Origin of the sequence: Curtobacterium flaccumfaciens (assembly GCF_013359815.1) — a bacterium.
Lineage (GTDB): Bacteria > Actinomycetota > Actinomycetes > Actinomycetales > Microbacteriaceae > Curtobacterium > Curtobacterium flaccumfaciens.
Map to the genome: position 1 here is coordinate 1 of NZ_JABMCF010000037.1, position 115,343 is coordinate 115,343.

103 protein-coding genes, 3 tRNA genes, 1 rRNA gene and 1 other RNA gene (1 of these 108 running past the window's edge) are annotated in these 115,343 nt (G+C 71.4%); 80 read left to right on the forward strand and 28 right to left on the reverse strand.

The genetic code is table 11. The features are described 5' to 3' along the window. The 10 genes from rrf to HP445_RS10400 all read left to right on the forward strand — a co-directional run. Positions 1-84: ribosomal RNA gene (gene rrf, locus HP445_RS10355) — 5S ribosomal RNA — on the forward strand; the annotation flags it as partial. A 115-nt stretch (positions 85-199) separates the two neighbouring features. Beyond that, positions 200-1,687 carry a glutamate--tRNA ligase gene (gltX, locus tag HP445_RS10360; protein ID WP_111033431.1) on the forward strand — a complete coding sequence of 496 codons (1,488 nt, stop codon included), beginning with the start codon at positions 200-202 and terminating at the stop codon, positions 1,685-1,687. 6 nt (positions 1,688-1,693) lie between these two features. Then, positions 1,694-2,698: an NAD(P)/FAD-dependent oxidoreductase gene (locus HP445_RS10365; RefSeq protein ID WP_128780107.1), complete on the forward strand. Its 1,005-nt coding sequence runs from the start codon at positions 1,694-1,696 to the stop codon at positions 2,696-2,698. Positions 2,699-2,743: 45 nt separating this feature from the next. Continuing rightward, positions 2,744-2,815: transfer RNA gene (locus tag HP445_RS10370), tRNA-Gln, on the forward strand. Positions 2,816-3,178: 363 nt separating this feature from the next. After that, positions 3,179-5,944: a non-ribosomal peptide synthetase gene (locus tag HP445_RS10375; protein ID WP_164941129.1), complete on the forward strand. Its 2,766-nt coding sequence runs from the start codon at positions 3,179-3,181 to the stop codon at positions 5,942-5,944. Between the two features lie 427 nt (positions 5,945-6,371). After that, positions 6,372-7,331 carry a glycosyltransferase family 2 protein gene (locus HP445_RS10380; RefSeq protein ID WP_128780105.1) on the forward strand — a complete coding sequence of 320 codons (960 nt, stop codon included), beginning with the start codon at positions 6,372-6,374 and terminating at the stop codon, positions 7,329-7,331. Next, positions 7,328-8,293 carry a glycosyltransferase family 2 protein gene (locus HP445_RS10385; RefSeq protein WP_128780104.1) on the forward strand — a complete coding sequence of 322 codons (966 nt, stop codon included), beginning with the start codon at positions 7,328-7,330 and terminating at the stop codon, positions 8,291-8,293. The genes HP445_RS10380 and HP445_RS10385 overlap by 4 nt, the downstream gene beginning before the upstream one ends. Then, on the forward strand, positions 8,290-11,853 hold the full coding sequence (locus HP445_RS10390; RefSeq protein ID WP_128780103.1) for a glycosyltransferase: 3,564 nt from the start codon (positions 8,290-8,292) through the stop codon (positions 11,851-11,853). The genes HP445_RS10385 and HP445_RS10390 overlap by 4 nt, the downstream gene beginning before the upstream one ends. Beyond that, positions 11,840-13,759, forward strand: a complete 1,920-nt coding sequence (locus HP445_RS10395) for a PIG-L family deacetylase (protein ID WP_128780102.1) — start codon at positions 11,840-11,842, stop codon at positions 13,757-13,759. Before HP445_RS10390 ends, HP445_RS10395 begins: the two co-directional genes overlap by 14 nt. Beyond that, complete coding sequence (locus tag HP445_RS10400; RefSeq protein WP_128780101.1) at positions 13,744-14,712, forward strand: glycoside hydrolase family 16 protein; 969 nt, start codon at positions 13,744-13,746, stop codon at positions 14,710-14,712. Before HP445_RS10395 ends, HP445_RS10400 begins: the two co-directional genes overlap by 16 nt. Positions 14,713-14,771: 59 nt before the next feature. Here the strand turns inward: HP445_RS10400 and HP445_RS10405 are convergent, their stop codons facing one another. From HP445_RS10405 to HP445_RS10420, 4 genes are all read right to left on the reverse strand, one after another. Continuing rightward, entirely contained in the window at positions 14,772-15,983 is a 1,212-nt protein-coding gene (locus tag HP445_RS10405; protein ID WP_164941128.1) for a glycosyltransferase family 4 protein, read from the reverse strand. Then, complete coding sequence (locus tag HP445_RS10410; protein ID WP_128780099.1) at positions 15,980-17,488, reverse strand: lipopolysaccharide biosynthesis protein; 1,509 nt, start codon at positions 17,486-17,488, stop codon at positions 15,980-15,982. Before HP445_RS10410 ends, HP445_RS10405 begins: the two co-directional genes overlap by 4 nt. Continuing rightward, complete coding sequence (locus HP445_RS10415; protein ID WP_128780098.1) at positions 17,485-18,477, reverse strand: beta-1,6-N-acetylglucosaminyltransferase; 993 nt, start codon at positions 18,475-18,477, stop codon at positions 17,485-17,487. The genes HP445_RS10410 and HP445_RS10415 overlap by 4 nt, the downstream gene beginning before the upstream one ends. Positions 18,478-18,591: 114 nt before the next feature. Further along, on the reverse strand, positions 18,592-18,765 hold the full coding sequence (locus tag HP445_RS10420) for a hypothetical protein (RefSeq protein ID WP_163343513.1): 174 nt from the start codon (positions 18,763-18,765) through the stop codon (positions 18,592-18,594). Between the two features lie 157 nt (positions 18,766-18,922). Here HP445_RS10420 and HP445_RS10425 point away from each other — a divergent pair, with 157 nt between their 5' ends. Then, the gene (locus tag HP445_RS10425; RefSeq protein ID WP_128780097.1) at positions 18,923-20,236 is read left to right on the forward strand and encodes a glycosyltransferase family 2 protein; all 1,314 of its coding nucleotides are present in this window, start codon (positions 18,923-18,925) and stop codon (positions 20,234-20,236) included. A 144-nt stretch (positions 20,237-20,380) separates the two neighbouring features. Here HP445_RS10425 and HP445_RS10430 read toward each other — a convergent pair whose 3' ends face one another. Continuing rightward, positions 20,381-21,709 carry a glycosyltransferase gene (locus HP445_RS10430; RefSeq protein ID WP_128780096.1) on the reverse strand — a complete coding sequence of 443 codons (1,329 nt, stop codon included), beginning with the start codon at positions 21,707-21,709 and terminating at the stop codon, positions 20,381-20,383. A gap of 294 nt (positions 21,710-22,003) precedes the next feature. On the opposite strand from HP445_RS10430, the gene HP445_RS10435 reads away from it, so the two are divergent. The 11 genes from HP445_RS10435 to HP445_RS10485 all read left to right on the forward strand — a co-directional run bounded on the left by HP445_RS10435 (position 22,004) and on the right by HP445_RS10485 (position 29,836). Next, positions 22,004-23,287, forward strand: coding sequence for an ABC transporter substrate-binding protein (locus tag HP445_RS10435; RefSeq protein ID WP_128780095.1), 1,284 nt, complete (start codon positions 22,004-22,006; stop codon positions 23,285-23,287). 104 nt (positions 23,288-23,391) lie between these two features. Beyond that, on the forward strand, positions 23,392-24,417 hold the full coding sequence (locus tag HP445_RS10440) for a carbohydrate ABC transporter permease (protein WP_111093393.1): 1,026 nt from the start codon (positions 23,392-23,394) through the stop codon (positions 24,415-24,417). A 65-nt stretch (positions 24,418-24,482) separates the two neighbouring features. Continuing rightward, positions 24,483-25,325, forward strand: coding sequence for a carbohydrate ABC transporter permease (locus HP445_RS10445; RefSeq protein WP_241660376.1), 843 nt, complete (start codon positions 24,483-24,485; stop codon positions 25,323-25,325). A 5-nt stretch (positions 25,326-25,330) separates the two neighbouring features. Further along, positions 25,331-25,828 (forward strand): hypothetical protein, encoded by a 498-nt coding sequence (locus tag HP445_RS10450; protein WP_110863949.1) that lies wholly within the window; start codon positions 25,331-25,333, stop codon positions 25,826-25,828. Positions 25,829-25,849: 21 nt separating this feature from the next. Beyond that, positions 25,850-26,866, forward strand: a complete 1,017-nt coding sequence (locus tag HP445_RS10455; protein ID WP_111054686.1) for a LacI family DNA-binding transcriptional regulator — start codon at positions 25,850-25,852, stop codon at positions 26,864-26,866. 10 nt (positions 26,867-26,876) lie between these two features. Then, positions 26,877-27,512 carry an MBL fold metallo-hydrolase gene (locus HP445_RS10460; protein ID WP_128780094.1) on the forward strand — a complete coding sequence of 212 codons (636 nt, stop codon included), beginning with the start codon at positions 26,877-26,879 and terminating at the stop codon, positions 27,510-27,512. Between the two features lie 433 nt (positions 27,513-27,945). Next, positions 27,946-28,021, forward strand: a tRNA-Glu gene (locus HP445_RS10465). A 33-nt stretch (positions 28,022-28,054) separates the two neighbouring features. Then, positions 28,055-28,130 (forward strand) — tRNA-Glu (locus tag HP445_RS10470). Positions 28,131-28,401: 271 nt separating this feature from the next. Further along, a complete protein-coding gene (locus HP445_RS10475; protein ID WP_128780093.1) occupies positions 28,402-28,848 on the forward strand; it encodes a fluoride efflux transporter FluC in 447 nt (148 codons plus the stop codon). After that, entirely contained in the window at positions 28,845-29,234 is a 390-nt protein-coding gene (gene crcB / locus HP445_RS10480; RefSeq protein ID WP_128780092.1) for a fluoride efflux transporter CrcB, read from the forward strand. Before HP445_RS10475 ends, crcB begins: the two co-directional genes overlap by 4 nt. Beyond that, a complete protein-coding gene (locus HP445_RS10485) occupies positions 29,231-29,836 on the forward strand; it encodes a histidine phosphatase family protein (RefSeq protein WP_027465908.1) in 606 nt (201 codons plus the stop codon). The genes crcB and HP445_RS10485 overlap by 4 nt, the downstream gene beginning before the upstream one ends. 379 nt (positions 29,837-30,215) lie before the next feature. On the opposite strand, the gene HP445_RS10490 is transcribed toward HP445_RS10485, so the two are convergent. Beyond that, a complete protein-coding gene (locus HP445_RS10490) occupies positions 30,216-31,283 on the reverse strand; it encodes an FUSC family protein (protein WP_128780091.1) in 1,068 nt (355 codons plus the stop codon). Positions 31,284-31,485: 202 nt separating this feature from the next. Between HP445_RS10490 and leuC the strand changes: the two genes are divergently transcribed. The 6 genes from leuC to HP445_RS10520 all read left to right on the forward strand — a co-directional run bounded on the left by leuC (position 31,486) and on the right by HP445_RS10520 (position 37,971). After that, positions 31,486-32,943 (forward strand): 3-isopropylmalate dehydratase large subunit, encoded by a 1,458-nt coding sequence (gene leuC / locus HP445_RS10495; protein ID WP_128780090.1) that lies wholly within the window; start codon positions 31,486-31,488, stop codon positions 32,941-32,943. Further along, entirely contained in the window at positions 32,943-33,539 is a 597-nt protein-coding gene (leuD, locus tag HP445_RS10500) for a 3-isopropylmalate dehydratase small subunit (RefSeq protein WP_128780089.1), read from the forward strand. Before leuC ends, leuD begins: the two co-directional genes overlap by 1 nt. Further along, positions 33,539-34,906, forward strand: coding sequence for a UDP-N-acetylglucosamine 1-carboxyvinyltransferase (gene murA / locus HP445_RS10505; RefSeq protein ID WP_111023958.1), 1,368 nt, complete (start codon positions 33,539-33,541; stop codon positions 34,904-34,906). The genes leuD and murA overlap by 1 nt, the downstream gene beginning before the upstream one ends. A gap of 80 nt (positions 34,907-34,986) precedes the next feature. Continuing rightward, positions 34,987-35,736, forward strand: coding sequence for a lysophospholipid acyltransferase family protein (locus tag HP445_RS10510; RefSeq protein ID WP_071405671.1), 750 nt, complete (start codon positions 34,987-34,989; stop codon positions 35,734-35,736). 79 nt (positions 35,737-35,815) lie between these two features. Then, positions 35,816-36,829, forward strand: coding sequence for an NAD(P)H-dependent glycerol-3-phosphate dehydrogenase (locus tag HP445_RS10515; RefSeq protein WP_031259730.1), 1,014 nt, complete (start codon positions 35,816-35,818; stop codon positions 36,827-36,829). Between the two features lie 59 nt (positions 36,830-36,888). Further along, on the forward strand, positions 36,889-37,971 hold the full coding sequence (locus HP445_RS10520) for a D-alanine--D-alanine ligase family protein (protein WP_128780088.1): 1,083 nt from the start codon (positions 36,889-36,891) through the stop codon (positions 37,969-37,971). A 71-nt stretch (positions 37,972-38,042) separates the two neighbouring features. Here HP445_RS10520 and HP445_RS10525 read toward each other — a convergent pair whose 3' ends face one another. Next, the gene (locus HP445_RS10525) at positions 38,043-38,528 is read right to left on the reverse strand and encodes a DUF3515 family protein (protein WP_128780087.1); all 486 of its coding nucleotides are present in this window, start codon (positions 38,526-38,528) and stop codon (positions 38,043-38,045) included. A gap of 24 nt (positions 38,529-38,552) precedes the next feature. On the opposite strand from HP445_RS10525, the gene thiL reads away from it, so the two are divergent. Beyond that, a complete protein-coding gene (thiL, locus tag HP445_RS10530; protein ID WP_128780086.1) occupies positions 38,553-39,548 on the forward strand; it encodes a thiamine-phosphate kinase in 996 nt (331 codons plus the stop codon). Between the two features lie 27 nt (positions 39,549-39,575). Here thiL and HP445_RS10535 read toward each other — a convergent pair whose 3' ends face one another. After that, a complete protein-coding gene (locus tag HP445_RS10535) occupies positions 39,576-40,136 on the reverse strand; it encodes an RsmD family RNA methyltransferase (RefSeq protein ID WP_027465899.1) in 561 nt (186 codons plus the stop codon). Between the two features lie 97 nt (positions 40,137-40,233). Here HP445_RS10535 and HP445_RS10540 point away from each other — a divergent pair, with 97 nt between their 5' ends. The 7 genes from HP445_RS10540 (at position 40,234) to HP445_RS10570 (ending at position 49,447) form a co-directional block, all read left to right on the forward strand. Continuing rightward, positions 40,234-42,462, forward strand: coding sequence for an ATP-dependent DNA helicase RecG (locus tag HP445_RS10540; protein WP_241660370.1), 2,229 nt, complete (start codon positions 40,234-40,236; stop codon positions 42,460-42,462). 38 nt (positions 42,463-42,500) lie between these two features. Further along, a complete protein-coding gene (coaD, locus tag HP445_RS10545) occupies positions 42,501-42,986 on the forward strand; it encodes a pantetheine-phosphate adenylyltransferase (protein WP_128780084.1) in 486 nt (161 codons plus the stop codon). A gap of 130 nt (positions 42,987-43,116) precedes the next feature. Then, positions 43,117-43,689: a YceD family protein gene (locus HP445_RS10550; RefSeq protein ID WP_071405664.1), complete on the forward strand. Its 573-nt coding sequence runs from the start codon at positions 43,117-43,119 to the stop codon at positions 43,687-43,689. 55 nt (positions 43,690-43,744) lie between these two features. After that, positions 43,745-43,948 carry a 50S ribosomal protein L32 gene (gene rpmF / locus HP445_RS10555; protein ID WP_017888273.1) on the forward strand — a complete coding sequence of 68 codons (204 nt, stop codon included), beginning with the start codon at positions 43,745-43,747 and terminating at the stop codon, positions 43,946-43,948. Between the two features lie 13 nt (positions 43,949-43,961). Beyond that, entirely contained in the window at positions 43,962-44,687 is a 726-nt protein-coding gene (rnc, locus tag HP445_RS10560) for a ribonuclease III (RefSeq protein WP_173034235.1), read from the forward strand. A 4-nt stretch (positions 44,688-44,691) separates the two neighbouring features. After that, positions 44,692-45,663: a bifunctional DNA-formamidopyrimidine glycosylase/DNA-(apurinic or apyrimidinic site) lyase gene (gene mutM, locus HP445_RS10565; RefSeq protein ID WP_128780083.1), complete on the forward strand. Its 972-nt coding sequence runs from the start codon at positions 44,692-44,694 to the stop codon at positions 45,661-45,663. 31 nt (positions 45,664-45,694) lie between these two features. Continuing rightward, positions 45,695-49,447 (forward strand): AAA family ATPase, encoded by a 3,753-nt coding sequence (locus HP445_RS10570; protein WP_128780082.1) that lies wholly within the window; start codon positions 45,695-45,697, stop codon positions 49,445-49,447. Between the two features lie 96 nt (positions 49,448-49,543). On the opposite strand, the gene HP445_RS10575 is transcribed toward HP445_RS10570, so the two are convergent. Together HP445_RS10575 and ftsY are read right to left on the reverse strand one after the other, a co-directional pair. Continuing rightward, entirely contained in the window at positions 49,544-49,702 is a 159-nt protein-coding gene (locus tag HP445_RS10575) for a hypothetical protein (protein ID WP_017888269.1), read from the reverse strand. Positions 49,703-49,808: 106 nt separating this feature from the next. Continuing rightward, the gene (gene ftsY / locus HP445_RS10580) at positions 49,809-50,678 is read right to left on the reverse strand and encodes a signal recognition particle-docking protein FtsY (RefSeq protein WP_017888268.1); all 870 of its coding nucleotides are present in this window, start codon (positions 50,676-50,678) and stop codon (positions 49,809-49,811) included. Between the two features lie 217 nt (positions 50,679-50,895). On the opposite strand from ftsY, the gene HP445_RS10585 reads away from it, so the two are divergent. Beyond that, complete coding sequence (locus HP445_RS10585; RefSeq protein ID WP_110859106.1) at positions 50,896-51,921, forward strand: TerC family protein; 1,026 nt, start codon at positions 50,896-50,898, stop codon at positions 51,919-51,921. A gap of 78 nt (positions 51,922-51,999) precedes the next feature. On the opposite strand, the gene lipA is transcribed toward HP445_RS10585, so the two are convergent. Then, the gene (gene lipA, locus HP445_RS10590) at positions 52,000-52,983 is read right to left on the reverse strand and encodes a lipoyl synthase (protein WP_111023966.1); all 984 of its coding nucleotides are present in this window, start codon (positions 52,981-52,983) and stop codon (positions 52,000-52,002) included. Next, positions 52,980-53,711 (reverse strand): lipoyl(octanoyl) transferase LipB, encoded by a 732-nt coding sequence (gene lipB, locus HP445_RS10595; protein WP_128780081.1) that lies wholly within the window; start codon positions 53,709-53,711, stop codon positions 52,980-52,982. Before lipB ends, lipA begins: the two co-directional genes overlap by 4 nt. Positions 53,712-53,795: 84 nt before the next feature. Here lipB and HP445_RS10600 point away from each other — a divergent pair, with 84 nt between their 5' ends. Both HP445_RS10600 and ffh read left to right on the forward strand, forming a co-directional pair. Then, on the forward strand, positions 53,796-54,485 hold the full coding sequence (locus HP445_RS10600) for a VOC family protein (RefSeq protein WP_128780080.1): 690 nt from the start codon (positions 53,796-53,798) through the stop codon (positions 54,483-54,485). A gap of 44 nt (positions 54,486-54,529) precedes the next feature. After that, positions 54,530-56,080 carry a signal recognition particle protein gene (ffh, locus tag HP445_RS10605; protein WP_027465889.1) on the forward strand — a complete coding sequence of 517 codons (1,551 nt, stop codon included), beginning with the start codon at positions 54,530-54,532 and terminating at the stop codon, positions 56,078-56,080. A 351-nt stretch (positions 56,081-56,431) separates the two neighbouring features. Here ffh and HP445_RS10610 read toward each other — a convergent pair whose 3' ends face one another. After that, on the reverse strand, positions 56,432-57,571 hold the full coding sequence (locus tag HP445_RS10610; RefSeq protein ID WP_175330811.1) for a glutamate--cysteine ligase: 1,140 nt from the start codon (positions 57,569-57,571) through the stop codon (positions 56,432-56,434). A 119-nt stretch (positions 57,572-57,690) separates the two neighbouring features. Here HP445_RS10610 and aroA point away from each other — a divergent pair, with 119 nt between their 5' ends. The 8 genes from aroA to trmD all read left to right on the forward strand — a co-directional run bounded on the left by aroA (position 57,691) and on the right by trmD (position 67,273). Beyond that, complete coding sequence (gene aroA / locus HP445_RS10615) at positions 57,691-60,948, forward strand: 3-phosphoshikimate 1-carboxyvinyltransferase (RefSeq protein ID WP_128780079.1); 3,258 nt, start codon at positions 57,691-57,693, stop codon at positions 60,946-60,948. Next, positions 60,945-62,123 carry an acyl-CoA dehydrogenase family protein gene (locus tag HP445_RS10620; RefSeq protein WP_128780078.1) on the forward strand — a complete coding sequence of 393 codons (1,179 nt, stop codon included), beginning with the start codon at positions 60,945-60,947 and terminating at the stop codon, positions 62,121-62,123. Before aroA ends, HP445_RS10620 begins: the two co-directional genes overlap by 4 nt. A gap of 83 nt (positions 62,124-62,206) precedes the next feature. Continuing rightward, positions 62,207-63,052: an SDR family oxidoreductase gene (locus HP445_RS10625; protein WP_110859098.1), complete on the forward strand. Its 846-nt coding sequence runs from the start codon at positions 62,207-62,209 to the stop codon at positions 63,050-63,052. Between the two features lie 4 nt (positions 63,053-63,056). Beyond that, entirely contained in the window at positions 63,057-65,192 is a 2,136-nt protein-coding gene (locus tag HP445_RS10630) for an oxidoreductase (RefSeq protein ID WP_128780077.1), read from the forward strand. A 164-nt stretch (positions 65,193-65,356) separates the two neighbouring features. Beyond that, on the forward strand, positions 65,357-65,770 hold the full coding sequence (rpsP, locus tag HP445_RS10635) for a 30S ribosomal protein S16 (RefSeq protein WP_027465884.1): 414 nt from the start codon (positions 65,357-65,359) through the stop codon (positions 65,768-65,770). Positions 65,771-65,773: 3 nt separating this feature from the next. Next, a complete protein-coding gene (locus tag HP445_RS10640; protein ID WP_017888258.1) occupies positions 65,774-66,010 on the forward strand; it encodes an RNA-binding protein in 237 nt (78 codons plus the stop codon). Between the two features lie 19 nt (positions 66,011-66,029). Beyond that, a complete protein-coding gene (gene rimM, locus HP445_RS10645; RefSeq protein WP_171907871.1) occupies positions 66,030-66,575 on the forward strand; it encodes a ribosome maturation factor RimM in 546 nt (181 codons plus the stop codon). Between the two features lie 5 nt (positions 66,576-66,580). Then, entirely contained in the window at positions 66,581-67,273 is a 693-nt protein-coding gene (gene trmD, locus HP445_RS10650) for a tRNA (guanosine(37)-N1)-methyltransferase TrmD (RefSeq protein ID WP_027465882.1), read from the forward strand. Between the two features lie 149 nt (positions 67,274-67,422). Here trmD and map read toward each other — a convergent pair whose 3' ends face one another. After that, a complete protein-coding gene (map, locus tag HP445_RS10655; RefSeq protein ID WP_128780076.1) occupies positions 67,423-68,214 on the reverse strand; it encodes a type I methionyl aminopeptidase in 792 nt (263 codons plus the stop codon). Positions 68,215-68,382: 168 nt separating this feature from the next. Between map and rplS the strand changes: the two genes are divergently transcribed. From rplS to HP445_RS10700, 9 genes are all read left to right on the forward strand, one after another. Next, complete coding sequence (rplS, locus tag HP445_RS10660) at positions 68,383-68,739, forward strand: 50S ribosomal protein L19 (protein ID WP_017888254.1); 357 nt, start codon at positions 68,383-68,385, stop codon at positions 68,737-68,739. Positions 68,740-68,862: 123 nt separating this feature from the next. Next, positions 68,863-69,606 (forward strand): signal peptidase I, encoded by a 744-nt coding sequence (lepB, locus tag HP445_RS10665; RefSeq protein WP_027465880.1) that lies wholly within the window; start codon positions 68,863-68,865, stop codon positions 69,604-69,606. Then, positions 69,603-70,310 (forward strand): ribonuclease HII, encoded by a 708-nt coding sequence (gene rnhB, locus HP445_RS10670; protein ID WP_128780075.1) that lies wholly within the window; start codon positions 69,603-69,605, stop codon positions 70,308-70,310. The genes lepB and rnhB overlap by 4 nt, the downstream gene beginning before the upstream one ends. A 45-nt stretch (positions 70,311-70,355) precedes the next feature. Beyond that, a complete protein-coding gene (locus HP445_RS10675) occupies positions 70,356-70,679 on the forward strand; it encodes a DUF2469 family protein (RefSeq protein WP_017888251.1) in 324 nt (107 codons plus the stop codon). Positions 70,680-70,796: 117 nt separating this feature from the next. Then, positions 70,797-71,147: a histone-like nucleoid-structuring protein Lsr2 gene (locus tag HP445_RS10680; protein WP_017888250.1), complete on the forward strand. Its 351-nt coding sequence runs from the start codon at positions 70,797-70,799 to the stop codon at positions 71,145-71,147. 163 nt (positions 71,148-71,310) lie between these two features. After that, on the forward strand, positions 71,311-71,688 hold the full coding sequence (locus HP445_RS10685) for a YraN family protein (RefSeq protein ID WP_258727579.1): 378 nt from the start codon (positions 71,311-71,313) through the stop codon (positions 71,686-71,688). Then, the gene (locus HP445_RS10690; RefSeq protein ID WP_128780073.1) at positions 71,685-73,208 is read left to right on the forward strand and encodes a YifB family Mg chelatase-like AAA ATPase; all 1,524 of its coding nucleotides are present in this window, start codon (positions 71,685-71,687) and stop codon (positions 73,206-73,208) included. Before HP445_RS10685 ends, HP445_RS10690 begins: the two co-directional genes overlap by 4 nt. Next, a complete protein-coding gene (dprA, locus tag HP445_RS10695; RefSeq protein ID WP_128780072.1) occupies positions 73,208-74,443 on the forward strand; it encodes a DNA-processing protein DprA in 1,236 nt (411 codons plus the stop codon). Before HP445_RS10690 ends, dprA begins: the two co-directional genes overlap by 1 nt. Positions 74,444-74,468: 25 nt before the next feature. Further along, complete coding sequence (locus tag HP445_RS10700; protein ID WP_128780071.1) at positions 74,469-75,401, forward strand: tyrosine recombinase XerC; 933 nt, start codon at positions 74,469-74,471, stop codon at positions 75,399-75,401. Positions 75,402-75,468: 67 nt separating this feature from the next. On the opposite strand, the gene HP445_RS10705 is transcribed toward HP445_RS10700, so the two are convergent. After that, entirely contained in the window at positions 75,469-76,059 is a 591-nt protein-coding gene (locus HP445_RS10705; protein WP_128780070.1) for a M23 family metallopeptidase, read from the reverse strand. 333 nt (positions 76,060-76,392) lie between these two features. On the opposite strand from HP445_RS10705, the gene HP445_RS10710 reads away from it, so the two are divergent. The 10 genes from HP445_RS10710 to HP445_RS10755 all read left to right on the forward strand — a co-directional run bounded on the left by HP445_RS10710 (position 76,393) and on the right by HP445_RS10755 (position 85,199). Then, a complete protein-coding gene (locus tag HP445_RS10710; protein ID WP_241660369.1) occupies positions 76,393-77,835 on the forward strand; it encodes a sugar porter family MFS transporter in 1,443 nt (480 codons plus the stop codon). Positions 77,836-78,157: 322 nt separating this feature from the next. Further along, positions 78,158-79,075, forward strand: a complete 918-nt coding sequence (gene rpsB, locus HP445_RS10715) for a 30S ribosomal protein S2 (protein ID WP_027465874.1) — start codon at positions 78,158-78,160, stop codon at positions 79,073-79,075. An 88-nt stretch (positions 79,076-79,163) separates the two neighbouring features. Then, positions 79,164-79,991 carry a translation elongation factor Ts gene (tsf, locus tag HP445_RS10720; protein ID WP_027465873.1) on the forward strand — a complete coding sequence of 276 codons (828 nt, stop codon included), beginning with the start codon at positions 79,164-79,166 and terminating at the stop codon, positions 79,989-79,991. Positions 79,992-80,118: 127 nt separating this feature from the next. Further along, complete coding sequence (pyrH, locus tag HP445_RS10725) at positions 80,119-80,838, forward strand: UMP kinase (protein ID WP_071406376.1); 720 nt, start codon at positions 80,119-80,121, stop codon at positions 80,836-80,838. Between the two features lie 47 nt (positions 80,839-80,885). Next, entirely contained in the window at positions 80,886-81,440 is a 555-nt protein-coding gene (gene frr, locus HP445_RS10730; RefSeq protein WP_027465871.1) for a ribosome recycling factor, read from the forward strand. A 65-nt stretch (positions 81,441-81,505) separates the two neighbouring features. Next, positions 81,506-82,450, forward strand: a complete 945-nt coding sequence (locus tag HP445_RS10735) for a phosphatidate cytidylyltransferase (RefSeq protein WP_111233087.1) — start codon at positions 81,506-81,508, stop codon at positions 82,448-82,450. A gap of 77 nt (positions 82,451-82,527) precedes the next feature. Then, positions 82,528-83,076 carry a DivIVA domain-containing protein gene (locus HP445_RS10740; RefSeq protein ID WP_071406375.1) on the forward strand — a complete coding sequence of 183 codons (549 nt, stop codon included), beginning with the start codon at positions 82,528-82,530 and terminating at the stop codon, positions 83,074-83,076. 186 nt (positions 83,077-83,262) lie between these two features. Continuing rightward, positions 83,263-84,138 carry an aggregation-promoting factor C-terminal-like domain-containing protein gene (locus tag HP445_RS18660; protein ID WP_241660367.1) on the forward strand — a complete coding sequence of 292 codons (876 nt, stop codon included), beginning with the start codon at positions 83,263-83,265 and terminating at the stop codon, positions 84,136-84,138. 12 nt (positions 84,139-84,150) lie between these two features. Beyond that, complete coding sequence (locus tag HP445_RS10750; protein WP_110863985.1) at positions 84,151-84,453, forward strand: hypothetical protein; 303 nt, start codon at positions 84,151-84,153, stop codon at positions 84,451-84,453. Beyond that, positions 84,450-85,199: an alpha/beta hydrolase gene (locus HP445_RS10755; protein WP_128780068.1), complete on the forward strand. Its 750-nt coding sequence runs from the start codon at positions 84,450-84,452 to the stop codon at positions 85,197-85,199. The genes HP445_RS10750 and HP445_RS10755 overlap by 4 nt, the downstream gene beginning before the upstream one ends. A gap of 88 nt (positions 85,200-85,287) precedes the next feature. Here the strand turns inward: HP445_RS10755 and HP445_RS10760 are convergent, their stop codons facing one another. After that, complete coding sequence (locus HP445_RS10760) at positions 85,288-87,129, reverse strand: coiled-coil domain-containing protein (protein WP_128780067.1); 1,842 nt, start codon at positions 87,127-87,129, stop codon at positions 85,288-85,290. 184 nt (positions 87,130-87,313) lie between these two features. Between HP445_RS10760 and HP445_RS10765 the strand changes: the two genes are divergently transcribed. Both HP445_RS10765 and HP445_RS10770 read left to right on the forward strand, forming a co-directional pair. Further along, entirely contained in the window at positions 87,314-89,056 is a 1,743-nt protein-coding gene (locus tag HP445_RS10765; protein WP_128780066.1) for a DUF8094 domain-containing protein, read from the forward strand. Continuing rightward, complete coding sequence (locus tag HP445_RS10770; RefSeq protein ID WP_128780065.1) at positions 89,053-90,063, forward strand: tetratricopeptide repeat protein; 1,011 nt, start codon at positions 89,053-89,055, stop codon at positions 90,061-90,063. Before HP445_RS10765 ends, HP445_RS10770 begins: the two co-directional genes overlap by 4 nt. Positions 90,064-90,151: 88 nt before the next feature. Here the strand turns inward: HP445_RS10770 and glgB are convergent, their stop codons facing one another. From glgB to HP445_RS10785, 3 genes are all read right to left on the reverse strand, one after another. Next, a complete protein-coding gene (gene glgB, locus HP445_RS10775; protein WP_128780064.1) occupies positions 90,152-92,704 on the reverse strand; it encodes a 1,4-alpha-glucan branching protein GlgB in 2,553 nt (850 codons plus the stop codon). Continuing rightward, the gene (locus tag HP445_RS10780) at positions 92,701-94,701 is read right to left on the reverse strand and encodes an alpha-1,4-glucan--maltose-1-phosphate maltosyltransferase (RefSeq protein ID WP_175330809.1); all 2,001 of its coding nucleotides are present in this window, start codon (positions 94,699-94,701) and stop codon (positions 92,701-92,703) included. Before HP445_RS10780 ends, glgB begins: the two co-directional genes overlap by 4 nt. A 174-nt stretch (positions 94,702-94,875) precedes the next feature. Next, on the reverse strand, positions 94,876-96,975 hold the full coding sequence (locus HP445_RS10785) for a glycogen debranching protein (RefSeq protein ID WP_128780063.1): 2,100 nt from the start codon (positions 96,973-96,975) through the stop codon (positions 94,876-94,878). A 59-nt stretch (positions 96,976-97,034) separates the two neighbouring features. On the opposite strand from HP445_RS10785, the gene HP445_RS10790 reads away from it, so the two are divergent. The 5 genes from HP445_RS10790 to HP445_RS10810 all read left to right on the forward strand — a co-directional run bounded on the left by HP445_RS10790 (position 97,035) and on the right by HP445_RS10810 (position 100,391). Next, on the forward strand, positions 97,035-98,216 hold the full coding sequence (locus HP445_RS10790) for a cysteine desulfurase family protein (protein WP_128780062.1): 1,182 nt from the start codon (positions 97,035-97,037) through the stop codon (positions 98,214-98,216). Between the two features lie 28 nt (positions 98,217-98,244). Beyond that, positions 98,245-99,123, forward strand: coding sequence for a hypothetical protein (locus HP445_RS10795; protein ID WP_128780061.1), 879 nt, complete (start codon positions 98,245-98,247; stop codon positions 99,121-99,123). 290 nt (positions 99,124-99,413) lie between these two features. Further along, positions 99,414-99,689: a hypothetical protein gene (locus HP445_RS18355; RefSeq protein WP_217499879.1), complete on the forward strand. Its 276-nt coding sequence runs from the start codon at positions 99,414-99,416 to the stop codon at positions 99,687-99,689. A gap of 4 nt (positions 99,690-99,693) precedes the next feature. Next, complete coding sequence (locus HP445_RS10805; protein ID WP_128780060.1) at positions 99,694-99,891, forward strand: hypothetical protein; 198 nt, start codon at positions 99,694-99,696, stop codon at positions 99,889-99,891. 2 nt (positions 99,892-99,893) lie between these two features. Continuing rightward, a complete protein-coding gene (locus HP445_RS10810) occupies positions 99,894-100,391 on the forward strand; it encodes a hypothetical protein (RefSeq protein WP_128780059.1) in 498 nt (165 codons plus the stop codon). Here the strand turns inward: HP445_RS10810 and HP445_RS10815 are convergent. Further along, complete coding sequence (locus HP445_RS10815; RefSeq protein ID WP_128780058.1) at positions 100,384-101,019, reverse strand: hypothetical protein; 636 nt, start codon at positions 101,017-101,019, stop codon at positions 100,384-100,386. The two genes, HP445_RS10810 and HP445_RS10815, sit on opposite strands and share 8 nt — an antisense overlap. Before the next feature lie 152 nt (positions 101,020-101,171). Between HP445_RS10815 and HP445_RS10820 the strand changes: the two genes are divergently transcribed. Then, positions 101,172-101,666 carry a GNAT family N-acetyltransferase gene (locus HP445_RS10820; RefSeq protein ID WP_206647587.1) on the forward strand — a complete coding sequence of 165 codons (495 nt, stop codon included), beginning with the start codon at positions 101,172-101,174 and terminating at the stop codon, positions 101,664-101,666. Positions 101,667-101,709: 43 nt separating this feature from the next. On the opposite strand, the gene HP445_RS10825 is transcribed toward HP445_RS10820, so the two are convergent. From HP445_RS10825 to HP445_RS10840, 4 genes are all read right to left on the reverse strand, one after another. Beyond that, positions 101,710-102,633, reverse strand: a complete 924-nt coding sequence (locus tag HP445_RS10825) for a PfkB family carbohydrate kinase (RefSeq protein ID WP_128780056.1) — start codon at positions 102,631-102,633, stop codon at positions 101,710-101,712. Further along, positions 102,633-104,117, reverse strand: coding sequence for a purine-cytosine permease family protein (locus HP445_RS10830; RefSeq protein WP_241660366.1), 1,485 nt, complete (start codon positions 104,115-104,117; stop codon positions 102,633-102,635). The genes HP445_RS10825 and HP445_RS10830 overlap by 1 nt, the downstream gene beginning before the upstream one ends. 104 nt (positions 104,118-104,221) lie before the next feature. Then, positions 104,222-105,247, reverse strand: coding sequence for an ADP-ribosylglycohydrolase family protein (locus HP445_RS10835; protein ID WP_164941127.1), 1,026 nt, complete (start codon positions 105,245-105,247; stop codon positions 104,222-104,224). After that, on the reverse strand, positions 105,244-105,954 hold the full coding sequence (locus HP445_RS10840; RefSeq protein ID WP_217499880.1) for a GntR family transcriptional regulator: 711 nt from the start codon (positions 105,952-105,954) through the stop codon (positions 105,244-105,246). The genes HP445_RS10835 and HP445_RS10840 overlap by 4 nt, the downstream gene beginning before the upstream one ends. A gap of 176 nt (positions 105,955-106,130) precedes the next feature. Between HP445_RS10840 and prfB the strand changes: the two genes are divergently transcribed. From prfB to HP445_RS10870, 6 genes are all read left to right on the forward strand, one after another. Next, a complete protein-coding gene (gene prfB, locus HP445_RS10845) occupies positions 106,131-107,240 on the forward strand; it encodes a peptide chain release factor 2 (protein ID WP_071244840.1) in 1,110 nt (369 codons plus the stop codon). Positions 107,241-107,301: 61 nt separating this feature from the next. After that, the gene (ftsE, locus tag HP445_RS10850) at positions 107,302-108,057 is read left to right on the forward strand and encodes a cell division ATP-binding protein FtsE (RefSeq protein WP_128780053.1); all 756 of its coding nucleotides are present in this window, start codon (positions 107,302-107,304) and stop codon (positions 108,055-108,057) included. After that, a complete protein-coding gene (ftsX, locus tag HP445_RS10855) occupies positions 108,054-108,968 on the forward strand; it encodes a permease-like cell division protein FtsX (protein ID WP_027465852.1) in 915 nt (304 codons plus the stop codon). Before ftsE ends, ftsX begins: the two co-directional genes overlap by 4 nt. A 131-nt stretch (positions 108,969-109,099) precedes the next feature. After that, positions 109,100-109,576: an SsrA-binding protein SmpB gene (gene smpB / locus HP445_RS10860; RefSeq protein ID WP_027465851.1), complete on the forward strand. Its 477-nt coding sequence runs from the start codon at positions 109,100-109,102 to the stop codon at positions 109,574-109,576. Positions 109,577-109,671: 95 nt separating this feature from the next. Next, positions 109,672-110,048: a transfer-messenger RNA gene (ssrA, locus tag HP445_RS10865) on the forward strand. Positions 110,049-110,209: 161 nt separating this feature from the next. Further along, the gene (locus HP445_RS10870; RefSeq protein WP_128780052.1) at positions 110,210-111,103 is read left to right on the forward strand and encodes a hypothetical protein; all 894 of its coding nucleotides are present in this window, start codon (positions 110,210-110,212) and stop codon (positions 111,101-111,103) included. Positions 111,104-111,119: 16 nt separating this feature from the next. On the opposite strand, the gene HP445_RS10875 is transcribed toward HP445_RS10870, so the two are convergent. The 4 genes from HP445_RS10875 to glmS all read right to left on the reverse strand — a co-directional run. Then, entirely contained in the window at positions 111,120-112,436 is a 1,317-nt protein-coding gene (locus tag HP445_RS10875; RefSeq protein WP_128780051.1) for an LLM class flavin-dependent oxidoreductase, read from the reverse strand. After that, positions 112,437-113,822: an O-acetylhomoserine aminocarboxypropyltransferase/cysteine synthase family protein gene (locus HP445_RS10880; protein WP_128780050.1), complete on the reverse strand. Its 1,386-nt coding sequence runs from the start codon at positions 113,820-113,822 to the stop codon at positions 112,437-112,439. 88 nt (positions 113,823-113,910) lie between these two features. Then, the gene (locus tag HP445_RS10885) at positions 113,911-114,624 is read right to left on the reverse strand and encodes a M50 family metallopeptidase (RefSeq protein WP_164941126.1); all 714 of its coding nucleotides are present in this window, start codon (positions 114,622-114,624) and stop codon (positions 113,911-113,913) included. A gap of 163 nt (positions 114,625-114,787) precedes the next feature. After that, positions 114,788-115,343, reverse strand: partial view of a glutamine--fructose-6-phosphate transaminase (isomerizing) gene (gene glmS / locus HP445_RS10890; protein ID WP_128780048.1) — the 3' end only. Its footprint extends 1,259 nt past the window's final position; 556 of the gene's 1,815 nt are visible here — the last part of the coding sequence; its start codon lies off the right edge, out of view — the gene reads right to left on this strand; its stop codon occupies positions 114,788-114,790.

Consider the following 115,343-nt stretch of genomic DNA (forward strand, 5'->3'; position numbering starts at 1 on the left):
CACATTCCGAACCCGGAAGCTAAGCCTCTCAGCGCCGATGGTACTGCAAGGGGGACCTTGTGGGAGAGTAGGACGCCGCCGGACTTAACGTAGTAAGAACAGGGAACCCCTGACCATTCGTGGTCAGGGGTTTTCTGCGTTCACGGCCCCTCCACAGGGCAGGTAGGAGGGACAGACCCCGCGGTAGGGTTGTCGGGTCATGACTGCGCCATTCACCACTGCCTCCGGCTCCGACATCCGCGTCCGCTTCTGCCCGAGCCCGACGGGGACCCCGCACGTGGGGCTCATCCGCACCGCGCTCTTCAACTGGGCCTACGCCCGCCACGCCGGCGGCAAGCTCGTGTTCCGCATCGAGGACACCGACGCCGCCCGCGACAGCGAGGAGTCGTACGCGCAGATCCTCGACGCGCTCCGCTGGCTGCGGCTCGACTGGGACGAGGGTGTGGACGCCGGCGGCGAGCACGGACCGTACCGGCAGTCCGAGCGCACCGCGATCTACGACGACGTGATCGCGAAGCTCAAGGAGTCGGGTCACATCTACGAGTCCTTCGTCACGCCGGACGAGATGGAAGCCCGGAACAAGGCGGCCGGTCGTGACCCCAAGCAGGGCTACGACAACCACGAGCGCGACCTGACCGATGCCGAGCGCCAGGCGTTCCGCGACGAGGGCCGCGAGCCGGCGCTTCGCCTGCGGGTCCCCGACCGTGACCTGAGCTTCGACGACCTGGTGCGCGGGGAGATCACCTTCAAGCAGGGCACGTTCCCCGACTTCGTGGTGGTCCGCCCGAACGGCAAGCCGCTGTACACGTTCACCAACCCGGTCGACGACGCCCTGATGGGCATCACGCACGTGCTCCGGGGCGAGGACCTGCTGTCGTCGACCCCGCGCCAGATCGCCCTGTACGAGGCGCTGTACGAGATCGGCCTCGCGCCCTCCATCCCCGTGTTCGGACACCTGCCGTACGTGATGGGGGAGGGCAACAAGAAGCTCTCGAAGCGTGACCCCGAGTCGAACCTGTTCCACCACCGCGCCGCCGGCATGATCCCGGAGGGGCTCGTCAACTACCTGGCGCTGCTCGGCTGGTCGATCGGCCCCGACCGCGACGTGTTCTCGATCGATGAGATGGTCGCGGCGTTCGACGTCACCGACGTGAACCCGAACCCGGCCCGCTTCGACCACAAGAAGGCCGAGGCGATCAACGGGGACCACATTCGTCTGCTGGCGCCCGAAGACTTCCGGTCGCGTCTGCTGCCGTACCTGTCGGAGTTCATCAGCGACCCGGCGACGCCGGAGCAGCTCGAGATCCTGACCAAGGCGGCTCCGCTCGTGCAGGAGCGCATGCAGCTGCTCGGCGAGTCGCCGGCGATGCTCGGGTTCCTGTTCACCTCCGACGCCGACCTCGTGGTCGAGGACGACGCACTGGCCTCGCTCAAGGGCGACACGGCGACGGTCCTGACCGCGAGCACCGCCGCGCTCGAGGGCGTCCAGGACTGGACCACCGAGGCCATCGAGGGTGCGCTCCGTGCGGCCCTCATCGACGAGCTCGGCCTGAAGCCCCGCGTCGCCTTCGGCCCGCTGCGCGTGGCAGTGTCCGGACGCCGGATCAGCCCGCCGCTGTTCGAGTCGATGGAGATCCTGGGCAAGGAGTCCACCCTGACCCGGCTCCGCGCCCTCGCGGCGCGCTGACCGACCGTGAGCAGTACGGAGCACGCCGACCAGGTCGTGTACGACGTCGCGGTCATCGGCGCCGGGCCGGCCGGCCTGAGCGCTGCGCTCAACCTGGTCCGGGCGAAGCGCACCGTGCTGCTCGTCGACGCCAACCGCCCCCGGAACGCCGCGACGCTGCGGTCGCACGGGTTCCTGACACGGGACGGCATCTCGCCGCTCGAGCTCCGCAAGCTCGGGCGGACCGAGGTCGAGGCGTACCCGGAAGCAACGGTCGTGCAGTCCGTCGTCGACCTGGTGGCCCCGGACCCCGACACGGACACCTGGCGGGCGCACGGTTCGTGGCGCGGCACCGAGCTCGAGGCCCGCGCCCGGACGGTCGTCGTGGCGACGGGGTTGCGTGAGGAGTTCCCGGCGCTGCCGATGCTGCGTGCGTTCTACGGCACGGCGGTGCACAGCTGCGTCGAGTGCGATGCGTACGACAAGGCCGGGCAGCCGCTCGCGTTCATCTGCGAGACCGACGACGTCGTCGACCGCGCTCTGCTCATCGCCGCGTGGACCGACGACCTGATCGTCTACACGAACGGGGTGGCGCCGCTCGACGACGCCGGCCGCGCTCGACTGGCGGCCGAGGGGGTCGTCGTGGACGCGCGAGTCGTCGAGGACCTCGAGGGCGATCGCACCGGGATGACCGGTGTCCGGCTCGCCGACGGCCACGTCGAGCCACGGTCCGGCGGGTTCGTCCGACCGGTGTGGCACGCCGACCTCGACTGGCTGCGCACGAGCGGGATCACGGACCCCGCGAGCGACACGCCCGGAGCGCTCGAGGGACTCCAGCGCGACACGCAGGGACTCCTCGTGGTCGACCGGGTGGGCCGGACGTCCGTCCCGGGGCTCTACGCCGTGGGAGACGTCACACCTCCCGGGCCGGAGCAGCTCATCGTCGCGGCCGGACACGGAGCCGCGACCGCCGCCGCCGTGCACCGAGACCTGGTGGGTGGTCTTGCGGACCTCCGGGATGCTGTACAGTAGTTGATCGTGCCCCGGGTGACCGGGCCAGAAGGCCGACAGGCCTTTTGGGGTATGGTGTAATTGGCAACACAGCGGTTTCTGGTACCGTCGTTCTTGGTTCGAGTCCAGGTACCCCAGCACTCGACGAACAGCCCCCGGGACATCCCGGGGGCTGTTCTCGTTTCCGGGACCTTCTCGTTCCGAGCGTCCTCATCGGCGATGCACGGCGCATCCACGGTCGCGCCACGGCTGATCCGGAGGTTGCGCGGAACCGCACGATCCCCGAGCCGGGCGAGCCGCCGTGCGGGAGGCGCCCACGGCGGTGGACCGGTCGTTCCGGAGTCGTACCGTCCGTGGCGGACGCAGGCCGCGCCTCCAGGCCGGTTGCGGTTCCCCGCACCGGGCCGACGCCTGCTCGCGGGCCGGGGGAACGCGGACCTACGGTCGGAGGACCGTCGCGGGAGTCGTGGCGGTCCGCTGCTGAGCACCCGAGGTGTCATCGTGACCTCCGTCGACCCGCTGACGACCGTCGATCCCTGGAACCACCCCGCAGCCGTGCCCGCGGCGGCCGACCACTCCGTACTGGACCGCTGGGACCGCGTGGTGGCGCTCCGGGGCGACGCCGTCGCCCTCGCGGGGGACGGCCGTCCGTACACCTACGCCGAAGCGGACCGGGCCTCGCGCACGCTGGCCGCAGCCCTGGCCGTGACGCTCCGACCCGACGACCACAGCGGCGCCGGTGTCGGCGACACCCCGGGCGGGGCATCGAAGCCGGTCGGGCTGATGGCGGGACAGTCGACCGAGGCCGTGATCGGGATCCTGGCGCTGGTGCGTGCCGGACGGACCGTGGTGGTGCTCGACGACCACCTGCCCGCAGCACGGCTGGCACACGTGGCCCGGCTCGCCGGCGTCGACGAGATCGTCGCCGACACCGAGCGTGCAGCGCTGGCCGCCGACGTCGTCGCGGAACGGGGCGGCCGGGTGCACGCACTCGGCGAACTGCTGGACGCGGGCGAACCGGGCGCGGCCCCGTCGGCGGACACCGTCGGCGTGCGCCCCGGCGGGCGGGACCCCTTCGCCATCGTCTTCACCTCCGGCTCGACCGGCATGCCGAAGGGCGTCGTCCTGACGCACCGGCAGCAGATCGCCGACGCCGAGCAGGACGCGGTCGCGCTCGGCCTCGGCCCCGGCGACCGGCTCGGTGTCGTCCTGCCGCTCTCCTTCGCGGCCGGGCTCCTGTTCTCGTTCGACACGTTGCTCTGTGGCGGCACCATCGTGCTGCTCGAGCCGCGTGAGCTCGGTGTCGAGCGGCTGCTCGGGCGGTTCCGGGACGACGACGTGAACGTGCTCGTCTGCACCCCGCACCTGCTGCGCTCGATCATCGGGTCGCAGAACGCCCCCGGGTCGCACGGGACGGCCGCCGGGACCGCACCGGTGCTCGGCGGGCTGCGCTTCCTGATGACCACGGGCGAGTCCGTCACCGGGGCCGACCTCGCCGCGGCCCGACCCCACCTGGACCCGGACACGCTGCTCCTGAACGCCTTCGGCTCGAGCGAGACCGCGTGCGTCGCGTACTGCCCGGTGGCCCCGGGGGAGCCGGTGCCCGAGGGCGTCGTGCCCGCCGGGTGGCCGTTGCCCGGCAAGACGGTCCTCGTGCTCCGCGAGGACGGCAGCCCTGCCGACCCGGGGGAGACCGGTGAGCTCGTCGTCGTCTCCGACGCCCTGACCGCGGGCTACTGGGGCGCGCCGGAGAAGACCGCCGAACGGGCCGGACGCACCGGCGAGGCCGAGGCCGCCGCCGGCATCCCCGTCGGGACCCCGAGCTGGCGGCAGGGCGACCTGGCACGCGTCGACCCCGACGGCCGGCTCGTGCTGCTCGGCCGATCCGACGACGCCGTGAAGGTCCGCGGCTACCTGGTCGAGCCGAGTGAGGTCGAGGCGGCGCTCCGCGCGGTCCCCGAGGTGCACGACGCGGTCGTGACGGCACAGGTCGACCCCGGTTCCGTCACCCGGCTCGTCGCCTACGTGGTCGGTCGCCCGGGGCACCGCACCCCAGCACCGGGTGCGCTCCGACGGGCGCTCCGTGAGCGGCTGCCCGAGTACATGGTGCCGGCGTCGATCGTGCCGATGACCGAGCTGCCGCGGAACGAGCGCGGCAAGGTCGACCGGGCCGAACTCCCCGGTGCGCCGAGCGTCGAGACCGAGATGGTCGAGGGCGAGTACGACCAGTGGGAGCTCGTCGTCGGGCAGATCTGGGCCGAGGTGCTCGGGCTCCGGGGCGTGCACCTGGACGAGGACTTCTCCGCGCTCGGCGGCGACTCGCTGTCCGCCGAGGAGATGCTCGCCGTCGTGCAGGACCGGCTCGGGGTCGACCTGCGCTCCTCGGACGTGCTCGAGCACCCGACGCTCCGCGCCTTCGCCCGACGGGTGCGGAGCGGGACGAGCGCGCTGCCGAGCCACCCCGACGTCGTGAAGGTGTCCGAGGCGCGCGAGGGCGGCCGTCCGCCGGTGTTCTGCTTCGCCGGTGGCGGTGCCCTGGCGCTGACGTTCCTGCCGCTCTCGCGGCACCTGCCCGCGCACGACCTGTACGCGTTCCAGCAGCATGCCCTCGAACGCCGCGGGGTGCCGGACTGGAACATAGAGCGGAGCGCTCGCCGCTACCTCGCCCTGATGCGCATCGTGCAGCCCCGCGGCCCCTACCTGCTCGTCGGGCACTCGCTCGGCGGACTCGTCGCGCTCGAGATCGCCCGGCTCCTGACCGAGAGCGGCGAGCAGGTGGAGCACGTCGTCCTGCTCGACACCTACCTGCCCCGCACGAAGTCCGAACAGGCCCGCCTGCACTTCGGCCGGATGGAGCCGCGCGACCAGCCGAACTCCGCCGTCCGCGCCGTGCAGCGGGGGCTCGACCGTGCCGTCCGGCGGGTCCTGCCCGCGGGTGTGCCGTACGGGGCGCTGTTCGCCAAGCGGCTCCGCGCGTACTCCGCCGGCGTGCTGCGGCACGGTGGGCAGAAGGACTTCGACGCCTTCTTCGACCAGGCCGAGATCGTCACCAGGCGCCACCACCCGACGCCGTTCCACGGGCGCGCCACCTACGTCCTCGCCGACGCCAACCCCGATGCCGCCGGGTGGTCCGCCCTGCTGCGCGGGCCCACCGAGATGGTGCGGATCGCGAGCGAGCACACGTCGCTGCTGCGGGAACCGCACGTCGCGGAGCTGGCGGTCGCGCTGCGGGCCGCCTTCGAGACGGCGGACGTGCCGCAGGTCTGAGACCGGCCCACGAGCGGACGGGAGGCGCGGTGCCGGCTGGCACACCTCCCTCGCAGGCTCGGTCAGCGCGCCCCGCGCAACGCTTCGCGTTGCCGCTCTGCGGGGCGCGCCCGTCCGCTCGTCCTGCGTCCACCACCCGACGGCCGCCGCGCCGGACCGCGAACCTGCACGACCGTTGCGGGTTTCCGTATCCGCACCCGGGTGTCCGCAAGGGACCGCACCGCGCATTGACCCTCCCGCTGGCCACGGCGATGGTTGGAACCGCGGGGGAGAGTACCCACTCACCCGCGGCAAGCAGGCGGCGTCGTACCCGCGTCCCGCTGCTCGACCGACGACGGTCACCGTCGTCGGTGCGTCATCCGAGGACGCGCCGCTCGTCTCGACGAGCCACCACCCGACAGCAACCCTGACCCGACAGGACCGCGCCATGCCCGCACGTACCGTTCGCCCTGCAGACCCGAGGGTCTCCGTCGTCATCCCGGCACGGAACGAGGCCCGCAACCTCGAGATCATCCTCCCGAAGCTCCCGCCCGTGTACGAGGTGATCCTGGTCGACGGCAACTCCGTCGACGACACCATCGCCGCCGCCCAGCGCGTGATGCCCGACATCCGCGTCGTGCACCAGACCCGCAAGGGCAAGGGCAACGCCCTGGCCTGCGGCTTCGAGGCCGTCACCGGCGACATCGTCGTCATGTTCGACGCCGACTGCTCCGCGGACCCCGACGAGATCCCGCGGTTCGTGCAGGCACTCGTCGACGGCGCCGACGTCGCGAAGGGCACCCGGTACTCGCTCGGCGGTGGCAGCGACGACATCACGATCGTCCGGAACATGGGCAACCGCGGCCTGAACATGCTCTGCAACATCATCCTCGGCACCCGCTACAGCGACCTCTGCTACGGCTACAACGCCTTCTGGGCGGACGTCCTGCCGGAGATCGGTCTGCTGTCGTCCGAGCTGCCGAAGCCGGCCGACGGTTCGATGCTGTGGGGCGACGGGTTCGAGATCGAGACCGTCCTGACCTGCCGCTGGTCGGCCGCCGAGCTCGCGATCACCGAGGTGCCGAGCCACGAGAAGCTCCGCGTGCACGGTTCGAGCAACCTCAACGCCGTGACCGACGGCATCCGCGTGCTGAAGTCGATCATGCACGAGCGTCGTCGTGCCGCGATCGGCCGTGCCGAGGTCCGTCGCGCGGCGATGAGTGTCGTGCCGCCGGCCGAGCAGCTGGCCGCGCCGGCTGCTGCGCACGTCGCTGCGCCGGTTGCCGCTGCTCCCGTCGCCGCGACGCCGGTCGCTGCATCCGTCGCCGCGTCCGCCGTCGCCGGGGCGTCCGTCGCCGGGGCTGCCGTCGTCGCGTCCGTCGTCGCCCTCGAGGAGGACGTCGCGTGACGACCGTCGCGGTCGTCATCTGCGCCTACACCCAGCAGCGCTGGGGCGACCTGCAGGACAGCGTCGAGTCGGCCAAGCGCCAGCCCGAGGGCTCCGAGGTCGTCGTCGTCATCGACCACGAGCCCGAGCTCCTGGTCCGCGCCGCCGCGCGCTGGCCGGAACTCCGGGTCGTCCCGAACACCGAGGACCGCGGACTCTCCGGGGCCCGGAACACCGGTGTCGCTCTGACCGACGCCGATGTCGTCGCGTTCCTGGACGACGACGCCACCGCGGACCCCGACTGGCTCGGGCACATGCTCACCGCGCTCGAGGACCCCGACGTCGTCGGTGTCGGCGGTCGTGCCACGCCGTCCTGGCCGACCGCGACCGGCCCCGGCCCGTACGCCGACGAACTGCTCTGGATCGTCGGGTGCTCGTACCGCGGGCTGCCCGAGACCCCGGGCGACGTCCGCAACGTCATCGGGTCGAGCATGGCGTTCCGCCGCGACGCGATCCTGCTCGCCGGCGGTTTCCGCTCCGGCATCGGCCGCGTCGGCAACCAGCCGCTCGGCTGCGAGGAGACCGAACTCTGCATCCGCATCGCCCAGGCCCGTCCCGGCGCGCGGATCCGGCACGAACCGCGCTCGAACGTCTCGCACCGGGTCTCGCCGGACCGTGTGACGATGCGCTACCTGCGCCGCCGCAGCTACTACGAGGGCATCTCGAAGGCCGTGCTGAGCCGTCGGGTCGGCACCGGCGACTCGCTCGCCAGCGAGTCGACCTACCTGACCCGGGTGATCCCGGGCGCCGTGCTGCGCGAACTGCGCCACGTCGGTCGTGGCGGAGGCCTGCGGGCGTACGCCATCGCGCTCTCCGTCGTCTCGACGGTCGCGGGCTACGCCGTCGGCCGGGTCCTCGGCACCGTCGTCGTGCGGACCCCGCCCGCACCCGCACCGCTCCCGCAGCCGGTGGGCACACCGTGACCCGCGCGACCCTGGCGATGGTCCTCTCGCCGGTCGTGACCGGGCCGCTCGTCCCCACCTGGGACGGCGCGCTCTGGGTCGGCGAGGTGGACCGTGCCGACGTGCACGCGACGAGCCACCGGGACGTCATCGCCCTGCAGGGATCTGCCGGGTACGGGCGTGCCCGCCTGCTCGTCCGCGACCACGGCGAGCCCCTCGGCTTCGTCGAGGCCGAGATCACCGAACGCCGTCGCATCGGCGGCACCATCGACGTCCGTGCGCTCCTGCGCGCGATCCGGCCCATGCCGGCACCCGAGCGTCGGCCGGCAGCAGGTCTGGTGCTGCCGTCCGTCACCGTGGTGCTCTGCACGGACGGCGCCGCCGGCACGACCATGCGGTCGGTGCTCGCGAACGGGCACCCCGACTTCGACGTCGTCGTCGTCTCGCACGGCGCCGACGACGGCGGTGTGGCGACGGTCGACATCGGCGGACGCCGCGTCACCACCATCCCGGCACCCGAGGGCGGCCTCGCCGCCGCGCGGAACGCCGGTCTGCTCGTCGCGACCGGCGACGTCGTCGCGTTCGTGGACGAGGGCGCCGTCGTGGACGGCGACTGGATCGCCGCGATCGCCAGCGCCTTCGCGGCCGACCCCGACGTGGCCTGCGTCACCGGGCTCGTGCCGAGTGCCGAGCTCCGGACGCCGGCGCAGCGCTGGCACGACGACCGCACCCCCGGCGGGCGGACCGTCCGCCGGCGGGTCTTCCGGCTCGACGACCCGGTCGACGACCTCCCGCTGCACCCCTTCGCCGCCTCGGCCTACGGCACCGGCGCGAACCTCGCCGTGCACCGCGCGACCGCGCTCCGGATCGGCGGGTTCGACACCGCCTTCGGCCCCGGCACGCGCGTCGGCGGTGGCGACGACCTCGACCTCTTCACACGACTGCTGTTCGCCGGATCCGCGATCGCCGTCGAACCGGCCGCGATCGCGTGGCAGCGATCGGCGGACGACGTCGCGTCGCTCCGCGCCGCCGCTGCCGCGCACGGCCACGGACTCGGAGCCTGGATGACCAAGAACGCACTCGACCGCGACACGCTGACCGCTTCGGTGGACGCGGCGCCGGAGGCCATCAGCGCCTTCGCACGCCTCGGCCTCGAGCAGGGCGACGACGCTGCCGACGCTGCTCCGGCGAACGGCCACGGGACGGGCGCCGCGCGTGACGCGGACACCGTCGACGCCGTCGACGCGGAGTTCGCGGCGACGAAGCGCCGGTTGCGTCGCGTCGAGCGGCGATCCGTGCTCACCGCACCGGTCCTGGCGCTCCGCGAACGCATGGGCGGCGCGGGGACGATCGACCGGACGGCGCACGGTCGCCACGAGCTGCAGCGCGGCCTCGACACCGCGGGGCCGGCACGACCGACCCCCGGTGGCGCGATGAGCCCGTCGGCGCGACTCGGTGCCGCCGCGATCGTCGTGCTGACGCTCGTGCTGGCCGCCGTCGGCAGCGTCGTCGAGCTGCCCACCCTGCGGGCGAGCGCCGTCGCGGTCTTCCTGTTCGCGCTGCTCGGGGTCGCCCCGATGCTGCTCGTCCGTCCGATGTCCCTCGCACGGTTCGCCGTCCTCGCCGTCACCGGGTCGCTCGTCGGCACGATCGGCATCGGCTACACCATGGCGACCTTCCACATCTGGGCGCCGACGGTCCCCTTCGTCGGTGTCGTCGTGCTCACCGCGGCGGCGCTCGCCGTCTCGGTGCCGCGTGACCTGGCGGAGCTCCGTCGCGCCGGCCTCGTGCGCCGCGAGACCGCCCGGCCCCGGTGGAGCACGACCGCCACGGTGACGGCGCTCTCGCTCGGCGGGCTCGTCGTCGTGGTCGTCGCCGCGCTCACCCACATGGGCGACCCGGTGCCCGCCGGCCTGTTCGGCTCGCTCGGCCCCGGCCTGGTCGTCGGTCTCGTGCTCGTCGTCGCCGCGGCGGTCATCGCCCTGGTCCGCGGCCGCGCGCTCGCCGTGCCCGTCGTCGTGCTCGGCGGCGTCGTGCAGCTCGCCCAGGCCATCACGTACGGCGTGCCCACCGTGACCGCCGCCGCGCGGCACATCGGTGTCGTCGAGTACATCCGCCAGTTCGGTGGGACCAACCCGTCGGCCGACATCTTCCAGACCTGGTCCGGCCTGTTCGCCGGCGCGGCCTGGGTCGCCGACGTCGGGGGCATCGTCAACACGATCCTCATCGCCGCGTGGGTGCCGGTCCTGCTCGCCTTCAGCACGACCATCGCGGTCGGGGTCCTGGCGGCGCACTGGCTGCCCGGTGCCCGTCGCCCGTGGATCGCGGCGCTGCTGACCGCGATGACCGGTTCGCTCAACACCACGTACTTCTCGCCGCAGTCGACCGGCATCCTGATGTCGATCGTGATCCTCGTGCTCGCCACCGGGCCGCTGCGCGACGCCCCCGTCACCGCCGCCGACGGCTCCGTCGCCGCCAAGCCGCGAGCACGGCGGGTGGGGCTCTCGCGGATCGTCGCGATCACCCTCATCGGCGTCGTGCTCGCCGTGACGCACCAGATCTCGCCGTACCTGACGGTCGCCGCACTCGTCACGCTCATCGTCTTCCGGATGCTCCGCCCCTGGTGGCTGCCCGTCGTCGTGCTCGTGCCGGCGGTGGTCTTCGCCGCGCTGAACGGTGACATCCTCGGGCGGTTCCTGTCGCTCGCGGCGGTCGGACGCGTGCTCGACAACGTGCAGCCGCCCGCGCACGACATGACGGTCCTGCCGAAGCCGCTCGTCACGCGTCTGGCGTTCGACATCCCCGCAGCCGCGCTCGTGGTGCTCGGACTCATCGCCCTGGTGACCGTGCTGATGCGGCGCGACCGGACGCACTGGGCGCTCCTCGCCACCGCCGCGAGCCCGATCTCGCTGCTCGTCGCCACGAACTACGGCCAGGAGGGCGTCTTCCGCGTCGTGCTCTTCGCGACGCCGTGGATCGCGATCCTGGCGGCGGCGCTCCCGATGCCCGCCGGTCGGTTCGCCCCGGTCGGGGCGGTCCTGCAGCGGGGGATGCGCCCGTCCGCCGTCCGGTTCGCGGTCGCCGGAGCAGCGGTGGCGGCACTCGTCGCGATCGGTGCGTTCGGGCAGACCTCGCTCGACTGGAACCGCGTCATGACCCGGAGCCAGTCCGCGGCGACGCAGTACTACGACCGCACGGCACCCGCGGGCTCCGTGATGCTGCTCACCGGGTCGGCCAACGCCGTCCCGAGCAACACCGGCGCACGGTACTTCGACGTGGGCTACCTGTCCCGCGAAGCACTCGGCCCGTACCCGGACCCGACCGGCGGCTACGACGCCGAAGAGGACCTGTCGAACGTGACGCGGGAGCTCGTCGTGAACTGGTCGGCCACCGGCTACTACGCCCTGGTCGCGGAGCCCTTCGGCGCCTACGACGAGCGGTACGGCTACCAGAGCGACGCCGACTACCAGGAGCTCGCCGCCGCCATGGCGTCCTCGCCCTACTGGAAGCGGGTCTGGTCGTCGGGGACGACCGCGATGTACGAACTGACGACGGAGGGCCTGCGCCATGCGACCGACTGAACCGACCTCCGACAGACCGCGACGGACGCGACGGGCCACCGTCGCGTCCGTCGCGGGCGTGGTCGCCACGGTGCTCGCCGTGCTGGTCGCGCCGAACCTCGCCGTCCAGCCCGCCGTGGCCGCGGCTGCGGACTGCAGCGCCGGGCGGGTGCTCAACGTCGTCGCCCACCCCGACGACGACCTGCTCTTCCAGGGCACGGACCTGCGGAAGGACATCGAGGCGGGGCGCTGCGTGCGCTCCGTCATCGTCACGGCCGGCGACGCCGGCAAGCCCGACTGGTACTGGCAGGAACGCCAGGTCGGGCTGATGGCCGCCTACGCGAGCATGGCGGGCGTCGACCCGGCGTCGACGACCGGCTCCACGACGGTCGCCGGACGGACCCTGCTCACCGAGACCCTGACCGCCGACCCGCGGATCAGTCTGGTCTTCATGGACCTGCCGGACGGCAACGTCGAGGGCAACGGCTTCTGGGCGAACGGCTACGAGAGCCTCCAGCGCCTGTACACGGGCGACATGGACACGCTGCACACCGTCGCCGATGCCCCGCACGCCGCCACGTACACGCTCGCGCAGCTCCGGGCGACGCTGCAGGGGATCGTGCAGGACTTCGCACCGACGGACATCCACACCCTCGACCACGAGGGCGAGTACGGCGACGGTGACCACAGCGACCACCACACGGTCGCGTACCTGACCGACCAGGTGCAACAGCAGTACACCGGCGCGCACGGCTTCACCGGGTACATGGGGTACCCGATCGCCGACCGTCCGGCGAACCTGACGACGGCCGAGACCCAGGCGAAGGCCGACGCGTTCTTCACCTACGCCGCGCACGACAGTGAGACCTGCGCCTCGTACGAGGCCTGCTCGGCGCGACCCGAGACCTCGTGGCTCAGTCGGCAGTACACCGCTGGCTCGCCGGTGCCGACGGACCCCACCGACCCGACCGACCCCACCGACCCGACCCCCGCCCACACGGACGTGACGGGTTCGGCGTCGGTGACGGCGAGTGCGGAGAACCCGGCTGACGGTCAGACGGCCGTGAAGGCGGTCGACGGTGTGGTGAGCGGGTACCCGGATGCGCCGACGGCGGAGTGGGTTGCGCCGTCTGGTCGTGCGGGGACGTGGATCCAGCTCGGGTGGGCGGGGGCGACGACGTTGGACGCGGTCGACCTCGCTGATCGGCCGAACGCGGTGGACCAGGTGCTGGGTGGGACGTTGACGTTCTCGGACGGCTCGAGTGTGACGGTGCCGGCGTTGCACAACGGTGGTGCGGTGCAGCGGATCACGTTCGCGGCGCGCAGTGTCACGTGGGTGCGGTTCACGGTGACCTCGGTCAGTGGCGGGACGCAGAACGTCGGACTCGCCGAGATCCGCGCGTTCTCCCCGGCGAGCAGCGGCGGTACGACGCCGACGCCGACCCCGACCCCGACACCCACGCCGACCCCGACACCCACGCCGACGCCGACGCCCACTCCGGGCCTGCGGGACGTCACCGGCTCGGCGACCCCGACGGCGATCGCCGACAACCCGGCCGATGGCCAGACCGTCGCGAAGGCCGTCGACGGCGTCGTGTCCGGCCACCCGGTCGACCACACCGCCGAGTGGGCCGTGCCCTGGGGACGGACCGGCATCTGGATCCAGCTCGACTGGGCCACCCCGGTCGCGCTCCAGCGCATCGTCCTGCACGACCGTCCGAACAGCGACGACCAGATCACGAGCGGCACGCTGACGTTCTCGGACGGCAGCCAGGTCGCCGTGGGCGAGCTCCCGAACGACGGCAGCGCCCGGACGGTCGACTTCACCGCCCGCAACGTCACCTGGGTGCGGTTCACCACCACCGGGGTGTCGAACAGCACGATCAACGTCGGTCTCTCGGAGGTCCGCGCATGGACAGCTGGATGACCCCGGACGATGACGGCCCCCGCCCCGTCGCCGAGCAGTCGGCCGCCGCGCACGGCGCCCCACCCGCGCACGGCTTCGGCACCTCCCGTCACCGCACGCCGCTCCGGACACGGGGACGACGGGTCGCGATCGTGGCCGCCGCCCTGGTGGTCGCGGTCGGTGCCGTCGCCGCGGCGACCACCGGCACGACGTCCGTCGGCCCCGGACCCAGCGGGGTCGCGATGCCGACCGGCGACGGGGACGGCTGGAAGCGGGTGTTCTCCGAGGACTTCGACGAGTCCGCCCCGTCTGGCGGGTTCGAGGCGGCCTACGACGACCGGTTCACCGTCTACCACGGCTTCGCGGACACCGCGGGGACCGGTCGGTACCAGGCGTCCACGCTGAGCGCCCACGACGGGATGCTCGACATGCACCTCCGCACGACGAAGGCGGGCACCCCGCTCGCCGGCGGGGTCGTGCCGCTCGTCGACGGACGATGGGGCGGACAGACCTCCGGCCGGTACAGCATCCGGATGAAGAGCGACGAGGTCGACGGCTACGGGGTGGCGGTGCTGCTCTGGAGCGACGAGAACGTCTGGGCGCACGGCGAGATCGACTTCCCCGAGGGTGCGCTCGGTGCGCCCGCCTGGCTCAACGTGCACTGCCTGGTCGACCCGGCCGAGAAGTGCATCCACCACGAGACCGACGCGTCGCTGGCCGACTGGCACACGTACACGATCGAGTGGACGCCCTCACGGATGTCGTTCCTGGTCGACGACGAGGTCGTCGGGAGCACCACCCAGGACATCCCCGTGGAGCGCATGCACCTGGTCGTGCAGACGGGATCCCTCGAGGGCCTGCCGCCCCGGGACGCCGCCGGGTCGTTGCTGGTCGACTGGATGACGATCGACGTGCCTGCGGACGGCGAGAGCCCCCGGGCCACGCTGCCGTCCACGGAACCCACCGCCGGCTGACGCCGCCGCATCCCGCTGCAGCCCGGCACGCACCGGCGCCGTCGAGCCCGGCGGCCCGGTCAGCGCCGGGCGTGTGCCAGCAGCGCCTGCAGCAGCGCGCGCACGTGCGGCTCGCGCCCGTAGCGGTCACGCACCCACGCGCGGCACCGGGCGGCGAGGGACGGGTCGAGCTCGGCGTCGTCGAGGGTGTCGAGCAGCTTCTCCGCCAGTGCGTCCGGGTCGGCCGGGTCGACGGTGTACCGCGCCCAATCACCGGACAGGATCTCTCCGGTGCCGCCCGATGCGGCCGCGACGACGGGACGGCCGGCGGACATCGCCTCGACCACGACCCGGCCGAAGCCCTCGGGCTCGATGGACGGCGCCACCACGACGTCGGCGGCGTGCAGGAGCGGGACGACGTCGTCCCGCTCGGGGAGCACGAGCACGGAACCGGCGGGGAGCGCGTCGATCGCGGCGTGCACGGCGTCGGCTTCCTCCGGGTAGAGGGCACCGGCCAGCACGAGGAGCGGTGCGGGCGCCGTGTGACCGGCCACGGGGGGAGTGGTGACCGGCACGCGTGCCGCGGCGGTCGTGCGGACGCGACCCCACGCCTCCAGGAGGGCGAGCACGCCCTTCGACCGGGTGAGCCGACCGTAGTAGAGCACCGTCGGGGTGTCCTCGGCGATGCCGAGTGCCGCGCGGGCGTCGTGCACGGACGCCGGGGTCGCGGCCGGGAACGCGTCGGGGTCGACGCCGTTCGGTACGATCGTGATGCGGTCCGTCGGCACGCCGGAGGCCGCCCACGCACGCGCCATCGCGTGCGAGACGGCGAAGTAACGGGTGCGGCCGCCGGCGATCGGTCCGAGCCGCCGGTAGTTCGGGGCGTGGTGCAGGTGCACCGCGAGCGGGACCCCGGAGACGAGCGACGCGACGCGACCGAACGGCAGGTACTCGGGGCGGTTCAGCCAGAGGACGTCGAGGTGCGATCGACGGATCCGCAGCCCCTCGCGGGCGAACCGCCAGGCGTCGCGGAGCGTGGTGGTGATGCCGAACCGGTAGTCGGTGGCCTCCACCAGGCGCACGCCCATCGCCTCGTAGGGCGGCGGGCCCTCGGCGGCGCGCGGGGACTGGGCGTTCCGGTGCCAGACCTCGACCTCGTGGCCGGCGGCGACGAGCTCGCGGGTGTCCTCGAGCACGCAGCGTTCGAGTCCGCCGGTGATGGCGAGTCCGGTCACCAGCACGCCGACGCGGAGTCGGCGGGTGCCGTCGTGTGCAGTCTGTCGCGGTCTCACGAGACACCACCCCTTGCGGTCTTCAGTCGGCGGAGGAACCAGGGGAGGCAGGCGACCACCCCGGCGATGCGGACCCAGTTCCAGAGCACGTCCTGCGGCAGGAGCAGGGACGCGGCGGCCACGACGAGCGCGGCGAGGGTCGTCAGGACGATCCGGGCTCCCGGTCCGCGCCACTCGCGGCGATCGGGCAGGGCCAGCAGCTGCATGGCGGCCAGGATCGCGTAGGCGACGACGGTGGCGAGACCCGCGCCGGCGATGCCGAGCACGGGCACGAGCACCAGGTTCGCGCCGATGTTCACGGCGCCGGCGATCGCGGCGATCACCCCGACGGCGACACCGCGGCGTTCCACTAGGAGCAGGCGTCCGGTCGCGCCGCTGGCGACGACGGGGAACGCGGTGATCGCGACGACGAAGACGACGACCGAGAGCTCCTGCACGCGGTACGACGCCGGGGCGAGGATCGGCAGCGCGACCGGTGACACCAGGGTCACGGCGAGCAGGACCGGTCCGAGCATCTTGTACAGCTCGTCGCGGGAGTGCATCGCGAGCTGTCGGCGGGCGACCGGGTCGCGGAGGGCGGCGAAGTGCGGCGCCCAGGCCTGGTTCGTGAAGGTCAGGAGGAGGATGACGGCCGAGCCGACGACGTAGGCGATCTGGTAGCGGGCCACCTCGTCCGGGCCGAGCAGCCGCTGGACGACGATCCGGTCGCCGGCGTTCAGCACGAAGTACGACAGGTTGCCGAGGGCGATCGGCACGCCGAGGCGGAACGCCCGGGCGGTGGTCCTGCGGTCGAACAGGCCGGCGAGACGCGGGCGGGTCGCCGCGATGCCGATGACCATCGCCACGCCCTGGGCGACGACGCCGCCCCACGCGTAGGTGGTCGCGTCGGCCTGCACCCAGGTGAGGAGCCCGAGGCCGATGACCGAGCCGCCGATCGAGGACAGCAGGCTCGTGACCGCGAAGACCCGGATGCGGTCCTGGGCGACGAGCAGCGCGAGGGAGATCTGCACGATGGCGGCCGGGCCGGTCCAGAGCACCGCGACGAGGAGCAGCGGGTGGTTGCCGACGAAGCCGGCGGCGTCGGCCCAGACCGGGATCGTGGTGAGCGCGGCGACGGTGACGACGACCGCGGTGACCATGCCGACGGCGAGCAGGCCGCGCGCCCGGCGGTCGTCGCCGTCCTCGGCGCGCTGCAGCACCGACGCCTGGTCGATGCCGAGGACTGCCAGGACGACGAGCGCCTGGTACAGGGCGATCGCCGAGGCGAGGACGCCGAACTCGGCCGGCGGCATGAGGTGCGCGAGCACCGGGGAGATGAGCGACGAGACGACGAGCTGCATCGACCAGACGACGACGTACAGCAGGCCGCGGCCGAACAGGACGGAGGCGCCCTTCCGCACCGCGACCGACCCGGTGTCGAGCGACTCGGGCACGGCGGCGGCGACGGGGACGGGCGCCTCGCGCGCTGCGCGGGCCTCACGGCGGGTCTGCGGGGGGAAGCTCACGGTGCGACCACCGCTGCCGCATCCTGCCGCGCGGACGCGGACGCGGACGCGGACGCGGACGCCGACGCCGACGCCGACGCCGACGCCGACCCCGTCGCCGCGCCCGCGCCCTGGCGCAGCCCGAAGGCCGCGTCCACGACGTCGAGCAGGTCACCGCTCCGGTCGGTCGAGAACTTCCGCGCGAACAGGTGCTGCACCTCGACGTCCGCGTCCGTCCGACGCTCGAGCAGCTGCCCCGCGTCGGCGACGGTCAACCACGGCGGGCTCTTCCGCGCGGTGCCGTCCCACCCGATCCACCAGAGCGGCTGGGAGACGTGCTCGTCGGCGAACCCCGGTGTCAGCGACGGCGAGTTGAGCACCGACGGCACGAAGGTCTCGTCGGCGACCCAGGTGCGCTGCCAGAACCGGACCAGGTCGGGGCGCTGGTCGACGGTGTCCACGACCGCGGCGGCGTGCCGGCGGGCGAGGACCTTGAGCTGTGAGCCCCCGGCGAAGGAGACCTTCGCCGGCACGCGGCGGGGGACCGGCAGCCGGAGCATGTGCTTCCGCCATGCCCAGTGCCGGAACCGGATGCGGGAGATGCCGCCGTCGCGGCCCCACGGTGCGAACGGCAGCGGGTTGACCGAGATGAACGACTCCTCGCGGTGGGCCTCGAGCAGGGCCGTGATCTCGGCGGGGTTCGCGAGCGGGTAGTCGCTGCCGGTCAGGACGGCCACGTGCGAGGCGTCGGTCTCGGCCAGGGCGGCCCGGTAGCCGGACACCTCGGCGGCGACGTTCTCCCAGCGTGCCCAGCCGGTCCGGATGCGGGGGAGCAGCCGGACGCGGTCCGGCAGCCCGTCGGTCATGGCGCGGAACACCGTCTCGGGGGTGCGCGCGTCGCAGTGCAGGAACACCGGGAACGGGTCGAGCGCCTCGACGAGCCGGCGCACGTGTGCCGGGTCCTCGTGGGCGAGGACGATGCACGCGGGGACCGCGGGGGAGATGGCCATGGACGCGACGCTAACCGCGGCGTTCCGGGGCCGACAAGGCGACCCGTGCCCGTCTGCGGGGAAGCGGCGGTTTCCCGCACCACCCCCGATCGGTCAGTGCTCGAAAGCGCCGGATCAGCGCTTCTTCCGGAACTTCTGGCAGTCGCAGAGTGCGCAGTCCGTGCCCGGACGGTAGTGCTCGTGGGCGTCCTGCACGTGGCCGCAGACGCAGGTCACGGCGTCGACCACGAAGACGCTCTGTTCCGAGGGGAGCACGGCGCCGAGCTCGTCGGTGGGGCCCATCGACATGCGTCCTCCTCGTGCCCGGCGTGCTGCCGCCGAGTCGTCCTCACGATCCTACCGTCCGGGGGTGTCCACTGGCGGCAAACCGCAAGTCGGACGACCGTCGCCGCAACCGCGGGCGGCCGCCGTTGACCCCGCAGCAGGCCCACCGGAGCATCGGACCATGACCGACCAGCAGGCCACCACCACCCGCGTGCTCACGCTCACGCCCGCGATGCCGTCCCCGGACGTACCCGCCTGGGCCGGCGCGGCCTGGGTCGGCGCCGTCGACCGACGGGAGGCGCTCGCCGCGTCCACCGTCGAACTCGCCGGCGCCACCGGCTTCCGCCGCGCCCGCCTGCTCGTCCGTGACGGACGCGAGATCGCCGGGTTCGTCGACATCAGCGTCGACGCGGACGGCGGCGTGGACCCGGCCGAGCTGGGACCGGCCCTGCGCGCGCTGCGCACCACGGGCCTCCCGGACGCCCCCGCGGGGACGCCGGTCGGGCGCATCTCCGTCGTCATCGGCACCCGCGACCGGCCGGACGACCTGCGCCGCTGCGTGCGCTCGGTGCTCGCGTCCGAGCACGACGACTTCGAGGTCCTGGTCGTCGACAACGCGCCCACCACCACCGCGACCCGCGACGTGGTCACGTCGCTCGCGGACCCGCGGCTGCGGTACGTCCTGGAGGCCCGACCCGGCGTCTCGCGCGCACGGAACGCCGGACTCGCCCTCGCGTCCGGAGCCGTGGTCGCCTTCGTCGACGACGACGTGGTCGTCGACCGGCACTGGCTCGCAGCGCTCGCTGACGCGTACGCCCGCGACGCGGACGTCGTCTGCGTGACCGGCCTCGTGCCCAGCGGCGAACTCCGGACCCCCACGCAGCGGTACTTCGACGAGCGCGTCACCTGGGCGCGCAACACCGACCGCCGGGTGTTCCGGACGTCGGCGCCGCCGGCCGACCTGCCGCTGTTCCCGTTCTCCGTGGGCGCGTTCGGCACGGGGGCCAACATGTCGCTCCGCCGCTCGGCCGCGCTCGCCCTGGGCGGGTTCGACGTCGCACTCGGCCCGGGCACCCTGGCCCGCGCCGGCGAGGATCCCGACCTGTTCACCCGGGTGCTGTTCTCCGGCGGCGCGCTGGCCGTGGAGCCCTCGGCCGTCGTCTGGCACAAGCACCGGCCGGACCGTGCGGCGCTGCGCTCGCAGGCGCTCGGCTACGGCACGGGCCTCGGCGCGTGGGTCGCGAAGCTCATGCTGCGCCCGCGCACCGCACTGGCCGTGTTGCGTCGGGCGGTCGGGGCGCTGCGGCAGCTCGGCGCGCTCGGACAGGGCACCGGTGCCGACGCCGACCAGGTGTCCGCCGCGGTGGACGCCGTGGGCGGGTGGCCGGTCGACGACGCGTTCCGCGAGGCGACGGCCGGCCTCAAGCGTGTCGAGCTCGTGGCGGCGCTCGGTGGCCCGTGGCGGTACGTCGTCGGGCGGTCGCGGCGCGGGTGACCGCGGCGCGGGCGACCGCGCTCCGCGTGCGCGGTGCGCACGGCAGACACCGCGTGCACCGCACGCACCGGACGGACGGGAGGCCCGTGGCGACGCTGCCACGGGCCTCCCGTCCGTCCGGTGCGGACGTCTCCTGCACGCCGCCTACGGGCGGAAGCGGCCCTCTTCGACCTCGCGCCAGAACCGACGGCTGCGGAAGTACGCCGCCGGACCCGCCGGGAAGCCGCGGAACTCGTGGTAGGCCAGCGAGCGCGGGATCCGGGTCGTGGAGGCCTCGGTGATGCTCTCGGCCGCGGCGTCACGCCGGCCGGCCAGTCGCGACACGAGCTGCTTCAGCTTGATCTTGCCGGCGCGGGGCATCAGCCGCGCGAGCACGATCGCGTGCCGGCGGTCCTTCGCGATGAGCTCGCACATCAGCGCCGTGAACCCGACGCCGTTCGAGTGGAGCTGCCCGTGCAGCCCGGCGAGGTCCTGCCGGTGCCGGTGGTGGACGACCGCACGGGGTTCGAAGCCGATCCGGCCACCGCTCCACAGGATGTCGATGAAGATCGCCAGGTCCTCGCCACCGCGGGCGGGCACACCGGCACCGAGCACGGGGTCGAACCCGCCGACGGCGTCGAACGCCGACCGTCGGACCGCCCAGTTCGCGCCGGCGCCGTAGCCGCCGATGCCGTACACGGCGAAGTGCTTCTGCACCGAGCCGTCGGGTCGGACGGCCCGGGCCTGCGCGTGCCGCATGACCCCGGGGACGTCGTCCGGCACGATCGTCACCGGCTGGAAGGTGCGCTCGCCGCTGAAGCCGCCGTAGTACGCCTCGTACCAGATCTGCGCGGGGGTCTCGAGCTCGACGGGCAGGATCATCCCGGTGACCGCGGCCACCTCGGGCTCGCGGACGAAGCGCGTGCCGATGGACCGGAGCCACTGTGCGTCCACCCGGACGTCGTCGTCCGTGAACGCGATGATCTCGCCGTGCGCCGCTGCGACCCCGGCGTTGCGGCCGGCGGAGCAGCCCGGACGGCGTTCGGTGACCAGCCGGACGTCGCGGCCCTCGAGCAGCCCGGGCAGGGCGTCGACCTCGGGCAACTTCACGCGGTTGTCGACGAGGATGACCTCGTACCGCGGGTAGTCGAGGTGCTCGAGGAAGTCGAGCAGCTTCCGGATGTCCTCGACCCGGGTGACGATGGTCGACACGACGATCGAGATGAGCGGGAGCTCGAGGTCGGGGATCGGGGTCTCCGTCCTACCGGAGGTCCGTGCGAGGCCGTCGACCAGGGGCGCCATCGCGCGGGCGGCGTCGGCCGGGTCCGCGGTGAGCAGCACGTCGAGCGTGGTGACGGGGAAGCCGTCGCGGTAGCCGACGACGAGCGCGGAGGAACCCGACTCGTCGGCGACCAGGCGCGGCAGCGGAGCGTCGAGGTCGACGCTGACGACCCGACGGGGGCCGGGCACGGTGACGGAGGAGTGCAGGGTCATGGTCGGGACGCTACGACCGCCCGCGGTGTCCGGACAACGGAGCGGACCAGCAGTGGCGGGGTTCGTGCGGGGTTCCGCAGTGCGGTGCGTGTGCCCCGGACGAGGGTGAGCGCTCACCCAGGAAGCCACGGGAACCTCATGGGTCACGCTCAGGTCACGGAACCGATGCAACCGGTTGCGCTCCCGCTGGACCGGGCGTAGCTTCCTCCACCAGCAGGCAGCGGCGCCTGCTCCAGGGCAGTGTCGTCGAACCCGGTCGATGCCCCCTGGTGATCTCAATGAGGAGACAACGCTGTGAAGACAACACGCTCCAGGGTGCGGTTCGCATCCGTTGCCGGGGTCGCCGTCATCGGCCTCGTGCTCACCGGCTGCTCGAGCGGGAGCTCCGGCACCGGCTCGGACGACGCCAAGAGCGGCCAGGACAGCCGCGGCCCCATCACCTACGTGCAGGGCAAGGACAACTCGAACGTCGTCCGCCCGCTCATCGCGAAGTGGAACAAGGCCCACCCGGACGAGAAGGTCACCTTCAAGGAACAGTCCGACCAAGCCGACCAGCAGCACGACGACCTCGTGCAGCACTTCCAGGCGAAGGACGAGAACTACGACGTCGTCGACGTGGACGTCGTCTGGACCGCCGAGTTCGCCGCGAAGAGCTGGCTGACGCCGCTGACCGGCGACATGGAGATCGACACCTCGAAGCTCCTGCCGTCGACCGTGAAGACCGCGACCTACAACGACACCCTCTACGCCGCCCCGCAGACCTCGGACGGCGCACTGCTCTACTACCGCAAGGACCTCGTCAAGACGCCTCCCACCACGTGGAAGGAGATGATGGACGACTGCAAGATCGCGAAGGACGCCGGCATCGGTTGCTACGCGGGGCAGTTCGCGAAGTACGAGGGCCTGACCGTGAACGCCTCCGAGGCGATCAACGGCTCCGGCGGTTCTGTGCTCGGCAGCGACGGTGCGCCCGACGTCGACACCGACAAGGCGAAGGCCGGCCTGCAGAACCTGGTGGACGCGTTCGAGGACGGGAACATCCCGGCCGAGGCGATCACCTACCAGGAGGAGCAGGGCCGCACCGCGTTCGAAGCCGGCAAGCTGCTGTTCCTGCGCAACTGGCCGTACGTCTACAGCCTCGCCAAGACCGACGGCTCGTCGAAGGTCAAGGACACCTTTGGCATCGCGCCGATCCCCGGTGCCGACGGCGTCGGTGCCTCCACGCTCGGCGGACACAACGCCGCGATCAGCGTGTACTCGAAGCACAAGGCCACGGCGCACGACTTCCTCGAGTTCCTGACCTCGGACGAGACGCAGAAGTTCTTCGCGACCCAGGGCTCGCTCGCGCCGGTCGTCGGTGACCTGTACACCGACCCCGAGCTGACGAAGCAGCTGCCCTACCTGCCGACGCTCCTGAAGTCGATCGAGTCGGCGGAGCCGCGCCCGGTCACGCCGTTCTACCCGGCGGTCACGAAGGCGATCCAGGACAACACCTACGCGGCGCTCAAGGGATCGAAGTCGGTCGACGAAGCCATGAAGGACATGCAGGACGCCCTCAAGTCGGCGACCAGCAGCTAGCGGCTAACACCGCTTGATGGACGGGAGGCCCGTGGCGGGTCCGCCACGGGCCTCCCGTCCGCCCCCTACTTGCGTTCCGACACCCCCGGCAAGGAGGCCGACACGTGTCAGCAGCAACTGAGATCCCCGCAGCCATCCCCAACCCGACGGGCACGGAACCGAAGCGCCGACGGCGCAAGGGCGGACTCAACGCCGAGCACGGCCGGTGGGCCGTGTACCTCATCGGCCCGACGATCCTGCTCCTCGCGATCGTCATCGGCTACCCGGTCGTCAGTGCGATCATCCAGTCGTTCCAGCTCGACCAGGGCCTCGACAAGGCCACCGGCCTGTTCGTGCAGGGCGGGTTCGCCGGCATCACGAACTACGCGCACTGGCTCGGCCAGCAGTGCGGCAACGTCACGTGCCCGCCCGGCAGCCTCGGCTCGCAGTTCTGGGTGTCGATGGGCAACACGTTCTTCTTCACCGTCGTCACCGTGCTCGCAGAGACGGTCATCGGCGTGTGGATGGCCATCATCATGAACCGCAACTTCAAGGGCCGCGCGCTCGTCCGTGCCGCGATCCTGGTGCCGTGGGCGATCCCGACGGCCGTCACCGCGAAGCTCTGGTACTTCATCTTCGACGCGAACGGCGTGCTGAACCACGTCCTCGGGCAGCAGATCCTGTGGACGAGCGGCGAGTGGGCGTCCCGGTGGGCGGTCATCATCGCCGACACCTGGAAGACCACGCCGTTCATGGCGCTGCTCATCCTGGCGGGACTGCAGCTGATCCCGGAGGAGGTCTACGAGGCCGGCAAGATGGACGGCGCGTCGACGTTCCAGCGCTTCGTGCTCATCACCCTGCCGCTGATCAAGCCAGCGCTGATGGTCGCGATCCTGTTCCGCGTGCTCGACGCGCTGCGCATGTACGACCTGCCCGCGATCCTCACCGGCGGTGGCGGTGGTTCCGGCAACGCCACCACGACCCTGTCGATCCTGGTCGTCGAACAGATCCGGCAGGGATTCAACTCCGCGTCGGCCCTGTCGACCATCACCTTCCTGGTGATCTTCATCGTGGCGTTCGTCTTCGTCCGGTTCCTCGGCGCCAACGTCGTGCAGACGCAGGCCGCCCAGCAGAAGGGTGAACTCAAGTGACCCTCGCAGCAGACCGCCCGCGGTCCTCCGCAGCAGCACGCGACCGCGCCGTCGACCGCACCGAGGTGCGCGTCCGCCGCGACACCGGGCCGCGCATCCGCACGGCCGTGCAGGCGATCGTCATCGCCGTGTGGTGCCTCCTGCCGTTCTACTGGATGGTGGTGACGAGCTTCCGCGACGTCGGGTTCACGTTCGACGCCACCCCGTGGCCGACGCACGTCACACTCGACAACTACGCGACGGCGTTCTCCACGTCGCTCGGCAACCACCTCGGTCGGGCGCTCGCGAACAGCCTGCTCATCGGTGGGGTCGTGACGATCATCGCCCTGCTCGTCGGCACCACGGCGGCGTACGCGCTCGCCCGGCTCGAGTTCCGCGGCAAGTCGCTCATCGCCGGCGCGATCCTGGCCGCGTCGATGTTCCCCGGCGTCGCCCTCATCTCGCCGCTGTTCCAGCTGTTCACCGACATCGGGTGGATGGGGTCGTACCAGGCGCTCATCCTGCCGAGCATCTCGTTCGTGCTGCCGCTGACCGTGTACACGCTCGCGTCGTTCTTCCGCGAGATGCCGTGGGACCTCGAAGAGGCAGCCCGCATCGACGGGTGCACCCGGGTGCAGGCGTTCCGGCGGATCATCCTGCCGCTCGCGGCGCCGGCCGTGTTCACCACGGCGATCCTGGCGTTCATCTCGAGCTGGAACGAGTACCTCATCTCGTCGCAGCTGTCGAGTGACGCGACCCAGCCGGTGACCGTGGCGATTGCCTCGTTCGCCGGGTCGCAGCCGCACCAGGAGCCCTACACGGCGGTGATGGCCGCCGGCACGATCGTCACGATCCCGCTGGTCATCCTCGTGCTGATCTTCCAGCGGCGCATCGTGGCGGGGCTCACCGCCGGCGGCGTGAAGGGCTGACGACCATGGCCCAGCGCGGACCCACCCGTCCCACCGCCCACATCGAGGAGTCGATCGGCTTCGTCGGGATGTTCGGCGTCCTGTTCCTCGGCGTCACGGTGTTCTGCGAGCTCACCGGGCGACCGGCGCTCGGCTGGGCGCTCACCCTGCTCGTGTGCGTGCTCGGCGTCGTCGCGCTCGACCGGTGGCGGGTCGCCGTCCTCCGCCGGACCGCACCGCAGGACGGCACGGGTGCGTCCGTGCCCCGGGGCGTCGGTGCTGCGCCGGCGGTCGCCCCGGTGCACACGTCGGTCACCGACCCCACCGGTCGCCGACCCCGACCCGGCGCGGACGGACGGGTGCACCAGCACGCCGGCTGGGACGAGGTCGCACCGGCTGCACGACGGCCGGCGCGCCCCCCACGGGTGCCGCAACGCCGGGCGGACCGCGGTGTGCCCGCGGTGGCGGCCCGACGGGGTGGACCCGACGCACCGGCGGACGTGACGCACGGCACGGACGGCTGACGGGCCTCCCGGGTCGCACCGATGGGGATCCAGGAGATCGCGACCGTCACGGGGCTGTCGAAGTCCACGGTGTCGCGGGCGCTCCGCGGCATGTCGAACGTGGCCGACACCACGATCGAGCAGGTGCAGCGGGTCGCCGACGAACTCGGGTACGTCCCGAGCTCGGCGGCGGCCGGCCTCGCCACCGGGCGTCAGCGCGCCGTCGGGGTGGTCGTGCCCGTCATCGACCGCTGGTTCTACGTGAAGGCGCTCGGCGGTGTCGACGCGGAGCTCCGCCAGGCCGGGTACGACCTGGTCCTCTACAACCTCGGCGGCCCGGGCGGCGACCGCGACCGGGCGTTCCGACGCTCGATGCTGCGGCACCGCGTCGACGGCCTCGTCCTGCTCTCCCTGGTGCTCGACGCCACCGAACGGGCCGAGCTCGAACTCAGCCGGCACCCCATGGTCGTCATCGGCGGCCCGGCACCGGGCCTGCGGAACGTGGGCGTCGACGACCGCGAGGTCACCCGGATCGCGGTCGAGCACCTGCACGGCCTCGGCCACCGGCGCATCGCCTACGTCGGCGGGCAGGACGAGGCCGGCATGAACGTCGCCGTGCCGCACCTGCGACGGGACGGGTTCCTCGACGCCGTGCGGTCGTCGGGACAGGCCGTGCCGGAACGGTGGTCCCTCGACGGCCGGTTCTCGTTCGCCGGCGGGACCGCCGCCGGGGCCGTGCTGTTCGCCGAGCCGGCGTCGGAGCGACCGACGGCGGTGCTCTGCGCCTCGGACGAGATGGCCCTCGGTGTCCTGCTCGCCGCACGCCGAGCCGGACTCGCGGTCCCGGAGGACGTGTCCGTGATGGGGATCGACGGTCACGAGTACGGCTCGACCGTCGGACTCACCACCGTCGCGCAGGACCCGGTGGCCCAGGGACGCACCGCTGCACGGGCGGTGCTCGCCGAGGTCGACGGCGGCGTCGCCGGCCCGATCGCGGCGGCACCAGCGCACCTGGTCGTCCGCGCGACCACGGGACCCCGCCCGCACGGTCCCGCGTAGGGTCGCCCGCATGGAGGTCACCAAACTCGAACACGCCTGCCAGGTCATCACCGAGGGGGACGCCCGCCTGGTCCTCGACCCGGGGAACTTCACCCGACCGGTCGACGCGTCCGGGGTCGTCGCCGTCGTCGTCACGCACGAACACCCGGACCACGTCACCCCCGAGCAGGTCCGGCGCATCCTCGACGCCAACCCCCGTGCGGTCGTCATCGGACCGGAGGGGGTCCGCGCGGCGCTCGCCGAGGCGGGTGTCACGGTGGACGTCGTCACGGACGGTGACCACCGGACGGTCGGCCCCTTCACGCTCACCTTCCACGGCACGCGGCACCAGCTGATCCACTCGTCCGTGCCGATCGTCGACAACACCGGCGTGCTCGTGAACGGCCGGCTGTTCCACCCGGGGGACTCGTACACGGACCCGGGCGTCCCGGTCGAGGTCCTCGCGGCACCCGTCGGGGCACCGTGGCTCAAGGTCGCCGAGATGATGGACTACGTCGCCGCGATCGCGCCGTCCCGGGCGTACCCGATCCACGAGGCCACCCTGTCCGAGGTCGGCCTCGGCATGCACACGGGGCGACTCCGCGAGGCCGTCGAGCCCGCCGGGTCGCTCGTCGTGCTGCGTCCGGGGGAGTCGCTGACGCTCTGACCGCGCGGGGCGGCGTGGGGCGGCTCCCTGCTCGCTTCGTGAGCAGAACGGGTCGGGTGGGCGTGACCGACGCGACCGTTCCTGCTCACGAAGTGCGGCTCCGGATGTGCGCGCGGTCGGACGGGAGGCCCGTGGCGGGCCCGCCACGCGCCTCCCGTCCGAGGGGCGGTCGCGTCCACGGCCGCGCGACCGATGCGTGTGCATGTTGCGACAGAATGCGCGTCGTTCGACGGGTGTTTCGTCGCTCGATGCGCACGCAACGGATGCGTGTGCAGGATGCGACAGAACGCGCGTCGTTCGACCGGTGTTCCGTCGGAATCTGCACGCGCAGCGAGCGCCGTATGCCGGGCGCAGCACGACGGCGCACCCGGGCGACACGCCCCGTTTTGGTACGGATGCAGGGCTTGTGCAATACTTGTCGAGTTGTCGGAACGGCCCCATCGTATAGCGGCCTAGTACGCTGCCCTCTCACGGCGGTAACGCGGGTTCGAATCCCGCTGGGGTCACCACAGGTGACATGCTCCGAGTTCGACAACAGCCGCGGCCCCATCGTATAGCGGCCTAGTACGCTGCCCTCTCACGGCGGTAACGCGGGTTCGAATCCCGCTGGGGTCACCAGCACACGAAACCCCCGCCGAGCTCCTGCTCTGCGGGGGTTTCGTCGTCCCGTCCGACCGACGGTGTCGACCCGGCTCGGCACATGTGCGCATCCACACACCGTCCAGGTGCGGGCGATCGCGGGCGCCGCGGGTGGGGCGGTACGCTGTCGACGTCGCCAGACCCGGCAGTGGGGCCTGCCGGACCCAACCGCGCACCAGCCGCCAACGGTCCCTATCCCGAACACCGCACGCACGGAGACGATCCGGCGTGCTCGGCGATAGGAGTACCGATGACTGATGAGCGCCCACCACACCTGCGATGGGGCTTCATCGCCCTGGTCGCCCTCGGCGGCGCGATCGGGACGGCTGTCCGAGCTCTGCTCGCCGCAGCGTTCCCCGCGCACGACGGGATCAGCTGGGCCATCCTGGCGATCAACGTCGTCGGGGCGTTCTGCCTCGGGTTCCTGCTCGACGCGCTCGCACGCCGCGGCCCGGACGTCGGTCGTCGTCGCGCGGTCCGGCTGTTCGTCGGCACCGGCGTCCTCGGCGGTTTCACGACCTACAGCACGCTCGCGGACGACACCGCGCAGCTGCTCGACCTCGGGCGCTGGACGGCGGGCACCGGGTACGCGCTGCTGTCGGTCGTGCTCGGACTCGTCGCGGTCGTCCTCGGTCTGTGGGTCGCTGCAGCCACCCGGCCCCGCACCCGCCCCGAACCCCGAGAGGACGCCCGATGACCCCGGTGGAACTGGTCCTGGTCGCCGTCGGCGGCGGAGCCGGCGCCGCGCTCCGCTTCGTGCTCGACGGGCTCGTCAAGGGCCGCGTCGCCGGGTCGCGGTTCTCCGGGTTCCCGGTCGGGACCCTGCTCATCAACGTGTCCGGATCGCTCGTGCTCGGGGTCCTGACGGGCCTCGGGCAGGCCGGCACCATCCCCGCCTCGACGGTCGCTGTGCTCGGGACGGGCATGATGGGTGGTTACACGACGTTCTCGACGGCGAGCGTCGAGACCGTACAGCTCCTCCGATCCGGCAAGACCCGGCTCGCCGTCCTGAACGGCCTCGGGATGCTCGTCGTCTCGGTCGGCGCAGCTGCGCTCGGCCTCTGGATCGGAAGGAACTCATGACCTCGGAACGCCCCGGCGAACTCGTCCTCGTCCGTCACGGAGAGACGGAGTGGTCGAAGAGCGGGCAGCACACCGGCCGCACCGACATCCCGCTCACCGACAACGGTGTCGAGCAGGCGAAGCGCGCAGGCCGGTACCTCGGGGACCGGTCGTTCGCGCTGGCGCTGTCGAGCCCGCTGCAGCGCGCCCGCGACACCGCGCACCTGATCGGCGTCGAGCCGGAGCTCGACGAGGACCTGTACGAGTGGGACTACGGCGCGTACGAGGGCCTCACCACCCCGCAGATCAAGGTGCTGCGCCACGGGCCGTGGGACCTCTGGACCGACGGGGTCCCCGCTGGCGACACCCCCGGTGAGAACGCCGCCGAGGTCCGGGTCCGCGTCGAGCGCATCCTGAACCGCGCCCGTCCGGTGCTCGCCGAGGGCCACGACGCGGTGTTCATCGCCCACGGCCACGTGCTGCGGGCGCTCGGTGCCGCATGGATCCGACTCGCGCCGCAGGACGGCGCCGTGCTGAAGCTCGGCACCGCCTCGGTCAGCATCCTCGGCTACGAGCACGGCCGCCCCGTCATCGACGCCTGGAACATCCAGCCGCGCGACTGACGCTGTGGTGGGTCGGACGGGCTCGCGAAAGCGACAGACCCCCGCGGTTGTTCCGCAGCGATCTGTCGCTCCCGCAGGACGCGGTGGTCGCGACCACGGCCGGACGGGAGGCCCGTTGCGGCGCCGCCACGGGCCTCCCGTCCGCCGTCCGCGCACGTTCCTTCCCCTGTCACGCGCGATGGCAGGCGGAATCGGGCATACCTGGTCGAAAGGAACGACCAGGTACGCCCGGTTCGACCAGGTACGCCCGATTCGACCAGGTACGCCCGGTTCCACCAGGTACGCCCGATTCGACGAGGTACGCCCGGTTCGAACCGGTACGCCCGGTTCGACCAGGGACGCCCGGTTCGACGAGGTACGCCCGGTTCGACCGGGCGCGTCAGACGGTGCGGATCGCGCTCGTCGCACCGAGGGCACGGCCGCGCCGGCGCTCGATCGCGCGCCCGACGAGCAGCAGCCCCACGCTGACCACGGCACCGAGCACGGTCTGCGCGATGCGGTCGAGCGCCAGCAGCTGCGGCGCCTCGGGCAGGCTCAGCCACGACACCGCCAGGGCGAGCGGGGTGAGGAACAGCAGGCACACGGCGTAGTTCCGGGCGACGAAGATCTCGGCGAAGAACTGCCCGACGACGGCCAGCACGACGATCCACCACGCCGACGGCTCGAGCAGCAGGATGCCGACCGCGATCACGGTGCCGCCGATCGTGCCGACCACACGCTGCCCGGCGCGGACCACGGTGTGCCGCTGCCGGATCGCCGGCAGGGTCGAGACCACCGCGATGACCGCCCAGTAGGGGTGCCCGAGCCCGGGGATCGACTCCGCGACCGCACCGGCGACGAGGGACCCGACGACGTTGAGCGCGACGGTCTCCCAGAGCGCCGGCGTGCGCAGGACCGCGAGCGAGCGGTGCTTGCGGTCGGCCAGCGGGCGGAACCGGTGCGGGGCGTGCGGGTGGAGCACCCGGCGGAGCACCGCACCGGACATCGCGACGAGCCACGCCCACACCACCGAGCAGACGATGATCGTCGTGACGAGCGGGACGTCGGCCGGGCGCATCGGCACGAGTGCGGACACGACGAACGCGAACACCGGGAAGATCGGCTGCGCGGGGATCGCCCGGAGCGTGGAGAGGGTGCAGACCGCGACCACCAGGACGACGACGAGGCCCACGGCCTGCAGCCAGAGCGGCGACCCGACGAGCCCGACCCCGATGCCGGCGAACATGCAGAGTGCCTGCAGTGCACCCGCGACGCCGGTGGTGACGGCACGCTGCCGGTAGGGCTCGGTCGCACCGAAGATGGCGGTGAACCCGGCGAACATGGCGAAGGCGGCGTACCCCGGCATGCCGAGGGCGATGAGCAGCGCGAGCGGTGCGCCACCGGCGATCGCGGCGCGTGCCGCGCCCTCGAGGTTGATGGTCCGGGTCGAGTGCGCAGGTGTCGTCATGTCGTCACCATCTTCCCACCGCGACAGGTGTCGGGGAGTCGCCACGGGCCTCCAGGCCGTGCCGTCACGGGGTGACGGGCGTGCGACGGCGGGGTGACGGACCCGCGGCGGGCGGGGTGCCGCGCGTTGGTATACCAATGGTAGAGTCGCCTGATCGCGCCGCGGTCGCGGCGCAACGACGAGGACGAGGAGGGCTGAGCTCATGGGAAAGACGCTCGCCGAGAAGGTGTGGGACGACCACGTCGTGGTCAAGGGCGAGGACGGCAACCCCGACCTCCTCTACATCGACCTCCACCTCGTGCACGAGGTGACGAGTCCGCAGGCGTTCGACGGCCTGCGGCAGGCCGGGCGACCGGTGCGTCGCCTCGACCTGACGATCGCGACCGAGGACCACAACACCCCGACGCTCGCCATCGACCGCCCCATCGCGGACCCGACGAGCCGGATCCAGATCGAGACCCTCCGTCGCAACTGCGAGGAGTTCGGCGTCCGGCTGCACTCCCTGGGCGACAAGGAGCAGGGCATCGTCCACGTGGTCGGCCCGCAGCTCGGCCTGACCATGCCCGGCATCACCGTCGTCTGCGGCGACTCGCACACCAGCACCCACGGGGCCTTCGGTGCGATGGCGTTCGGCATCGGCACGTCCGAGGTCGAGCACGTCCTGGCGACGCAGACCCTGCCGCTCAAGCCCTTCAAGACGATGGCGATCACGGTCGAGGGCACGCTGCGCCCGGGGGTGACGGCGAAGGACATCATCCTGGCCGTCATCGCGAAGATCGGCACCGGCGGCGGGCAGGGCTACGTGCTCGAGTACCGCGGCTCCGCCATCCGTGCGCTCTCGATGGAGGGCCGCATGACGATCTGCAACATGTCGATCGAGGCCGGCGCCCGCGCCGGCATGGTCGCCCCCGACCAGACCACCTACGACTACGTGCAGGGCCGCGACCACGCGCCCACCGGCCAGGACTGGGACGACGCCGTCGCGTACTGGGAGACCCTCGCCACCGACGACGACGCCGTGTTCGACGCCGAGGTGTTCATCGACGCGGACGAGCTCGAGCCCTTCGTCACCTGGGGCACGAACCCCGGCCAGGGCGTCTCGCTGTCCGAGAGCGTGCCGGACCCGGCCACCTACAGCGACCCCAACGACCAGGCCGCCGCACGCCGCGCCCTGGAGTACATGGACATCACCGCCGGCACCCCGATGAAGGACATCGCCGTCGACGCGGTGTTCATGGGGTCCTGCACGAACTCGCGCATCGAGGACCTGCGGGCCTTCGCGTCGATCATCAAGGGCCGCACCAAGGCCGACGGCGTCCGGGTGATGGTCGTGCCCGGCTCCGCGCGGGTCCGGCTCGAGGCCGAGGCCGAGGGGCTCGACAAGGTGTTCACCGACTTCGGGGCCGAGTGGCGGTTCGCCGGCTGCTCGATGTGCCTCGGCATGAACCCGGACCAGCTGGCCCCGGGGGAGCGCTGTGCGAGCACCTCGAACCGCAACTTCGAGGGCCGCCAGGGCAAGGGCGGCCGCACGCACCTGGTGTCGCCGCTCGTCGCCGCGGCCACCGCGGTGCGCGGCACGCTGTCCAGCCCGTGGGACCTGGAGACCGACGACGAGATCGCGGCGGCGACGTCCGCCACCGCCACCGAGGGGACCTTCTGATGGACAAGATCACCACCGTCACCGGCATCGCCGCGCCGCTCAAGCGGTCGAACGTCGACACCGACCAGATCATCCCCGCCGTCTACCTGAAGCGCGTCACCAAGACCGGCTTCGAGGACGCCCTGTTCTCCGGGTGGCGGCAGGACCCCGACTTCGTGCTGAACCAGGAGCGCTACCAGGGCGCCCGCGTCCTGATCGCCGGCCCCGACTTCGGCACCGGCTCGTCCCGCGAGCATGCCGTCTGGGCGCTCCGTGACTTCGGCTTCTCGGTCGTGATCTCGCCCCGGTTCGCGGACATCTTCCGGGGCAACGCCGGCAAGCAGGGCCTGGTCACCGCGATCGTGACCGAACCGGAGGTCGAGCGGCTGTGGGCCGTCATCGAGGCGAACCCGGGCATCGAGGCGACGGTCGACCTCGTGACGCAGCGCGTGTCGCTGGGGGATGTGGACGTCCCCTTCGAGATCGACGCTTACACTCGTTGGCGGTTGATGGAAGGGCTCGACGACATCGGGCTCACCCTCCGTGACGAGACCTCGATCACGGAGTTCGAATCCCGCCGCTCCAGTTGGCGGCCGAAGACATTGCCGGTGAAGTAGTGAACTCTCTCGTACAGGACGCAGCGGCCGCAGGGGCGCGCGTGGGCCTCAAGTCGGACGAGATCGTCATCCGCGGGGGCAAGCCGCTCGTGGGACGCATCGAGGTCCGTGGGGCGAAGAACCTCGCGACCAAGGCCATGGTGGCGTCGCTGCTCGGTGACACCCCGTCGATCCTCCGTGACGTGCCGGACATCTCCGACGTCAAGGTGGTCCGCGGGCTGCTCGAGGTGCACGGCGTGCGCATCACCGATCCTGCACGAGGCGAACTCATCCTCGACCCGTCGCGGGTCGAGTCGGCGCACTTCGCCGAGATCGATGCACACGCCGGTTCGAGCCGCATCCCGATCCTGTTCTGCGGTCCGCTGCTGCACAAGCTCGGCGAGGCGTTCATCCCCGACCTCGGCGGCTGCCGCATCGGCGACCGCCCGATCGACTTCCACCTCGACGCCCTGCGCGCCATGGGTGCGGTCGTCGACAAGCAGGTCAACGGCATCCACCTGACTGCCCCGGACGGCCTGAAGGGTGCCTCGATCGAGCTGCCGTACCCGAGCGTCGGTGCCACCGAGCAGGTCCTGCTCTCCGCGACCCTCGCCAAGGGCGTCACGGAGCTGCGGAACGCCGCGATCGAGCCCGAGATCATGGACCTCATCGCGATCCTGCAGAAGATGGGCGCCATCGTCTCGGTCGAGCCGAACCGCGTCATCTTCATCGAGGGCGTCGAGTCGCTCCGCGGCTACACGCACCGCGCGATCAACGACCGCAACGAGGCCGCGAGCTGGGCCTCCGCCGCGCTCGCCACCAACGGCGACATCTTCGTCGAGGGCGCGAACCAGCAGGAGCTCATGACGTTCCTCAACGTCTTCCGCAAGGTCGGCGGCGGGTTCGACATCCAGGAGGACGGCATCCGGTTCTACCGCGAGCTGGACACCCTGAAGCCCGTCGTCATCGAGACCGACGTGCACCCCGGCTTCATGACGGACTGGCAGCAGCCGCTCATCGTCGCGCTGACCCAGGCCGACGGTCAGAGCATCGTGCACGAGACCGTCTACGAGAACCGCTTCGGCTTCACCGACGCGCTGAACGAGATGGGTGCCGACATCGTCGTGCACAAGGAGGGGCTGCCCGGGCACGACCGCCGTGTCGCCCGCCGCCCGTTCGAGCAGGCCGCCGTCATCACCGGTCCGACGAAGCTGCACGCCGCGAACGTCCGCGTCCCCGACCTGCGCGGCGGGTTCAGCCACCTCATCGCGGCGCTGACCGCCGACGGGGAGTCGCACATCACCAACGTCGGCATCATCAGCCGCGGCTACGAGCACTTCATCCCGAAGCTGCGCAAGCTCGGCGCCGACTTCGACTTCGCTGGGTAGGCACAGTGCCGGCAGAAGGAAGAGGCGACGGTCTGGAGGCCCGTGGCGGCTCCGACGCGCAGGTCGCGACCGGTCTCCCCGTGCGTGGGCGCCGGTGGCGCCGCGGTGAGCTGAACACCGCGTTCCGGATCGTCGCCTCGATCGTCATCCCGACGTTCCGGTTCTCGGCGCGCTACCACTGGCACGGCCCGAACCGCCTGCCGGCGGAGGGCGCGTTCGTGCTCGCACCGAACCACTTCACGAACATCGACCCCCTGGTCGTGGGCACCGCCGTGTACATCTCGAAGCGGGCGCCGCGGTTCCTCGCGAAGGCGTCGCTGTTCAAGGTGCCGGTGGTCGGCAAGCTCATGTCCGGCATGGGGCAGATCCCGGTCGAGCGCTCCGGCCGGACGCGCCTGAGCGACCCGCTCGGTGGCGGCCGGTCCCTGGTCGAGCAGGGCGGGGCGATCATCGTCTACCCCGAGGGCACGCTCACCCGCGACCCCGACCTGTGGCCGATGCGCGGCAAGACGGGTGCGGTGCGGATCGCGCTCGAGAACGACGTGCCGCTCATCCCGATGGCTCACTGGGGCACGCAGAACATCATGGCCAGGTACGGCAAGAAGCTCCGGCTGTTCCCGCCGTCCCGCGTCGACGTCATCATCGGTGACCCGGTCGACCTGTCGGCGTACCGCGGTCGGCAGATCGACCAGCAGATGCTCGGCGAGGCCACCGAACTCGTCATGCGCGAGATCACCGCGCTGCTCGAGGTGCTCCGTGGCGAACGGGCACCCGCGACCCGCTGGGACCCGGCGGCGAACAACCAGAAGGAGACCGGCCGGTTTGAGTGACCTCCGACCCCACGACGACCGACCCGACCCCGCCGCCGCGGCTCCGGGGGCCTTCGACACCGCCGCGATCCGGGTGGTCATGCAGTCGACCGACAAGCCCCGGGTGGCCGTGATCGGTGCCGGCAGCTGGGGTACCACGTTCGCGAAGGTGCTGGCCGAGGGCGGTGCCTCCACCGTGGTGTGGGCACGACGCCCCGAGGTCGCCCGCGAGATCACCGAGACCAAGCGCAACTCGGACTACCTGCCCGGCATCAACCTGCCCCGCACCCTGACCGCGTCGACGTCCCTCGAGCGCGTGCTCGACGGCGCCTCGCAGGTGTACGTCTCGGTGCCCTCGCAGACCCTGCGCTCCAACCTCGCCGCGATCCGCGAGCTGCTGCCGGCCGACGTGCCGGTCGTCAGCCTGATGAAGGGCGTCGAGAAGAGCACGGGCCTGCGGATGAGCGAGGTCCTGCTGCAGGGCCTCGGCATCGACCAGGACCGCATCGCCGTGGCCAGCGGCCCGAACCTGGCGCTCGAGATCGCCCGTCGGCAGCCGACCGCCGCCGTGGTGTCGTCGTCCTCGTTGGAGACCGCCACCGACGTCGCCGCCGTCGCGACGAACCCGTACTTCCGGTCGTTCATCAACACCGACGTCATCGGTACCGAGTTCGGCGGCGTGCTGAAGAACCTCATCGCCGTCGCGATCGGCATCGTCGACGGGGTCGGCTACGGCGAGAACACCAAGGCCTCGATCATCACGCGCGGCCTCGCCGAGATGACCGACTTCGCGGTGTCGCTCGGCGCGCAGTCGTCCACGCTGTCCGGGCTCGCGGGCCTCGGCGACCTCATCGCCACGTGCCAGTCGCCGCTGTCGCGGAACAACACCGCCGGGCGGTTGCTCGGCCAGGGCTACCGGTTCGACGAGGTCGTCCGCCAGATGAACCAGACGGCGGAGGGGCTGGCCTCGGTCGCCCCGATCCTCGAGCTGGCCGCGGCGAACGGCGTCGACATGCCCATCGTCAGCCAGGTCGGCGAGGTCCTCGCCGGTAGGCTCGATCCGCGCAACATCGCGCCGCACCTCACCGAGACCGACGAGCCGCAGGGCGAGTGACCGGTCCCGCACCGAGTCACGAAGGGACTCCCGTGCCCACGATCCCCGAGGGAACCCCCATGCCCAGGACAACCGTCGCCGTGCTCTTCGGCGGTCGCTCGAGCGAGCACGAGATCAGCTGCGTGACCGCCGGCGGCATCATGGACGTCGTCGACCGGGCCGAGTACGACCTCGTGCCGATCGGGATCACCCAGGACGGTGCCTTCACGCTGCAGTCGGACGACCCGGGGCAGTGGACGATCCGCGACGGCGCGCTGCCGACGGTGCCCGACAACGGCACGCGGATCGCGTTCCCGACCTCGCCGGCCACCAACGAACTCGTCGTGTCCCACCCCGACGGCACGGTCACCGCGATCCCGGTCGACGTGGTGTTCCCGATCCTGCACGGCCCCTTCGGCGAGGACGGCACGATCCAGGGCCTGCTCGAGATCGCCGGGCTGCCGTACGTCGGCGACGGCGTGCTCGCGAGCGCCCTGGCGATGGACAAGCACGTCGCCAAGGCCGTGCTCGAGCACGCCGGGCTGCGGGTCGCACCGTGGACCACGGTGCTCCGTCGGCAGTGGGCGGCCGACCCGGTGGACGTCGCCGAGACGATCGCCGCCCACGGCTGGCCGCTGTTCGTCAAGCCGGCCCGCGCCGGGTCGAGCATGGGCGTCTCGCGCGTCGACGAGCCCTCGCAGCTGGGTGCCGCCATGGACCTGGCGTTCGAGCACGACTCCAAGGTGATCGTCGAGCCCCGTGTGGTCGGCCGCGAGGTCGAGGTCGCCGTGCTCGAGGGCCGTGACGGTGTGCCGCGCACGAGCCTGCCGGGCGAGATCGTGGTGGCCGAGGACGGCTTCTACGACTTCGCCTCGAAGTACCTGGGCGGCGACGAGTCGCTGCTCTGCCCGGCACCGCTGACCGAGGAGCAGACCGACGAGATCCGCTCCATCGGAGCCCGCGCGTTCGAGGCCATCGGTGGTTCGGGGCTCGCCCGTGTCGACTGCTTCCTGACCGACGACGGTTTCGTCGTGAACGAGGTCAACACGATGCCGGGCTTCACGCCGCTGTCGATGTACCCGCGCTGCTGGGCGGCGTCGGGGGTTTCCTACGGCGAGCTGATCACGGAGCTCATCGAGCTGGGTCGCGCCGCCGTCCGCTGACCAGTTCGGTCAGCCCTGCACGTCGGCGGGGTCGAGGCACTGGTTGGGTTTGCGCTGCCCCGTCCGCTGGGTCAGCCCTGCACGTCGTCAGGGTCGAGGCACTCGTGCCCGTCCTTCGGCAGTGACGACACGGCGTCGGACAGCTCCTGCACGACCGATGACGTGGTCTTCGTCGAGTCGACCACGACCTGCACGGCCGGTGACCGACCGAACGTCGTGTAGACGACCTGGTCGCCGCGGTCGTCGCGGATCCAGTCGACGCCGCCCTGCGAGAAGCACGGCAGGTCGGACACGGTGGGGACGGCGACACCGCAGTGGTAGATCGCCACCTCGGGGTCGCCCCAGGCCGCTGTGGCCTGCGCGTTCGTGTTCCGCAGGTCGAACTTCGAGTCGACGGTCGCGGGCAGTCGGACCTGCACGGCCGCGCACGCCGCTGCGTTGGCCGACGGGGCGGCGGACATCGACACGGCGTTCGTGCACCCGGTCAGCCCGGCGGCGAGGGTGATCACGGCCCCCACGATCGCGAGGGTCCGAGGGGTGCGGCGCGCGGTGTCCATCGCCGTCCAGGCTACCGTTCTCGTGTGGATGCGACGGACGACGCCTGGGCCGGACCGACGGTGGGGGAGCTCGGCGAACTCGTCGTCCTCGACCGGATCACGAGCCGTCTGCCCGTGGGCACGCCGATCCTCGGCCCCGGTGACGACTGCGCCGTCGTCGCCGCTCCGGACGGCCGGTTCGTCGTCACGACCGACATGATGGTGCACGGTCCGGACTTCCGGTGGGCGTGGTCGTCGCCGACGGACATCGGGTGGAAGGCGGCCGCCACGAACCTCTCCGACGTCGCCGCGATGGGTGCCGTGCCGAGCGGCCTCGTGATCGCCCTCGCCGCGCCGCAGGACACCCCCGTCGCCGTCCTCGAGGGCATCGCCGACGGCTTCCGGCTCGCCGTCGACGCACTCGCGCCGGGGTGCGGGGTCGTCGGGGGAGACCTCTCCACGTCGGCGACGTTCACGGTGGCCGTCACCGCCTTCGGTGACCTGCTGGGCCGCGCGCCCGTGCTGCGGTCGGGCGCGGGCGTCGGTGACGTGCTCGCGGTGTCCGGCGAGCTCGGACGTGCCGCGCGCGGGCTGTCCCGGCTGTTCCGCGACGGCGTCGACGACCGGGGCGAGCCGGACCGCGCCGCGACGGTCGCGAGCGGCGCGGACGTCGACCCCGACGTCGGACGCCAGCGCCGCCCGGTGCCCCCGATCGCCGACGGGCCGCTCGCGGCCGGGGCCGGGGCCACCGCGATGCTCGACCTGTCCGACGGCCTGGCGATCGACGCCGGTCGGCTCGCCCGTGCCAGCCGGGTGACGCTCGAACTCGATGCCGCCACCGACCTCGACGAGGTCGCGCTGCACGGTGGCGAAGACCACGGACTGCTCGCCACGTTCCCGGCCGACGCGGTCCTGCCCGGGGGCTTCCGGCGCATCGGTGTCGTGCGGGAGCGCGGCGACGCGGACCTGCTGCGCGCCGGTGCCGCGGTGCCGACGACCGGCTGGGACCCCTACGCCGACTGGGACGGTGCCGCCGGCTGACCCGGCTGACCCGGCTTACCGGCTGCCTCAGCCGGCGGCGACGGCCTCCCACGCGACGGTCTCGCCGTAGCTGCGCTTGCTGAACGGCGCGAGCCCCGCCGGCCAGGTGGGCTCAGGGGAGCGCTTGCTCCGCTCCACCACCACGACGGCATCCGGCGTCAGCTTCGGCGCCAGGGCCTCGAGCACCTCGGCGAGCTCGTGCTCGGTGACGTCGTAGGGCGGGTCGATGAACACCAGGTCGAAGGTACGGACGGTCCCGCGCAGGTACCCGAGCACCGGCTGCGGCTGCACGTCGATCCGGACGCCCGGCACCCGCTGCTGCACGGCCTTCGCGTTCGCCCGGCAGGCCTGCGCGGCGGCGGACGCCCGGTCGACCAGGACCACCTCGGCCGCACCGCGGGACGCCGCCTCGAGCCCGAGCGCGCCCGTGCCCGCGTACAGGTCGGCCACCGACGTGGCCTCGACGAGCCCCCGTGCCTCGAGCGACGAGAACAGCGCCTCGCGCACGCGGTCGCTCGTCGGGCGGGTGCCGGACTTCGGCACCCGGAGCGTCAGGGAGCCGGCGGCGCCGGCGATGATGCGGGTCATGCAGCCACCGTATCGGCCCGACGGGTGCGGTCCGGTGTTCTCCACAGGCCGCTCGGGAGGCACGGGTGGGGTCGGTCGTGCCCGGTACCGTTGGAGCGTGGTCACCTCCGGAACCCCCGCTGCGCCGGCCGCGCCCGACCTCGGTCCGGCGCCGCTCGACGCGCGGCTCGCGAACGTGCTCGGCGGTCGGACGGCGACCGCGATCGAGAAGGCCTTCGGCTACCGCACGGTGGGGGAGTTCCTCGAGCACGCGCCCCGCCGCTACGCCGAGCGTGGGGCACTGACCGCCCTCGACTCGCTCGCGATCGGCGAACCGGTCACCATCGTGGCCGAGGTGGTCGACGTCCGTGAACGCACCATGCGCGCGCGCCGCGGCTCGATCCTCGAAGCGAAGATCGGCGACGGCAAGGGCCTGCTCACCCTCACGTTCTTCAACCAGGGGTGGCGCACGAAGGACCTCGTCCCCGGCGCGCGGGGCATCTTCTCCGGCAAGGTCAGCGACTACCGGGGTGCCCGGCAGCTCGCCCACCCCGACTACGAGCTGTTCGACCCCGACGACCCCCGCGCCACGGCGGAGCCCGGTTCCGACGAAGCGATCCGGTGGTCGCGCCAGCCGATCCCGATCTACCCGGCGACGGCCTCGCTCACGTCCTGGCAGATCGCGAAGTCCATCGGGATCGTCCTCGACACCCTGCCGGACCTGCCCGACCCGGTGCCGGCGTCCGCGCGGTCCCGGCTCGACCTCGTGCCGTTCCGCCGTGCCCTCGAGCTGCTGCACCGCCCCGAGAAGGTCGCGGACTTCAAGCGCGCGCAGGACGCCCTGCGCTACCGCGAGGCGTTCGTGCTGCAGACCGCCCTGGTGCAGCGCCGGATCGCGGCCCGTCGCACCGCTGCCACCCCGCGTGTGGCCGCCCCCGGTGGCATCCTCGAGCGCTTCGACGCCACCCTGCCCTTCACGCTGACGGACGACCAGCGGGCCGTCGGTGCCGACATCGACCAGGACCTCGCCCGCACCTGGCCCATGCACCGGTTGGTCCAGGGCGAGGTCGGGTCCGGTAAGACCCTCGTGGCGATCCGGGCGATGCTCACGGTGGCCGAGTCAGGCGGCCAGTCCGCGCTCATCGCCCCGACCGAGGTGCTGGCTGCCCAGCACCTGCGCTCCATCGTGAAGTTCCTCGGTCCGGACCTGGCCGCCGAGCTCCGACCGGTGATCCTGACCGGGTCGCAGTCCACCGACGAACGTCGCCGTGCCTTGCTCGCGGCGGTGTCGGGCAGCTCACGGCTGGTCGTCGGCACCCACGCGCTCCTGGGCGACCGGGTGGACTTCGCCGAGCTGGGGCTCGTGGTGGTCGACGAACAGCACCGCTTCGGTGTCGAGCAGCGCGAGGCCCTCCGCACCAAGGGCACGACCCCGCCGCACGTGCTCGTGCTCACCGCGACGCCGATCCCGCGCACCGTCGCGATGACGGTGTTCGGCGACCTCGACGTCTCGACCATCACGGGCATGCCGTCGGGGCGCGCCGGCGTCGAGACCTTCACGGTCCCGCTGGCGGAGCACCCCGGGTGGGAACCCCGGATCTGGTCCCGCATGGCCGAGGAACTGGCTAAGGGCCGCCAGGCGTTCGTCGTCTGCCCGGCCATCGACGACGCCCACACCGAGGACGACGGCGAGCCGGAGCCGGCCGAGGGCGAGGACGACACCCCGAAGCGTGCCCCGGCGACCGTGCTCGCCACCGCCGAGCGGATGCGCACCATGCCCGTGCTCGAAGGGCGCTCGATCGCGGTCCTGCACGGCCGGATGACCGCCGACGAGAAGGACCGCGTGATGACCTCCTTCGCCGCTGGCGACCTCGACGTGGTCGTGGCGACCACCGTGATCGAGGTCGGCGTCGACGTGCCGAACGCGGCGATGATGGCCGTCCTCGACGCCGACCGGTTCGGGGTCTCGCAGCTCCACCAGCTGCGCGGTCGCATCGGCCGCGGGCAGTGGGCCGGTGTCTGCCTGCTCGTCACCACGGCCGAGCTCGAGACGACCTCGCGCGAGCGCGTGGACGCCGTGGCCGCCTCGGACGACGGGTTCGAGCTCGCCCGGGTCGACCTCGAGCTCCGGCGCGAGGGCGACGTCCTGGGTGAACGGCAGTCCGGTGGGCGGTCCTCGCTCAACCTGCTCCGGGTGGTCGAGCACGCCGACCTCATCGTCGACGCGCGGGAAGAAGCGGAGCGCGTGCTCGAACCCGATCCCGAGCTCGAGGGGTCCCCGGCCCTCCGCGACGCCCTCGCCCGGCGTCTCGACGAGTCCGACGCGGCGTTCCTCGGCAAGAACTGACCCCGGGGCACAGCCTCGAGGGCGGTATCGTCGCTGCCATGGCGCAGATCGCGGTGGTCCCCGGTTCCTTCGACCCCGTCACCCTCGGGCACCTCGACGTCATCGGCCGCGCGGCCGGGCTCTTCGACGAGGTGCACGTCCTCGTGGTGCACAACCCCGACAAGAAGCCGGCGATGTTCGAGGCGGTCGACCGGGTGCGGCTCATCAGGGACTCGCTGGTCGAGGTCGGCGCGCCTGCGACGGTCACGGTGGGCGAGTGGACGTCCGGGCTGCTGGTCGACTACTGCCGGCAGGTCGGGGCGAAGGTCCTGGTGAAGGGCGTGCGGTCCGGCGAGGACGTCGCGTACGAGACGCCGATGGCCATCATGAACCGGCACCTGGCCGACGTCGAGACGGTGTTCCTGCTGCCCGAGGCGTCGCGGGCGCACGTGTCGAGCTCGCTGATCCGCCAGGTGTCGTCCCTCGGCGGTGACGTCACGCCCTACGTGCCGAAGACGGTCGCCGAAGCGCTCGCGGCCCGCTGAGCACACCCGCTGAGAACGCCCGCCCAGTCCGCCCAGCACGCGCACTGCGCCCCACCGCGTCCGGACACGCCTGTCCCCACCTCGACTCTCGGCCCCGATCGCGCTAGGCTTGTCGATCGTGTCTTCCCCCGTGAACAGCCCCTACGCCCTGCGCGTGCGCGACCTCGCGCACCGGCCGGGTGAGATGCGCGAGCACTCGCTCGACATCGAGGTGCCCGACGCGATGGGGGCCGGTCTGATCGGCGTCCGACAGGGTGCCGAACTGCACATCGACGTCAAGCTCGAAGGCCTGCACGAGGGCGTCCTCGTGTCCGGACACGCTTCGGCCGACGCCACGGGGGAGTGCTCGCGCTGCCTCATCGACATCAGCGAACCGATCGAGGTCGATTTCGCCGAGCTGTTCGCGTATGATGCCTCGGAGGATTTCGACTTCTTCGTTCGCGATGACCACGTGGACACCGAACAGGTCGTTCGAGATGCGGTGGTGCTGTCGCTGCCGTTCCAGCCGGTCTGCCGACCGGACTGCCCAGGACTCGACCCGGTGACGGGCGAGCGTCTGGCCGACCTCGGCGAGCAGCCCGCTCGTCAGGTGCTGGATCCCCGCTGGGCAGCGCTCAGCGCGATCGAGCTCGACGACAGCACCGACGGTGACACCACCGCACCGAAGACCACCGAGGGCGAGGAGCGGGCCGAGACCGAGTAGGTCCCGACACCGCCAGCCCCCGTACCGACCACCGACCAACCGAAAGAGATTCACCATGGCCGTTCCCAAGCGCAAGCAGTCCCGTGCGAACACGCACGCCCGTCGTTCGCAGTGGAAGGCCACGCCGATCCAGCTCGTGAAGACGATCGAGAACGGTCAGGTCACCTACAGCCTCCCGCACCGCGCGAAGGTCGTCGAGGACTCGGCCGGCACGCCCCTGTACATGGAGTACAAGGGCCGCAAGGTCGCCGACGTCTGATCGGACCGAACGCATGACGACAACGTCCGGCGCTGCGGGGTCTCGCCCCGCGGGGCCGGACGTCGTTCGTCTGCAGGGCATCCTCGGGGCCGACATCGACCTCGAGCTGCTCCAGCTCGCCCTGACGCACCGCTCCTACGCCTACGAGCACGGGGGCATCAAGCACAACGAGCGCCTCGAGTTCCTCGGGGACTCGATCCTCGGCCAGGCCGTGACTGTGAAGCTCTACCGGTCGTTCCCCGACCTCGACGAGGGTGACCTCGCCAAGCGTCGAGCGAGCCTGGTGTCGACCGTGGCGCTGGCCGAGATCGCCCGGATGATCGGGCTCGGCCGCTACCTGCGCCTCGGCAAGGGCGAGGAACAGACCGGCGGGCGCGACAAGTCGTCGATCCTGGCCGACACCGTCGAAGCCGTCATCGGCGCGACGTACCTGTCGGCAGGCCCCGACCCGGCCACCGAGCTCGTGCTCCGCCTGGTCGAACCGCTCATGATCGACCCGGACCGCTTCGGCGCCGCGATGGACCCGAAGACGAGCCTGCAGGAGCTCGCCTCGAGCCGCTCGCTCGGCAACCCGGCGTACCGCGTCACCGAGACCGGCCCGGACCACGACAAGACCTTCATGGCGACGGTCGTCCTGCAGGGCGAGGACATCGCCACCGGCACCGGGTCGAGCAAGAAGGCCGCCGAGATGGCCGCCGCGCTCGACGCCTGGACCCGGCTGTCCGGCCGAGCGGCCTGACCGCGTGCCCGAACTCCCCGAGGTCGAGGTCGTCCGCGCCGGCCTCGAACCCGCCGTCGGCGGCGCGCGGGTCCTGCACGTCGACGTGGTCGACGACCGTGCCCTCACCCGGCACGACGGCCCCGCCGAGGACTTCGCCGACCGACTGACCGGTCGCACGATCGCCGCTGCCGTCCGCCGGGGCAAGTTCCTCTGGATGCCGCTGCAGCCCGAGCACGACGGGGACCGCCCCGAGGCACTCGTCGCCCACCTCGGCATGAGCGGGCAGATCCTGCTCGGCCGTGGTCGACCGGCGGCCAAGCACCGTCGGATCCTCATCGACGTGCAGCCCGCGGGCACCGACCGCTCGGGTGCGGCGGAGCCCCCGGTGGAACTCGAGTTCGTCGACCAGCGCACGTTCGGCTCGATGGCGATCGACGCGATGGTGCCGACGATCGACGGTGCTCCGGCCGGGTTCGGCGGGCAGGTCGACGCGATCGACCCCGATGCCGTGTGGCGCCGGTGGGTGCCCGGGCAGGTGTCGCACATCGCCCGTGACCCGCTCGACCCCGCGTTCGACGACGACCGGTTCACCGCGATGGCCCGGAAGCGTTCGAGCGGCATCAAGCGGGTGCTGCTCGACCAGGGCGTCGTGAGCGGCATCGGCAACATCTACGCCGACGAGTCGCTCTGGGCCGCGAAGCTGCACTACGACCGCGCCGCCGACCGCCTCACCCGTGCCGACCTGCGACGCCTGCTCGACGAGGTCCGCGCCATCCTGCGCCGGGCGCTCGAGGACGGCGGCACGAGCTTCGATGCCCAGTACGTCAACGTCAACGGGCAGTCCGGGTACTTCTCGCAGCGCCTGAACGTCTACGGGCAGCAGGGGAAGCCGTGTCCACGCTGCGGCACGACGATCGTGCGCGAGGCCTTCATGAACCGGTCGAGCCACATCTGCCCCGTGTGCCAACCCCGTCCCCGCGCCCGCACGCGTTAGCCTGACGCCAACCAGAGCATCCGGAGACCGCATGTACTTGAAGAGCCTGACCATCAAGGGGTTCAAGTCCTTCGCGCAGCCGACGACGTTCGCGTTCGAGCCGGGCGTGACGTGCATCGTCGGCCCGAACGGCTCCGGCAAGTCGAACGTGGTGGACGCCCTGGCCTGGGTGATGGGGGAGCAGGGTGCGAAGACCCTGCGCGGCGGCAAGATGGAGGACGTCATCTTCGCCGGCACCTCGACCCGCGGTCCGCTCGGTCGGGCCCAGGTGCTGCTGACCATCGACAACAGCGACGGTCTGCTGCCGATCGAGTACTCCGAGGTGACGATCGCGCGCACGCTGTTCCGCAACGGTGGCAGCGAGTACGCCATCAACGGCGAGAACTGCCGGCTGCTCGACGTGCAGGAGCTGCTGAGCGACACCGGCCTCGGCCGTGAGATGCACGTCATCGTCGGGCAGGGGCAGCTCGACAAGGTGCTGCACGCCACCCCCGAGGACCGCCGCGGCTTCATCGAGGAGGCCGCGGGGATCCTGAAGCACCGTCGCCGCAAGGAGAAGACCCTCCGCAAGCTCGACGCGATGCAGACGAACCTGACCCGCCTGTCCGACCTGGCCGGTGAGATCCGGCGGCAGCTGAAGCCCCTCGGGCGCCAGGCCGAGGTCGCGCGCAAGGCCCAGTCGGTGGCCGCGGTCTTCCGCGACGCCAAGGCCCGAATCCTGGCCGACGACGTGGTGCGCCTGCGCCGCGAGCTGCACGACCACCAGGAGGTCGAGGCGGGCCGCAAGTCCGAGCGCATCGTCCTGACCGAGCGGCTCGACCAGACCCGGGTGCGCCAGCAGCACGTCGAGCAGAGCATGGTCGGCGACGACGTCGACCGTGCCCGCACCGTCGTGCACCGGCTCGAGAGCGTGCAGGAGCGCCTCCGTGGCCTGTCGAGCCTGGCGAACCAGCGCCTGATGTTCCTCGCGCAGCAGGCCGACGCCCCGCAGCAGGGGCCCACCGTCACCCAGGAGCAGGTCGCCGGGGTCCGTGCCGAGGCCGACCGCCTCGCCGCCCGCGCCGACGAGATGCAGGGCGGCTCGGCGACGACCGCCCGCGCGGTGCAGGACGCCCGCGCCGCGCTGGACACCCTCGACGAACGCATCGCCGCCCAGGCAGCCCGGGTCTCGCAGCACGACCTCGAGGCGCAGCGGCTCGCCAGCGCCGTCGACGTCGCCCGGTCGAAGCGCGGTTCCGCCGTCGCCGACCGCGAGCGCCGGGAGCGGGCTCTGGCCGAGGCAGGGGAGCGTGCCGAGCGTGCCGCGGCGGCCCTCGCCGAACTCGGTGTCGATCCGTCCGAGGGCGTCGACGAGACCGCGCTCGCGCAGACCCTGGAGCAGGCGCGCGCCGAGCTCGAACGGGCCCAGACCACGCGCGACGAGCAGCGCGACCGCCTCCACGCCCTCGAACGCGAGCGGGACGCCCTCGACGCCAGGGTCACCGCGCTCGGCATGTCGATCGAGGTCCGCGACGGTTCGCAGGCCCTGATCGACGCCGGTCGCGCGGGCATCGTCGGTCGCCTGGCCGACAGCCTGACGGTGTCGCCCGGGTTCGAGGCCGCGATCGCCACCGCGCTCGAGGGACTCGCCGACGCCGTCCTCGCCGACGACCGCGGTGCGGCGCTCGACGCGGTCGACCACGCCCGTGCTGCTGACCTCGGCCGGATCGACGTCGTCGTCGCGGATGCCGCAGCCGTCACCACCGCCCTGCCCGAGACCCTGCCGACCGGCGTCCGCCGTGCCACGGACCTGGTGCAGGGACCGCCGGCGCTCGCGTCGATCCTGCGGGACACGCTGGTCGCGGAGACCGACGACCTCGACCTGGAGGCGGTGCTCACGGCCGCCCCGCACGCCACGGTGGTCACGCGGTCCGGAGACCTCGTCCGCGCGGTCCGCGTGACCGGCGGCGGGGAGCGCGTGACCTCGCGCATCGAGCTCGTCGCGGAGCGCGACGACGCCGTGACGCGCCGCGACGCGATCGCGACCGACGCCGAGGACGCGGCCACGGGCCTCCAGGCCGCACGCAGTGCCGTCGAGGACGCACGCCGCCGTGCGGACGAGGCCGACGCAGCATCCCGCGCGTACACGCGGGCGAAGGCCGAGTACGACCGCACGAGTGCGTCGACGCGGGCGAAGGCGGAGAACGCCGCGGCCGAGGTCGAACGGCTGCGTGCCGCGCTGGCCGAGACCGACGGCGCCGTCGAGACCGCCGAGGCGGTGCTGGCCGAGGCCGAGTCGGCGCACCGGGCCTTCACCGAGCAGGAGCGTCCCGTGGTCGACGCGTCCGAGCGTCCCGCGCTGCAGGACGCGCTCGAAGCCGCACGTGCCGCCGAGGTCGAGCAGCGGATCCAGGTCGAGACCGTGCGCGAGCGGGTGCGCGCCGAACGGAACCGCGCCGACCAGCTCGAACGCCAGCTCGAGGCGGAGCGCGCCGCCGCCGAGGAGGCCGCGCGGCTCGCCGTCATCCGACGCGGCCAGATCCGGACCGCGGAAGCCGTGCTCGCCGACCTGCCCGGGGTGCTCGGTGCGGTCGACCGTTCGCTGGCCGAGGCCCGGGTGCAGCTGGCGACGGAAGAAGCCGAGCGGTCGAAGCGCAACACCGAGCTGCAGACCATCCGCAACGAGGAGCGCGAACTCCGGGACCGCCTGCAGACCATCACCGACGGCGTGCACTCGCTCGAGATGGAGATCTACGAGAAGAAGCTGCACGTGTCCGGCGTCCTCGACCGGGCGCAGAGCGAGCTCGGGCTGACGGAAGCAGTGCTGGTGGCCGAGTACGGGCCGCACGTCCCCGTGCCGGTCGACGTGCTCGTGGACCCGCGGGTGCGCGCGCGGAAGCACCGCGAGGCGGAGCGCGCAGCCGCGGCCGCCGCGGCCGAAGTCGCGGGCGTGACCGAGCCGGACCGCGCGGACACCGACACGGACGCGCACGCAGACGAAGACGCCGAGACGAGCAACGACGACATGGCCCTCGTCGACGCCGAGTCCACGCTGCCCGGCGGCCCCGCCCTGCCCGAGTTCGACACCACCGACGAGGTCGACCCCGCCGACGTCGGGACCGTGCCCTACGTCCGTGCCGAGCAGGAGCGCCGACTCAAGGCCGCCGAGCGCGACCTCGGACAGCTCGGCAAGGTGAACCCGCTCGCGCTCGAGGAGTTCCAGGCGCTCGAGCAGCGGCACGCGTTCCTCGCCGAGCAGCTCGAGGACCTGCAGAAGACCCGGACGGACCTGCTGACGATCATCGACGAGCTCGACACGAAGATGCAGACGATCTTCGAGTCCGCGTTCAACGACACGAAGGAAGCGTTCGACGTCATCTTCCCGATCCTGTTCCCGGGCGGCTCGGGGTCCATCAACCTGACCGACCCGACCGACCTGCTCGGCACCGGGATCGACGTGCAGGTGAAGCCCGCCGGCAAGAAGATCGACCGCCTGACCCTGCTGTCCGGCGGCGAGCGCTCCCTGGCGGCGGTGGCGCTCCTCGTCGCGATCTTCACCGCGCGGCCGTCGCCTTTCTACATCATGGACGAGGTCGAGGCGGCACTCGACGACGCCAACCTCGGCCGCCTGCTGACCGTGTTCGAGCGGCTCCGCGAGTCGTCCCAGCTCATCGTCATCACGCACCAGAAGCGGACGATGGAGATCGCCGACGCCCTGTACGGGGTGTCGATGCGGCAGGACGGCGTCTCCGCCGTCGTCGGGCAGCGGGTGCAGAAGCGCGAGCCGGCGGACGCGGTCGCGTAGGCGCCCTGGTCGCGACCACGACAGACGGGAGGCGCGGTGCCAGCTGGCACCGCGCCTCCCGTTCTGTCAGGTGCGTCCGGACAGGACGCCGGGTCGCTACGCGCGACCGCGGATCGTCCGGAGCAGCCAGCCGATGATCCCGAGCAGGATGAGCACGATGCCCACCCAGAGCAGGAGCTTCAGCGCACCGACGAAGATGCCGCTGAAGAGCAGGACGAGGCCGACGATGATCGCGATGATCAGCAGTGCGGGCATGAGGGTCTCCTATCCCTGGAACGAGACCGAGCAGATGCCCGGACCGTCAGGGACGCTACTCCTCGGCGTGCCGACGCGTTCGCTCAGCCGACGAGATCGCGTTCGCTCAGCCGACGAGGTTCTGCACGAACACGTGCGGGGTGAAGCCCGTGAGGTCGTTGATGCCCTCGCCCTGCCCGATGAGCTTGATCGGGATGCCGGTCTTCTCCTGCACGCTCAGCACGAACCCGGCCTTGGCCGAGCCGTCGAGCTTCGTGATGACGAGGCCGGTCACACCGGCGCCCTCGATGAAGGCCTGGGCCTGGGCGAGGCCGTTCTGGCCGGTCGTCGCGTCGAGGACGAGCAGAACCTCGCTGATCTCGGTCTGCTTCTCGACCACGCGCTTGATCTTCGTGAGCTCGTCCATCAGGCCGGCCTTGGTGTGCAGACGCCCGGCGGTGTCGATGACGACGATCTCGGTCTGGTCGCGGATCGCCTTCTCGACGGTCTGGTACGCCACCGACGCCGGGTCCTGCCCGGGCTGCGACGGACGGACGACGTCGACCCCGGCGCGCTGGGCCCAGGTGGCGACCTGCTCGACCGCCGCGGCGCGGAACGTGTCCGCCGCCCCGACGAGCACCGTGCGGTCGTAGGTCTTCAGGAACTTGGCGAACTTGCCGATCGTCGTGGTCTTGCCGACGCCGTTCACCCCGACGACGAGCACCACGGCGGGCCGCGCGCTGAGCTTCAGGGTGGTGTCGAGCTTCGAGAGCCGTTCCTCCAGGACCTCGCGGAGCATGCGCTGCAGGTCGGCGGGGTCGGTCGTGCCGTACCGGTCGACGCGGGCGTGCAGGTCCTCGATGATCTCCTCGGAGATGTCGGGCCCGAAGTCGGCGCCGATGAGGGCGGTCTCGAGGTCCTCCCACGTGGTCTCGTCGATCGTCTTGCGCTGGAAGAGGCCGCGCAGCCGTGTGGACAGTGACCAAGAACTCGCCATGCTCCCAGCTTAGAGCGCGGCACATGTCCGCTGTGCCCGGTATGCTCGGGATCACGAAGGGGAGTATTCCCTCTCGGTGACCCCGTCAGTACGGTCCGGAACGATCCGGCCCCGGGGCGCCGGTCGTGCGGCACCGGTTCCGGTGCGGGACGACGGAAGAGACCTTCAGGCCTCGGCGTACCCACACATCAGCGGCGCGCCCTACCTGAAGGAAACCGTGGACGTCCCACTCTTCGTCTGGCTCATCACGATCGCCGGCATCCTCGCGCTGCTGGTGTTCGACTTCTACTCGCACGTCCGGACGCCGCACGTGCCCCACATCCGCGAATCCGCGTTCTGGTCGGCCTTCTACATCGGGCTGGCGATCCTGTTCGGCATCGGGATCCTGGTGTTCGGCGGCGGGCAGGCCGGTGGCGAGTACTTCGCCGGCTGGCTGACCGAGAAGGCGTTGTCGGTCGACAACCTCTTCGTCTTCCTCATCATCATGTCGAGCTTCGCCGTGCCGAAGGAGTTCCAGCAGAAGGTCCTGCTGGTCGGCGTCGCGATCGCGCTCGTCGCCCGCGGTGTGTTCATCGCCCTCGGCGTCACGATCATCGAGAACTTCTCGTGGGTCTTCTACCTGTTCGGTGCGCTGCTGTTCTGGCTCGCCTGGTCGCAGGCCCGCAGCGGCAACGACCACGGCAGCGAGGGTGAATCCCGGCTCATCCGGATCCTCAAGCGCATCATCCCGACCTCGGACCACTACGACGGCGACCGCCTGACCACCCGCGTCGACGGCAAGCGGCTGTTCACCCCGATGCTGCTCGTCATGGTCGCCATCGGCCTGACCGACGTGCTGTTCGCGCTCGACTCGATCCCCGCGATCTTCGGGCTGACGCAGGACGCCTTCATCGTGTTCACGGCGAACGCGTTCTCGCTGCTCGGCCTCCGGCAGCTGTACTTCCTGATCGCCGGGCTGCTCGAGCGCCTCATCTACCTGGGTCAGGGCCTGGCCGTCATCCTGGCGTTCATCGGTGTGAAGCTCGTCTTCCACGCCATGCACGTCAACGAGCTGCCCTTCATCAACGGTGGCGAGCACATCGAGTGGGCGCCGGAGATCCCGATCTGGTTCTCGCTGGGCTTCATCGCGCTGACGATCGCCGTCGCCACGACCGCGTCGCTGGTGGTCTCGAAGCGCCGCCAGGAGCGCGGGCTCACCCCGACCGGCCAGCCGAAGGAGTCGGTCGAGGCCGACGCGAAGTAGTCGTCACCACCTGACGGACAGGAGGCGCGGTGCCAGCTGGCACCGCGCCTCCCGTCTGTCCGGGTGTCGTCCGGAGCGTCAGACGGCCTGGCGACCAGGGGTCGCGTCGAGCAGGTGGGCCAGGTGCTCGGGAACCGAACCGCCGCGGGCCACCGTCGCCCGCGCCCAGAGCCGGCCCGCCCGGTACGACGACCGGACCAGCGGTCCGGCCAGCACTCCGGCGAAGCCCATCTGCTCGGCGACCTGGCGGAGCTCGACGAACTCCTCCGGCTTGACCCAGCGCGCGACCGGCAGGTGCCGGGGCGACGGTCGGAGGTACTGCGTCAGCGTGATGATGTCCGTGCCCGCGTCGTAGAGGCGCTGCAGGGCGTCCTCGATCTCGATGCGCTCCTCGCCCATGCCGAGGATCAGGTTCGACTTCGTGACCAGTCCGGCGTCGCGGCCCTGGGTGATGACGTCCAGGGACCGTTCGAACGTGAACGCCGGCCGGATCCGCTTGAAGATCCGCGGGACGGTCTCGACGTTGTGGGCGAAGACCTCGGGACGGGCGTCGAACACCGGGCCCAGCTGGTCCGGACGCCCGTTGAAGTCCGGCACCAGGATCTCGACGCCGGTGCCGGGGGAGTGTTCGTGGATCGCCCGGATGGTCTCGGCGTAGAGCCAGGAGCCGCCGTCGGGCAGGTCGTCCCGCGCGACGCCGGTCACGGTCGCGTACCGCAGGCCCATCTCCGCGACGGAGTCCGCGACCCGGCGGGGCTCGTCGCGGTCGAGCGGTTCCGGCTTGCCGGTGTCGATCTGGCAGAAGTCGCAGCGACGGGTGCACTGCGAGCCGCCGATCAGGAAGGTGGCCTCGCGGTCTTCCCAGCACTCGAAGATGTTCGGGCACCCGGCCTCCTGGCAGACGGTGTGCAGCTGCTTGTCGCGCACCAGGCTCGACAGCTCGCGGAACTCCGGGCCCTGCGTGGCACGGGTCTTGATCCACGCGGGCTTCGTCTCGATCGGGGTCTCGGCGTTCCGGGCCTCGACCCGGAGCATGCGGCGGCCTTCGGGGGCGAGGGTCATACGAGGGTCTCCTGTCGGGCGGGCGCGGTGCTGGTGCTCGTGCTGGTGCTGGGGGTCGTCGTGCTGATCCGGTGGCCGCTGTGCATGCCGTCGACGGCCTGTTGGACGCCGTGCGCTACCAGGGGTGCGAGGTCGTCGACGGTCACGGGAGCGAGCCCCACGTGCGCCGCCGCGGCGCTCAGCGTCGTGACCCCGGCGTCCGCGATGCCGCACGGGACGATCGCGGCGTAGGCGTCGAGGGCGTTGTCGCAGTTGATCGCGATGCCGTGGCTCGTCACGCCCTCGGCGACGTGCAGGCCGATCGCGCCGACCTTGGCGGCGGGGGACGCGTCCGTCCCCGGCACCCAGGCGCCGCTGCGACCCGCGACCCGTTCGGCGTGCACGCCGACGGCAGCCGCGGCGTCGATGACGACCTGCTCCAGGTCGCGCACCCAGGCGACGACGTCGAGCGGTTCGGCGAGCCGGACGATCGGGTAGGCGACCAGTTGCCCCGGCCCGTGCCAGGTGATGCGTCCACCACGGTCGGTGTCGACGACCGGGGCGCCGTTCGTCGGCAGGTCGGACGGTTCGGTGCGGCGTCCGGCGGTGTACACGGACGGGTGCTCGCAGAGGACGACGGCCCCGGGGGAGCGGCCGGCGACGACGTCGGCGTGCAGGTCTCGCTGCAGGGCGAGGCCGTCCGCGTAGTCGAGCAGGCCGTGGTGGCGGACGATCTCGAGTTCCGGCATGCGGCGAGCGTACGACAGTTTCTGGACGGCGTCCAACAACCGGGTGCTTGACCTCAACAATGATTGAGATGGTCCGATGAAGTCATGGACATCCGACAGGTACAGCTCGCCACCCGATCGCTCGCCGACACCGCCCGCTTCTACGAACGACTGGGGTGCTCGGTCGAGATCGTCGACGCCACGGTGCGCATCGTGGTGGGGTCGACGCTCCTCGTGTTCCGCGAACTGCCGGAGATGACCGGGGCCCTGCACCTGGCGATCACGATCCCCACGGGGACGTTCGACGCGGCCAAGGCCTGGATCGTCGGACTGACGACGGTGCTCGGTACCGATGACCAGGACGAGTTCGAGGGGCCGCCGAACTGGAACTCGCGGTCGGTCTACTTCGAGGGGCCCGACCAGCAGCTCCTCGAGCTCATCGAGCGGCGGGACCTCGAGTCGGGCGCCCGGCGCGCCGGCGACGGTTCCGGCACCGGTTCCGGCACCGGCACCGGCGCCGTCGTCCCGCTCGTCTCCGTCAGCGAGGTCGGCGTCCCCGTCCCCGACGTCCTCGGCGCTGTCGAGGCCCTCCGACGCGCCGGTCTCGAGCCGTACGCCAACCCGCCGGGGGAGTCGTTCGCGGCGGTGGGCGACGTGGACGGTCTCGTGATCCTGGTGTCGCCCGACCGGCGCTGGTTCCCGACCGGTGACCGGAGCCCGTCGAGCGCGCCGGTGGTCATCGACGTGGGGCTCGGGGCATCGCTCGAACTGACCGAGGGTGTCCTCCTGCGGTGAACGGGCCGGTGTCGTCGGCGGAAGCCTTGTAGAATCGTCGGATCATGGCGCAATTCGGTTCACTCTCCGATCGGCTGACCGAGACCTTCCGCAATCTGCGGAGCAAGGGTCGGCTGACTCCGTCCGACGTCGACGGCACCGTCCGCGAGATCCGGCGGGCGCTCCTCGACGCCGACGTCGCGCTCGAGGTCGTCAAGGCGTTCACCGCATCGGTGCGCGAGCGTGCCCTCTCCGACGAGGTCAACCGCGCGCTCAACCCGGCACAGCAGGTCGTCCAGATCGTCAACGAGGAACTCGTCGGCATCCTGGGTGGGCAGCAGCGACGGCTCGAGTTCGCGAAGAAGCCGCCGACGGTCATCATGCTCGCGGGTCTGCAGGGTGCCGGTAAGACCACGCTCGCGGGCAAGCTCGGCAAGTGGCTCAAGAAGGACGGCCACACCCCGATGCTCGTCGCGGCGGACCTCCAGCGTCCGAACGCCGTGCAGCAGCTGCAGGTCGTCGGCGAGCAGGCCGGCGTGCACGTCTTCGCGCCCGAGCCCGGCAACGGTGTCGGCGACCCGGTCAAGGTCGCCAAGAACGCCATCAAGGCCGCGATCGACCAGCAGTACGACACCGTCATCGTCGACACCGCCGGTCGACTCGGTGTCGATGCCGAGCTGATGAAGCAGGCCGCGAACATCCGCAAGGCTGTCGACCCCGACGAGGTCCTGTTCGTCATCGACGCGATGATCGGTCAGGACGCCGTCAACACGGCGCGTGCGTTCCAGGAAGGCGTCGACTTCACCGGTGTCGTGCTCTCCAAGCTCGACGGTGACGCCCGCGGTGGTGCAGCCCTGTCGGTGGCCAGCGTGACCGGCCGGCCGATCATGTTCGCGTCGACGGGTGAGTCGCTCGACGACTTCGAGCCGTTCCACCCGGACCGCATGGCGAGCCGCATCCTCGACCTCGGCGACATCCTGTCCCTCATCGAGCAGGCGCAGGGCGCCTTCGACGAGGAAGAGGCGCGCAAGGTCGCGGACAAGATCGCGACCGACAACTTCACGCTGAACGACTTCCTGCAGCAGATGCAGCAGCTCCGCAAGGCCGGCTCCATCAAGGGCATGCTCGGCATGCTCCCCGGAGCGAAGGGCATGCGCGAGGCGCTCGACAACTTCGACGAGCGCGAGATCGTCCGCACCGAGGCGATCATCCAGTCGATGACGCCCCAGGAGCGCGAGCTCCCGAAGCTCCTGAACGGTTCGCGCCGTCTGCGCATCGCCCGCGGTGCCGGATCGACGGTCACCGAGGTCAACGCGCTGGTCAACCGCTTCGAGCAGGCCGCCAAGATGATGAAGACCGTGGCCCGCGGTGGTGTGCCGCAGATGCCGGGCATGGGTCCGATCCCGGGCATGCACGGCGGCAAGAAGCAGCAGCAGGGCGGCAAGAAGAAGTCGAAGGTGGGCAACCCCGCCAAGCGCGCGGCCCTCGCGGCCGGCGCGGCGGCTGCGCCGCAGCAGGCCCCGCAGGGGTCCGGCCTCGGCCTCGGGGGCGCCAAGGGCGGCAAGGCACCGACCGAGGAAGAGCTCGCGTCCCTGCAGAAGTTCCTGGGTCGCTGACGCGGCTCTCGATCGCGACCACCTGACGGACGGGAGGCCCGGTGCCAGCTGGCACCGGGCCTCCCGTCCGTCGTCCGGTCGCGGCGCGACGTTCCTTCCCATCGCACGCGCGATGGAAAGAGGAATCGGGCGTACCTGGTCGAAAGGAACGACCAGGTACGCCCGATTCGACCAGGTACGCCCGGATCGATCAGGTGGGTGGGCGCGGACTGGACGCGGGGGTCGCGCCGCGACGTTCCTTCCCATCGCACGCGCGGTGGAAAGTGGAATCGGGCGTACCTGGTCGGGAGGAACGACCAGGTACGCCCGATTCGACCAGGTGCGCCCGATTCGGGGGCGGGCCGGTCGCGGCTAGAGCGCTTCGCGGAACTCGGTCACCAGGTGGCGGACCACGGCGCGCAGGTCGCCGCCGTTCTCCTGCGCGACCTGCAGCTGCCGCTGGTACGAGGCGCCGCGCTCGATCATCGTGTCGAGGTGGTGCAGTTCGTCCTGGCAGCCGAGCCGCTCGGCGATCGGGTCGAGCCGCTGCACCAGGTCGTGCACCTCGTCGGTCACGAGCCGCTCGTCGCCGGCGACGTTCGTGATGATCTCGGCCTCCATGCCGTAGCGGGCCGCACGCCACTTGTTCTCGCGGATGAACCACGGCTGCATGGTGGGCAGGGTCTCACCGGCGTCGAGCCGGTCCGAGCAGGCGGTGACCAGGCACTGCACGAGTGCGGTGACGGCGCCGACCTCGTGCAGGGTCGAGATGCCGTCGGACACCCGGTTCTCGAGGGTGCCCCAGCCGGGCGAGGGGCGGATGTCCCAGCGGAGGTCCTTCACGCCGTCGATGACGCCGGTGTGCGTGAGGTCGCCGACGACCTCTTCGAAGTTCGCCCAGGCGCCGAGCTGCGGCGGGAGCCCGCCGGTCGGGAGCTGCTGGAACATGAGGGCGCGGTTCGAGGCGTACCCGGTGTCGGTGCCGCCCCAGAACGGGCTCGACGCGGTGAACGCCTGCAGGTGCGGGACGTAGGCGAGCATCGCGTTCATGATCGGGACCGCCTTGTCGCGGTCGTCGATGCCGACGTGCACGTGCACGCCCCAGATGAGCATCTGGCGTCCCCACCAGCGGGTGCGGTCGATGAGGGTCGTGTAGTGCTCGCTGTCCGGGGTGATCTCCTGCTGGTCCCACACCGCGAACGGGTGCGTGCCCGAGCACATCACCTGGGCGTCGAGCGGCTCGGCGGCGTCGATGACCTCGCCGATGATGCCGGACAGCTCGCTCGTCGCCGCCCCCACGCGGTCGTGGACGCTCGAGACGACCTCGACCGTGTTGGTCAGCAGCTCCTCGGTGACGCGGTCGTGGTCACCGAGCCGCTCGTGCACGGCGGCGATGACGGCGGGGGCGCGGGGAGCGAGGTCGCCGGTCGACCGGTCGACCAGGGGGAGTTCCCACTCGACGCCGATGGTCGACGGGCGGGACTCGGTGAAGCGGATGTCCATGCCGTCCATCCTGCCCGGGTCCTTGTCGGACACGCACAACGAAGCGTTGTCCCGATCGTGCGGATCGTCCTGCAACTAGTTCCACTGTGGGCGTACCGTTGAAATGTTCCTACAGGGAAGAGGTACGCATGCAGTTGGTGGTGCGCGGGACGAACGCCCCGCTCGTCGGAGAACTCGACATCCCGGTCTCGAAGTACCACGCGCACCGCGCGCTGGTGCTCGCGTCGCTCGCGAAGGGGACGAGTGTCGTCTCCGGGGTGAGCGCGACGCGACAGGTGGAGTGGACCGTGGGCACGCTCCGCGCGCTCGGCGTCGACGTCAAGCGTCGTGGGAACGCGTACCACGTGACCGGACTGGGCGGCCGGTACCAGGCCACCGACGTCGTGGACCACGGCTCGCGCGGTGCCGACGGACTGCTCAACATGGGGTCCTCGGGCACCACGCTCTACTTCATGACCGGGCTCGCTTCGCTGGCCGACCGTCCGATGACCCTGTCGGGCATGAAGTACTTCCAGCGCCGCCCGATCAAGGCGCTCCTCACCTCGCTGACGCAGATGGGGGTGGAGCTCGAGGCGACGAACGACTGCCCGCCCGTCACCGTGCAGCCGAAGCGTCCGCGTGGCGGTGACGTGACGATCGCCGGCACCCTGTCGCAGTGGGTGTCCGGGCTGCTGCTGGTGGCACCGTTCGCCGAGCACGAGACCCGGATCCACATCACCGGCGGGCGGCTCAACGAGCAGCCCTACGTCGAGCTCACCGTGCGGATGATGCGGCAGTTCGGCCTGACGGTCGAGGTCTCCGACGACTGGCTCGAGTACCGGATCCCGGCGGGCCAGCAGGCCACCCCGCACGACTACGTCATCCCGCCCGACATCGGCTCCGCAGCGTTCGGCATCGCGGCGGCCGGCACCCGCGAGTCGAACGTGCTGCTGCGGGGCATGACGGCCACGACGACGGCCGAGACCGACCACCCGGAGAGCGAGTTCCTGGACCTCGCGACCGCGATGGGTGTCCCGATGCGGATCGACGAGGAGACCGGCTTCGTCCGGATCGAGCACGACGGGTCCCCCCTCCGGCCGCTCGACGTCGACTGCCGTCCGATCCCGGACCTGCTGCCCGTGCTGTCCACGATGGCCACGTTCGCCGAGGGCACGAGCCGACTGTGGAACGTGGCGCACATCCGGCTGAAGGAGTCTGACCGCGTGGCGGCGATGCTCCAGCTGAACCGGATGGGCGGCCGTGCCGAGCAGGGCGCGGACGAGCTGCGGGTCACCGGTGTCGGTGCGGCCGGGCTGCACGGAGCGCCGATGTCCTCGTTCAACGACCACCGCGTGCTGATGTCGCTCGCGGTCGCGGCCTCGAGTGCCGACGGGGTGTCCGGCCTGACCTACCCGCGTGCCTACCGGATCTCCTACCCGACGTTCCTCGAGGCGATGAACTCCGTCGGGCTCGACATGTCCGTCGGCGACCGGCTCGCAGCCCAGGTCGCGCGGGACGACCGGATCGACGCCGCCGAGGCCGACGGGGTCCGCACGCACCTGGGCACGCCCCCGGTCAGCGCGGCAGCCGAGGACCTCGAGACGTCGGCGGCAGCCGAGCCCGCCGACCAGCCGGTCGCGCAGCCCGCCGCCGCCGCGCAGCCCACCGTCCCGCAGCCCGCCGTCGCCGTGCCCGAGCTCGCCGGCGTCGACGCCGACCCGCTCGTCCTGAGCGAGCGGGTCCGCGCCCTGTCCCAGACCGACCCCGACGGCCTCGCCGTGATCGAGGTCGGCGGTGCGACGCCCGTGAACACCACGTGGAAGGAGCTGCAGGACGAGGCCGACCGGGTCTCCGCCCTGCTGCTCGAACTCGGCGTGCGCACGGGTGAATCCGTCGCGATGCAGCTGCCGAACTGGCGCGAGTTCGTGTCGATCACCCTCGGTGCGATCCAGATCGGCGCCGTCGCGACCCCGATCATGCCGGTGTTCGGCCCCCGGGAGACCACGATGACGCTGGCGCGTTCGAAGGCCCGCGTGGTCTTCCTGCCGAACGTGTTCCGGAAGCGCCGTCCCGCGCTCGAACTCCTCGACGTCATCGACGAGGCCGCCGCGCAGGACCGCCGCCTGTCGCTCGAGCACGTCATCGTGCTCCGCGCCGAGGCCCGCGGGCAGGGGGACACCCCGACGAACCAGCCGCCGCTGCCCGCCGACGCCCTGGAACGGGTCGTGGCGAGCGACTGGCACTGGCGCTACTTCGAGAACGCCCTCGCCGCCGTGCACGTCGACGTCGACGAGATCGTGTCGCACGCTCCCGGGCCGGACGACGTCTGCCAGCTGCTCTTCACCTCCGGCACCACGGGGGAGCCGAAGGGCGTGCAGCACCCGCACCGCACGCTCGGGCTCGCGACCGCCATGCACGTGGCGCAGTCCGGGCTGACCAGCGCCGACCGCATCTACATCCCGTCGCCGCTCGCCCACCAGACCGGGTTCCTGTACGGCATGCTGCTGGCGTTCCGGCTCGGTGCCCCGCAGGTCATCCAACCGGTGTGGGACGGCCGCGTCGCACTCGAGCAGGCGTTCGGCGTCGCCCGGGCGTCCTTCGTGCAGTGCGCGACGCCGTTCCTGACCGACCTCGTCGACCTGGTCGAGGCCGGTGCTCCGCAGCCGGAGTCGCTCCGGATCTTCGTGCCGACGGGCGCCGCGGTGCCCCGCGCACTGGCCCAGCGGGCGAGCACGGTGCTCGGCAGTGCCATCCTGGGCGCCTTCGGGACGAGCGAGACGTGTCTCGGGGCCCTGTCCAGCCCGAGCGACGACCCCGCCGACGCGTACGGTCACGACGGCCGGGCGCTGCCGGGCATCGCGATCCGCATCGTCGACGACGCGGGGATCGAGCTGCCCGCCGGGACCGAGGGCAACTTCGAGCTGCACTCGCCGACGATGTTCGCGGGCTACCTCGACCGTCCGGACCTGACCGACGACGTGTTCACCGCGGACGGCTGGTACCGGACCGGCGACCTGGCGAAGGTCGACGAGAAGGGCTTCCTGTCGATCACCGGACGGGTGAAGGACGTCATCAACCGCGGCGGCGAGAAGATCCCCGTCGTCGAGATCGAGAACCTGCTGTACCAGCACCCGCTGGTCACGGACGTCGCGATCGTGGCGATGCCGGACGAGCGGCTCGGTGAGCGTGCCTGCGCGTGGGTCGTGAACGCCCGCGCGGACGAGCCGCTCGACTTCGCCGGGATGCAGCAGTACCTCGACACGGCCGGCGTGAGCAAGTACTACTGGCCGGAGCGACTCGAGTACACCACCGAGCTGCCGCGCAACGCGGTCGGCAAGGTCCAGAAGAACATCCTGCGCGAGCAGGCGGCCGCGCTCGTCGCGACGAAGGAGAACGAGACACGATGACGATCGTCGAGCAGACGAGCACGGGCTTCGACGAAGCCGCCTTCCAGCAGCTCAAGGCCGAGGTCACCGAGTGGGTCCGCGGCCCCGGCGAGGAGTGGGCGGACGAGATCGAGCGCACCGGCCGGGTCGCCCCGGAGCTGTTCCAGGAGCTCAAGGAGAACGGGTGGCTCAGCCTCGCCGCCCCGACGGAGCTCGGCGGACGGGCGATCCCGTTCTCGCGCTACCTCGAGATCATGGAGGTCGTCTCCCGCTCGCACGCCTCCATCCGCATGCTCGTGCACGTCATCAACGGCACCTGGCGCGCGATGGCCCCCTACGCGACGCCGGAGCAGATCGAGCAGGTCGTCAAGCCGTCCGTCGCCGGTGACACGCTCGTCGCGTTCACCCTGACCGAGGCCACCGCGGGCACCGGAGCGGACATCCGCACGACCGTCCGGCGCGAGGGCGACACCTACGTGATGAACGGCGAGAAGCACCTCATCACCTTCGGCGTCAAGGCCGACCACTGGCTCATCGCCGCCCGCCTCGAGGGGACGAGCGGCCAGGACGGCACGGTCGCGTTCCTCATGCCGAACAGCGGGCTGCCGGGTGCCGAGGTGATCGACGACTCCGACACCATGGGCATCCGCGGCACCGACCACGCGATCCTGCGCTTCACCGACGTGCCCGTGCCGGCGAGCGCCCTGCTCGGCGCCGAGGGCCAGGGTCTCGAGGTCGCGCTCGGCGGCTTCCTGCTGCCGAGTCGCGTGTCCGTCGCGATGAGCGCCGTCGGCCTGGCCGAGCGTGCGAACGAGCTCGCCGTCGAGTACGCGAACAAGCGCGAGACGTTCGGCAAGCGGCTCTCCAGACGGCAGGCGATCCAGTTCTACCTGGCCGAGAACTACGCCGACATCGCCGCAGCACGCGCCCTGGTGCTCGAGGCCGCTCGCGCCTACGAGGACGACCGTCCCGACGCCGGCACCCTGTCCAGCGCCTCGAAGATGGTCGCCGTCGACATGCTCGCCCGGGTCACCGACAAGGCCCTGCAGGTGCACGGCGGGCAGGGCTACTGGAAGCGCAACGCCATCGAGCGCGTCTACCGCGACGCACGCGCGCAGCGCTTCGAAGAGGGCACCAACGAGATCCAGAAGCTGATCGTCGGCCGCGCCGTCGTGACCGGCAAGGCCGGGTTCTAGACCACAACCAACCACCGGACTGGAGGCCCGTGGCGGGCCCGCCCCGCGCCTCCCGTCCGTCCCCACGCACGCAAAGGACCGCAGTGACCGACAGCACCAACGCACCCATCGCACTGATCACCGGCGCTTCGCGCGGCATCGGCCGCCTGCTCGCGCAGAAGCTCGGCCAGCGCGGCGTCACCGTCGTGGTGACGTACAAGGGCAACGCCGACCTGGCCGAGGAGTCCCTGGCCGACGTCAAGGCGGCAGGCGGCGACGGCATCACGGCGCAGGTCGACATCGAGCAGCCGGAGTCGATCGACGCCCTGTTCGACCTGGTGCGCGACACCTACGGACGCCTCGACATGTTCGTCGCGAACGCCGCCGCGAGTGCGTTCAAGCCCGTCGCCGACCTCAAGCTGCACCATCTCGACCGCAGCTACGCCACGAACGCCCGCTCGTTCGTGCTCGGCGCCCAGCGCGCCGCGGAGCTCATGGACCGGGGTGGCCGCATCGTCGTCGTGACCTCGTACGGATCACTCCGGGCATTCCCGACCTACGCCGCACTCGGTGCCGCCAAGGCCATGAGCGAGGCGTACATGAAGTACATGGCGGTGGAGTTCGGTCCGCGTCAGATCACGGTCAACGCGGTGAACGGCGGCCTCATCGACACCGACTCGCTCGAGTACTTCTACACGAAGGTCCCCGGGCAGGCGCCGATGGACACCGTCCTCGAGAAGCTCCCGCTGCAGCGCCCCGGGACGGCCGACGACATGGCCGACGCCGTCGACTTCCTGCTGTCGGACAAGGCCGGGTACATCACCGGGCAGGTGCTCTCGGTCGACGGCGGGCTGACGGTCATCGCCCCGCCGTACTGGTCGGACACGACGTCGCCCCTCCGCGACGCGGTGCTGCCAGCCGACGCTCCGGGCGCGGACACCGCAGAATAGGCGCATGAGCAGCGTCGCTTCCGCCCCCGTCGTGCCGGAGTCCCTCCGGACCGTCGCGTCACCCTGGACCCTCGGCCCCCTGCACCTGGCGAACCGGGTGGTGATGGGGTCGATGCACACCGGGCTCGAGGTGCACGACGACGGCGGAGCCGGCATGGCCGCCTTCTACCGCGAACGGGCGGCCGGCGGCGCGGCGTGCATCATCACCGGCGGCATCGCGGTGAACGACGAGGCCCGCGGCGGTCCGGACTTCGCGGTGTTCGGCGTCGGGGGAGCCGACGAGCGGTTCCGGGTGGCGGTCGACGCCGTGCACGACGAGGGCGGGACGATCCTCGCGCAGCTGTTTCACGCCGGGCGGTACGCGCTCGCGTCGGGCATGGTCGACCGGCACGGTGACCCGCAGCGCGTCGTGGCGCCCTCGGCCCTGCCGTGGGCGGCCGCTCGCGGTGTGGTGCCGACCGAGCTGACGTCGACCGAGGTCGAGCGGACCATCGAGGACTTCGCCGCCGCGGCCCGCACCGCCCGCGCGATCGGGTTCGACGGCGTCGAGATCATGGCGTCCGAGGGGTACCTGATCAACCAGTTCCAGTCGCCGCTGACGAACCTGCGCGACGACGAGTGGGGCGGCGATGCGGAACGGCGTCGGCGCTTCGCGATCGAGGTCGTCCGGGCCGTGCGCGCCGCGGTGCCCGAGCTCGCCGTGACCATCCGGCTGTCCGGCGCCGACCTGATGCCCGGCTCGTCGACCGAGGACGAGGTCGACGCGCTCGTGCACGACCTGCTGCCGCTCGGGCTCGACGGCATCTCGGTCGGCATCGGCTGGCACGAGTCCCGCACCCCGACCGTGCAGGCCTCGGTGCCGCACGGGGCCTGGTTGGCGTACGCGACACGGATCGCCGCGGTGGTGCGCGCGTCCCCGCACCCGGACGTCCGCGTGATCGCGTCGAACCGGATGACGGACCTGCGCGACGGCGAGGCCGTGCTCAGCGACGGACTGATCGACGCCGTCGCCCTCGCCCGGCCGTTCCTCGCCGACCCCGCCATCGTGTCGCGCTCGCTCGCGGGCGGGTTCGCCCTGGTGAACACCTGCATCGGCTGCAACCAGGCGTGCCTCGACCGTTCGATCATCGGCGCACCGGTGTCCTGCCTGGTGAACCCCCGTGCCGCCCGCGAGGTCGCGTTCCCCGCCCGCCCGACCACCGACCCGAAGCGCGTCGACGTCGTCGGTGGCGGACCGGCCGGGCTCGCCGCCGCGGTGGACGCCGCACGCCGGGGCCACGACGTCACCGTCTGGGAGGCGTCCGACCGCCTCGGCGGCCAGTTCGGCCTCGCCGCACTCGTCCCGGGCAAGGAGGACTACGCCGCCACGGTGCGCTCTGCCCGCGCCGAGCTCGCGGAGCGGGGCGCCACGATCCACCTCGGACGCCCGGCGACGGCTGCGGACCTCGTCGACAGCGACGCCGTCGTGCTCGCGGCCGGGGTGGTCCCGCGGAGCATCGACGTCCCGGGCAGCGACCTGCCGCACGTGCTGTCCTACGAGCAGGCCCTGCGGAACGGCGTACCCGAGGGCACCGTCGCGATCATCGGCGGTGGCGGCATCGGCGTGGACACCGCGGCGTTCCTGACCGAGTCGCCCGACGAGGTCGTCCGTGCCGGCGAGTTCGCGGCCCGCTGGGACCTCGACGTGTCCGAGGAGCTCGTCGGCGACGTGCCGCAGCGGCTCCCCGCGGCACGGCGCACCACCCGGCCGGGGTCCCAGGTGACGGTGCTCCGGCGTTCGGGCAAGTTCGGCCAGGGGATCGGCATCACCTCGCGCTGGGTCGCGATCGGCCGGCTGCGGGATGCCGGGGTGCGGATGGTCGGCGGCGTGCAGGAGTACCTGCGCATCGAACCCGGGGTGCTCTGGATCCGCGACGAGCACGGGGACGAGGTCGGCGTCCCGGCGGACACCGTCGTGGTCTGCGCCGGGCAGGAGCGCGCGACCGACGCCGGGGGTGACGCGCCCGACGGACTCGCCACGGGCCTCCAGGCCGCCGGCGTGCCGTACGCCGTCGTCGGCGGCGCGCGTGACGCACGGAGCGTGGACGCGGTCCGGGCGACGTCCGAAGCCCTCGAAGCGGTGCGGCGGCTCGCGCCGTAGCGAGTCGGCTCGCATCACGGCCGGGAATCTGCAAGAATGAACGGTCGAATCGCCGCAGCTCGACCCTCTATCCAGCTGTGAGCGATCTCTCTCGAGCTTTCGCCGTGTGTGCCCCCACGCCCGCGGTTCCAGTTCAACCACAACGAAAGCAAACAGGAGCAATTGTGGCTGTCAAGATCCGTCTGAAGCGTCTCGGTAAGATCCGTGCGCCCTACTACCGCATCGTCGTCGCCGACTCGCGCACCAAGCGCGATGGTCGTGTCCTCGAGGAGATCGGTCAGTACCACCCGACCGAGGAGCCCTCGGTCATCAAGATCGAGTCCGAGCGTGCGCTCTACTGGCTCGGCGTCGGCGCGCAGCCGACCGAGCAGGTCGCGGCCCTCCTCAAGCTGACCGGCGACTGGGCCAAGTTCAAGGGCGAGAAGGACACCGAGTCCAAGGTCAAGGTCGCCGAGCCGAAGCCGGCCTTCCAGGTCGACTCCTCGAAGAAGGCCGTGCTCAAGCCGAAGTCGGAGAAGACGGCTCCCGCCGCCAAGGCCGACGACGCCGAGACCGCCGACGAGACGACCGAGGCGTAGTCCTTGCTCGAATCCGCGCTGACGCACCTCGTCAAGGGGATCGTCGATCACCCTGACGACGTGCGCGTCGCCAGCTCCACCTCCCCACGCGGCGAGGTCCTCGAGGTGCGCGTGCACCCCGAGGACCTCGGCCGCGTGATCGGTCGCGCCGGGCGCACCGCCAAGGCGCTCCGCACCCTCGTCACGGCCCTGGCCGACGGCAAGCGCGTGCGGGTCGACGTGGTGGACACCGATTCCTAGGGAGACGACCCAGCTCCGGGTGGGTCGAATCACGAAGGCGCACGGGCTCAAGGGCGGCATCAAGCTCGAGCTCTACACCGACGACCCGGATCGTCGGTTCACCCCGGGCGCCACCTTCACGCTCCAGGTCCCCGACGACTCACCGTGGTCGGGCAAGACCCTCGAGCTGGATGAACTCCGCTGGTACAACGGTCACCCCGTCGCGTTCTTCGCCGGGATCGACGACCGCACCGCGGCCGAGTCCCTGGCGCGCATCATCCTCTGGGTCGAGCAGGACGCCGACGCCGAGACCGGTGAGGACGACGCCTGGTACGACCACCAGCTCGTCGGGCTCAAGGTCCTGCGTGACGGCGTCGAGGTCGGCACCGTCGCCCGCGTGGACCACATGCCCGCACAGGACCTGCTCGCGATCGACACGCCGTCCCGCGGCGAGGTCCTCGTGCCGTTCGTCTCGGCCATCGTGCCCGCGGTCGACATCGCGGCCGGCACCGTCACGGTCACGCCCCCGCAGGGCCTGTTCGAGGATCCCGAGGACACCTCGCGCCCCGAGACGGTCACGGACTAGTCCCCGTGCGGATCGACATCGTCACGATCTTCCCGGAGTTCTTCTCCGTGCTCGACGTGTCCCTGCTGGGCAAGGCCCGCTCCGGCGGTCTGCTCGACCTGCACGTGCACGACCTGCGGTCGTGGACCACCGACCGACACCGCACCGTCGACGACACCCCGTACGGCGGTGGCGCCGGCATGGTGATGAAGCCGGAGCCGTGGGCGCAGGCGCTCGAGGCGCTCTTCCGCCCCGACGGCTCGTCGACCCTGGTGGTCCCGACGCCGGCCGGCACGCCTTTCACGCAGTCGATCGCGCGGTCGCTCGCGTCGACGTCGGAGCACCTCGTGTTCGCCTGCGGGCGGTACGAGGGCATCGACGCCCGCGTCTTCGAGTGGGCGTCGTCGCGCGCCACCGTCGTCGAGCTCTCGCTCGGCGACTACGTGCTGAACGGCGGCGAGGTCGCCGCGATGGCGATGATCGAGGCCGTCGGACGACTCGTCCCCGGCGTCGTCGGCAACCCCGAGTCGCTGGTCGAGGAGTCCCACGAGGACGGCCTGCTCGAGTACCCCTCGTACACCAAGCCCGCGTCGTGGCGCGGCCTCGACGTCCCTGACGTCCTGCTCAGCGGGCACCACGCCCGCGTCGGTGCCTGGCGGCACGAGCAGCAGCTGGAGCGAACGCGGCGCGTCCGTCCGGACCTGCTGCCGCCTGCCTGACCTGCTGGCGCGTCTGCCGGCTGGACGAGTTTCGGGCTGAGCGACACTCCTCGCGGTTCGTTCCGCGTGAACTGTCGCTGAGCACGAAACCCGGCCCCGCCGTGTCTGCCTGGAGGCACGGGGCGGGCCCGCACCGTGCCTCCAGCCCGTCAGACGGTCGGGTCGGCGCGCTGGGCGCGACGCAGGGTCAGGACCTCGGGGCCGGCCTCGGTGACCGCCACGGTGTGCTCGACGTGCGCGGCACGTGAGCCGTCGACACTGCGCAGCGTCCAGCCGTCGTCGTCCTGGTAGAGCTCGTCGGTGGTCTGCATGAGCCACGGCTCGATCGCGACGACCAGACCCGGCCGGAGCTTCAGGCCGCGACCCGGACGGCCGTCGTTCGGCACGTGCGGGTCCCCGTGCATCGTGCGACCGACGCCGTGCCCACCGAACTGCAGGTTCACGTCGTGACCGGCCTGGTGCGCCACGTGACCGATGGCGTGCGAGACGTCGCCGAGCTTGTTGCCGGGAGCCGCCTGAGCGATGCCGGCGGCCAGTGCTCGTTCGACCGTGGCGATCAGGGCCTGGTCCTCGTCGCGCGGTGTGCCGACCTGGACGCTGACGGCGGAGTCCGCGACCCAGCCGTCCACGCTCGCGGCGAAGTCGAGGCTCACGAGGTCGCCGTCCTGCAGCACGTGGTCGTGCGGCAGGCCGTGCAGGGCGGCGTCGTTGACCGAGGTGCAGAGGTTCTTGCCGAACGGCGACATGCCGAACGACGGGTGGTAGTCGACGTAGCAGCTCTCCGCCCCGCGTTCGGCGATCATCCGGGCTGCGACGCGGTCGAGGTCGAGCAGGTTGACGCCGACGTCGACGGTCTCGAGCAGCTCGTCGAGGACGTCGGCCACGAACCGGCCGGCGACGCGCAGTCCGTCCAGCTCGGCGGGGGTGCGGAGTTCGATCATGGGTCCATCCTCGTCGTTTTGTCTCCCGCGCTCTGTGTGGCATTATTGAACGCTGTGCCCTGGCTGGACTCTGCCACGGGGGAGTCGCCGACACCGGGCACGCACCACCACTTTCCGAACCTTCGATCCGCGGCGACCCGTGCGCGTCCGCAGAGAGTGAAACCCACCATGAGCCAGCTCCTCGACAACGTCGACGCAGCATCGCTGCGTACCGATGTCCCGGACTTCCGTCCCGGCGACACCATCAAGGTGCACGTCAACATCATCGAAGGCACGCGCTCGCGTATCCAGGTCTTCCAGGGAGTCGTCATCGGCCGTCAGGGCCACGGCATTGGCGAGACCTTCAAGGTCCGCAAGGTGAGCTTCCAGGTCGGCGTCGAGCGCTGGTTCCCGGTGCACTCGCCGATCATCGATCACATCGAGATCGTCACCAAGGGTGACGTCCGTCGTGCGAAGCTCTACTACCTGCGCGAGCTCCGCGGCAAGGCGGCCCGCCGCAAGATCAAGGAGAAGCGCGACGCCTGATCGCCTTCACAGTGAACGTCCGCGAGCCGGACGCCGCTGCGAGCCCCTCGTCCATGTACGGTTGTGCATCGACGGGGGGCTCTTCCCATTTGCGGGGAGTCAGTGGTTCGAACGAGAGCGGAAATGACGGACACGACAGAGGATTCCGGGCGCAGGCCACGTGCCGAGAAGCAACGGAACGGTGTCCTCACATTCCTCCGCGACCTCGTCATCATCTTCATCGCGGCACTGCTCGTGTCGTTCCTGGTGAAGACGTTCCTGATCCGGTCGTTCTACATCCCGTCGGCGTCGATGGAGAACACGCTCCAGATCAACGACCGCGTCATCGTGAACGAGCTCGTCCCCGGCGCCGTGGCGCTGAAGCGGGGAGACGTCGTCGTCTTCAAGGACCCGGGCGGTTGGCTCACCGGGTCCGAGGTGCCGAGCGTCACGCCGGACACCCAGCCCGCGAAGGCCATCGACTGGGCACTGACCCAGGTCGGTCTCGGCACCGGTGACAGCGACGACCACCTGATCAAGCGCGTCATCGGTCTGCCCGGTGACAAGGTGTCCTGCTGCAACGACCTCGGGCAGATGTCGGTGAACGGTGTGCCGATCAAGGAGCCGTACCTGAAGCTCCCCGCCGGCGCCCCGGCCTCGGCGACCGACTTCTCGGTCACCGTGCCGAAGGGCACCATCTGGGTGATGGGCGACAACCGGAACGACTCGAAGGACTCCCGGTACAACGGCGACACCCCGTCGAAGGGCTTCGTCCCGATGTCCGACGTCACGGGTCGCGCGTTCGTCATCTCGTGGCCGGCGAGCCGCTGGACGTGGCTCGACGACCACCCCGAGGTGTTCGCCGGCGTGGAGGAGCGCGACGAGTGACCGCCGTCCGTCCGTCGCTCCGGGTCGAGAAACGTCTGCTCGCCGAGGGCCGCGTGACGGTCATCGGCATGGACGAGGTCGGCCGTGGCGCCATCGCCGGTCCGGTCGGCGTCGGTGTGGCCGCGGTGACGCTCGACATCGGTCGTGTGCCCCAGGGGCTCGCGGACTCGAAGCTGCTGTCGGAGGCGCGCCGGACCGACCTCGTGCCCGTCGTGCAGCGCTGGGCGCGCACGGCGGTCGGCATGGCGTCGGCGGAGTTCGTCGACCAGCAGGGCATCGTGCCCGCCCTCGGTGCAGCCGGTGCCCAGGCGCTCGGCTCCCTGGTCGCCGACGGGGTGTCCCTCGACGGCGCGGTGGTCGTGCTCGACGGCTCGTTCGACTGGTTGAGCCGTGCTCTGCCCGCGTCGCTCCGTCCGGCCACTGATCCGCTCGAGGTCGTCGTCCGGGTCAAGGCCGACCGCGACTGCGCCTCGGTGGCCGCGGCGTCCGTGGTGGCCAAGGTCGCCCGTGACGCGCTCATGATCTCCGCGCACGACGAGGCTCCGCACTACGGGTGGGTGTCGAACAAGGGCTACGGGTCGACGGCGCACTACGACGCGATCCGGGCGATCGGGGCGCACGCGCTGCACCGGAAGTCGTGGCTGCACCAGGCCTCGAGCGTCGCGCTGGACGGGTTCGACGAACTCGACGCCCTCGCCGGTTGAGCCCGTCGTCCGCACGGGCCTCCGTCGCCGTAGACTGTGGGCGCAATGGATGAGGACGAATTCGACGACTACGACCGCGAGGTCGAGCTGGCCCTGTACCGCGAGTACCGCGACGTGGTGTCGCAGTTCCGTTACGTGGTCGAGACGGAGCGCCGTTTCTACCTGGCGAACGAGGTCGAACTCGTGCGCCGTGACACGGAGCACGACTTCTACTTCGAACTGACGATGAACGATGTCTGGGTCTGGGATGTCTACCGTTCCGACCGGTTCGTCAAGGGTGTCCGGGTACTCACGTTCAAGGACGTGAATGTCGAGGAACTCACGACGCGGGAACTCGAACTGCCGAAGGAACTCGCACTCGACGAGTGATCGTCAATTTCCTTTCTCCTGCTTCTTTCTCGGTGAATCGCCGCTGATCCGGACCGTCAGGGAAATGTGCGCGCTATTCTGATGGGGAAATAACCGCCCCACGAACAGGAGCACCCCATGGCACAGAAGGTCACCGTCCAGCTCGTCGACGACCTCGACGATTCCCCCATCACCACCGGTGAAGGCCGGACGGTCGAATTCGCGTTCGACGGCTCGTCGTACGAGATCGACCTGTCGAACGACAACGTCGACAAGTTCCGCGAGGCGATCTCCGACTACATCGCCGCAGCGCGCAAGGTCTCCGGTCGTCGCACCGGCGGCGGTTCCGCGCCGAAGTCCGCCCCGAAGCGCGGCAACTCCGAAGAACTCGGCAAGATCCGCGAGTGGGCCAAGGAGAACGGGTACGAGGTCTCCTCCCGCGGGCGCATCTCGACGCAGGTGCAGGAAGCCTACGCAGCAGCGCACTGACGCTCGTCGCAGCAGGACCCGGGTGATCTCGATCGCCCGGGTCCTTCTTCTTTCCTCCACAGGGGCAATTCGTCCGCACTGATTCCACAGAGTCTCCGAGTTCGCCGATCGGTGTGTTCGTTCCGAAGATCGTTGTCGTGGAGGCAACGACATGGAACAAGACGTGCAACGAGCACCGGGGCGGTCGCTCCGGAACGGCCGACTCGGACGATTCGGTGAAGAGCGAGCGGTGGCCTGGCTCGAAGCCCGGGGATTCCGCGTGCTCGAGCGGAACTGGCGATGTGCGCGCGGTGAGATCGACATCGTCGCGTGGGATTCCTGCACGCTCGCCTTCATCGAGGTGAAGACCCGTTCCGGCGCCGCCACCGGTCACCCGTTCGAGGCGATCACGGCGGCGAAGCTCACCCGGATGCGACGACTCGTGCCCGAGTGGTTCGACGCGCATCCCCAGGTCTCGGCGCGCGCGGTCCGGGTGGACGTCGTCGCGGTCCACGTCGACGGTCCCCGCACCGTCGTCGAGCACCTGCCGGGTGTGCTGTGACCGGCATCGGACGCGCTGCCGCGGTCGCGCTCCTCGGGGTCACCGGTCGGCGCATCGAGGTCGAAGCGCACCTGACCAGCCAGCTGCCGGCGTTCAGCATCATCGGGCTGCCCGACACCTCGTTGGGCGAGGCACGGGAACGTGTGCGATCCGCGGCGGCCAACGCGGGGTGTCCGCTGCCCGCCCGCCGCATCACCGTGAACCTGACCCCGGCGGCGATCCCGAAACGCGGTTCGGGGTTCGACCTCGCCATCGCGATGGCCGTGCTCGCCGGTGCCGGTCTCGCGCCGGACGTCTCGGAGCGCATCGTCTACATCGGCGAACTCGGCCTCGACGGCAGGGTGCGTCCGGTCCCCGGCGTGATCCCGATGCTGATCGCCGCGCGCGACGCCGGTGTGGACCGCGTCGTGCTGCCCGTCGGCAACCTGACCGAGGCCCGTGTGGTCGGCGGGGTCCGGATCCGGGGCGTGGACTCGTTGCGGGCGGCGGCGATCGACGCCGGGGCACTCCTGCCGACGGTCGAGGTCGACCCGGTGCTGCCGGTCCCGGTCACGGCCGTGCCGCGTCCCGTGGCCGAGCTGTCGGACGTCGTGGGGAACCCGGTCGGCGTCCGAGCGCTCATCGCGGCGGCGGCCGGTGGACACCATGCCCTGCTGCTCGGGCCGCCGGGTGCCGGCAAGACCATGCTCGCCGAACGGCTGCCCGGGCTGCTGCCCGACCTCGACGACGAGACCGCGCTCGAGGTCGCTGCGGTCCGGTCCGTCGCCGGGCTGGGCCCCGCGTCGTGGAGTACGAAGCCACCGTGGGAAGCCCCGCACCACTCCGCGTCGGCGGTGTCGCTCATCGGCGGCGGATCCGGGGTCCTGCGCCCCGGAGCCGTGTCGCGCGCCACCGGGGGCATCCTGTTCCTCGACGAGGCGCCGGAGTTCCCGCGGGCCGTGCTCGACGCGCTCCGGCAACCGCTCGAGTCCGGGCGGATCACGATCCACCGTGCGGCGGGAGCGGCCGAGTTCCCCGCACGCTGCCAGGTCGTCCTGGCGGCGAACCCCTGTCCGTGCGGCAACGCCGGTGGTGCGCACGGGCAGCCGTGCGAGTGCACGCCGAGCACCGTCCGCCGGTACCTCGGCCGCATGTCCGGGCCGCTGCTCGACCGGATGGACATCCGGGTGCTGGTGCCCCGGGTGACGACGGGTCGGATGCGGGATGCGGACGGCAGCACCCCGACGACGGCGGTCGCGCGTGCGGCGGTCGCGGCAGCACGAGCCCGCATGGCGGAGCGACTGCACGGCACAGGATGGACGCGCAATGCCGAGGTCACCGGGACGTGGCTCCGAGCCGAGGGACGCATCGAACCCGGGTCGACGGCGGACCTCGACCGCGCACTCGACCTCGGGACCCTGACGATGCGCGGGTGGGACCGTGTGATGCGACTGGCGTGGACGCTCGCCGACCTCGACGCGGTGGAGCGGCCCACGGGCGCGCACGTCCGCGGCGCCCTGGCCCTGCGGAGCGCGCTGTGATGCCGGCGGGCACGGAGCTCCTCGACACCGTGGCGCGCCTGCTCGGGCCCAGCGGTGCCGCGGTGGACCCGGTGCAGGCCACGGCACGGGTTGCCTGGTCGGCCATCGTCGAACCGGGGGACTCCGTCGCCGGAGAGCTCGTCAACGGCCTCGGACCCGAGCGCGCGCTCGGTGCGGTGCTGCTCGCCGCCGACGGAGACTTCGATTCGCTGCTGGGATGCTGCGTCGACGCCGAGGTGCCGGGCGCCGAGGACCCAGCGGTGCTGCTCGGCGTGCTGCAGACCGCGGTGGAACGCTGGCGGCCTCGATTGGCCGCCGTCGAGGTGGGCGACGTGCTCGCGGCGGCCGGTGCGGTCGGTGCCGGACTGCTGGTCCCCGAGAGCGACGGGTGGCCGCCCGCGATGGACGACCTCGGGCCGCACGCCCCGGTGGTCCTCTGGACGCGCAGCACGGGTGCACGCCTCGGTGACGGGATACCGGCGCTCGGGGTCGTGGGGTCCCGCGCGAACACGGTGGCCGGTGCCGAGGCCGCGGCGGAGATCACCTCGACGGCGGCGGACGCGGGATGCCTCATCGTGAGCGGGGGTGCCTACGGCATCGACGCGGTGGCGCACCGTGTCGCCGTCGCCGCGGGGACGCCCACGGTCGCCGTCCTGGCGGGTGGGATCGACCAGCTCTACCCGGTGGGCAACGCGCAGCTGCTCCACAACGTGGCGCGGCAGGGGGCGTTGCTCGCCGAGTCGGCTCCGGGGACGCGACCGACGCGGTGGCGTTTCCTCGCCCGGAACCGACTGATCGCGGCGCTGGCCGACGTGACGGTCGTGGTCGAGGCCGGCGCACGGTCCGGGGCGCTCAACACCGCCCACCACGCCGCGCAGCTCGGCCGGCCGGTGTTCGCGGTACCGGGAGCGTTCGCGTCCTCGGCATCGGTTGGGTGCCATCGACTCATCGCACAAGGGCGGGCGCAGATCGTCGTGCACCCCGGCGATCCGGTCGCGGCGGCGAGACCGGCGACCGGGACGAGCGGGGGAGCGGTGCCGGACGAACCGCTCCTGTCCGGTCGGCAGGACCCCGAGGTGCTCCGGGTGCTCGATGCGCTCGGTCGTCGCGCTCTGCCCGAGGCCGAGATCGCCCGTCGGGCGGGCATGTCGGCGGCCGACGTCGCCGACGCGCTCGCCCTGGCGCAGCTGCAGGGACTCGTCGTCGCGAGCGGCGGCGGGTGGGGGCGGGCATGACGGTCGACAGCCGTACGCTGACGTCGTGGTTGCGCGGACGGACGGTCGACTGGTGGTGGCGGTGGACGCCTTCCTCGGGCACGCCCGGCACGCACGGGGCCTCAGCGAGCAGACCCTGCGCGCGTACGCCAACGACCTCGAGCAGCTCGCGGCGTTCGCGGACGCCCGAGGGGTCGACCGCGTCGCCGACCTCGAGCTCGAGCTCCTGCGTGACTGGCTGTGGGACGCCGACCACCGGGGGCTCGCCCGGTCGACGATCGCTCGGCGGTCTTCGTCCGTACGGGCGTTCACGCGGTGGGCGAGCGAGACCGGGGTGACGACGACCGACGCGGGGGTCCGGCTCCGTGCACCGAAGGGCGGGGCGCACCTTCCCCGCGTCGTGTCGGCCGATCAGGTGCGCGTCCTGCTCGACGGGCTCGGTGCCCGGGCGGCGACGGACGACCCGACGGCGCTGCGGGACCTGGCCCTCGTCGAGCTCCTGTACGCGGCGGCGATCCGGGTCAGCGAACTCGTCGGGATCGACGTGACCGACGTCGATCGCGGACGCTTGACCGTGCGGGTGCTCGGCAAGGGCGGCAAGGAACGCGTGGTGCCGTTCGGGGTTCCGGCGCGGGACGCACTCGAGGCGTGGCTCGAGCGCGGACGGCCCGCCCTCGTCGCACGGGCCGAGGGACCGGCAGGCACGGCGCTGTTCCTCGGCGACCGTGGCGCCCGGCTCGGCGTCCGCAGTGCCTACCGCGTGGTGGCGCGGTTGCTCGGCGACCTGCCGGGCGAGGGCCCGAGCGGGCCGCACACCTTCCGCCACACCGCGGCGACGCACCTGCTCGACGGGGGAGCGGACCTGCGCGCGGTGCAGGAACTCCTCGGCCACGCCAGCCTCGGCACGACGCAGATCTACACGCACGTGTCGTCGGCGCGGCTGCGCGAGGTCTACCGGACGGCGCACCCGCGCGCCTGACGGGGGGGGCGACGTGCGTTCCGGTCAGTTCCCGGTCAGCTTCCGATCGGCTTCCGGTCGGCTCCGCTCACCCGGGCCAGGCCGACTCGGGCAGGAGCACCGGCCACTCGGCGGGTGGCAGGTACGCCATCGGGTCGACGTAGCGACCGTCGACGCGAGCACCGAGGTGCAGGCACGGTGCCGACGCCGGACAGTGCCCGACCGAGACACGGCCGACCGGCGTGCCCTGCACGACCTCGTCCCCTGCGGCGACCAGGGGTGTCACCGAGTCAAGGGTGCTGACCAGTCCGTCGCCGTGGTCGATCGTCACGACGGTGCGACCACCGACCGCGCCGGCGAACGCCACGGTGCCGTCGTCCACCGCCGAGGCAGTGCTGCCGAGGGCCGCCGGGACGTCGAGGCCCCGGTGGCCGGCGGCGTAGTCCGAGGACGGTGCCTCCCAGGCGCGCTCGACCACCCGCGACCCGGTGGGCCAGACCCAGCGAGCCTCGACCCAGCCCGAGTCGGTCGCAGTGCCCACCGTCGCCCCGGACCCCACCGACGCCCCGGCTCCCGTCGACGGCGCGGCACCGAACACCGCGGCACCGAACACCGCCGTCCCGCTCAGCACCGCTGCGCACACCACGGACAGCAGGACGGGACGTGCGCTCGATTGCATGTCCCCAGCCTGGGCAGTGGAACCCGGGCCCGGGGCGGGCGGGGGCGATCCGTGGAGGGGGAGCCGCGCCTCCTGGCCTGGGGAGGAACGTGCCGAGGACGGAAACGACAGAACCGACGTCGTACGACGGCGACAGTGTCGTTCCGCGTCGGCACCCAAGCGAGCCCGCCCGACCCCGCGCCGTCCCGATCACGCCCCCGGTTATGACCAGATCCCGAGCGAGGAGTACAGTCGGGGCCGCTCCGGAACACGCAACGCCGCTCGGACGGCGAACCAGCCGACCGCCGGGGCACCGTGCTGCACACCGGCACGGCGGCAGAACCCAGGAGCATCGTGTCCACCACGACCACCGGGCACGGCGAAGACCGTGCGTTCAAGGGGAAGGTCACCCTGTTCGCCATCGCGGCGGCGGTCGGTGGCTTCCTGTTCGGCTTCGACTCGTCCGTCATCAACGGCGCCGTCGACGCGATCAAGGGTGAGTTCAACCTCTCCGACGCGGCCAGCGGTTTCGCCGTCGCCTCGGCCCTGATCGGTTGTGCGTTCGGCGCCTACTTCGCCGGCCGCCTCGCCGACCGCTACGGCCGCACCCGGATCATGTTCTGGGCCGCGGTGCTGTTCTTCGTCTCGTCGATCGGTTCGGCGTTCGCGTTCGCGACGTGGGACCTCGTGATCTGGCGTCTCGTCGGCGGTCTCGGCATCGGTACCGCCTCGGTCATCGCACCGGCGTACATCTCCGAGGTCTCCCCGAAGGCGATCCGCGGGCGGCTGGCCTCGTTCCAGCAGCTGGCGATCACGCTCGGTATCTTCGCCGCGCTCCTGTCCGACCAGCTCTTCGCCGTCACCGCGGGCAGCGCCTCGGCCGAGGTCTGGGGTCTCGCGGCCTGGCGCTGGATGTTCCTGGTCGGGGTGATCCCCTCGGTCGTCTACGGCGTCCTGGCGATCACGCTGCCGGAGTCCCCGCGCTACCTGCTCACCAAGGGCCGTGCTGACGATGCGCGCGTCGTGATGGGCAAGATCGTCCCGCGCGACACCGTGAACACGAGCCTGGAGGAGATCCAGGACGGCATCAAGAAGGAAGCCAACGAGAAGAAGGGCTCCATCCGGGGCAACCGCTTCGGGCTCCAGCCGATCGTCTGGGTGGGCATCATCCTGGCCGTGCTGCAGCAGTTCGTCGGCATCAACGTGATCTTCTACTACTCGACGACGCTCTGGCAGGCCGTCGGCTTCAAGGAAGAAGACTCGTTCCTCATCTCCACGATCACCTCGGTGGTCAACGTCGCCGTCACCTTCGTGGCGATCTTCCTGGTCGACAAGGTCGGCCGCAAGCCGCTGCTCGTCGCCGGTTCCGCGGGCATGTTCGTCTCGCTCACCATGGTCGCCGTCGCGTTCTCGCAGGCGACGATCGTCGACGGCAGCCCGAGCCTCCCCGGCTCGTGGGGCGTCATCGCGCTGATCTTCGCGAACCTCTTCGTGGTGTCCTTCGGCGCCACGTGGGGTCCGCTCATGTGGGTCCTGCTCGGCGAGATGTTCCCGAACCGCATCCGCGCCACGGCGCTCGGCATCGGCTCGGCCGCCAACTGGATCGCGAACTTCATCGTGACGATCTCGTTCCCGGTGCTCTCGGGCTTCAACCTGACGGTCACCTACGGCATCTACGCGCTGTTCGCGCTGCTGTCGCTGTTCTTCGTCATCGCCAAGATCCCGGAGACCAAGGGCCGCTCGCTCGAGGAGATGGGCATCTCCGCCGACGGTGACACGGTGGACGCCAAGGCCTGATCGGCCGGTCGCGCACCGCGTCCGTTCCGCACGGATCGCCGGACAGGAGGCCCGGATCACGTCAGCCGCGAGGCGCGCGTGATCCGGGCCTCCCTTCTGTTAGCATCTATCCAGCAGCGTGCTGATGCGCGCTGACTTCGCGTGTCCACCAAGCCCTCACGGGCTCGGTACCCGACCACCGGTCCTGCTCTCACGAGCGGGCGGTCGCGTGCCAGGACACCAGGGACCACGACCGACGGTCGTGATCGACACAACCGCAACAGGTCCGCAGCGACGTGCGAGAGCACGGCTGCGCGCCGAGAACACAGAAGGAGGACGGCACATGGCCGTCGTCACCATCCGCCAGCTGCTCGACAGCGGCGTCCACTTCGGACACCAGACCCGTCGGTGGAACCCGAAGGTGAAGCGCTTCATCCTCGCCGAGCGCTCGGGCATCCACATCATCGACCTGCAGCAGTCACTGGCCTTCATCGACCGCGCGTACGACTTCGTCAAGGAGACGGTCGCGCACGGTGGCACGATCCTCTTCGTGGGCACCAAGAAGCAGGCGCAGGGCTCCATCGCCGAGCAGGCGACCCGCGTCGGCCAGCCGTACGTCAACCAGCGTTGGCTCGGCGGTCTGCTCACGAACTTCCAGACGGTCTCCAAGCGCCTCGCGCGCATGAAGGAGCTCGAGGAGATCGACTTCGACGACACGACGAAGGGCTTCACCAAGAAGGAGCTCCTCATCAAGAAGCGCGAGCTGGACAAGCTCCACAAGACCCTCGGTGGTATCCGCAACCTCACGCGGACCCCGAGCGCGCTCTGGATCGTCGACACCAAGAAGGAGCACCTCGCCGTCGACGAGGCGCAGAAGCTCGGTATCCCGATCATCGGCATCCTCGACACCAACTGCGACCCCGACGAGATCACGTACCCGATCCCGGGCAACGACGACGCGATCCGCTCCGTCGGTCTGCTGACCCGCATCGTCGCCGACGCCGCGGCCGAGGGCCTGAAGACCCGCCACAACGGTGGCGACGAGGACGAGGCCAGCGAGCCCCTCGCCGAGTGGGAGCAGGAGCTCCTCGGTGGCGAGACCGCCGCCACGACCGAGGCGCCCGCCGCCCCGGTCGAGGAGAACGACGCTGACGCGCAGGTCGCCGCGAAGGAGATCGGCGAGCCGATCGCCGACGAGGCGAAGAACGCGGAGCCGACGGCCGAGGCCGAGGCAGCCGCGGAGACCACCCCCGCCGAGTGAGTCGCCGGGGCGCCGGACCCCACCGGGTCCGGCGCCCCGACTGCACTCCACTCTCCACACACGTACAGTCCAGAAAGGACTCCAGTCAATGGCAAACTTCACCGCTGCTGACGTGAAGAAGCTCCGCGAGGACCTCGGCGCCGGCATGATGGACGCGAAGAACGCGCTCGTCGAGGCTGACGGCGACTACGACAAGGCCGTCGAGCTGCTCCGCATCAAGGGTGCCAAGGCCGTCGCCAAGCGCGACGACCGTGCCACCTCCGAGGGCGTCGTCGTCGCGACCTCCGAGAACGGCGCCGCCACGGTCGTCGAGCTCGCGAGCGAGACCGACTTCGTCGCGAAGAACGAGAAGTTCACGACCCTCGCCGACAAGGTGCTGGGCGCGGTCGCCGCTGCCGGTGCCGCCGACGTCGCTGCTGCCAACGCCGCACCGCTGGACGGCAAGACCGTCCTCGAGGTCGTCAACGAGTCGGCTGCCGCGCTGGGCGAGAAGCTCGAGGTCCGCACGGTCCGCCGTGTCGAGGGCTCGGCCTTCGAGATCTACCTGCACAAGACCAGCCAGGACCTGCCGCCGCAGATCGCCGTCGTCATCGCGTACGAGGGTGACAACGCCGCCGAGGCACGTTCGATCGCACAGCACGTCGCGTTCGCGAACCCGACGTACCTGACCCGCGACGAGGTCCCGGCCGAGGCCATCGAGAAGGAGCGTGCGACCGTCGAGGCGATCACGCGCGAAGAGGGCAAGCCCGAGGCTGCGCTCCCGAAGATCGTCGAGGGCCGGGTGAACGCCTACATCAAGCAGGTGTCGCTCCTCGACCAGGACTACGCGAAGGACAACAAGATCTCCGTCGCGAAGGCCGCCGAGAACGCCGGCATCACGATCCAGGGCTTCGCCCGCGTCAAGGTCGGCGCGTAACGAACCCGTGACGGGGTCAGGAACCAACCAGGTTCCTGGCCCCGTTTTTCGCGCGCGCCGGCACGACACGCGCGCGACACATCCGCGAGTACATTTCCACGAGACCACGACGAAGGGTGCGGACCAGATGACCGACGAGAAGACCGGACGACGCCGCGTTCTGCTGAAGCTGTCGGGAGAGGCGTTCGGCGCCGGCTCCCTCGGGGTGAACCCCGACGTGATCGGCACCATCGCCAAGGAGATCGCCGTCGCCGCGCGCGAGGTCGAGATCGCGATCGTCGTCGGCGGGGGCAACTTCTTCCGCGGAGCCGAGCTCTCGCAGCGCGGCATGGACCGCGGGCGCGCCGACTACATGGGCATGCTCGGCACGGTGATGAACGCACTCGCGCTGCAGGACTTCCTTGAGCAGGCGGGCGCTGCGACCCGCGTGCAGTCCGCGATCGCGATGACCCAGGTCGCGGAGCCGTACATCCCGCGGCGCGCCGAGCGGCACCTCGAGAAGGGTCGGGTCGTCATCTTCGGCGCCGGTGCCGGACTGCCGTACTTCTCCACCGACACGGTGGCGGCGCAGCGTGCGCTCGAGATCAAGGCGGACGAGGTCCTCGTCGCCAAGAACGGCGTCGACGGCGTGTACACCGCCGACCCGAAGAAGGACGCCACCGCCGAGAAGCTGCACCACGTGACCTACCAGGACGCCCTGCTCAAGGGCCTCAAGGTCGTCGACGCCACCGCGTTCTCGCTCTGCATGGACAACGGCATGCCGATGCACGTCTTCGGCATGGAGGGCGACGGCAACGTCCAGGCCGCGATCCGTGGCGAGCGCATCGGCACCGTCGTCAGCAACTGACCCCCGGCGCTGACTAGACTCGACGCCAGTACCGAAGGAGTAACACCGTGATCAGTGATGTCCTGACCGAAGCCACCGAGAAGATGGCGAAGGCTGTCGAGGTCGCCAAGGACGACTTCTCGACCGTCCGCACCGGCCGCATCAACGCGGCGCTCTTCCAGAAGATCCCGGTCGAGTACTACGGCACGCCGACGCCGCTCGCGCAGCTCGCGTCGCTGCAGACGCCCGAGGCCCGCACGCTCATCGTGACGCCGTACGACAAGACGGCGCTCAAGGAGATCGAGCGCGCGATCGCGACGTTCCCGAACCTCGGCGCCAGCCCGACGAACGACGGCGACATCGTCCGCGTGACGATCCCGGAGCTCACGAAGGACCGCCGCAAGGAGTTCGTCAAGCTCGTGCGGACGAAGGGCGAAGACCACAAGGTCGTCGTCCGGAACATCCGCCGCAAGGCCAAGGACGACCTCGACGCACTCAAGGGTGAGATCTCCGACGACGAGATCTCGCGCGGCGACAAGGACCTCGAGGCCCTGACGAAGAAGCACGTCGACCAGATCGACGAGTCGCTGAAGAAGAAGGAAGCCGAACTCCTCGAGGTCTGATGCGTCGCTCCGACCAGGGCGATGACCGCCCCACAGCAGAGCACGGGCCCGCGTCGAGCGGGCCCGTGAAGAAGGGGCTCCGTCAGGACTTCGATGCGCGCGCACGAGCGGCGCGCACCGACTTCGAGGCGCAGCTCCGCCAGCGCAAGGCCGACTTCGGCGCGCGCAACGAAGCGCTGACCGCGCGGACCGGGCGCAACCTGCCGGCGGCGATCGGCATCGCGCTCGCGTTCGCGGTCGTGATGCTCGGCACGCTGCTCCTCTGGCCGCCGTCCTTCATGGTCGTCGCGGCGTTCCTGCTGGGCGTCGGCGTCTACGAACTCACGAGCGCCATGCGGTTCGCCGGCCGCGACGTCCCGCGGATCCCGAGCGTCGCCGTCGCGATCGCGATCGTGCCGGCGGCGTTCCTGCTCGGCCAGGTCGCGGCGCTGTTCACCCTGCTCGGCGGCATCGTCCTGATCAGCGTCTGGCGACTGCTCGAGGTCGCCGTCGCGCGGCAGAAGCCCCCGGCCGGCAACGTCGCCCGAGACCTCACGAACGGGTTGTTCGTGCAGGCATACATCTCGCTGCTCGGCGCCTGCGTGGTGCTGCTCTCCGCCCAGCCGGACGGCAACCTCTGGGTGATCGGGTTCATCCTCGTCGTCGTCGCGGTCGACACCGGCGCGTACGCCACCGGGCTGAACCTCGGCAAGCACCCGATGGCACCGCGCATCAGCCCCAAGAAGACGTGGGAGGGCTTCGCCGGGTCCGTGGCGGCGAGCATCGTCGTCGGCATCCTGGTGGCCGTGTTCATGCTCGGGCTGCCCTGGTGGACCGGTGTCCTGCTCGGTGTGCTCATCTCCGGTTCGGCCACGCTCGGCGACCTGACCGAGTCGATGATCAAGCGCGACCTCGGCATCAAGGACATCTCGTCGTTCCTGCCCGGACACGGCGGCCTGCTCGACCGCATCGACAGCATCCTGCCGTCCGCCGCAGTCGCCTACGTGCTGTACCTGATCGTCAACCACTGACCGCTGTCGGGCCCGGCTGAACGCCGCACTCAGCGCGTTCAGGTTGTGCCACGGTCGGGGACTGGCAGAATGACGCCGTGGCCACCACCTTCCCGACCGCAGCCCGCTCCGCCCTCGGTTACGACGTCGACGAAGTCGAGCGTTTCCTCGAGGACGCCCGGCGCGCGTACTCCGCCGACGACAGCGCCCCCGGCATCGAGGCCGCGAAGATCCGCGCCACGGCGTTCTCGATGCGCAAGGGCGGCTACTCCACGTCGCACGTCGACGCCGCACTCGAGCGACTCGAGGACGCCTTCGCGGCCCGCGAGCGTGAGCGGGAGATGAGCGAGGTCGGCAAGAAGGCCTGGTACGCCGAGGCGCGGACGAAGGCCTCCGACGTCGTGGCGCGGCTCGAACGGCCCGACGGGCAGCGGTTCAGCCGGGTCAGCGTGCTCGGCACCGGCTACCACCCGAAGGACGTGGACGCGTTCGCCGCCCGGCTCGCCGGGTACTTCCGCGAGGGCAAGCCGCTCAGCCTCACCGAGGTCCGCTCGATCGTCTTCCGCCCGAAGCACGGCGGGTACCGCGAGGCGCAGGTCGACGCCCTGCTCGACGCCGTCGTCGAAGTGATGCTCGCTGTCCGGTGACGACGCGCTGTCCCCAGGTGCTTCGCTTTCCGTGATCGTTCCGTTACCCTGGTCCTACTCATGGGCAGGCACACGGCAGACTCAAGCTCCGACCGCGATACCCGCGAGCACCTCAGCCTCCAGGCTTCCGGTGAGCGCCGCGCGGCAATGCAGCGAACCCGCACGACGGAGACGTCGGCGTTCGGGGTGACCCCGCAGGTAGCGCCCGCGACGACGGGTCCGGTCGCCACGCCGAAGTCGGTGGCGGCGAACCGCGTCTCCGACGAGCGTGTGGCGTCCTTCGCCCACGATGCCCTGGTCGAGGCCGACCAGCGTCCCGCGAAGGAGCGCACCGCGACGGTGCAGCGCCGTGCGACGCCGAAGCTCGCGAAGCCCACCGCGTCGTCGGTGAACGCCGTCGCCCGCAAGCGCGCGATCGCCCCGATGATGTCCTTCGTCGGCGTGTTCCTGTTCGTCGGCGGCTCGCTGTTCAACCCGCTGCAGGCCGACGTGGCACAGGCCGCCGTCGACACCCCGGTGCTCGTGAAGACGCCGCCGGCGCCGCAGCAGTACACCGCGCACGGCACCTACGCCGTGGCCGCCGCCGACCGTGACGGCTACGACGTCACCGTCCCGGCCCCGAAGGTCGTCAAGCCCGTCGTCGAAGAGGACGAGGCCGACGCCGACGCCGAGACCACCGACGACAGCGCGGACGCCGCGGCCACCGAGACCCAGCCGGTCTCGGCCGCCAACACGCTCGCCGCCACCGCCGCGACGCCCGACCCGGGCAGCGCGCAGGCGATCGCCCTGCAGCAGGTCACGGCTCGTGGCTGGGGGACCGACCAGTACAACTGCCTGGTCTCGCTGTGGAACAAGGAGTCCGGCTGGCGGGTGAACGCCTACAACCCCAGCGGTGCGTACGGCATCCCGCAGGCCCTCCCCGGCAGCAAGATGGCCACGGCCGGCGCCGACTGGCAGACCAACCCGGCGACGCAGATCACCTGGGGTCTCAACTACATCGCCGGCGTCTACGGCACCCCCTGCGGTGCCTGGGGACACAGCCAGGCCAACAACTGGTACTGATCGGCTGCTCGGGTGCCGCGCAGCAACCGGCCGCGGCGTCCCCGTGGTCGCGACGTCGAGCCTGACGAGGAGACCACCCTCGACCGGCTGATGAGCTCGTGGAAGCGCACCGAGGTCCGCCACGGTCGCGAGTACCAGGTGCAGCCGATCTCGGCCGCGTCGGCGCAGAAGGAGTACATCTGCCCGGGATGCGGCGGAAGCGTCCTGCCCGGCACCGCCCACGTGGTGGTCTGGCGTGCGGACGGCGTGCTCGGCGACGCCGCCGACCTGGCGTCGCGCCGGCACTGGCACAACCACTGCTGGAGCATCGCATGACCGAGCACGACGTGCCGCACGACACCGAGATCCGGTCCGCCACCGTGTTGCCGGCCCGTCGCACCGAGGTCGAGCTCGTCACGGACGACCACCTGACGCTCGTCGGTGAGCTCGCCGAGCCGGCCGACGCCCCGGCCCGCGGGACCATCGTGACGCTCCACCCCCTGCCGACCGCGCACGGGTTCATGGACTCGCACGTCCTCAAGAAGGCCGCGGCACGGTTGCCCGCCCTCGCCGACATCGCGGTGCTGCGGTTCAACTTCCGGTCCGTCACGTCCCCGCGCGGCACGTCCGAGGGCGTCTTCGGCGAGGGTGTGTCCGAGGGCTTCGACCTGCGCGCCGCCGTCGCCGAGGTCGTCGACCGCGGCCTGCCGACGCCGTGGCTGGTGGGGTGGTCCTTCGGCACCGAGGTGATCCTCAAGCACGCGCTCGAACACGTCGAGGCCGGCACGGTCGCCGGTGTCGTCCTGCTGTCCCCGCCGCTGCACCGCACCTCGGACGAGGAGCTCGCCCGCTGGGCTGCCGTCGGGGTCCCGGTCGTGGCGCTCGTCCCCGAGCACGACGACTTCCTGCAGCCCGAGGCCGCGGCGGCACGGTTCGCGCTCGCCCCGAACGTCCGGGTCGTGCCCGTCGACGGTGCGAAGCACCTGTGGGTGGGGGAGCGGTACGTGCGGATCGTCCTCGACGCGATCGCCGACCTCGTCGTGCCGGGCAGCGCCCCGCTGCCGACCCACTGGCCCGTCTGAGCACGTCCGCACGACGCCCTGCGGCCTGCCACCTGCACCAGGTGGGACGGCCTGGAGGCGCGGGGGCGCGCCTCCAGGTCGTGGATCGTCAGCGGTCGGTCGCGTCCACGTCGTCGTCAGCGTCCGCAGCGGACGCTGCGGCGGGTGCCGTGCCGAGCAGGCCCGTGGCGTTCGTGAGGACCCCGCGGAGGTTCTCGAGGTAGCCCGCGACGGCTTCGCGTTCGGTGCGGATCGCCGCCAGGCGGTCCTCGGCCTCGGCGATCACGCCGGCGGTGCGCTCCTCGGCGTCGGCGACCATCCGGTGCACGCGGTCCTGCGCGTCGGCGACGATGGTGCGGGCGTGCTCCTGGGCCTCGGCCGTGCTGGTGCGCTCGAGGTCGTCGGCCTCCTGCTGCAGGCGTTCGGCGCGTTCGCGGGCCTCGGTCGCGCGGCGCGTGGCCTCGGCGAGCTGCAGGTTGGCCTCGTCCAGGTACTTCTGCGTCTCGGTCACCGTCTCGTGGTGCTTCCGCAGGTAGTCCTGCTCGGCGTCGTCGCGGCGGGACGCGAGTTCCGACTCGAGCGTCGTGCGGGCCTCGTCGCGCTCCCGGGCGATCTCGGCACGGACCTCGTCGCGCTCCTTGACCAGGGCGGCGCGTGCGGTGTCGATCTCCTGCCGCAGGGCGGTGCGCTCGGCCTCGAGCACCCCGAGCTCGGCGGTGCGGCGGTCGGCGATCTCGGTGTCGACCTCGGCGTGCTCGCGCTCGCGTCGGGCGGCGATGGCGTTCTCGTGCTCCCGGACGGCACGCTCGGCTGCCGCATCGGCCTCGGCGCGCTCCTGCGCGATCCGGGCGTCGTGCTCCTCGAGCTCACGGGCGATCCGGTCGGCGGTCTCCTGCACCAGGCGCGCGTTCTCGACGCGGGTCTGCTCCTCGTCGACGCGGAGCTGCGCCTGGGCCGCCTCGATCTCCTGCTCGAGTGCGGTGCGGGCTGCGGCGAGTTCGCGGTCCCACTGGGCGCGGGCCGCAGCGAGTTCCTCGTCGAGCTCGCGGCGGCGGTCCGCGACCTCGGAGTCGAGCTCGGCGCGTCGGCGCGTGACCTCGGACTCGAGTTCGGCGCGACCGGTCTCGAGTGCCAGCGCGTGTGCCTGCTGCTCTTCGTCACGCTCACGGTGCCAGGCGGCACGGCCCTCGGTGACCTCGCGCTCCAGGGCCTCTCGCCGGGTCGTCTCCTCGCGGTCGAGGTCCTCGGTGCGGCGGGCGTGGTCGGCCTCGAAGACCGAACGGCGGTGCTCGGTCTCGCGGTCGAGCTCGGCGGCAGCGGTGCGGGCGTCGGCGGACTCGCGCTGGGCGATCTCGCGCAGCTCGGCGACCTCGTGCTCGACCTGGGCGCGCAGTGCGTTCGTCTCGCGGATGGCGACGGAACGGACCTCGGCGGCCTCGGTCACGGCTGCCCCGCGGATCGCGGCGGCTTCGTTGCGGGCGTCCTGCGTGAGGAGACCGGCCTCGGCGCGGGCACGTTCGACGGTGTCGGCTGCCTCGGCGCGGGCGCGGGTCAGTTCGTTGGTGGCGCGGGTGCGGGCGTCCTCGAGGGTGTCGCGCGCTTCCTCCTGGGCCTCGCGGACGGTGCGCTCGGCTTCGGCGCGGCTCGAGGCACGGAGCCGCTGGGCGTCGATGTCCGCCTGGCTGATGAGGCGGGTCGACTGTTCCTCGGCCACACGCAGGGTGGACTCGAGGCGGGTGCCCAGTCCGCTGTACGTGGGGGTGCCGGCTTCGTCGAGCTCACCCTGCAGTTCGGAGACCCGGGCCTGCAGGAGACGGATCTCCTTCGCGGCGTCGGCGCGGTCGTTGTTCGACTTGATGAGCTCGCGGCGCAGGTCGTTCAGCGAACGCTCCACCTCGTCGCGGCGGTACCCCCGCAGCTCGGTCCCGAACTCGGCCTCGTCGTTCGCCACGTGTCGCTCCTGGGTGCTCGGCGGAGGGCCTGGATCGGCCCGCGGTCGATTGTAGTGGCGGCCGGAGCGGGTCGTCTGAGTCCGGCGACAGCGCGGATTGATGCGCTGTCCAGCGTTGCTCGCTATCCTGAGTCGCTGATTCGCGCGCCGACATCCCCACCCCGGCGCGGTAGGGAGAGAGTTCGTGCGATTCGTCCTGGCGATCGTCAGTTTCGTCATCGGTCTGCTGCTCGTGGCGCTGGCGGTGGGACAGCGGACCGTGTTCGCGCCGCCGTCCTCGCTCGTGGCCGAGAGCTCGATGACCAGTTCCGCCCCGGTGACCGTGATCCCGGGGACGACGCTCAACGCCAACCCCGGCTACCAGCGCATCAACGTGTCCGGCTCCGGCAAGGTCTTCGCTGCCTACGGCAAGACCGCCGACGTCGACGCCTGGATCGGTGACGCCGAGCACACCACGCTCCGCTTCGACGCCGAGAAGGGCTCGCTGGTCGGGTCGACCTCGGGCAGCGAGACCAGCGTCCCGTCGCCGAAGGGCAGCGACCTCTGGTACCAGGAGTACGACGGTGCCGGACAGTTCACCGTCCGCCTGCCGCAGGACGTCTCGGTCCTCGTCGTGAGCGACGGCAAGGCCGCGGCGCCGAGCGACGTGTCCGTCACCTGGCCGCAGGACACCGCGACGCCGGCGGTCGGTCCGCTGCTCGTGGCCGGCGGCGTGTTCGTCCTCGGAGGCCTCGTGCTGCTCGTCCTCGCCTTCCTGCACCAGCGCCGTGGCCGCGGTCCCCGCCGTCGCAGTGGTGGCAGCCGCCCGCCGCGGGTGCGTGCGTCCCGTCGAGCCGCCGCCGCCGGAGCGCAGGTACCGCGCCGCGGTCGTCGCGGCACGCGCGCCCTCGTCGGCGTCCCGGTGCTGCTCGTCGGTGCCCTGACCCTGGCCGGCTGTTCCTCGGACTACTGGCCGCAGGGCGGCGACCCGTCGCTCGCCACGCCGACCCCGACGGCCACCGCCACGGGGGCTGCGGAGACGACCGAGCCGACGGCTGCGACCAAGCAGCAGATCACCCGCATCGTGCAGCGCACCGCCGCCGTCGCCGAGCAGGCCGACGGGGCGCGCGACCGTGACCTGGTCCGGACCCGGTTCTCCGGAGCGGCGCTCGACCTCCGTCTGGCGAACTACTCGATCCGCGGCAAGGACTCGGACGTCAAGGCACCGCCGGCGATCTCGGCCGCGCAGGTGTGCGTCGCGCTGCCGCAGCAGACCGACACCTGGCCCCGAACGGTCTTCACGATCGTCGCCGAGGACTGTGACGCCAAGTCTGCGCCGCAGGCCCTGACCCTGGTGCAGGACACCGCCCGCGATCCCTACAAGGTGGCGTACGACGTCTCGCTCGAGGCCGACGCGAAGATCCCGAGCCTCGCCCCGACGACGATCGGTGCCGCCCTGCTCGCGCCGGAGTCGAAGCTCCTGACGATCCAGCCCGACCAGGTCGCGACCGCCTACGGCGACATCCTGTCGAAGGACACCGCCAGCGAGTACGCCGACCTGTTCGCGACCGAGGGCGATGCGCTCCGCACCACCATCGGCAAGGCGTACAAGGACAAGAAGGCCAAGGCCCTGCCGGACACGGCGAAGATCGAGTACTCGTCCGAGGTGCCCGCCGACTCCGCGGTCGCGATCGCGACCGACGACGCCGGCGCCCTGGTCTCCGCGGACCTGGACGAGATCGAGAAGGTGACCCCGACCGCGTCGGGCGCCGAGGTGAACACCGAGGGTGCCGTCAAGGCACTGTCCGGCGTGGACACGAGCAAGAAGGGCATCAGCGCGACCTACAGCGTCCAGCTGCTCTTCTACGTGCCGCCGGTCGCCTCGGATGGCAAAGTGGTCCTGCTCGGGTTCACACAGGGCCTGACCGCAGCGAGTGAGGTGCAATGAGCAACATCCCCCCGACCCCGTCCGGGCTCCGCGGAGCCGTGGACCTGTCGTCCCTCGTCGACCGCGCACAGCGGCCGCCCCAGCCGTCCGGTGCTCCCGCCCCGGCGGGTTCCGCCGGCGGAGCCGTTCCCGGCACCGAGGCCGGCGCCGGGAACGGTGCCGACCTGACCGTCCCGTCGCTCGTGATCGACGTCACGGACGCGACGTTCCAGGACGTCCTGGAGCTGTCGAACGTCGTCCCGGTCATCGTGGACATCTGGGCCGAGTGGTGCGGGCCGTGCAAGCAGCTCTCGCCGATCCTCGAGCAGCTCACCGCGGAGTACGACGGCCGCGTGGTGCTCGCCAAGGTGGACGCCGACACGAACCCCCAGCTCGTGCAGGCGTTCCAGGCGCAGTCGATCCCGACCGTCGCAGCCGTGATCGGCGGACGCCCGCTCGGGCTCTTCGTCGGGGCACTGCCCGAGGCGCAGGTCCGCGACGTCTACGAGCAGGTGCTCCAGGCCGCCGAGCAGAACGGCGTGGCCGGTCGCGTGACCGTCGACGGCGCTGCGACCGAGGTCGACGCTGAGCAGGGCGAACCGGAGCCGGAGCCGCTCCCGCCGCACCACCAGGCCGCGTACGACGCGATCGAGCAGGGCGACTACGCCACCGCGATCGAGGAGTACAAGACCGCCATCCTGCAGGACCCGCACGACCAGATGGCCGTCGCGGGACTCGCACAGGTGTCGCTGCTCGACCGGCTGAACGGCCGGACGGCCGACGAGATCCGTGCGGCAGCAGCCGCGGGCCCCCAGGACGTCCATGCACAGCTCGCGGTCGCCGACCTCGACATCTCCGGCGGGCACGTCGACGACGCCTTCGGACGTCTCCTGGACCTGGTGCCGACGGTGTTCGGCGAGGACCGTGAGGCCCTGCGCGTCCGGCTCGTCGAGTACTTCGAGCTCATCGGCAGCGAGGACCCGCGCGTCGTCGCGGCGCGTCGCCGCCTGGCGAACGCCCTGTACTAGACCCGGGATGAGACAGACGGGAGGCCCGGTGCCAGCTGGCACCGGGCCTCCCGTCTGTCCGTCGGTCGCGTCGCGGACGCTGGCCGGGCTACTGGGCGAGCTTCAGCCAGACGGCACCGAGCGGCGGCACCACGAGGTGTGCCGAGGCCGGGCGGCCCGCCCACGGGGTGTCCTCTGCGGTGACGACGCCGAGGTTGCCGACTCCTGAGCCGCCGTACTCGGCAGCATCGGTGTTGAGGACCTCGTGCCACTCGCCGGCGGTCGGCAGCCCGAAGCGACGCTCCACCGGCACGCCGGAGAAGTTCACGAACACCGCGACCCGGTCGTCGCCGTCCTTCCGCAGGAACCCGAGGGTCGAGTGCGGTGCGTCGCCACCCTCGAGCCACTCGAAGCCGTCGGCCGTCGAGTCGTGTGTCCAGAGCGCCGGGGAGTCCTTGTACACGCGGTTCAGCTCCGCGACGAGGTCCTGCACACCGCGGTGGCCGGGCTGGTCGAGGAGCCACCAGTCGAGGCCCTTCGCCTCGGACCACTCGGCGGGCTGGGCGAACTCCTGGCCCATGAAGAGCAGCTGCTTGCCGGGGTGCGCCCACATGAACGCCAGGTAGGCGCGCACGTTGGCGAGCTTCTGCCACTCGTCGCCGGGCATCTTGCCGTACAGGGAGCCTTTACCGTGCACGACCTCGTCGTGGCTGATCGGCAGCGTGAACTGCTCGCTGAACGCGTAGACGAACGAGAACGTGATCTCGTCGTGGTGGTAGCTGCGGTACGCGGGGTCGCGCTGCACGTACTCGAGCGAGTCATGCATCCAGCCCATGTTCCACTTCTGCCCGAAGCCGAGTCCGCCGGCGCTCGTCGGCTGGGTCACGCCCGGCCACGAAGTGCTCTCCTCCGCGATCATCACGATGCCGGGATAGCGCTTGTACGCCGTCGCGTTCGTCTCCTGCAGGAACGAGATCGCGTCGAGGTTCTCGCGGCCGCCGTGGATGTTCGGCAGCCAGTCGGTGCGGGAGTAGTCGAGGTACAGCATCGAGGCCACCGCGTCGACCCGCAGGCCGTCGATGTGGAACTCCTCGAACCAGTACAGCGCGTTCGCGACCAGGAAGTTGCGCACCTGCGGCTGCCCGAAGTCGAACACGTAGGTGCCCCAGTCGAGCTGCTCGCCGCGGCGGGGGTCCGGGTGCTCGAACAGCGCGTAGCCGTCGAAGCGACCGAGGGCCCATTCGTCCTTCGGGAAGTGCCCGGGGACCCAGTCCATGATCACGCCGATGCCCGCGGAGTGCAGGCGGTCGATCAGGTAGCGCAGGTCGTCCGGCGAACCGAAGCGCGCGGTCGGCGCGTAGTACCCGGTGACCTGGTAGCCCCACGAGCCGCCGAACGGGTGCTCGGCGAGCGGCAGGAACTCCACGTGCGTGAAGCCGGTGTACTCCATGTGCCCGATGAGCTGGTCGGCGACCTCGCGGTACGACAGGCCGGGGCGCCACGAGCCGAGGTGCACCTCGTAGACGCTCATCGGGGCGTCGTGCGTGGTGGTCTGTGCGCGGCGCTCCATCCACGCGGCGTCGCCCTCGGACCACGTGTACGTGGACTCGGTGATGACGGAGGCCGTGGCGGGCGCGATCTCGGCCTCGCGGGCGAAGGGGTCGGCCCGCTCCACCCAGCCGGAGTCGGTGAGGATCTGGAACTTGTAGCGCTGCCCGACGACGGCGCCGGGCCAGAACAGCTCCCAGACGCCGAGGTCGCTCAGACGGCGCATCGCGGTGGTGCGGCCTTCCCAGCCCTCGAAGTCGCCGATCACGCGGACGGCGGTGGCCCTGGGCGCCCAGACGGCGAACGCGACACCGTCGACACCGTCGACCGTGCGGGCGTGTGCGCCGAGGTGGTGCCAGAGCTGCTCGTCACGGCCCTCACCGAACAGGTGCAGGTCGAGCTCGCCGAGCGTCGGGGCGAACCGGTACGCGTCGTCGGTGGTCCAGGTGGCGTCGTCTTCGTCCGTGGACTCGTCGTAGTCGTACTCCGACTCGACGCGGTAGCGACCGAGGGTCTCGGCAGTGGCGCCGGCCCAGAGCCCGTCGCCCTCGTGCGTGAGTTCGATGTCGTCGCCGTCGGGGCGCACGAGGCGCACCGCGCGGGCCAGGTGCCGGACGACGCGGACGCTGGTGCCACCGTCGACCGGGTGCGGGCCGAGCACGTCGTGCGGCTGGGACCAGCGGCCCTCTGCCACCTGCAGACGCAGCCAGTCCTCGATCGGAGCCGGACGCGGAGCCGTGGCCGCACCGGTGGCGACCGGAGCCGAGGCAGCAGCCGGCACCGAAGCAGCGGCGCTGGGGGCGACCGGCGCGTCGACGGAGGCCGGACGGACCACGGGTGCAGCGCCGCCGGTCGGGGCCGTCGGGGAGTCGGAAGTCGAGGCGGCTGCGACGGGCGGCTGCCGCGGGTGCGTCGGGTCGGCGGGGTGCCCGGCGAGCGTGGCGGACTCCGCCACGCCGCGGTCGGGCGCCTCGCGCTGCGCCGGCGGAGCGCCGGGCAGGTCCTCGTCGGGCGCGGACACCTTCGGCTCGTACCGCGGCACGGCCGGCGGCGGAGGCGGCACCGGCGGGACGGCCGGTCCGCGCTTCGTGGGGTCGGTCGGTTCGGGGGTCATCGGTGGGGTCCTTCCACGACGAGCAGGTGCACGGGCTCCTGGAACGCGTCCAGGCGGACGTAGTTCGACGCGCCCCAGGTCCAGCGCTGACCGGTCACGACGTCACGGACGTCGAACAGGCCCTCGGTCGGCAGACCGAGTGCGGCGAGGTCCAGGTGCACGGTGGTCTCACGGGCGGAGTGCGGGTCGACGTTGGCGACCACGATCACGGTGTCGGGGCGCCCTGACCGGATGTACTCGCCCGACAGGTGCTTCGAGTAGACGACGATCGCCGGGTCGTCGGCGGCGTGCACGTGCAGGTTCCGCAGCTGTCGCAGCGCGGGGTGCGCCGCACGGAGGCGGTTGAGCATCGTCACGTACGGCGCCAGGGACGCACCCTCGGCCTCGGCCAGGGCGAAGTCGCGCGGCTTGTACTCGTACTTCTCGTTGTCGATGTTCTCTTCCGAGCCCGGACGGGCGACGTCCTCGAACAGCTCGTACCCGGCGTACATGCCCCACGTCGGCGCACCGGTGGCGGCGAGTGCCGCGCGCACCTTGTAGCCGGCACGGCCGCCGAACTGCAGGTACTCGGTGAGGATGTCGGGCGTGTTCACGAAGAGGTTCGGGCGCAGGTAGTCGCTCGTCTCGTGCGAGAGCTCCGTGAAGTAGTCCTCGATCTCGTCCTTCGTGTTGCGCCAGGTGAAGTACGAGTACGACTGCTGGAACCCGGCCTCGGCGAGCGCGCGCATCATCGCCGGGCGGGTGAACGCCTCGGCGAGGAACACGGTGTCGGGGTGCTCGTCGCGGATCTCACGGATGACGCGTTCCCAGAACCAGAGCGGCTTGGTGTGCGGGTTGTCGACGCGGAAGATCCGGATGCCGAAGTCGATCCAGTGGCGCAGGACACGCTCGACCTCGGTGACCAGGCCCTCGGGGTCGGTGTCGAACTGGATCGGGTAGATGTCCTGGTAGCGCTTCGGCGGGTTCTCGGCGGTCGCGATGGAGCCGTCGGCCCGCTGCGTGAACCACTCCGGGTGCTGGGTGACCCAGGGGTGGTCGGGGGAGCACTGCAGCGCGAAGTCGAGCGCGACCTCCATGCCGGTGTTCTTCGCCGTCTCGACGAAGTCGCGGAAGTCGTCCTCGGTGCCGAGGTCGGGGTGGATCGCGTCGTGCCCGCCCGCGGGGGAGCCGATCGCCCAGGGGCTGCCGGGGTCGTTCGGCCCGGGCGTGAGCGTGTTGTTCGGCCCCTTGCGGGCGGTGGTGCCGATGGGGTGGATCGGCGGCAGGTAGATGACGTCGAAGCCCATCCGGGCGACGGCGGGCAGCCGTCGGGCCGCGGTGCGGAAGTCGCCGCTCTTCCAGGAGCCGTCGGGGTTCTTCTTCGCACCTTCGGAGCGGGGGAAGAACTCGTACCAGGCACCGACGCCGGCGCGGGTGCGTTCGACGTCGAGCAGCTGGGTGGCGGAGTGGGTCCGGAGCGAGGTGAGCGGGGCTTCCTCGACCTCGGCGACGATCCGCGGGTCGTCGACGGCGGCCAGGCGTTCGGCCGGGTCGAGGTCGGTGTCGCGGACACGTGCGGCGGCACGGGTCGCGGCGGGGGAGTCGGTCTCCTCGGCCAGCCGGTCGAGCAGCACGGCACCGTCGAGCAGGGTCGCCTCGGTGTCGACGCCGGCCGCGATCTTCAGGCGTGCGCCGTGGAGCCAGCTCGCCCAGTCGTCGGAGTACGACTCGACGTGCCACGTCCAGACGCCGACGTGGTCGACCTGCACCGTGGCTTCGTAGCGGTCGGTGCCGGGGGCACCGAGGGTCATGGGGACGGTGCGGGTTCCACCGTCTGGGCGTTCGAGGACGAGGTCGGCGCCGATGATGCCGTGTCCTTCTCGGAAGACGGTTGCACCGAACGTGATCACCTCGCCGTCGAATGCCTTGCCGGGGAAACCGTTCGGCGTCCTCGGGGCGAGCTCGGTGATCGGGATGCGCCCGATCTTCGGGCGGCGGGGTCGGTCTGCGGTGGCCACGGAAGCGACGCTACCCGGCGAGCGGCTCCGCGTTCCCCGGAATCGGCCCGCTGTGGAGGGCCGGGCGCGCCGTGGAGCCTGTTGAGGACCGGACGGGAGGCCCGTGGCGGGGCCGCCACGGGCCTCCCGTCCGCCACTCGGTCGCGACGCTGGGCCGCACCCGCCTGCTCGGCGCTACGCCACCTCGAACAGGTGGATGCCGGGGCCGTAGGCGGTGAAGACCTGCCCGGCGGGACGGAGGCGCTCGTGGTCGCGGTGCTTCTCGCTCGACCAGGCCAGGCGGTACCCGAGGACGTCCTCGCGTACCGGCAGGGTCAGGTCGCGGGTGCGGCCGCTGCCGTGCACGACCACCAGGACGCGGTCGAAGGGCTCGTGCTCCGGCGTCGACTCGACGAAGTACTGCAGGGCGCGGTGCACCGGCTGGTCCCAGCCCTCGATCGTCATCGGGTGCCCGTCCGGCCCGTACCAGGACATCCGCGAGGCCCCGGGGGTCTCCTGCCCCTCGACGCCGAAGCGGGTGGGGCGGAGCGACGGGTGCGCCTGCCGGAACCGGGCCAGCGCGGCGACGGCCTCGGTCATCGTCTCGGCGTCCTCGTCGTCGGACCAGTCCACCGCGGTCAGGTCGTCGGACACCACGTAGGCGTTGTTGTTGCCGTGCTGCGTGCGGCTCCGCTCGTCGCCGGCGGTGAGCATCGGCACCCCGGCGGAGAGCATCAGGGTCGCCACCAGGTTGCGCATCGACCGGCCGCGCGCGGCGCGGACCCCGCGGTCGGCGGTGTCGCCCTCGATGCCGTGGTTGAACGAGCGGTTGTCGTTCGAGCCGTCGCGGTTGTCCTCGCCGTTGGCCTCGTTGTGCTTGCCGTCGTACGACACCAGGTCGAGCAGGGTGAAGCCGTCGTGCGCGGTGACGAAGTTGACGCTCGCCAGCGGGCCGCGGTCGGCGCCGAAGAGGTGACGCGACCCGGTCAGGGCTCCGGCGAGCGCGCCGATCCCGGTCTGCGGCAGGCCGGTGCGGCGCTCCTCGGCGATGTCGGTGAGCCAGAACTGGCGGACCGTGTTGCGGAACCCGTCGTTCCACTCGCTCGTGCGGTGCCCGGCTGCGCCGAACTCCCCGGTCTTCCAGCCGTCCGGGCCGACGTCCCACGGCTCGGCGATCACCAGGGTGTCCTGCAGGTCGGGGTGGTTCCGGATGCGCTCGAGCAGTGGGTGCGACGGGTCGAACCGGTGTTCGCCGTCGCGGGCCAGGGCGGCCATCAGGTCGAAGCGGAACCCGTCGACCTGCACCTCGCGCGCCCAGTACACCAGGCTGTCGACGATGAGGTCCGCCGTCGCCTCGACCGAGGTGTCGAGCGTGTTCCCGCACCCGGTGGTGTCGTAGTAGGTGTCACGACGGGGAGGGTCGGTCTGCGCCCAGCGGTAGCGGTTCGCGCCGTCGATGCCGCGCAGGCTCGTCGTCGGACCACCCAGGCCCTCTTCCGCGGTGTGGTTGTAGACGACGTCGAGGACGACCTGGATGCCGGCCTCGTGCAGCAGCCGGACCATGCCCTTGAACTCGCGCAGGACGGCGTCGGCGCCCTCCTGCTGCGCCGGTGCCGAGGCGTGCGCGGCGTGCGGGGCGAAGAACCCGAGCGTGTTGTAGCCCCAGGCGTTCTGCCGGCCGGCGTCGCGGAGCCACCGCTCGGTGTCGAACGCCTGCACGGGCAGCAGTTCGAGCGTCGTGACGCCGATGCGGTGCAGGTGCGCGATCGTGCTTTCGTGGGCGACCCCGGCGTACGTGCCGCGCAGGTGCTCCGGCAGGTGCGGGTTCGCGGCCGTCAGGGTGCGGACGTTCGCCTCGTAGACGACGGCACGGTCGAGCGGGACCTGCGGCTTCACGACGCCGCCCCAGTCGAACGCGTCGTCGACGACCACGCTGGTCCAGCGGGGGCCGACCGCTTCGTCGTCGCCGGTCGGCAGGATGCCCCGCGCGTACGGGTCGAGCAACGGACGCGTCGGGTCGAACTCGTGCCGCGGGCCGACCGGCCCGTCGACGAGCAGGTGGTAGCGGTCGCCGGGCACGACCCCGGGGACCTCGCCGGTCCACACGTCCGTGTCCGGCACCCGCTCGAGCGCGTACCGCGTCGGCCGCACGTCGGAGGGGTCGGCTCCGTCGGCGCTCCCCGCGCTCGCCACGACCAGGACGACGCCCGTCGCCGTCGCGGACCGCAGGGTGAACCGGGGGACGGTCCCGCCCAGGGAGAACCCCGGCGTCAGGTCGATCGCTGTCTCGTGCACGCGACAAGGGTACGAGGACCGGCGCGTATCCTGGACACTGCTCGATCCAGGGGGTGCATTTGTCGGTCTACCTCGACCACGCCGCGACGACGCCGATCCTGCCGGAGGCGCTCGCCGCCTTCACCGATGCCCTGGGCGCCGTCGGCAACCCGTCGTCCATCCACAGCGCCGGTCAGCGCGCCAAGATGCTGCTCGAGGACGGCCGCGCCGCCGTCGCCCGCTCGCTCGACGCCGATCCGGTGGAGGTCGTGTTCACCTCCGGCGGCACCGAGAGCATCAACCTCGCCGTGAAGGGCCTGTTCTGGGCTCGCCAGCGCGACCGCCAGCGGCCCCGCATCGTCGTCCCGGGCGGCGAGCACCACGCCACCGTCGACACCCTGACCTGGCTGGAGACGCACGAGGGCGCCGTCATCGACGTGGTCCCGTTGGACGCGCAGGGTCGCGTCGACCTCGCCGGACTGGAGGCGCGGCTCGCCGACGCCTCGGACGTCGCCCTGGTCACGTTCCTGTGGGCGAACAACGAGGTGGGCACCATCCAGCCCGTGTCACGGATCGTCGAGCTCGCCCACGCCGCCGGCGTGCCCGTGCACAGCGACGCGGTCGCCGCCTACGGGCAGGTGCCGGTGTCGTTCGCCGGGTCCGGCCTCGACGCCCTCAGCGTCTCCGCGCACAAGATCGGCGGCCCCGTCGGCATCGGCGCGCTCGTGCTCGGGCGGAAGGCCACCGTCGAGCCCCTCATCCACGGTGGTGGGCAGCAGCGGCAGGTGCGGAGCGGGACGCAGGACGCCCCGGCGGCTGCGGCCTTCGGTGTCGCGGCCAGCGCGGTCGTCGCCGAGCCGATGCCGCACCCATCGCTCGTCGCCCTGCGGGACCGCCTGGTCGCCGGGGTCCGTGCGGCCGTGCCGTCTGCGGTGCTGATGGGGGACCCGGTCGACCGGCTGCCGGGCAACGCCCACTTCACGTTCCCCGGCTGCGAGGGCGATTCGCTCCTGTTCCTGCTCGACGCCGCCGGGGTCGCGGTGTCGACCGGGTCGGCGTGCCAGGCCGGTGTGCCCGAGGCGTCGCACGTGCTGCTCGCGATGGGGCTGTCGGAGCAGGACGCCCGTGGTGCGCTCCGGATCACGCTCGGCCACACGACGACCGATGCCGACGTCGACGCGTTCCTGACGGCGCTGCCCGACGCTGTCGCACGGGCCGGTGCCGCGGGGATGGCATCGAGGGAGCCGCTGCTCGGGCGGTAGTGGTTGACTCCGGCGCAGTCAATTCGGCTTGCGCCTGGGTGGGACACCGGCGATCTCGGCTGCGACGCTGACGCCGGCCCCCTTCCAGGGCATACTGCTGCTCGTGGTGCCGGGGCCGGAAGACGGACAGGACGCAGGGGACGTCCGCCGTCCAGCGCGCGTCCGACCGCCGCGGGACGACAACTGGTACCGCTCGACCGAGTGGAACGACGAGATCGCTGCGGCGTTCGAAGCGAAGCTCGCACGTGCGAGATCGTCCAGGCTCGAGTACATCCGTATCCAGGGGGTGACCCTCGCCCTGCAGGGCGACGCAGACGAGGGCGTCCGAGAGGTCGGTCGGGGGCTGCTCGTCCGGTTCATGGCGGAGATCGAGGCCGTCGGCGGGTCGCAGGCGCGCGTGAACGGCGGCGGGGAGGAACTCGCGATGTCACTGGCGTTGTCCGGACGTCTGCGTGACGCCGCTGACGAGTACCGGAGGGTCCTCCGGCGGATCGCCGAGTGCGGCTCCGACTCGTTCACCACCGGCATGTCGGAGGTCCTCCTGGCCGAGGTGCTCCTACAGCTCGGCGATCCCTCGTCGCTCGCCGAGGCGGACGCGCTGCTCGCCGGCGCCGAGGACTCGATCCGGAGGACGGCGTTCTTCCGCGACCGCGTCGTCCGGTACCTGACAGCGCGCGCCCGCGTCGCGAGCCGGCTCGGAGACCCGGAATCGGCATCCGGGCACGCCCACGCCGCACTGACCGTGATCGGGGTCGAGGGCAATCCGTTCCCTCGGCACCCGGGTGTCGGGGTGCCGACCGTTGATGCGGAACTGCGAGCGGAGCTGACGCGCTTGGCGCACGGGCTTCGGCCCGTGGCGGCTCGGCGACGGCCGTTCCGATTTCGGTTCCGCAAGGCACGCCCGTGACGGCGTGCATCCCGGGACCTCGAACGCCGCACACCCGGGGGGCCACCACGCACGACGTCGAGGGCGGCCCCGGATGGCGAATCCGGTCCACCGATCTCCGTCCGGTCATCACCGACCTCGCTGCGTTCCGCACAGGATTGGCAGACGACCCACTCCGTGAGGAAATCGAGTTGCTGTGGACCGGCACGGCGGGTGATGCGCTTCGTCGTCTCGAACGGGTTGCCTCGACGCAGCGTGTCCGAGCACTGCGGGCCGACTGCCACCGTGACCTGGGTGACACCCGCACCGCTGTGCGCGAGTACGACCTCCTCGTCGCCGAGTGCATCGGTACGACTCGCGAGGCCGTGATGCGGCAACACCGGGGCAAGGCGCTGCTCGCAGCCGGGAGCGTCGACCGCGCCGTCGAGGACTTCACACTCGTCGTCGCGCTCAGACAGGCCAGTGATCCGGTGCTCCTCGCTTCGGCCGAGCAGGCGCTGGCGGTCGCGCGGTCTCGGCCAGGTGGCGGCATAGCGGACGTGCTCACCGGCAGCGGCGACGTGGACGGACGTCCGTCGGTAGCCTGAGCCCGTGACCACTCCGAAACCGCAGGGCAGTGCCGACCTGGTGGGTCTGCTCGTCGGTGCTCCGCTCGCGCTCATCGGGATCGTGCTGCTCGTGTCCGCAGGAAGTACGCCGACGGCCGTCCTCGGGGCCGCGGTGCTGGTCTCCGGCACCATGCTGGTGTGCACCGCCCTGCTCATCCGAGGGCTGCGCCGGGAGCGCTGACCGTGGCCACGACCAGCGGTGAGCACCGTCCGCGGAACGGCACCCGGCGGGACAGCCGCTGGGCCGTCCCAATATGTCGGGTCTTCCCCTGGTGGTATCTCGGCGGTGCGGTGGCGACGCTGGCGATCCTGTTCCTGGTCGATCCCGGCGGCAGCCAGGCCACGGTGGCGTTCTGGGGGCCGATGATCGGGATCACGATCCAGGACCGCGAGCGAGCTGCGCGTGCTCGACTGGACCGCGGCCTCCCGGTCGACCGACGGTCGCTCCTGTCGCCTCCGTGGCTCGAACCGACCTGCGCGGTGTTACTCAGCGGCGTGGCCGTCGGACTCGGCATGCTCATCAACGCGCTCTTCGGGCACGGCACGTCCGTCACGACGTGGGTCGGTGCGGGGGTGTTCCTCGGGAGCGCCGCGTCCTTGGTCGGTCTCCTGCTGGTCCTGAGGAGCCGACGCCGCCGACGGTCGAGCGGTGCGGGCGGCCAGCCGGACGACGTCAGCTGACTGGGCGCTCCGAGAGGAACCGCCCGGCTCGTCGGTACTGCAGGGCCAGTTGTACGAGCCCGAGCACCACCGTGAACGACGCGACGAGCTCGATCAGCTTGATGGGCAGACTGTCCGTGCTCACCGCTGTCGAGGCGGCGAACAGCATCACGGCGCCGAAGATCGGCAGGATCCCGAGCGTGGCTCGACGGTTCTGCACGGCCACCGCGAAGACGATGTCCGCGTGCTCGTCGTCGATCGGCTCCTGGCCGGCGATCTGACGCCGCACCGACCGCTGCTCCGCGCGGGAGAGCGGGCTGCTCACTGAACGCCAGCGAGTGACGTAGTGACCGGAGCGGTAGGCCCACACGAAACCGACGATGCCGACGACCAGCCCGAGCAGCAACAGCAGGAGCTGGACGAGCAGCTGCACGCCATCGCCGCCACTCGCGTGGCTGCTCCCGGTGCCCGGCGCCAGCACCAGTGCCAGGACCACCCCGACCGCCCACGACACCAGGACGAGTGCCCCCAGCCACACGAACACGCGGGTCCGGCGACGGCGGAGCCCGTCGTCGCTCTGACCGTCGGCGAGCCGGGCGGCGGCTGCCCAGCGCTCGGCTCCGGCTGGGTCGGTTGGGGGGCTGGTCATCGTTCGGGTCCTGACGTCGAGAGTCTCTCGACTCTACGGGTCACGGTCGGTGCGGGTCGTGCGTGCGACTCCGGAAGCGACTGCCGTTTGAATCCGCACGAGGGGATCGCCACCGACGCGCATCGTTGTGATACTTGGACATGCTCGAGTTGGTGAGACCGCAGACGGCGTTGTACGAGGCGTGGGCTGAAGCGCATGCCGAGTGGGGGCCGGGCGCGCACGAGGACGGATTCGGGATCACCGCCCACGACGACGTCGGTGACGAGGACGGGTTCCGCACCTGGGTCGGCCGACTGCACGCCAGACCCGGGGCGCTCTGGTGGATCGTCGAGGACGGCCGCGTCCTGGGCGGGACCGCACTCCGGGCGCCGGGAGACGCGGCCGGCGTGCAGCGGTTCGGCCACGTCGGGTACGGGATCCGCCCGTCGGCGCGGGGCCGAGGCGTGGCGACCTGGGCGCTGGGCCAGGTGCTCGCGCACGCATCGCGCGTCGGGATCGACCCGGTGATCGCCGTCTGCCGTGATGACAACGACGGCTCCATCGGGGTGTTGGAGCACTACGACGCCGTCCTGCTGTCGACCGAGCGCCGCGGCGGTGTGCGGCTGCGACGGTACGCGATCGCCAGGTCGCACCGGAGGCCCGGGTAGCCGACCGAGCGCACGGCCACCCCGAGGAATACGTGTCGGCGCGTCACGCGAGCTGGGCGAGGAGCGCGTCCGTCTCAAATGCGGTCGGTGCTGTCGCCGGACCGTTCCTGGTGACCGCGAGGGCTGCCGCGGCGTTCGCCCGTCGGACGGCGTCGACGAGGACCGCACCTCGGGACAGCGCAGCCACGAGCACTCCGCCGTGGGCGTCTCCCGCGCCGTTCGAGTCCACCGCAGCGACCTGGAAGCCTGGCACCAGCACTGGTTCCAGGCCGGGCTCGACGACCCAGCAGCCGGCTGCGCCGTCGCGGGCCAAGGCGGTCCCGCGGGCGGCCGCGGCGATCGTGGCGACCGCCTCGGGGAGTCCCGCGGACGTGGGAGCCATGAGCCGCGCCTCCCGTCCGTTGGCGCTGACCACGTCCGCACGCGCCATGACGGGACCGAGCACCGCTGGGGGCAGCGTGCTGACCAACGGCGACGGGTCCAGGACGACGCGGACGGAGTCGGGGACGGTCTGCAGCCAATCGGCGATCGCCTCCCCGTTGACGGCGTGCGCGAGGCCGTAGCCGGACACGAACACCGTGTCGTCGGCGACGAGGGTGATCCGGTCGAGGGCGGCGCGGTCGAGCCGGCCCTCCGCGCCGACGCTCGTGACGAACGTCCGCTCCGTGGATGCGTCCACCAGCGCGACGCAGTACCCGCTGTCGACGTCGTCGAGACCCGATTGCAGGACGTCCACGCCCGACGCGGCGAGTGCGCGACGCACCACGTCGCCGAACGGCCCGCTGCCGTACTGGCCCCCGAACGCGACGTCGAGCCCGTCCCGGGCGGCGGCGACCATCGTGTTCAGGCCGCCGCCCGCGGTGATCTCCGACGCGGAGGCGATGACGTCGCCGCCCGGATCCGGGATCGCGTCGATGCGCATGACGATGTCGACGATGACGTTGCCGACCGAGACGAGGCGGGGCATCAGGCGCGCGCCTCGGCGTCCGTGGCGGTGGCCGACTCTTGCTCGGTGAGCCGGCCGCGTGCTCCGCCGGTCAGCAGGTAGACGGCGGCGGCGACGATGAACGTGACGACCCAGCCGAGGCCGTTCGCACCGATCCACGTTCCGGAGAACGCACCGACGAAGACGGGGTCCGCATCACCGACCTGCACCTCGGTGAACAGGAAGCCGATCACGATCGCGACGATCCAGGCGGCGAGGGCGCCCCAGGCGACACCGCCGCGGTACCAGTACCGGCCGCCAGCGCGCAGGTCGAGGAGCGCGGCAGGGTCGTACCAGCGTCGCCGCACCATGTCGGCCATGAAGACGCCGAGCCACGCGGTGATCGGGACGGCGAGGACGGAGATGAACGTGATGAAGGGCGCGTAGAAGCCGTCGGCGACGAGCATGAAGTACATCGCGCCGAGCGTTGTGACGACCACGTCGACCGCGACCGCCCAGACGCGCGGGACCTTGATGCCGAGCGTCAGCGTGGTGAGGCTCGCCGAGTACACAGACAGGTGGTTCGACAGCAGGAGGCCACCGAACGCCGCGATGAGGTAGGGGATCGCCATCCAGCTGGGCAGCAGGTCGCGGATCGCGGCGACCGGGTCGCCGGCCTGCGCCAGGGTCGGGTCGCCGGCGGAGACGAGCGCACCGAGACCGACCAGGACGACGAGCGGGATGCCCGCACCGGCGGCGCTCGACGCGATCAGTGCGCCGGCCTTCGACGAGGTGCGGGTGTAGCGGGCGATGTCCGCTCCGGCCGTGGCCCATCCGATGCCGGTACCGGCCGCGATGGTGCCGATGCCGATGACCATCGCGGCGACGGGGCCCGCGGGCTGGGACCCGACGACGCCCCAGTCGACGCGGAGCACGAGGAAGACGGCGACGAACACGTTGAGCGCGCCGAACACCCACGTCGCCCACTTCTGGACGGCGACGATGAACGCGTGCCCGAGGCCGGAGACGAGCACCGTGGCGACGACGAACACCAGGATCGCGACGATCGTCAGCACCGGGTTTGCCTTCGCGTCACCGCCCGTGCCGAACAGGATCGTGAACAGCGACAGCAGCACGAACGCCGCCGTGGTGGTGTTCACCGTCTCCCAGCCGAGCCGGGACAGCAGTGACACGAACGTCGGCCCGATGTTGCCACGGACGCCGAACACCGCTCGACTGAGCGTGAGGCCCGGAGCGCCGCCGCGACGGCCGGCGACGGAGATCACGCCGACGACCGCGAAGGACCCTGCGGCGCCGATGACCGCGACGAGCAACGCCTGCCAGATGGTCAGACCCTGGAACGCGACCAGGGTCGCACCGAGTGGGAGGCCGAGGATGGAGATGTTGGCGGCGAACCAGACCCAGAACAGCGCGCCGGGCGTGCCGGTTCGTTCTTCCCGGGGCACGGGCTCGATGCCCCGCTGCTCGATCGTCGTCAGCGTGCCGCTGCTGAGGGTGGTGGGCATGTCGGACATGGTTCGGTTCCTCTTACGTCGTCGGAAGGATGGTGCGCGAAACCGGGCGTCGGCCTGTCGGGACGACGCCCCAGCGTGGGGGAGGAGGGGGGGGGTCAGCTGCCCGTGCGGAGGGTGAGGAGTCCGTCGACGACCTGGTCGAGCCGGAGGTCGTTGACGGTGGTCACAGTGACGACGGCGTCGCTGGGCCAGGCGACGGGTCCGTGGACGGCGCCGAGCACCGCACCGGCCATCGCGGCGATCGTGTCGGTGTCGCCCCCGAGTGATGCCGCCGAGCAGAGGGTCTGCCACGGGTCGAGGTCGAGGGCGACGAGGGCGAGTGCGGCGACGACGGACTCCTGGCTGGCCACGCTCGTGCCGATGAGTCGCGTGATCGTGTCGACCTGCGCGGACGCAGGCACGGTCGGCAGGTGCTCACGTGCCCACGTCGTCCTCGCGGCGATGTCCGCGCCGGCGACCCAGTGGCCGCGCTCCGCGCCGACGGTGGCGGCGGCGACCGCGGCGTCGAGCGCTCCGGCGCGGGTCGCCCCGTCGATGCCCGCGCTCACGGCCGCGGCGATCGCGCTCGCTCCGGCGATGCCGAGTCCGGTGTCGTGCGTGACGCGGCTGGCGTCCTGGACGGCGTCGACCAGGTGGACGAGGTCACTCGACGGCACCGCGACACCAACCGGTGCGATGCGCATGGCGGCCCCGTTCGTCGTGCCGGTCGAGCCCGCCTCGGACGCGGGGACGCCAGCGAGGATCCGCTGCACCGCGGTCTTCGTGCTCGGGCCGAGCAGGTCGAGCGAGCCCTTCGCCTCCATCCCGCGCTCCCAGGCGATGAGTGCCTCGGCGAAGCGGACGGGGTCCAGTCGTCCGTTGCCCTCGAGCAGCAGCTCGGCGAGCATCAGGGCCTGTTCGGTGTCGTCAGTGATCGTGCCCGCGGGCATGCCGGTGGCGATACGCTGGTGCGGTCCGGCGTCGACGAATCCGGTGATGGCCCCGTGGTCGGCGAGGATCTGCGCGCGGGACATCGACTGGGTCGGCATGCCGAGGGCGTCACCGATGGCCAGGCCGGTGAGGGCAGCGAGGGCGTGGTCTCGGAGGGGGTGCTGGTTCACGGGGTCCTGTCGCGGGGTCATGACGTGGTCCCGAAGCGCATGTGCAGTCGGAAGCGGTCGGGATCGAGGAGACTGTCGACGCGCTCGACGAACGCGCCTTCGGCCGTGCGTGTGACGCGGCGGCTGCGCAGGAACGGCGTGCCCGCGGTGCGGTCGAGCAAGGCTGCGTCGTCGATGTCGAGCGGGACGACGTCGATCCACTGCTCGGCGCTCGCCGGCACCAGACCGGTTTCCGCGATCGTGGCGGTGAGGGAGCCGTCGACGAGTCCGTCGGTGGTCGAGGCCGCCAGTCGTCCCAGGTGCGGTACGACGCTTCGCTCCAGGGACACCGGGCTGCCGCCGACGACGACGCGGATCCGATCGACTGCGACGAAGGTCGCTCCGGCGGCGTCGACCTCGGCTTGCAGTTCCGCATCGTCGAACCGCTCGATGCGCAGAGTTCGGGTCGACACCTCGGTCCCCGAGGCGGCGATCGACCGTGCCCAGCCACCGCGTGGGTCGAGGGACGCCCCGTCGAAGGTGACGACCGAGCCGACACCGCCACGGGTGGCGATGTACTCGTCGTCGGCGAGGTCGGCGAGGGCGGCTCGGACGGTGCCGCGACTGACCGCGAAGCGCACGGCCAGGTCGTTCTCACCGGGCAGGCGCTCGCCCGCTCGGTACCGCCCCGTCGCGATCTCGTCGCGGAGCGCGTCGGCGACGAGACGTCGCTTCGATGTGACTGGCATGTGGTGATCGTACATGTACAGAACCTGTCCGATCCTGCGATGCGTTCAGTGGATGTCCCGGATGTCCTGAATGGTCTCTTGGCGGGTGAGTGGAGGAGCACCGCCGCCAGCGGGACGGACCCGCACCGGGCCTCCCGGTCGGCCGAGTCGGACTCGCGCCGGTAGGATCGATGACCATGGTCGAACTGGACTTCACCGAGCAGCTCTCCGCCCTTCGCGAGACCTTCGGCAACATCCGCTCGGTGGTCGACGTCGACCGCCTGCAGCGTGAGATCGCCGACCTCAGCGAGCAGGCCGGGGCCCAGGACCTCTGGGACGACGTCGACCACGCGCAGCAGGTGACGAGCGCGCTCTCGCACCGCCAGTCGGAGCTGAAGAAGATCACCGACACCGAGCAGCGCATCGACGACCTCGAGGTGCTGGTCGAGATGGCGAACGAGGGTGACGACCAGGAGTCCGCCGACGAAGCGCTCGCCGAGCTCAAGGCGATTCAGAAGATGATCGGCGACTTCGAGGTGCAGACGCTCCTCGACGGTGAGTACGACGACCGTCCGGCGGTCATCACGATCCGCGCCGGCGCGGGTGGGGTCGACGCGGCGGACTTCGCCGAGATGCTCCTCCGGATGTACCTCCGGTACGCCGAGCAGCACAACTTCAAGACCACGGTGATGGACACCTCGTACGCCGAAGAGGCGGGCATCAAGTCCGCGACGTTCGAGATCGACGCCCCGCACGCGTTCGGCACGCTGTCGGTCGAGGCCGGCACCCACCGCCTGGTGCGGATGTCGCCGTTCGGTGCCGCCGGCAAGCGCCAGACGTCCTTCGCCGCGGTCGAGGTCATCCCGCTCATGCCGGAGACCGCCGTCATCGACATCCCCGAGAACGACATCCGCGTCGACGTGTTCCGCTCGTCGGGCCCCGGCGGGCAGTCCGTCAACACGACCGACTCCGCGGTGCGCCTGACGCACATCCCGACCGGCACCGTCGTCTCGATGCAGAACGAGAAGTCGCAGATCCAGAACCGTGCGGCCGCCATGCGCGTGCTGCAGTCGCGCCTGCTCCTCCTGAAGAAGGAAGAGGAGAACGCGAAGAAGAAGGAACTCGCCGGCAACATCACGGCGAGCTGGGGCGACCAGATCCGCTCCTACGTCCTGGCGCCGTACCAGATGGTCAAGGACCTCCGGACGGAGCACGAGGTGAACAACCCCTCAGCCGTGTTCGACGGCGATCTGGACGGCTTCATCAACGCGGGCATCCGCTGGCGCAAGCAATCCGCTGCCGAGTAGGGGTTCCTGAGCCGCGCGCCTCGCTTGCTTTCCAAGCGGGGCGACCTACCCTGATCCGGTCATGATCAAATTCGACCAGGTCACCAAGGTCTACTCGGGCAACCCGAGTCCGGCGCTCGACAACCTCACCCTCGAGATCCTCAAGGGCGAGTTCGTGTTCCTCGTGGGCGCGTCCGGTTCCGGCAAGTCCAGCTTCCTGCGCCTCGTGCTCAAGGAGGAGAAGCCCACGAGCGGGCAGATCCACGTGCTCGGGCAGCGCCTCGGGTCCCTGGCATCGCGGAAGGTCCCGTACTTCCGCCGCAACCTCGGGGTGGTCTTCCAGGACTTCCGTCTGCTGCCGAACAAGAACGTGTTCGACAACGTGGCGTTCTCGCTGCAGGTCATCGGCAAGAGCAAGGGCTTCATCAGCGAGGCCGTGACCGACGTGCTGAAGCTCGTCGGTCTCGCCGGCAAGGCCTCCCGCATGCCGAACGAACTCTCCGGTGGTGAGCAGCAGCGTGTGGCCATCGCCCGCGCCGTCGTGAACAAGCCGGCGATCCTGCTGGCCGACGAGCCCACCGGGAACCTGGACCCCACCACGTCCGCCGGCATCATGGCGCTCCTCGAACGCATCAACCAGGGAGGCACCACCGTGCTGATGGCGACGCACGACGCCAGCATCGTGAACCAGATGCAGCGTCGGGTCATCGAGCTCTCGAACGGCACCGTCCTGCGCGACGAGCAGTCCGGCGGCTACCAGACCCAGGCCGTCCCGATCCAGCGAGGCACCGTGTCCAACACCACCGGCATCCAGACGATCCCGGGGCTCATCCGATGAGGCTCGGACTCGTCATGTCCGAGGTCGGCTCGGGCCTGCGGCGCAATGCGTCGATGGTCGTCTCCGTCGTCCTCGTGACCTTCATCTCCCTGACCTTCGTCGGCACCGCGATCCTGCTCCAGATGCAGATCAACCAGATGAAGGGGTACTGGTACGACCGGGCGCAGGTCGCCGTCTACCTGTGCACCGACACCGACACCACGGGCAACTGCACCGGCGCGAAGGCCACCGCCGATCAGCGCGAGCAGGTCCAGGCGCAGCTCGACTCGTCGACGCTCAAGCCGTACATCGAGAAGACCTACTACGAGAACCAGGACCAGGCCTTCACCCGGTTCAAGGAGCAGTTCAAGGACTCGGCCGCGACGGAGTTCGTCAAGCCGGAGTACCTGAACGAGACCTTCTGGGTGAACCTGAAGAACCCGTCGCAGGCAGACGTTCTGGTCGAGAGCTTGTCGAAGGTCGCCGGCGTGCAGAGCGTCGTCGATCAACGCGGGTACCTGCAGCCGATCTTCAACCTGCTCAACGCCTCGTCGTACACGGCGATCGGCATCGCGGCGCTCATGCTCGTGGCGGCGGTGCTGCTCATCGCGACGACGATCCGCCTGTCGGCGTTCAGTCGACGGCGAGAGCTCGGCATCATGCGGCTCGTCGGTGCATCGAACCGGTTCATCCAGACACCGTTCGTGCTCGAGGGGGTGATCGCCGCCGCCATCGGAGCCGTCCTGGCCGGTGGCGCCATCACCGCCGTGGTCTGGTTCTTCGTCCGGAACTTCCTGGCGGAGCGCTTCACCGGCACGGCGTTCATCGGCATGGGGGACGCGGCCATCGTGGTCCCCGCGGTGATCGTGATCGGGGTGCTCCTCGCCGCGGCGTCGGCGTCGATCGCCATCCGCCGGTACCTGAAGGTCTGACGCAGCACAGCATCCGCGAACGGGCGGCGCGCCGGGAAGGTGCGCCGCCCGCTTCGTGTTGAGTAGTCTGTAGGGCTGCGCGGAACCACCCACGCAGCGCACTGCACCGGTCACCATCGAGAGGAGTCGTCATGGCGAAGGAACGCGGGGAGAAGATCGTCGCGACGAACCGTCGCGCCCGGCACGACTACCTCATCGAGGACACGTACGAAGCGGGCATGGTCCTGTCCGGCACCGAGGTGAAGTCCCTGCGGATGGGGCGGGCGTCCCTGGTCGACGGGTACGCCTACATCGACGGTGGCGAAGCGTGGATCGACGCCGTGCACATCCCGGAGTACACCGAGGGCACGTGGAACAACCACTCGCCCCGTCGGAAGCGCAAGCTGCTCCTGCACAAGCAGCAGATCGTGAAGATCTCGCACAAGACGGCTCAGGGCGGCTACACCCTCGTGCCGCTGCAGATCTACTTCCACGACGGTCGGGCCAAGATCGAGATCGCCGTGGCGAAGGGCAAGCGCGAGTTCGACAAGCGCCAGGCCCTGCGCGAGAAGACCGACAAGCGTGAGGCCGAGCGGGCCATGCGCACCCGGAACCGCGTCGGAGAGTAGCGCCGACGCACCTCCTCGGCTAGGCTGAGGGACTGCTCCGACAGGGGCATTGGCAACTCAACAGCGTGACAGCGGCTCGCACGTCCGGCCCGCATGGGGATGATCGGTTTCGACATTGCCTGTGTGCCGACGGGAAGCGGGCCGAGGACCCACGGTTATCTCGTAAACGATCCGTGGAAAACAACAAGTGCCAATTCCAAGCGCACTGACTTCGCTCTCGCTGCGTAAGCAGCCCAGCACATGAAGTCCGTCGGCCAGGTGACCGTCTTCTAACCTGATCCCGACGTCATCCAGAGGACTTGCTGCACGGTTGCGCCTCAGGGCCGTGCGGGACTTGCACTGAGACTGGGCCCGTCGTCCTAGAAGCCGGTAGCAAAGGACGGGGCCGAGCAGAACGAACTATCCGGATACGCCCGTAGAAGACGTCGAATTGCAGCGATGGACGGGGGTTCGATTCCCCCCATCTCCACCATTCGCCGAACGACGACCGCTGTCACGCTGCGCCACCTGAACGCCCCGACACCGTCCCCTGGACAGTGCCGGGGCGTTCGCTGTTCCGCCACGTCCGAGGACTACGCTCCGGAGCAGGCGCGCAGAACACGCTCGCGTCGAACCCGAACGAGAGGTCAGCACGTGGTGCAGGAGATCGCGATCCGTGTCCGTCTGCGGGAGCAGGAACGAGTGGTGCTCAGCGAGTACGAGCGGATCGTGGGCTCCGTCGCCACGGTCACCGCTCTCGCCGCATGGCTGCCGAACCCCGACACCCGTCTGGTCGTTCGCGGCCGCGGCGCGGAGCCGGTTCGCCTCGAGACCGTCACCTACGGCTCGGTGGTCGAGATGCTCGTCGTGCTCGACCAGCGCTCCGCCGCGGTCGAGCGTGCCGCCGCAGCCATCGCCGCGCTCATCGAGTCGGTCCGCCACGAGCACGTCGCCGACGACGTCTCCGGGGTCGCCGGGGAACTCGATCGGCTCGACCGCGCTGCCCCGCGCGGACGCTCCGCCGTGGAACGCGCCCTGCGCACGTTCCTCGAGGGGGCACGGTCCGACGTCCTCGAGCGCAAGACGACCACCCGGGTCCGGACCGCGCAGGCGTTGCTCCGGCTCGCCGAAGCAGACGCCGTCCTGACGGTCGAGCGGGTTGCCGACGCCTTGGCACCGGTGCTCGAGGAGCACGCGGTCGACGTCGAGCTGGACACCGGGTCGGCCGTGGTCGTCGAGCCGATCGACGGGGTGGAGTCTCCGGAGACCGAGGCTGCTGACGCTGACGCTGACGCTTCGCAGGCGGAGCCGGAGGCCGTGTCGGCCGTCCTGCCGCTGCCGACGGGTGCGAGCAAGGCCAAGTCGAAGAAGGACGACGACAAGAAGAAGTCGAAGAAGGACGACGACAAGAAGAAGTCGAAGAAGGACGACGACAAGAAGAAGTCCAAGAAGGACGACGGGAAGAAGAAGTCGAAGAAGGACGACGACGGCAAGAAGAAGTCGAAGAAGGACGACGACGCGAAGAAGAAGTCCAAGAAGAAGAAGTAGCTCGCAGCCGCTCCCGCTAGAAGTCGAACAGGTTCGCCCGGATCCCTCCGGCGCCGTACTCCCGTCGCAGGAGCCCACGGCGCCGGAGCACCGGCACCAGGTCGCCGAACATCCGGTGGATCTGCGCCGGGTGCAGGTCGCCCGAGAAGATGATCCCGTCGTTGTCGGCGTCGCTGCCGAGCTCCTCGATGAAGTCCGCGAACTCGTCCGCCGTCCCGACGAACCCGGACCGCGATCCGGACCCCGGCGCGATCCGCCCCTGCCGCGCCTTGCGGGTGAGCAGCTCCCGCAGCGGTGCGTCCGGGGTGTCCCCGAGCAGCCCGCGGATCGTGCCGGCCGAGACGTGCTCACCGAAGGTCCCGTCGGGCACCGGGGCGTCCAGGTCGAGCGCGAGCAGGTCGGTCTCGGAGTCGCTCGACCACGCGATGGCCGCCGCACGCAGGGCTTCGTCGGTGGGGTGCTCGGACGCCGCGACGATACGGTCGGCCTCCTCCGGTGAGGACACGATCACAGGCTTGAGCACGAACAGGATCCGCAGGTCCGCGGTGGACCGCCCTGCGGCCTCGGCTGCCGCGATCACCCGGGCGCGGTACTCCGTGACCGCGGCGGCGGACAGCGGTGCGAGTGCGAGCTGCACGTCCGAGTGGGTCCCGGCGAACGCGAGCCCTCGACCCGAACCACCGGGGGAGACGACCACGGGGTCCGACGCCAGCGGCAGGGCGTTGAGCGGACCGTCGGCGGTGAAGTGGGCGCCCTCGTGGTGGAACGCGTCGAGCGCGTCGCCGTCCGCGAAGTGCCACGAGTCCGGTGCGCCGACGTACGCGTCGCCCCACGAGTGCCAGAGCCGGCGGAGCAGCGTGATCCACTCCTCGGCGCGGTCGTACGCCTGGTCGTGCGGCAGCGGCGGCAGGCCGGCGTGGCGTGCACTGCCGACGTCGGTGACGACGTTGATGCCCAGACGGTCCGAGGACAGGTGCGCCAGGGTCGCGAACTGCCGTGCCGCCAGGTACGGCGGGGTGATCCCCGCGTTGACGGTCGGAGCGATGCCGATGTGCGAGGTGGCGGCGAACAGGTACGGGGCGAGCAGCAGCGGGTCGTGCTTCGGGCCGCCGTACGCCTGCCAAATGCGCAGGTCGAGGGTGGCGGGGGAGCCGAGCGAGACGGCGTCCTCGGCGATGACCAGGTCCATGCCGGCCTGCTCGAGCGTCCGGACGGACTCCTGGTACAGGTCCGGCTTCGTCCAGTCGTGGCCCCAGTCCCAGTCGGACCGTCCCCACGCCTGCGGGCCGAAGCCGCGTGAGAAGAAGTACCCGAAGTGCTGCAGCTCGGCCATTCAGCGCTCCTGCCGGTCGAGGGCCGGCCCACCGGCGGCCGTGCGCTGCGCGTCGGACGCTCCACGTGCCTCCAGGCCGGCGGCGGCGTCTGCGGATCGCACCGCGACGAGCCCGCGTTCCAGGTCGCGGAGCAGGTCCGCGACGTCCTCGATGCCGACCGACAGCCGGATCAGGCCGTCGTCGATGCCCTGCTCGGCTCGCTCCTCCGGCGTGCGGCCGGCGTGCGTGGTGGTCGCCGGGTGCAGGATCAGCGAGCGGACGTCGCCCAGGTGGGTCATCCGGCTGAACAGCTGCACGGCGTCGATGAACGCCCGCGCGGCGGCTTCGCCACCGGCGAGCGTGAAGGCGAAGACGGACCCGGCCCCGCGGGGCAGGTAGCGCTGGGCGAGGTCGTGGAACGGACTGGAGGCCAGGCCCGCGTGGTCGACGCTCGTCACCTCCGGCTGCTGGTCCAGCCAGGACGCGACGGCCAGCGCGTTCGCGCAGTGGCGTTCCACCCGCAGCGACAGCGTCTCGATGCCCTGGCGGAGCAGGAACGCGTTGAACGGCGACGGTGCCGGGCCGATGCGTGCGGCGACGACGTCGCGGGCGAACACGGCGAAGGCCCGGTTGCCGTACCGCTCGGCGTAGCTCTCGCCGCCGAGGGACCGTTCGGGGCTGGTCAGGTGGGTCCAGCGCTCGGGGGCGGCGGACCAGTCGAACCGGCCACCGTCGACGACCACACCGCCGAGTCCGGCACCGTGGCCGGACAGGAACTTCGACGCCGAGTGCACGACGATGTCCGCGCCGTGCTCGACCGGGCGCACCAGGTACGGCGTGGCGAGGGTGTTGTCGACGATCAGCGGGACGCCGGCGCGGTGCGCGGTCTCGGCGACGCCGGTGATGTCGAGGACGTCGTTCTTCGGGTTCGGGATCGTCTCGGCGAAGAACGCCTTCGTGTTCGGTCGGACCGCGGCGGCCCAGGCGTCGAGGTCACGGGCGTCGGCGACGAAGTCGACCTCGATGCCGAGCCGACCGAGGTTCTGCAGCAGCAGCCCGCGCGTGCCCTCGTAGATGCTCCGGGCGCTGACGACGTGGTCGCCGGCCTGCAGCAGGCCGAGGAACGCCACGGTCGCCGCCGCCTGACCGCTGCCGACCAGGATCGCCTGCACACCGCGTTCGAGCAGCGCCACGCGACGCTCGACGTCGGCGTTCGTGGGGTTGCCGAGGCGCGTGTAGGTGTAGCCGTCGTCGGTGTCGGCGAAGCGGTCACGGGCCTGGTCGAAGTCGTCGAACAGGAACCCGGAGGACATGTGGATCGCGGGGACCCGGGCGCCGTGCCCGGCGTCGGGCACGAAGCCGCCGTGTACCTGTTCGGTCGCGAAGCCGTGGTCGTCGGTCGCCATGGGACACCTCCGGGGGTCGTCTGGCGGTAGCCTCGCAGCCACTCGGCGCGGACAGGCGATTGCGGCCCCCGGTTACGCGCGCGCAGCCTCAGACGAGCGCGCGGACCCCGGTGACGACGGTGTCCCAGACCTGGAGCAGCGGCTCGCGCGCCAGCCACACCGCGACGGCGTTCACGGCGACGAACAGCACGAACCACAGGGACGCCGGCACCCGCATCTCGGCCGCGGCGATGTGGAAGTCGGTCTGCACCCGGGCGCCGGTGACCAGCCAGCGGCCGACCTGCACCACCGAGCGCAGGCCGTCGACGACGAAGAAGGCCCCGACGGCGGCGACCACCAGGACGGTTGCCTCGGACGGGCGGACGGCCACCCACAGGGCGAGCGCGTCGAAGCCGAGCACGACGAGCAGGCCGAACCAGTTCCGGACGAACGCCAGCGCGACGAGCCCGATGACCGCGAGCACCACCACGGGCAGCCAGCGGGAGCCGTGCAGCACCCCGGTCACCAGGAGCACGCCCGCCCACAGGGGTGCGCTGTAGCCGGCGTACAGGTTCAGGATCCGGACGAGCCACCGCATGCTGCCGGGCACCCGGCCGAGCTGGACCCAGGCCTCGCCGGACCCGTCCGGGTGCAGCTCGATCCGCTGGATCCGCCCGCCGAACGGCACGACGACGATCGCGTGCCCGACCTCGTGCGCGATGGTCGCGGCGATGCGGGCCACGCGGCCGACGAACGGCACGAACGGCAGGACGGCGCCGACGAGGAGCGCGACGAAGACGAGGGGCGGGGCTGCGGTGGTCAAGTGACCAGCATCGCAGCCCCGCCCAGGAAGACCCTGCGGGATCGGCGTCAGGGGAGCCCGGGCGTCGTCAGCACCACCGTGACCAGGACCACGGTGCCGGCGATCGCCAGGGCGGTGAGGACGGCGAGGAAGACCGTCAGACGGTTCACGCGTCGGCGCCCGGCTATTCGACCGTCACCGACTTCGCCAGGTTCCGGGGTTTGTCGACGTCGCACCCGAGCTGCAGGGCCAGTTCACGAGCCAGCATCTGCAGCGGCACGACGGCCTCGAGCGGACCCCACGGCGCGGTCATCGCACCCCAGGCCAGGTCACCGGTGCCACGGCGGCCGAGGGCGGGGATGTCCGCGGACTCGCCGCCGATCGTGATGACGAAGCCACCGCGTGCCCGGACCTCGGCGATCGCCGACTGGATCTTCGGCTCACCGTGGTCGATGACGACCACCGGGGTGCCGTCGTCCACCAGCGCGAGCGGCCCGTGCTTGAGTTCGCCGGCGGGGTACGCCTCGGCCCAGCGGTAGCTGAGCTCCTTGAGCTTCAGGGCGCCCTCGGCGGCGTACGGCAGTCCGGCGCCGCGGCCGAGGAACAGGAAGCCGGTCGCCTCCTTGACGCTCGACACCAGCAGCGGCATCCGCTCGGCGGACACCCGCGCGGCGTGCTCGATCCGTGCCGGCAGGTCGAGCAGTTCGTCGACGAGCACCTGCGCGCGCGACGGTTCGATG

What these genes read in the sequence shown, in the direction of transcription:
- gltX (WP_111033431.1), top strand. Translation starts at nt 200, where the DNA reads ATGACTGCGCCATTCACCACTGCCTCCGGCTCCGACATCCGCGTCCGC.
- HP445_RS10380 (WP_128780105.1), top strand. Translation starts at nt 6,372, where the DNA reads ATGCCCGCACGTACCGTTCGCCCTGCAGACCCGAGGGTCTCCGTCGTC.
- HP445_RS10395 (WP_128780102.1), top strand. Translation starts at nt 11,840, where the DNA reads ATGCGACCGACTGAACCGACCTCCGACAGACCGCGACGGACGCGACGG.
- HP445_RS10400 (WP_128780101.1), top strand. Translation starts at nt 13,744, where the DNA reads ATGGACAGCTGGATGACCCCGGACGATGACGGCCCCCGCCCCGTCGCC.
- HP445_RS10415 (WP_128780098.1), bottom strand. Translation starts at nt 18,477, where the DNA reads ATGGCCATCTCCCCCGCGGTCCCCGCGTGCATCGTCCTCGCCCACGAG.
- HP445_RS10420 (WP_163343513.1), bottom strand. Translation starts at nt 18,765, where the DNA reads ATGTCGATGGGCCCCACCGACGAGCTCGGCGCCGTGCTCCCCTCGGAA.
- HP445_RS10425 (WP_128780097.1), top strand. Translation starts at nt 18,923, where the DNA reads ATGACCGACCAGCAGGCCACCACCACCCGCGTGCTCACGCTCACGCCC.
- HP445_RS10430 (WP_128780096.1), bottom strand. Translation starts at nt 21,709, where the DNA reads ATGACCCTGCACTCCTCCGTCACCGTGCCCGGCCCCCGTCGGGTCGTC.
- HP445_RS10450 (WP_110863949.1), top strand. Translation starts at nt 25,331, where the DNA reads ATGGCCCAGCGCGGACCCACCCGTCCCACCGCCCACATCGAGGAGTCG.
- HP445_RS10455 (WP_111054686.1), top strand. Translation starts at nt 25,850, where the DNA reads ATGGGGATCCAGGAGATCGCGACCGTCACGGGGCTGTCGAAGTCCACG.
- HP445_RS10460 (WP_128780094.1), top strand. Translation starts at nt 26,877, where the DNA reads ATGGAGGTCACCAAACTCGAACACGCCTGCCAGGTCATCACCGAGGGG.
- HP445_RS10475 (WP_128780093.1), top strand. Translation starts at nt 28,402, where the DNA reads ATGACTGATGAGCGCCCACCACACCTGCGATGGGGCTTCATCGCCCTG.
- crcB (WP_128780092.1), top strand. Translation starts at nt 28,845, where the DNA reads ATGACCCCGGTGGAACTGGTCCTGGTCGCCGTCGGCGGCGGAGCCGGC.
- HP445_RS10485 (WP_027465908.1), top strand. Translation starts at nt 29,231, where the DNA reads ATGACCTCGGAACGCCCCGGCGAACTCGTCCTCGTCCGTCACGGAGAG.
- HP445_RS10490 (WP_128780091.1), bottom strand. Translation starts at nt 31,283, where the DNA reads ATGACGACACCTGCGCACTCGACCCGGACCATCAACCTCGAGGGCGCG.
- leuC (WP_128780090.1), top strand. Translation starts at nt 31,486, where the DNA reads ATGGGAAAGACGCTCGCCGAGAAGGTGTGGGACGACCACGTCGTGGTC.
- leuD (WP_128780089.1), top strand. Translation starts at nt 32,943, where the DNA reads ATGGACAAGATCACCACCGTCACCGGCATCGCCGCGCCGCTCAAGCGG.
- HP445_RS10515 (WP_031259730.1), top strand. Translation starts at nt 35,816, where the DNA reads ATGCAGTCGACCGACAAGCCCCGGGTGGCCGTGATCGGTGCCGGCAGC.
- HP445_RS10520 (WP_128780088.1), top strand. Translation starts at nt 36,889, where the DNA reads ATGCCCAGGACAACCGTCGCCGTGCTCTTCGGCGGTCGCTCGAGCGAG.
- HP445_RS10525 (WP_128780087.1), bottom strand. Translation starts at nt 38,528, where the DNA reads ATGGACACCGCGCGCCGCACCCCTCGGACCCTCGCGATCGTGGGGGCC.
- HP445_RS10535 (WP_027465899.1), bottom strand. Translation starts at nt 40,136, where the DNA reads ATGACCCGCATCATCGCCGGCGCCGCCGGCTCCCTGACGCTCCGGGTG.
- coaD (WP_128780084.1), top strand. Translation starts at nt 42,501, where the DNA reads ATGGCGCAGATCGCGGTGGTCCCCGGTTCCTTCGACCCCGTCACCCTC.
- rpmF (WP_017888273.1), top strand. Translation starts at nt 43,745, where the DNA reads ATGGCCGTTCCCAAGCGCAAGCAGTCCCGTGCGAACACGCACGCCCGT.
- rnc (WP_173034235.1), top strand. Translation starts at nt 43,962, where the DNA reads ATGACGACAACGTCCGGCGCTGCGGGGTCTCGCCCCGCGGGGCCGGAC.
- HP445_RS10570 (WP_128780082.1), top strand. Translation starts at nt 45,695, where the DNA reads ATGTACTTGAAGAGCCTGACCATCAAGGGGTTCAAGTCCTTCGCGCAG.
- HP445_RS10575 (WP_017888269.1), bottom strand. Translation starts at nt 49,702, where the DNA reads ATGCCCGCACTGCTGATCATCGCGATCATCGTCGGCCTCGTCCTGCTC.
- ftsY (WP_017888268.1), bottom strand. Translation starts at nt 50,678, where the DNA reads ATGGCGAGTTCTTGGTCACTGTCCACACGGCTGCGCGGCCTCTTCCAG.
- lipA (WP_111023966.1), bottom strand. Translation starts at nt 52,983, where the DNA reads ATGACCCTCGCCCCCGAAGGCCGCCGCATGCTCCGGGTCGAGGCCCGG.
- lipB (WP_128780081.1), bottom strand. Translation starts at nt 53,711, where the DNA reads ATGCCGGAACTCGAGATCGTCCGCCACCACGGCCTGCTCGACTACGCG.
- HP445_RS10600 (WP_128780080.1), top strand. Translation starts at nt 53,796, where the DNA reads ATGGACATCCGACAGGTACAGCTCGCCACCCGATCGCTCGCCGACACC.
- ffh (WP_027465889.1), top strand. Translation starts at nt 54,530, where the DNA reads ATGGCGCAATTCGGTTCACTCTCCGATCGGCTGACCGAGACCTTCCGC.
- HP445_RS10610 (WP_175330811.1), bottom strand. Translation starts at nt 57,571, where the DNA reads ATGGACGGCATGGACATCCGCTTCACCGAGTCCCGCCCGTCGACCATC.
- aroA (WP_128780079.1), top strand. Translation starts at nt 57,691, where the DNA reads ATGCAGTTGGTGGTGCGCGGGACGAACGCCCCGCTCGTCGGAGAACTC.
- HP445_RS10620 (WP_128780078.1), top strand. Translation starts at nt 60,945, where the DNA reads ATGACGATCGTCGAGCAGACGAGCACGGGCTTCGACGAAGCCGCCTTC.
- HP445_RS10630 (WP_128780077.1), top strand. Translation starts at nt 63,057, where the DNA reads ATGAGCAGCGTCGCTTCCGCCCCCGTCGTGCCGGAGTCCCTCCGGACC.
- map (WP_128780076.1), bottom strand. Translation starts at nt 68,214, where the DNA reads ATGATCGAACTCCGCACCCCCGCCGAGCTGGACGGACTGCGCGTCGCC.
- rplS (WP_017888254.1), top strand. Translation starts at nt 68,383, where the DNA reads ATGAGCCAGCTCCTCGACAACGTCGACGCAGCATCGCTGCGTACCGAT.
- lepB (WP_027465880.1), top strand. Translation starts at nt 68,863, where the DNA reads ATGACGGACACGACAGAGGATTCCGGGCGCAGGCCACGTGCCGAGAAG.
- HP445_RS10675 (WP_017888251.1), top strand. Translation starts at nt 70,356, where the DNA reads ATGGATGAGGACGAATTCGACGACTACGACCGCGAGGTCGAGCTGGCC.
- HP445_RS10680 (WP_017888250.1), top strand. Translation starts at nt 70,797, where the DNA reads ATGGCACAGAAGGTCACCGTCCAGCTCGTCGACGACCTCGACGATTCC.
- dprA (WP_128780072.1), top strand. Translation starts at nt 73,208, where the DNA reads ATGCCGGCGGGCACGGAGCTCCTCGACACCGTGGCGCGCCTGCTCGGG.
- HP445_RS10705 (WP_128780070.1), bottom strand. Translation starts at nt 76,059, where the DNA reads ATGCAATCGAGCGCACGTCCCGTCCTGCTGTCCGTGGTGTGCGCAGCG.
- rpsB (WP_027465874.1), top strand. Translation starts at nt 78,158, where the DNA reads ATGGCCGTCGTCACCATCCGCCAGCTGCTCGACAGCGGCGTCCACTTC.
- tsf (WP_027465873.1), top strand. Translation starts at nt 79,164, where the DNA reads ATGGCAAACTTCACCGCTGCTGACGTGAAGAAGCTCCGCGAGGACCTC.
- pyrH (WP_071406376.1), top strand. Translation starts at nt 80,119, where the DNA reads ATGACCGACGAGAAGACCGGACGACGCCGCGTTCTGCTGAAGCTGTCG.
- HP445_RS10755 (WP_128780068.1), top strand. Translation starts at nt 84,450, where the DNA reads ATGACCGAGCACGACGTGCCGCACGACACCGAGATCCGGTCCGCCACC.
- HP445_RS10770 (WP_128780065.1), top strand. Translation starts at nt 89,053, where the DNA reads ATGAGCAACATCCCCCCGACCCCGTCCGGGCTCCGCGGAGCCGTGGAC.
- glgB (WP_128780064.1), bottom strand. Translation starts at nt 92,704, where the DNA reads ATGACCCCCGAACCGACCGACCCCACGAAGCGCGGACCGGCCGTCCCG.
- HP445_RS10815 (WP_128780058.1), bottom strand. Translation starts at nt 101,019, where the DNA reads ATGACCAGCCCCCCAACCGACCCAGCCGGAGCCGAGCGCTGGGCAGCC.
- HP445_RS10825 (WP_128780056.1), bottom strand. Translation starts at nt 102,633, where the DNA reads ATGCCCCGCCTCGTCTCGGTCGGCAACGTCATCGTCGACATCGTCATG.
- HP445_RS10830 (WP_241660366.1), bottom strand. Translation starts at nt 104,117, where the DNA reads ATGCCCACCACCCTCAGCAGCGGCACGCTGACGACGATCGAGCAGCGG.
- HP445_RS10835 (WP_164941127.1), bottom strand. Translation starts at nt 105,247, where the DNA reads ATGACCCCGCGACAGGACCCCGTGAACCAGCACCCCCTCCGAGACCAC.
- HP445_RS10840 (WP_217499880.1), bottom strand. Translation starts at nt 105,954, where the DNA reads ATGCCAGTCACATCGAAGCGACGTCTCGTCGCCGACGCGCTCCGCGAC.
- prfB (WP_071244840.1), top strand. Translation starts at nt 106,131, where the DNA reads ATGGTCGAACTGGACTTCACCGAGCAGCTCTCCGCCCTTCGCGAGACC.
- ftsE (WP_128780053.1), top strand. Translation starts at nt 107,302, where the DNA reads ATGATCAAATTCGACCAGGTCACCAAGGTCTACTCGGGCAACCCGAGT.
- ftsX (WP_027465852.1), top strand. Translation starts at nt 108,054, where the DNA reads ATGAGGCTCGGACTCGTCATGTCCGAGGTCGGCTCGGGCCTGCGGCGC.
- smpB (WP_027465851.1), top strand. Translation starts at nt 109,100, where the DNA reads ATGGCGAAGGAACGCGGGGAGAAGATCGTCGCGACGAACCGTCGCGCC.
- HP445_RS10875 (WP_128780051.1), bottom strand. Translation starts at nt 112,436, where the DNA reads ATGGCCGAGCTGCAGCACTTCGGGTACTTCTTCTCACGCGGCTTCGGC.
- HP445_RS10880 (WP_128780050.1), bottom strand. Translation starts at nt 113,822, where the DNA reads ATGGCGACCGACGACCACGGCTTCGCGACCGAACAGGTACACGGCGGC.